Genomic DNA, 114649 nt, shown 5'->3' with positions numbered 1-114649 from the left:
CACTGAACCTTCTCCGCTGACCACCTGACGGATCATGCCGAGCAATTCCCGATACTGGCTGTCATAGGTCGCCAATGTGCCGGAGAACGGATTGCGGAAGGCAGAGATCCGGTCTGGATCGTCCAGAAGCGCCGTGACCGCCGCCTGCAATTCGTCATGGCGGCCGTCGAGGGCGATGAGCGTGCCGTTGACGCCGTCTCTGACTTCTTCCGCCTGCCCGCCGCCCGCCGTACAGATCACCCAGACATCGCGCGCCAGTGCCTCGCGCACGGTGAGTCCGAAGCTCTCCTTCCATTGCGACGGAAACAGGAGAACGTCGATGCCGTCGAAGAACGCGTCCATGCTCGCCTGCGTGTAGGCCGGCACCACGCGTATCGTGCCCTTCACCTTCCACGCCGACACGTCGATCGAACGGAAGCCGAGATTGAGTGTGTTGTCGACCAGAACCAGTTCCCAGTCCTCGCGCTCCAGCGCCTCGAACGCCTTGCGGATCAGGTGGAACCCCTTGATCGCCTCGTTGCCGCCGACATAGCCGAACCGCAGCGTCCGGCCCGGCTGGCGATGCGATCGCGGCATTTCGGGCATACGGATGCCGTTGCGATTGACCTTGACCCGATCGGGAGAAAGTCCGTTCGCGAGATAAAGCTGGCGATGGGTTTCGCTGGGCGACAGCAACAGGGTCGTGTTCCGCAGAACGCCCATCATGATGCGCATGCGATCCTCCAGATGGCGCGCATGCGGTAGACAGTTCTGGCAGACCTTCAGATCGATCGTGGTCTGGAAACAATAACGGCGATCGCCGCGCACCATGAAATGCCGGTCGCACAACCACCACGGGTCGTGCAGCGTGATCACGGTGGGAATGCCGCGCTCCTGGCACAGCCGCATGATGGACGCGCCGAAGCCCTGAATCGAATGGGCGTGCACGACGTCCGGACGCAGCGCATCCAGAACCTGCCCGAACACATGGGTGATGGACGGATTGTCGAGCTGCACCACCTGGTCGCCGGCGGAAGACAGGCTGGTGGCGAAGACGGGGATGCCCGCCCAATCGTAGCGCAGCAGACCGTTGACGCGATCCGGGATCTGCGGGCGCGACGTGAAGACGCAGAGATCCACACCCTCCGTGGCGTTCAGCCGGCTCGCCAACTCCTGCGCCACGATGGTGGCGCCTCCGAAACTCTGCGGCGCGAAGAAGATGTTCGCCGACAGGATCCGCAGTGGCGCCGCCACACGCGCGGACGGCAGACCGAACAAGGCCGAGACCTGCGTTTCCGCGATTCGATCGGGTGCATAACGATCCAGCACGTCGTCCAGCGCCTGTGTCCCGAGCCGCGCGCGAAGGTCGGGATCGAGGATCAACGCCTCCAGGGCGCGTTCCCAACCGGCCGCGTCATTCGCCAGCATGCCGTTTTGGTCGTGCCGCACGATCTCGGTGAAGCTGCGGCAGGGCGAGCAGACGCTCGGCATGCCGAGGATCGCCGCTTCCTGGAACTTGATGTTGCTCTTGGCATCGTTGAACAACGTCGGCTCGAGCGGCGCGATGGCGATGTCCGCTTCGGACAGAAGCCGTAGGTAGTTGCGATAATCGGTGCCGGGAATGGTCTCGATCTGGCCTTCGACTGACTCGAACGACTCCGGGATCGTCAGTTCGCCGACGATGCGCAGACGCAGCGCAGGATGGCGGCGCAACAAACGCAGGATCGCCGGAGCGGCGCAGCGGAAATCGGCATCGTGGGTCTTGGTGCCGGAGCCGTAGACGATGGTGGTGAACCCTGGCAGGGGTCGGCGCGTGTCGCGCAGACCGGCGGCGATCTCCAGGGTTTCCCGGTCGAGCGCGTTCTCCACGACCTGCACCTGGGCCACGCCGGCATCGCGCATGGTCTGCGCCAGCGTGCCGGTCGACGCGATCGCCCGTCCGCAGGCCAGCATGGCGGCGCGATAAAGACGCACCCCGGCCAGAACCTGTTCGCGGAGGGGCTTGTCCAAGGTCTTGAGGTTGCTGTTCTGACGATAAAGCGGCTCGTCGAAGATCAGGTCGTCGACTTCCCAGATCGGATCGAGTCCGAGCCGCCTCGCATCGTCGATCATCGCCAGAACCGGCTTCTCCGCCGGCACGCGATAAAAGATGAGGTGGGTGCAAAGCTGCATCGCCGTCGACACGTGATCCAGCTCGCGCCAGCTGATGACCTGGCAGCGCCAGCCGAGCGACTCCAGCATCTCCTTCTTCTGCCAGACACGATATTTGGCACATTGCGGAATGCTGAGTTCGGCGACGATCAGCACCGTCGGTTCGAGGATCGCCAGCCCCCCCGCACGGATCGGCGCGGCATAGGCATCGGGCGTGTCCGCGGTTTCGCCCGTCGCGGTCGTGCCAGACAGAGAGCGGTGCTGCGACAGTTTGCGCCGGACGGTGCCGCTGCCGGAAATCGTCGGCACCAGTCGGCCGCCGCGGCGCAGCAGCCCGATCGCGCCTTCTTCCTCGGCGATCTCGCGCAGCCGCCGTGCCGCCTGAGGAAAGCTATGCCCGGTGGGCAGACGTCCGGCGGCCAGGGCCCGGGCATAACGAAGCGGCGTGGTCAGACGCCATGACACGGAATGCTGCAACTGGCCGAGCCGGTTGCGGGCATCGTCCAGACCGGCCTGCAGACCATCGCCACGCATGCCCTGCAAGCGCAGGCTTGCCAAGGCGCCTTCCAGCAGGAGACGCGTTCGCTCCAGCTCCCGCGCCAGAATAGCGGGATCGTCGCTGTCCGGCGAGGCAGGGACATGTTCATGCGTGGGGAAGGTCGGGTCCATACCGCTCCATTAACCGTCGATGAGCGTTGGTCCAAAAAAAACCGGGCCAAAAGGCCCGGTTTTCTGCACGTGGTCGTCGGCAAACCTGCCGAAGAAGTTCGAAGAGTTCGGCGGTTTAGCCGCCGATGAACTTCGAGGGGTCGAGGTTCGTCACGTTGGTGAAGGTGACGGTGCTGTTGTCGGCGAGGGTGATGGTGGTGTTGCCGCCGACGGTCTTGGCCGTCGACAGGGCGTTCGCCACTTCGTTCGAGCCGTAACCGAACAGACCCACCAGGTTGCCGGACGCGCTGCCGAAATCGCTGATGGTGATGCTCGGAGCCGCACCCGACCCGTGCGCCGTGCCGTTGGCGGCGATGACGAACAGGTTGCCCGCGCCCGAACCACCGGTCAGCGTCTGCTGGCCGAGACCGGCCACCAGCGTGTCGGCGCCCGTGCCGCCAGCGATGCTGTTGATGCCACCCGCACCGACGACCGACGACACGTTCGAGATGAAGCCGGCGAAACCGACCGTGCTGCCCGAACCGTTGAGGGTCTCGTTGCCCGAACCGGCGACCAGCACGGAGTGCGTGTTGGCGTTGCCGCCCGTGAAGGTGATGTTGGAGCCGTTGGAGCCGAACACCGTGGCAACGCCCATGCCGGCATTGACGGTCGCGCTCGCCGCGGCGCCGCCGATGAAGGTCAGCGTGCTGCTGCCGAACTCGGACACGGTGGTCGGACCGTTGCTGGCACCGAACACGGTGGTCGCGGCGGACGCGTTGATGGTGTCGTTCGCGCCGGCGAAGACGGTGGAGACGCCGTTCAGCGTGAAGGTGTTGTGCGAACCGCCGATGCCCTCGATGTAGGAGGTGCCGGTGCCGCCATAGACCGTGGAGTTCGAACCGAACATGTTCAGCGTGTCGGAGCCCGAACCCAGGAAGATACGATCCGTACCTTCGGAGTTGACGGTGTCCGCGCCGTTGCCGAGCACGATCAGGTTGTTGCCGAGACCGGCGTCGATCGAGCTGTTGCCGTTGCCGGAGAAGATCGTGTCGTTGCCGTCGCTGGTGGCGACCGTGTAGGCGCCGGCGCCGGAATTGATGAAGAGGTTGTTGCCGCCGCCCGCGATGAAGGTGCCGCTTTCCGCACCCGCGAGGTAGGTCGCGCCGCCGGTGCCGACGAGGGTCGACAGAGTCTGGCCGCTGGTCGCCGCCGTGGCGTCGATCAGCACGCGCTGAACGGTGTCGGTAATGAAGTGGTCATAACCGGAGGCATAGGTGAAGATGCCGCCCGAGGTCGCGACCAGCTCGTTCACCGAGGAACCCGTCGGCGGAACCGGAGCGGTCGAGCTCTGGTCCACGGCCGCCATGAAATAGCTGCCGGACGCGGACGCCGCGTCCACGGCGGCGGCATAGGCCTTCGCGAGAGTGAAGGCCTGGGAGCCGTTCACCGTAACCGGAATTGTGTGATAGCCGCCTGAACCGACGACCGTAACGATACCACCTGCCATGTCGAACTCTCCTGCGATGCCGGCGTGCCCCGATGGAGCGGACGCCACGACCGATGCGTGCACTGCGGAAACTACCGACGATTATGCCGCACTGCAACCAAAAATCCCCTCGGATCGAATCCTATTTTCGGCATTCGTCCCAATTCTGCTCCAATATCTCTTCGCTCCGCCGAATGTGAACCGGAACAGTTGGGAACTATCGAGTTCCCGATGATCCGCGACAGGTAAAGACACACAAAATCGTTAGAGAATGATGAATATTGAGCGTCGGCGCCTCCCGCTGCCGCCATTGACGAGTCGGGCGCGCCGGGTCACCCATTCCGCTCCATGCAGACCGCCCCAGGATCTCTGTCCGTGCCCGACCCTTCCTCCGCGGTGGCGGCCTTGCTGCATCCCGCGCTGGATGGCGCGTTCGTCCGCCTGCCTCACGACGCCGCTCACACTGACTGGGCAGGACAGATTCCGTTCCTGTGCTGGCTCGTCGCCGCCCGACATCCGTCCAGTCTGGTGGCTTTGGGGGCCGAAGCGTTTCCGGCCTATCTGGCCTGTTGCGAAACCGTCGGACGGCTGGATCTGCCGACGCGCTGCCGGTTGCTGTTCGACCGGGCGGCGGAACCGTCGCCCGATCTGGCAGCCCGGCACGACAGCCGTTACAGCGCCTTCTCGCGGCTGGCGGCGATCCCGGATCCGTCCGACCTGTCTACCATCCCCGACCGGTCGATCGCCCTGCTGATCATGAGCGTGGGCCGGCAGGACCGTCCGGACACGCTGGCGCCCTGGCTTCTTAAGCTGCAACCCGATGCGGTCCTGGCGATCCATGGGCTGTTCCGGGATGCCGCCGGGCCGGATGCCGCCTGGATCGACTGGCTCCGGGACCGACCGGCCTTCGTTCTGGACCAGGAACCCGGCCTGGCCGTTCTGGCAGGCGGCGAAACCGTGCCGGCGATGCTGGCGCCGCTGCTCGACGGGAGGGCGGACTCCCGGGACGCAACGCGTCTGCGCGATCGTTTCGCCCATCTCGGCGAGCGCTGGCGCCTCGAGGCACGCCGGTCGGAGGAGTCCGTCGCGCGAATCCGGTCGGACGAGCAGGAACGGGCGATCCAGGCCGAGCTGCGCGGCACGCTCCAGGCCTTGTCGGCCGCCCATGACCGACTCCGCGACGAGCTCGCCTCGACCAAGGCCGACCGCTATCGCCTCGAGCGCGATCTGCTGGACGCCTCCACGCGCCTGGACGCGCAGGATCTCCGGCATCGTCAGGAGTGGAACGACACCGAAGCCCGCCTGGAGGCCGGTTTCGCCTCGGTCCAGGCGAAGCTCGACGCCGTTCGTCAGGCCGCCGGCGCGGAACAACAAGCACAGCGCGCGGCGTTCCTGGCCGAACAACAAGAGCAGCGGCTGATCGCCGCCCAGGCCTTGGGCGAAGCCCACGCGACCTCGGCGACGCTCAGGCAGGCCCTGGAAGCGGCCGAACGCCGTCTGCAGGCATTGCAGAACTCCGTCTCATGGCGGCTGACGCGTCCGTTGCGCTCCGTCCGGGCGCGTCTGCGCGTCTCCCCCGCCATCCTTCCGGCGCCAGAACCGCCGCCTGCCGCCGACCTCCCCTTGTATCCGGACCCTCCGACCGAGACCGCTCCCGCCCCGGACCGGACCGGCGACGAGCCGCCCGCTCCCGCCGGGATCGTCTTGCCCGAACATGGCCCGGACACCGTGGCGGCGGAACCCGCGATCGCCCCCGCGCCGGGACCGAACGGCTGGCGGCCGATCCGCCGCATCCTGTTCGTGGCCGGCGAACCCGGCACGCCCGGCGCCACCTATCGCACTCTCCGCAACGCCGCCGCCTGCCGCGCGGCCGGCTACGAGGCGGAGTGCGTCGACATCGCCGGGGTCAATCCGGACAATCTCGCCGCCGCCGACCTTCTGGTGCTGTGGCGCGCCGGGCATAGCGGCCACGTGCAGACCATGCTCGATCTGGCCGCCACCGCCCGCACCCGCGTCGCCTTTGACATCGACGACCTGATCTTCCAGCCCTCCCTCGCGGTGGCGGAGATCATCGACGGCATCCGCACCGCCTTCGTCACCGAGGCGGAAAGCCGCTCCTATTTCCAGTCCATGCAGCGCACGCTGACCAACAGCGATCTCTGCATCGCCACCACGCGAGAGCTGGCCACGGCCGCCGGGCTGCAGCACCCGATGGTGCAGGTCATCCCGAACAGCTTCGACGCCGAGGTCGGGCGCGCGTCGCGCCGGGCCGCGCGGCTGCGCGGCGAGCGCAGCGAGGACGGGCTGGTGCGCCTCGGCTATGCCGGCGGCACGCGCACCCATCAGCGCGACTTCGCCACCATCGTCCCCGCCCTGGCCGCCGTGCTCGCCGACCGCCCGCAGGCGCGCCTCACCTTGTTCCGGGACGGCCGCAGCGGCGAAGGCCTCGTTCTGGTCGACGAGTTCCCCGAATTGCTGTCCTTCGCCGAGCAGATCGAATGGCGCGACATGGTGCCGCTGGCCGATCTCCCCGGCGAGCTGGCCCGGTTCGACATCTCTCTCTGCCCGCTGGAGCGCGACAACCCGTTCTGCGAGGCCAAGAGCGAGCTCAAATATTTCGAGTCAGCCCTTGCTGGCGTCTGCCTCGTCGCCAGCCCGACCGCACCGTTCCGACGCGCCGTCAGCGACGGCGTGACCGGCTTCCTCCCCCCGGACGACGCCGCCTGGACCGACACCCTGCTGCGCCTGGTGGACGACCCCTCCCTGCGCCACAGCGTCGCCCGTAATGCCCGCAACGACGTGCTGTGGCGGTTCGGCCCCAGGCGTCAGGCCGAACTCTGGGCGCTCCTGCTGGCACAGCTCGACGGCGGCGTGACGGCCGCCCGCGCGGCCGATCTCGCCCTACGGCGCGGCGATTATCCGCCCGCGGGTCTGCCGGAAATCCCCGACGGAGAGCTTCTGTTCTCGTTCGACCGGCTCGGCGAGGCGCAGGTCACCATCGGCATGACCTCGTATAACTACGAGACCTACCTACCGGAAACGCTCGAATCGGTCTCGAAACAGTCTCTGGAACACATCGATCTCGTGGTGGTCGATGACGGCTCGCGCGACGGTTCGGTCCCGCTCCTGCTGGACTGGGCCGAACGCAACCGCACGCGCTTCAACCGCCTGCGCATCCTCCGCACACGCACCAATGCCGGTCTCGGCGGCGCACGCAATCTGGTGTTCGATCAGGCGGAAACGCCCTGGATCATGGTACTGGATTCCGACAACCACCTCGCCCCGAACGCCTGCGAGGCCCTGCTGCGTGCGGTCGAGACCGACGCCCTAGCCGCCTTCGCCTATCCTCGCATCCGCCAGTTCGGCGGCGCCGATCTCGTCATGGGGGCGGACGATTTCCAGCCTGCGCGCCTCGCCTCCGGCAACTACATCGACGCCATGGCCCTGATCGCCAAATGGGCCTGGGCGGCCGCTGGCGGCTACTACGTCCGGCGCGACGCCATGGGCTGGGAGGATTTCTCGCTCTGGTGCCGTCTGGTCGAACTCGGGCTGCACGGCGTGCCGGTGCCGGAAGAACTCGGCTTCTACCGCGTCCATGCCAGCTCGATGGTCAACGCCATCACCGAGCAATCCGACAACAAGCGCACCATGGTCGCCTTCGTGGAAAAGCGGCATCCCTGGCTGCGTCTGCGCATGCGCGCCGCCCGGAAGCGGCTGGAACGACCGGCCGCACGGTGAACGGTCGGACGCCACGCTGCCTCGTGCTGGGCGCAGGCGGATTCATCGGCACCAACCTGTGCCTGGCTCTTCAGACAAGCGGAATCGATGCCTCCGGTTTCGGCCGGGCACCGTCACCGCCGGCGGTGCTGCCCGACCTGCCCTGGAGACAAGGCGACATCGCCACCCTAAGCGATCCGGATGCCCTGGTCGCAGGCCACACCCATCTGTTCGACCTGATCGCCGCCGGCCTGCCGGGCCAATCCGAGCGCGATCCGGCCCGGATCGTCGCCGACGGTGTGCCGCCTCGCATCCGCCTGCTCGAAGCCTGCCGCCGGCAAGGCGTCGAACGCATCGTGTTCGCCTCGTCCGGCGGAACCGTCTACGGACCGTCCGGCTCGATGCCGATCCGGGAAGACGCGCCGACCGATCCGATCTCCGCTTACGGAATCGGCAAGCTCGCCGTGGAACAGTATCTCCGCCTGTTTCGGCATCAGTACGGGCTCGATCATCGGATCCTGCGCATCGGCAACGCCTACGGACCGTTCCAGCAGCCGGAACGCGGCCAGGGCCTGGTCGCCGCCGTTCTGCACAAGCTGAGGCGGAACGCACCGATCCATATCTGGGGCGACGGCTCCACCATACGCGACTACATCCATATCGACGACGTGGTCGCGGCGATCCTCGCCGTGTCGTTTTCGCCCGACCCCGAAACGCGGCTTTGCAACGTCGGCAGCGGGATCGGCCGGGACGTCAACAGCGTGATCCGAGACGCAGCGCGCATTCTCGGCCGCACGCCGGAGATCGTTTATCACCCGGGCCGCAGCGCCGATGTGCCGGTCAACATCCTGGATGCGACCCGTCTGCGCCATTCCACGGGGTGGCAGCCGGAGATGGCCTGGGAAGACGGCTTGGAAGATACTGCGCGATGGCTTGAGAGTGTTCTTTCTTGAAAGAAAGAACCAAAGAACTTTTGTTCGTTGGTTGACGGACCTTTCCAACGCTCAGATCTCAACAAACAAAAGTCTTTTTGCTTCTTTTTCTTCAGGAAAAGAAGTGCTTCACTAACCCCGCCACCGCACGACAACCTCAGACATCCGGCACGTTGGCCTCCAGCTCGTCCAACCAGACACGCGCGCTGCCATCCGACGGCGCGCGCCAATCGCCGCGCGGCGACAGCGATCCACCGCTCGACACCTTGGGCCCGTTCGGCGCCGCCGTGCGCTTGAACTGCGAAAACCCGAAGAACCGGCGCAGAAACACACGCATCCAGCGCTTGATCTCAGCCAAGTCGTATTCCGGCCGCTTGTCGGCGGGAAATCCGGGCGGCCAGCCGCCACGCCCGGCATCGCTCCAGGCCCGTTCGGCCAGAAACGCCACCTTGGACGGCCGGAACCCGTAACGCAGCGTGTAGAACAGCGTGAAATCCTGCAGCGCGTACGGGCCGATCTTGGATTCCGTGCTCTGGATCGGCTGATCCGCGCTCGCCGGCACAAGCTCGGGCGAAATCTCCGTCGCGAGGATACGCGCCAACGTGTCCGGCACGGGTGCTGCGAACCAACCCGCCCCCATCACCCAGCGGATCAGATGTTGGATCAACGTCTTCGGCAGACCGGCATTGACGTTGTAGTGCGACATCTGGTCACCCACGCCGTAGGTGCACCAGCCGAGCCCCAATTCGCTCAGATCGCCGGTGCCGACGACGATGCCGTCATGCTGGTTGGCGAGGCGGAACAGGAAATCCGTCCGCAGCCCCGCCTGCACGTTTTCGAACGTCACGTCATAGAGCGGCTCACCGTCGGCGAACGGATGGCGCATCGCCTCGAGCATCAGCCGCGCGGAGGGACGGATATCCAGCGTCTCGCCGCGAACCCCCAGCGCCTCCATCAGCGCCAGAGCATTGCTCAGCGTTTCCGAACCGGTGCCGAAACCCGGCATGGTGTAGGCCAGAATCGCATCCCGCCCGAGCCCGAGACGATCCACGGCACGCGCAGCCACGATCAGCGCCTGGGTGGAATCGAGCCCGCCCGACACGCCGATCATCAGACGCTTGCAGCCGATCGCCCGCATGCGCTGCATCAGCGCCGAAACCTGGATGTTGTAGCTCTCGAAACAATCCTGCTCGAGACGCGCCGAATCCGACGGCACGAACGGGAAGCGTTCCAGAGGCCGGCGGAAACCGATATCGCCCGCAGGCGGCGCGGCGCGGAAACCGATCCTGCGCCACGTCCCGATACCGCCCTCCGACACGCGATTGGCGTCGAAGCTGGTCATGCGCGCCCGCTCCTGGCGCAGCAGATCCAGATCCACATCCACCAGAAGCGCCTGCGGCCCGGCCGGAAACCGTTCGCTCTCGCCCAAAGGAGCACCCGCCTCGAACACCGCCACCTGCCCGTCCCAGGCGACGTCGTTGGTGCTCTCGCCCTCCCCGGCCGCCGCATAGAGATAGGCGCTCACCGTCCGCGCCGACTGCGCCTGCACCAGCAGACGACGCGTTTCCGCCTTGCCCACCGTGATGTTGGATGCGGACAGATTGGCGATCACGCTGGCGCCAGCCAGAGCCAGGCGCGTCGACGGCGGCAGCGGCACCCAGAGATCCTCGCAAATCTCCACCCCCACCGTCAGACCCGTCACATCCTCGGCCTCGAACAACAGATCGGTGCCGAACGGCACATCGGTTCCGGCAAGACGGATCCGCTCGCCGGCACGCCCGACACCGGGCGCGAACTGGCGCGGTTCGTAGAACTCGCGATAGCCCGGCAGGAACGATTTCGGCACCACGCCCAGAATGCGGCCGCGCTGGATCGCCACCGCCGCATTGAACAGCGCGTCCGCATGCCGCACCGGCGCTCCGGCCAGGATCAGGATGCCGAGTTCCGCCGTTCGCTCCGCGAGCGACGCGATCGCCGCCTCCACCGCATCCAGCAGCGCATCCTGCTGGCGCAGATCGTCGATCGCGTAGCCGGACAAACCCAGCTCGGGAAACACCGCCAGAACCGCGCCCTCGCCGGCGGCCCTGGAGGCGAGGGCGGCCGTCGCCTCGGCGTTGCGGAGCGGATCGGCCAGGGACACGGGCAGGGTACACGCCGCCACACGCACGAAGCCGTGCCGGTAGATCGAGCGGAAATCCGTCATGCGCTGCCCCCTTTGCCCACAGATGCGCGGCAGGACGGCCGGAAGCAAGCACGGCGCCCGGCGGCCGTCGCGCAACCGGCACATATCACGCCTGCGCACAACCCAGGATGACGCGACAAAAGCTGCGGAAATCCGGAATAACGAGACTGGCGCGACAGGGTCGTTCGTGTAGGATCGAACCCTCATGACGCGCCCCGTTTCGATTGTTGGAGCAGGTCCGGGCGGTCTCGCCGCCGCGATGCTGCTGAGCCATGCCGGTGCGGACGTCACCGTGTTCGAGCGCCATGATGCGGTGGGCGGACGCTCCGCAACGCTGGAAGGCAACACGCCGCAAGGCCGGTTCCACTTCGATATCGGCCCCACCTTCTTCCTGTATCCGCGCGTCCTGTCCGACATCTTCGCGCAATGCGGGCGCAGGCTCGAAGATTCGGTCGAGCTGATCAGGCTCGATACACATTACGACATTCTGTTCGAGGGCCACGGCCGCATCACCGCCAGCAGCGACATTCCCCGTCTGCAGGAAAGCGTGGCGCGTTTGTCACCTGATGACGCGGCGATGATCCCGGCCTTCCTGGCCGATAGCCGGAGGAAGCTGGCCGCGTTCCGGCCCGTGCTGGAAAACCCGTTCAACAGCGCCGCCGATCTTCTGAAACCGGACGTGCTGAAGGCGCTGCGCCTGCTGCGCCCGTTCTCCTCCGTGGACGACGATCTCAAGCGCTGGTTCAAGGACCCGCGCGTGCGTCTCGGCTTCTCGTTCCAGAGCAAATATCTGGGCATGTCGCCGTATCGCTGCCCGAGCCTGTTCACGATCCTCGCGTTCATGGAATACGAGTTCGGCATCTTCCATCCCCGCGGCGGTCATGGCGCAGTGATGCGGGCGATGGCCGATGCCGCGCGTCAGATGGGTGCCAAATTCCGCACCGGCGAACCCGTGCGCGAGGTGCTGTTCGAGAACAAGCGCGCGGTCGGCGTACGCACCGATGCCGGCGTCACCAAGGCCGATGCGGTGGTGATGAACGCCGATTTCCTGTCGGCCATGACCGATCTGGTTCCGAAAAAGAACCGCAAACGCTGGAACGATCGCAAGATCGCCAAAACCAAACTCTCCTGCTCCACCTTCATGCTGTATCTTGGCATCAAGGGCCGGATCGACGGTCTCGCCCACCACACCATCTATCTGGCCGAGGATTACGCGCAAACGCTGCGCGAGGTGGAAAGCGGCGAAAAGCCGCCCGCCGATCCGTGCTTCTACATCCAGAACGCCTGCGTCACCGACCCGGCCCTGGCGCCGCCCGATCACTCCACGCTCTATGTCCTGGTGCCGGTCGGTCACGAACGCGAAGGCGGCCCGGACTGGAGCGTCGAGGCGCCGCGCTATCGCGATCTGGTGCTCGATCGTCTCGCGCGCGCCGGCGTGCCCGATATCCGCGACCGCATCGTGTTCGAAAAGATCATGACGCCACCTGCCTGGGACGAGGAACTCGACGTCCATCGCGGCGCAGTGTTCAACCTCGCCCACAATATCGGCCAGATGCTCAATCTGCGCCCGCATAACCGGTTCGAGGACGCGGAGCGTCTGTATCTGGTCGGCGGCGGCACCCATCCGGGCAGCGGCCTTCCGGTGATCTTCGAAGGCGCACGCATCAGTTCGCGTCTGCTGGCCGGGGATCTCGGCCTGAAGCCGGTCGAGACCACCATGCCGTTCGCCGGCACCGATGGCGCGCCCAGGACCGGGCTCGACGAAACCGTTCTCGAGAAAGGCATCGCATGACCGAACCTGTCGGCGTCATCGGGTCCGGCCTGGGCGGTCTCGCCGCCGCCTGCACGCTCGCCGCGCGCGGGCACAAGGTGGTGCTGTTCGAGAAGAACGACTGGCTCGGCGGCAAGGCCGCGCTGCACGAAGCGGACGGTTTCCGCTTCGACATGGGCCCCACCATCCTCACCGTGCCGTCCGTGCTGGAACGCATCTTCGCCGAAGCCGGCGAGCGCATGGCCGATCATCTCGATCTGCGCAGAATCGATCCGCAATGGCGCTGCTTCTTCGAGGACGGCACCGTGCTCGACCTGGATCAGGACGTCGCGGCGATGGCGCTGCGCCTGCGCGGCTTCTCCGGCGCCGAAGAAGGCAACACCGAGCAGGGCTATCTCGATTTCATCCGCCAGAGCGAGAACCTGCATCGCATCAGCGACAAGTTCTTCTTCTGGAAATCCGTCGAGGATATCGGCGACACCATGGATCTGAAGGCGGGCATGAACCTCGCCACCATGCGCGACATCCTCAGCCTGCGCATGGGGTCTTCGGTCGCCAAACAGATCCGCAGACACGTCCCGGACGAGCGCGTGTCGCAGATGCTTGATCATTTCGTGCAATATGTCGGCTCCTCGCCGTATCTCGCGCCCGCCGTCCTGTGCGGCATCGCCCATATGCAGACGCAGGAAGGCGTGTGGTACCCGATCGGCGGCACGCGCGCGGTGCCGGAAGCGCTGGTGGCGCTCGGCGAGCGTCTCGGCGTCGAATACCGCACCGGATGCGGCGTGCGACGCGTTCTGCAGGAGAACGGAAAAGCCTGTGGCGTGGAAACCGACACCGGCGAGTTCGTGCGCCTGTCGCGCGTCGTCTCCAACATGGACAGCGTCCGCACCTATCGCGAGCTGGTCGGGGGGGCCGCGGAACGAAGCTTCTCCAAGCGCTGGAAACGCGAACCGGCCTGTTCCGGCGTCGTGCTCTATCTCGGCCTCGACAAGGCCTACGACCATCTCCAGCACCATGATTTCGTGTTCTCCCGCGACCCGGAAGAAGAGTTCGACGCCATCTACCGTCGCGGCGAGCCGGCACCCGATCCGACCTGCTACATCGCCGCACCGGCGCGCACCGAACCCGGCGTCGCCCCGCCCGGCGGCGAGGCACTCTATATCCTGGTGCACACGCCCTATCTGCGTCCGCATCACGACTGGACCGCGATGCTGCCCGCCTACCGCAAGGTGATCTTCGACAAGCTCGCGCGCACCGCCGGCATGGCCGATCTGGAATCGCGCATCCGCACGGAACGCGTGCTCACCCCGGTCGACATTAACGAGCGCTACAACGTGCTCGACGGCGCCATCTACGGTCTCGCCAGCCACGGCTCGGTGATGGGCGCATTCAAGCCGGGCAACCGCTCGCGCGACCTCAAGAACCTTTATCTCGCCGGCGGCGCCGCCCATCCCGGCCCGGGCATGCCGATGGTGATGATGTCCGGCTGGATCGCCGCAGACAGTCTCGATCAGGACGCCAAAAGCAACGCGCCGGAGCGGCTCAGCGCGTAGACGATGCGACTGGAAGAAGGCTTGTTCTTTTTTGCAAAAAAGAACCAAAAAACTTTTAGCCGTTTGGTGCCGAGAACATCGCCGGTTCGAGAACCAGAACGGATAAGAGTCTTTTTGCTTCTTTTTCTTCAGAAAAAGAAGACTAGCCTCTAGATGCCGCCCCTCCCACCCGACCCGATCGCGCAACGCTCGAACCGGCTGTTCCGGCTGTTCGGCTTCTACCTGCGCTGGCGCTTCGGCCGTCATTTCCACGCCGTCCGTTTGTCCGGCATCGACCCGGCCACCCTCCCCGCTGACCGTCCGGTGGTGATCTTCTCCAACCACCCCTCCTGGTGGGACCCGGCCGCCTTCATGCTGCTGGCCGATCGCTGCTTTCCCGGGCGCCCGGGCTTCGGACCGATGGACGAGGAAGCGCTCGGCCGCTACGGCTTCTTCCGCAAACTCGGCATTTTCGGCATCGACAAACACAGCGCCGCAGGCGCGCGCCGCTTCCTGCTGGTCGCACGCCGCGTGCTGGGCGAGGCAAGCGGCCCCGGCGGACGGGCGATGATGTGGATCACCGCAGAGGGCGATTTCACCGATCCGCGTCGCCGCCCGGTCCGGCTCCGGCCCGGCATCGCCCATCTCGCCGCCTCGACCCCGGAAGCGCTGCTGGTGCCGCTGGCGATGGAATACGTGTTCTGGAACGAGAGCCGCCCCGAGGCATTGCTGCGTCTCGGCACCCCGATCGACGCCGCGCAAGGCGGCCGCGCGGCAGAGTGGGCGCCGAGGCTGGAACGCGCCCTGGCCGACACCATGGACGCCCTGGCGACCGACGCCGTCCGGCGCGACCCCGCCTTGTTCACCACGCTGAACGACGGCACGGCCGGCGCGGGCTGGATCTACGACCAATGGCGCAGGCTGCGCACGCTCGGCGCGGGACGGCGCTTCGATCCGTCCCATGGCGGCCGACACCGGACCGGAGAACACCCATGAAACGCGTCGCAGGATGGGCCGCCCTCGGCCTCGCCAGCCTCCCGCTCGGCATCGCCGCCGCCAATCTGCGCCTGCTGCGACGCCCCGAACCCGTTTACGGCCGCCCGGCCGTCTCGGTGCTGATCCCCGCGCGCGACGAGGAAGCCAACATCGCCGCCGCCGTGCGCGCCGTGCTCGCCAATCGCGACGTCGAAATCGAGCTGCTCGTGCTGGATGACGGCTCCACCGACCGCACCGCCGCCATCCTGGCCGGGATCGACGACCCGCGCCTGTCCGTCATCACCGGCGCAGGCGTTCTGCCGCCCGGCTGGTCCGGCAAGCAGCACGCCTGCGCCCGGCTGGCCGAACGCGCCTCGCACGAGCTGATGGTGTTCGTGGACGCCGATGTGCGTCTTGCTCCGGACGCGCTGTCCCGCCTCGCCGGATTCATGCAGGCCGACACGTCGCTCGGCCTCGCCAGCGGGGTGCCGCACCAGACCACGATCCGGCCCGGAGAATGGCTGCTGCTGCCGCTGATCCATCTGCTGCTGCTTGGCTACAGGCCGATCTGGCTCGATCGCGACCAGCGCCGGCCCGGCTTCGCCGCCGGCTGCGGCCAGCTCTTCGTCGCCCGGCGATCGCTTTATCGCGCCATGGGCGGGCACGACGCGATCCGCGCGTCCAAGCATGACGGGCTGACCCTGCCGCGCGCCTTCCGACGCGCCGCCTTCCCGACCGGCCTGTTCGACGCCACCGATCTGGCCGAATGCCGCATGTATCAGGATTGGCCGACGCTCTGGTCCGGCCTCGGCAAGAACGCCACCGAGGGCATGGCCACGCCCGCCGCCCTTCCGGTCTGGACCGCGCTGCTGTTCGGTGGTCACGTGCTTCCGTTCCTGCTGTGCCTGTCAGGTCGCACACGCACCCGGCCCGCCATCGCCGCCATGCTCGCCAGCCTGGGGCTCCGCGCCCTGCTCGCCGCGCGATTCAGGCAGGACGTGCGCGGCGTGGCGTCGCAGCCGGCCGGCGTGCTTCTTCTGCTGTGGCGGCAATGGACCGCCTTGTTCGCGGCCCGCGCCGGACGGCCCACGGAATGGCGCGGCCGCACCTACCAGAGCTGACCGGAGGCGGCGCATGAACCGCTTTTGTTTCGGGCTGATCGCCCTTCCCGCCCTGCTGACGGCCGCTGCCGCCGCCAGGGCCGACACCCTCACCGTGACGGTCGACAACGTGCGCGACGCGCTCGGCCATGTGCGGATCGGCGTCTGCACCAAGGCGGAATTCCTCGGCGAGTCCTGCCGGTTCCACGCCGTGATCCCCTCCGCCGCCGGGAAGGTGGTGGCCCGCATCCCGGTGCAGCCCGGCACATACGCCGTCGCCGCCTATCAGGATTCTACCGATGCCGGCCATCTGCGCCGGTCCTTTCTCGGCGTCCCGCGCGACGGCACCGGCTTCTCGCGCGATCCGAGCCTGCGCTTCGGCCCACCCTCCTTCGCCGACAGCGCCGTCACGCTCGGGCCGGGCGACCACGCCCTCACCGTCACCTTGCATTATTTCTGACGCCCCGCCGGGCATCCGACGCACAGTGCGGACGTTACGCTCTCGGTCTCAATCGCCGGTATGCGGTTCCGCCCGCGACAACAGGAGCGACAACAATGGATCTTCTTCGCTGGACGCTGATCTTCCTGGTCATCGCCCTGATCGCCGGCGTGTTCGGCTTCGGCGGCATTGCCGCGGGCGCTGCCGAGATCGGCAAGATCCTGTTCTTCGTCTTCCTGGTGCTGTTCCTGATCAGCCTGTTCTACGGCCGCGGCCGCAATCGCCGCCTGTGACGTGATGAGGGGACGGAGGCGGACGCCTCCGCCCCCGACGGTCAGCCCGGGCGGGTGTCGAACATCCTTTTGCGATGCCCCGGCCCCGCCAGAAGCAGGATCGCGCTGATCACCAGCGCGTAGGCGAACCCGGCGGTCACCACCGAGACTGGCGACCCGGGAAACAACGGGTTGGCCGCATCGCAGGGCTTGGCCGGACGCGCGGGCATGGCCGCCAGACGTTCGGCAAAGCTGAGACCGGCCCGGAAATGCGGCGCCTGGCATTCGGGCAAGGGACTCGGCCACCATCCCTGCTCCACGCCCACATGCAGCCCGCCCAGCACCAGGGCGGCGAGCGCGCACAACAGCGCCAGAGACCAGAGCGGCCGGGCCGTCCGGCCGAACAGGCCGAATAGCGCCCAGACGATCCCGACCGCCAGCAGAAGCCGATACGGCACACGCTCCCACAGGCACAACGCACAGGGCGCCATGCCGCGCGCATGCTCCAGCCAGAAGGCGAAAAGGAGGGCGAAGCCGCCGGCGACGAGGCAGAACAGCCCGCGCCGGATCGCATCGCGACCCGCGATCATGCGGCAGACACCGCAGGCTCGGGAGTCTCGGCGAGCGCCCGCAGGAAATCGGCGGCCCAGCTCGCGGCGGTGGCGGCGTGGATCGCCCGGTTCATCCCGGTCCAACGCTCGATGCGCTCGTCCCGCTTCATCCGCAACGCCTGATCCAGCGCCTCGGCAATCTCGTCCGGATCGAGCGGATTGACCAGAAGCGCGTCGCCCAGCTCCGGCGCCGCGCCGGCGAAGCGCGACAGGACCAGCACGCCGGGATCGGCTGCATTCTGCGCCGCCACGTATTCCTTGGCCACCAGATTCATGCCGTCCCGCAGCGGCGTCACCAGGCCGATTTGCGCATGGCGATGCACGCTGGCCAGGATCTTCCGCGAAATCGGACGGGTGATGTAGCGCAACGGCAGCCAGTCGATCTCGGCCCATTCGCCGTTGATGCGCCCGGCCAGCTCGTCCAGCTCGCGTCGCAGCGCCTGGTATTCCGCGACGTCGCCGCGCGACACGGGCGCGATCTGCAGGAAGCTGACCTTGTTGCGGTGCTCCGGGAAGCGCTTCAGCAGCCGCTCGAAGCCCAGGAAGCGCTCGGGAAGGCCCTTGGAATAATCCAGCCGGTCCACACCCAGGATCAGCGATCGCCCGCCGAGCGCGTCGAGGAAGCGCCCCATCTCCTTGGTGTTCTCACCACGCGCGGCCTGGCGGGCGAAGCTGTCCGGGTCGATGCCGATCGGAAACGCGCCGACCGGCTTCTCCACGCCGACGGCCTGGAGGGCCCCACGCAGATTGGCGGCGTCTTGTTCCGTCTGCACGCCGATCAGATCGTAGGCGGCGAGATCGCGCAGCAGCAGATCGGCCCCCGGCATGGCCCGGAACAGCTGCTCCGGCGGAAACGGGATGTGGAGGAAGAAGCCGATCCGGTTGCCCACCCCTTCGGCCCGCAAGGCGTCGCCGAGCGGAAAGAGCTGGTAGTCCTGCACCCAGACCGTGTCGTCCGGCTCCAGCAGCGGCGCCAGGGCGCGGGCATAGAGACGGTTCACCTCCAGATAGGTTTCCAGCTCTTCCCGGCTGTAGTTCATCAGGCCGACACGGTAATGGCAGACCGGCCAGAGGATGCCGTTGGAGAAGCCCTGGTAGAAGCCTTTCAGCTGCCGTTCGGAAAGCGGGATGGTCGCGTAGGTGACATTATCATTCACCGTGATATTTAATTCCGGATCGGCCCCGTCCTTGCCGTCGGTTCCGCCCGACCAGCCGAACCACAGGCTCGGTTGTCCCTTGATCGCGTCCGCCAGACCGACCGTCAGACCGCCCGCCGCTTGCGTGACCTCGCGGGGCGAGGGAACGCGGTTGGAAACGATGACTAGCCGTGCCATGCGGCGGCCCCCGGCGCGGTCCGGGACAGGGTGTGCAGCCAGGCGCGGAACGCATCCGGGTCCGGGAAGTCGGCCGGGATGCGGAAGCCGGTCCCGCCCAGCGCTTCTGCGCCGCGGATCCCGTCCTCGTCCGTCACGTCATCGCCGACGAACACCGGCAGACGACCGCTGAACGGCGCCGTCTGCATCAGCGCGAGCACCGCGTTTTCCTTGCTGACACCGTCCGGCTTGATCTCCCAGGCCATCTTGGCGGCCTGGATATGGAACAGACCGGCGCCTTCGCCGTCGCCGATCAGGCGCTCGGCTTCGGCGCGGATCGCGTCTCCGGCCTCGGGGACGGCCCGGAAATGCAGCACCAGCCCCGCCTTCTTGCGCTCCACGCGCGCGCCCGGGAAGGCGGACGCGATGCGCTCGCAGCCGTCGATCCAGTGTTCCGGCAGCGACGGCAGCGTGGCGCGTTCGATCGAACCGCCCGGACGATGGCGCACGGCGATGCCGTGTTCTCCCGCCACCGCGAACGGCACGTCGGGCAGGAAATGGTCGATCTGGTCGATCGGCCGGCCGCTCACCACCGCCAGCGCATCGCCGCAGACGCGGCGCAGCGCCAGAAGCGTATCGCGCAGGCCGGGCGGCACCGACACCGATTCCGGCGTCGGCGCGATATCGACGAGGGTGCCGTCGAAATCGAGCAGAAAGGCGGCGCGTGCCGGTGCGGGCAGGCGATCGAAGCGGGACGGGTGCGGCATGGTCGAGCTCATGTCGATGGAAACAGGCCCGGCCGGAGCCGGTTCCGACACGCCGTCGCTGTCAGCGTCGTTTCGGCGGCGCGCCCGAAGGATAAACCGCATCCGGCGCCCCGTCGGACGGGGCGGGCGCGGCGTTGCTGGGCGCAGCCGGCGCGCCGGGCGGCGGCGGCTGAATCTCGGGCTGGCCCTGGTCGATCGCGTCCGGGGCGGGGCCGTCCGGAAGGGTGTCGCCCGCATCCGGCACGGGGGGCGGCGTGTTGCGGATCAAACCGGGCGGGGCCGGCACGGGGGCCGGCAAAGGCGGCGCCAGCGGCGCGACCTTGTCGCCCTGGCAGTTCACCAGCTGCACGCCGTAGACCGGGCTCTCGAACACGCCGATCGAGGGCTCGTTGGCGAAGGTCCATCCGGCGAACGGTTGGCCGTTGCCGTGCCCGTCCTGCACGTCGAGAAAGGCCGCGGAATCGTGCGGAATGCCGTCGGGACGGTCCATGCAGGCGCGCAGGGTCACGGACAGGCTCTTGTAGTGTCCGGTCTGGCCCGCCGCGAGGGTGAGAACCTCCACATGCGCATCCAGCTTGTCGAGGATGCGCACCAGGCCGGTGGCGCGTCCCTGCCACGCATCCGGCACCGGCATGATCGGCGGGGGCACGTATTCCGCCCCCAGCGCGGAGGCCGGCGCGACCAGCAGCGCCGCCAGCAGGATGCGCCTCATGACGGCGCTCCGGCGGGTCCGGGCAGGTCGCGCACCATCTGCACCAGCAGCGCGCGCATCGCCTCCGGGTCCACGCCCATCAGCACGGCGTCGTCGAACGCATCGCTCATCACCGAACGCAGTTCTCGCTCGTTCTCGTGCAGGACCTTGAGCTTCTCGTTGCACGAGACCGGCGCGCCATCCCGTCCGGGCCAGATTGTCACGGTGTCGGGCCACCCGCCGGCGCGGTCTGGGTCGCCGGGGTCTGGGTCGCCGGGGCTTGGGTCGCCGGGACTGCCGGAGCGGCGCCGGAGGCCGGGGCCGCGCCACCCTTCTTGGACGACATCGCATCGGTGACGCTGAAGATGAACTTGCTCAGCAGCTGTTCCAGGCTGATCGAACCCTGGGTCAGATCGATCTGACCGCCCGGCTTGATCACGGTCTCGGACCCGCCCGGGTTGAGCGCCAGATACTTGCCGCCCAGCAGGCTGTCGCTGGTGATGATCGCAGCGCTGTCCTCGGGCAGGTGGATGTCGTTGGCGACCGAGAACCGCACCACCGCCTGGAAGCTCTTCGGGTCGATCCGCTCGGCGGTGACCTGGCCGACCTGAACGCCGGCCAGCTTCACCGGAGAGCCGATCTCCAGCCCGTCGATATGGGGGAAGCGTGCACTGATCTCGTAGCCGGTCGCGGCCTTACGCCCGCTGCCGAGCAGGGCGAACGCCAGCAGCGCCGCCAGCCCGATCAGAACCAGCAATCCGACCAGAAACTCGAGGCCGCCCTTCGTGCCGCCCAGGGCACTGCCCTGTGCACTGCCTTGGGCCTCCGCCCGGCTGATGCCGCTCATCGATCAGTGATCCGGGGTCCAGGATTCGTAATCGCCCGTGGCGCTGGGACGCAGCCCGCCGCGATAATCGCTGCCCTGGGGGTGATATCCGTCCGCCTCGCCGGTGCGGTTGGGCACGAACGGCAGCTGCCAGGGCTTGCGCACGCTCGGCGGCAGCGGCGCATCCTCGACGTGATGCAGCCAGTTCCACCATTCGGCGGGGACGGCGGAGGCGTCCTCGCGGCCGTTATAGATCACCCAGCGTCTCGGCCGGCTGGTGTAACCGCCGGGGCCGCGCTCCTGGTAATAGGCGCGCCCGTCCTCGTCGCGGCCGATCAGCCGCCCGCGGAGCATGGTGAAAAGTCGGGTGCCGATCGCTGTCATGAGCCGCATCTTAGGCGGCGTTCCCGTCCCGGTCCATCCGCGCCGCAGCATTCTCGTTCGAATGGCGGGAGCGCTTCCGCCCGGCGCGGCGGCGGTCTACCCTGTGGAATGCGCAACGACCCGCCCGCCCCGCCAGCCCGTTCCCCCGCGCGTCGCAACGGCGGCGGTTCGACCGCCGCCGCCGAGTCGCGCCGGCGCTGGAACGGCGTGCGGATGCGCAACGCCTACGAGGCGGCCGACCCGGACTGCAATCCGCGCCACATCACCCTGCCCGCCGATTGGGACGACAGCGCCGCAGGCGCGCTCGCGGCGCTTCTGCCCGGCGACGGCTCCGTGGCGCTGGCCGATGCCGCCAATGCCTGGATCGACCGCATCGCCGCCCTGCCGAACGCGCCCGCCCCGCTCGGGCGCGAACTCGGTCTGCTGCTGCTGCGCCGGCGCGCCGCGCCGACCGAGGGGGTGTGGAACGGCGACACGAAGGAGCGTCCCGGCTTCGTGCTGAACCTCGCCGGCTTCGTGAAACCGGGCAGCGGCTTCGAGACCGAGGACTATGCCGCCGCGCTGGAAACGCTGTGCGGCGCGTTGCGCCTGCTGGCCGAACCGGGCCGTCCGTCGCCGATCCTGCTTTTGTCCAATCTCGATGCCTGCCTCGCCGCGCTCGGGCTCGACTATGACGGCGAGAACGGCCGCGACGTGGCCCGCTGCCTTTCCAACGCCGCCACGCTGGTGGCGCAGGGCGGCGATGGCGGGCAGATGGCGCTGATCCGGCCGCCCGGCCGCTGCGTGGTGCCGGGTCTCGCCGCGCTCGCCGCCCGCACCGCGTTTCCCGGCGGCCGCAGCGCGCGCATCGCCACCGGCTTCTCGCAGCCCGGCCCGGTGGACAGCCTGCTCGGCGTGGAAGGCAGCGGGCTCGGCCCGATCTTCTCGCCCCTGCGTCCGGACGGGCGTTTGTCCGAAAGCACGCTGGCGCGTCTGGCCGGGCGGGGTTTGACACCGGAAGCGGCGCTGGCGCTCAGCCTCGCCGGCGACGGCGTGCTGCCGCGCCCCGGACGCGACGCCTGGCTCGCCATGCATCGCGCGCTCAGCGGCCTCGTCGACGAGATGCCGTCTCTGCCCGAGCATCAGCCGACACTGGCCAGCGCCGGCACGCAGCGTCGCGCCCTGCCCGACCGCCGTCGCGGCTTCACCCAGAAGGCGGCCATCGGCGGGCATCGCCTGTTTCTCCAGACCGGCGAGTTCGAGGATGGCAGCCTGGGCGAGCTGACCATCACCCCGCCGCGCGAGAATCCGGCGATGCGCGGTCTGATGGATGCGTTCGGACGCGCCGTCAGCCTCGGACTCCAGCATGGCGTGCCGCTGGACGCCTATGTCGAGGCCTTCGCCTATACCAGCTTCGGGCCGCATGGCGCCGTGGAAGGCGACGGGCAGATCGCCCATGCCACCTCCCTGCTCGACTACGCCTTCCGCGCTTTGTCCGAGACCTATCTCGGCCGGGCGCTGCCGGACGCGCCGCATGACGAGCGCGTCGGACACGATCCCGACGACCGGCCTCTGCTGCCGCTCGACCTGCCGGAAACCGGCGCCAGACGAACCACGGGCCGGGCCGCGCTCCGGCTGGTAGGAGGACGCGGATGACCACCCCCCAGCAACGCCTCGACGCCCTCGGCATCGCCTTGCCGCAAGCCGCCGCCCCGGTGGCGAACTACGTCGCCGCCGTGCGCACCGGCAACCTTCTGGTGGTGTCGGGCCAGTTGCCGCTCGCCGAGGGGCGTCTCAGCGCCACCGGCAAGCTGGGTGGCGCCGTATCCGTGGAAGCCGGCGCGGAGGCGGCGAAACGCTGCATGATCAATGTCCTGGCCCAGATCCAGGCGGCTCTCGGCGGCGATCTGACCCGCGTGAAGCGTGTCGTGCGGCTCGGCGGCTTCATCGCCTGCACGCCCGATTTCACCCAGCACGCCACGGTGATGAACGGCGCGTCCGATCTTGCCGTGGCGGTGTTCGGCGATCTGGGCCGCCATGCCCGCTCCACCATCGGCGTGCCGTCCCTGCCGCTCGACGCGCCGGTCGAGGTCGAGGGGCTGTTCGAGATCGCGGGCGAATAGCGCCGCGTCCGGGGTGTGCGCCGGGCCGGACGGAACCATATCGAGCCGATGCCCGATTGCCCGCCCACCCTGTCTCTGTCCCTGCACCGCGCCATCGCCGAGATCGACCCGGCGGAATGGGATGCTTGCGGCGGGGGCACGAACCCGTTCGTCAGCCACGCCTTCCTCAGCGCGGTGGAAGACAGCGGCTCCACCGGACGCCGTACCGGCTGGCTGCCGCAGCACGCGGCCTTGCGCGACGAGAGCGGCACGCTGCTGGCCGCCGCGCCGATGTATGCCAAATCGCATTCCTACGGCGAATACGTGTTCGACCATGGCTGGGCGCAGGCCTTCGAGCGTGCCGGCGGCCAGTACTACCCCAAGCTCCAGGTGGCTTCGCCGTTCAGTCCGGTGACCGGGCCGCGTCTGCTGGTCCGGCCCGACACCGCCCATCCGCGCCCCGCCTTGATGGCGGCGATCGGCGACGCGCTGCGGCAGGCCTGCGGCGCGCTGTCGCTCTCCTCCGTGCATGTGGCGTTCTGCGAGGAGGACGAATACCGCCAGCTCGGCGAGCAGGGCTGGCTGCAACGGATCGGCGTGCAGTTCCATTGGGAGAATGACGGCTACGCCGATTTCGAGGCGTTCCTGGCCGCATTCAACTCCCGGAAGCGCAAGGCGGTGCGGCGCGAGCGGCGCGACGCGCAGGCGAGCGGGCTGGTGTTCCGCACCCTGCGCGGCCGGGAGATCACGCCGCGTCACTGGGCGGCGTTCTATCGCTTCTACCAGTCCACCGTGGACCGCAAATGGGGCAGCGCCTACCTCACCGAGCGGTTCTTTCCCCTGCTCGGCGACCGCCTGGGCGATGCGGTGGTGCTGATGGTGGCGGAGCATGAGGGCGAGCCGGTAGCGGGCGCCTTGAACCTGCTCGGGCCGGACGCGCTCTATGGCCGCAACTGGGGCTGCGAGGGCGACTGGCCGTTTCTGCATTTCGAGCTGTGCTACTACCGGGCGATCGAGTTTGCGATCGCGCATGGTTTGAAGCGCGTGGAAGCCGGTGCGCAGGGCGAACACAAGATCCAGCGCGGCTATCTGCCGCGGCCGACCTGGTCCGCGCACTGGATCGAGCATGGCGGCCTGCGTGATGCGGTGGCCGATTTCCTGGATCAGGAACGGCGGGCGCGGGAAGAGGAGATGGCCGAGCTGGCCACCCTCTCGCCCTATCGCCAGAACGGCGACGAGTAGGAGCCGGCCAGGACCGGCCGGCTCCCGTTCTCGCTCAGGAGCGCTTCAATGCCGCCTGGAGGTTCTCGTCCAGCTTCGCCAGGAAGTCCTGGGTGGTGAGCCATTTCTGTTCCGGCCCGACCAGGATCGCCAGATCCTTGGTCATGAAGCCGGATTCCACCGTGTCCACGCAGACTTTTTCGAGCGTGGTGGCGAAGTGGCTGACATCCGGGGTGTTGTCGAAGCGTCCGCGATAGTCGAGGCCGCGCGTCCAGGCATAGATCGAGGCGATCGGGTTGGTGCTGGTGGCACGGCCCTTCTGGTGCTCGCGGTAGTGGCGGGTGACGGTGCCGTGCGCGGCCTCGGATTCCACCGTGTTGCCGTCCGGGGACAGCAGCACGGAGGTCATCAGGCCGAGCGAGCCGAAGCCCTGCGCCACCACGTCGCTTTCCACGTCGCCGTCGTAGTTCTTGCAGGCCCAGACATAGCCGCCGGACCACTTCACGGCGCAGGCGACCATGTCGTCGATCAGGCGGTGCTCGTAGGTGAGGCCCTGCTTGTCGAACTCGGCCTTGAACTCGCGGTCGAAGATGTCCTGGAACGCGTCCTTGAACATGCCGTCATAGGCTTTCAGGATCGTGTTCTTGGTGGACAGGTAGACCGGCAGCTTGCGGGCAAGGCCGTAGTTGAAGGAGGCGCGGGCGAAGCCCTGGATCGAGGCGAGCGTGTTGTGGATGCCGAGGGCCACGCCGGGGCCCTTGAAGTCGTGGACTTCGAGCTCGATCGGCGCGCCGCCGTCGGCCGGCTGGTAGTTCAGCGTCACCTTGCCCGGGCCGGGGATCTTGGTCTCGGCGGCGCGGTAGATGTCGCCGTAGGCATGACGGCCGATGATGATCGGCTGGGTCCAGTGCGGCAGCAGGCGCGGGACGTTGGAGCAGATGATCGGCTCGCGGAAGATGGTGCCGTCCAGGATGTTGCGGATGGTGCCGTTCGGGCTGCGCCACATCTTCTTGAGGCCGAATTCCTCGACGCGGGCCTCGTCCGGCGTGATGGTGGCGCATTTCACGCCGACGCCGTAGGTCTTGATCGCGTTGGCCGCATCGACCGTGACCTGATCGTCGGTCTGGTCGCGATATTCGATGCCGAGATCGTAGTATTTCAGGTCGACGTCGAGATAGGGCAGGATCAGCTTCTCCTTGATGAAGCTCCAGATGATCCGAGTCATCTCGTCGCCGTCGAGCTCGACCACCGGGGTCGCGACCTTGATCTTCGCCATAATCCTACCTCGCCTCTCCGGCCGAGACGGCCGGACCTCGTTCATGACCGCCCTCCCCATGGCACCGGAGACCCGTCGCCGCAACCCGGCCGCAATTGCGCTTGCGAATGATTATCATTTCTGGTGTGCTGAAAGCCGGTCAACGGAGTCGACGCCATGCTGCGGCATCTTTCCACGGGGAGCCACATGCTGGCCGCCCTGATGCAGTTCGATCGTGCCACGGCGCCGGAGCAGCGACGCGCCGATCCGTTGCACGACATCGTGCAGTTGCTGGCGCAGCAGGATCAGGACGAGGCGGGCGAGCCGCGACCGAACTGACCGGGCCGCGCCGCCATCCGCCGGCCTGCCGGACCGGCGCATTCCGGGCATCCGGGAGGATCTGGGCGGCGCCTTTCTGACGGGCAGGCGACCGAACTGCCCGTCCCGGGCCGACCGGCGGAAACGGGATAAGCGTCATGAGGCTGAGGTCCGTCATTTGTCCGGATATCTGCCCGCACTCGCCCGATGCGACGCGCCCCGGGTCGCGACCGGCTCGCGCCGGCCGAGGCCCGGATGGTGGGCGCTTCATTCGGCGTCGGCGGCTTCCTGCTCGTCCGGCGCCACCATCATCGCGTTGGCGACCACGCCGGCCTGGGCGCGGATCTTGTTCTCGATGGTGTCGGCCATGTCGGGGTGGTCGCGCAGGAACTGCTTGGAGTTCTCGCGGCCCTGGCCGATGCGCGTGCTGTCATAGGAGAACCACGCGCCGGATTTCTCGACGATGTTCGCCTTCACGCCCAGATCGATCAGCTCGCCCATCTTGCTGACGCCCTCGCCATACATGATGTCGAACTCGACCTGCTTGAACGGCGGCGCCATCTTGTTCTTCACCACCTTCACGCGGGTCTGGTTGCCCACGACCTCGTCCTTCTCCTTGATCTGCCCGATGCGGCGGATGTCGAGACGCACGGAAGCGTAGAATTTCAGCGCGTTGCCGCCGGTGGTGGTCTCCGGGCTGCCGAACATCACGCCGATCTTCATCCGGATCTGGTTCAGGAAGATGATCATGGTGTTGGAGCGGGACACCGTGCCGGTCAGCTTGCGCAAAGCCTGGCTCATCAGACGCGCATGCAGGCCGACATGGCTGTCGCCCATGTCGCCTTCGAGTTCGGCGCGCGGCACCAGAGCGGCGACGCTGTCCACCACCAGGACATCGATCGCCCCGGAGCGTACCAGCGTGTCGGCGATCTCCAGCGCCTGCTCGCCGGCATCCGGCTGACTGATCAGCAGATTATCGATATCGACGCCAAGCTTGCGGGCATAGCCGGGATCGAGCGCGTGCTCCGCGTCCACGAAGGCGCAGATGCCGCCCTTCTTCTGCGCCTCGGCAATCACGTGCAGCGCCATGGTCGTCTTGCCGGAGCTTTCCGGCCCGTAGATCTCGATGATCCGGCCGCGCGGCAGACCGCCGATCCCGAGTGCGATATCCAATCCGAGCGATCCGGTGGAGACGACCTCGACGGAGTCGTTGGTGCGCTGGCCCATGCGCATGATGGAGCCCTTGCCGAACGCGCGCTCGATCTGCGTCAACGCACCTTCAAGCGCCTTGCTCTTGTCCATGTACTGCTCCCGAGGCGCTGGTTCGCGCGGTCAATCCGTTAAACTCGTCCTTGTTCCACCGTAGCCCACCGCACCCGGCTTGGGCAGCACTGGCACGGCGGCAGCCATCTTGAGGCGGTCGAGTGAACAAATAGTGCACAAATCCGATCATTTCCAGTGTGGGCGCCCGATCCGTCAGCGCACCGGGGGCGGCCCCGGTGGCGGACGACGCAGACGCCAGACATAGGCGATGATCCCGGCCACGGCCTGGAAATGCTCGCGCGGTATCTCGGAATCGAGCGGCACCGTGTAGAGCGCGCGCGCCAAAGGCGGGTTCGACACGATCGGCACCTTGCTGTCGATCGCCTTCTCCCTGATCCGCGCCGCCAATTCGTCCAAACCCTTGGCGACGATCTTCGGCGCGCCCTTTCCGCCGTTCTCGTAGAAGAGCGCCACCGAATAATGGGTCGGATTGGTGATCACCACGGTGGCGCTCGGCACGGCGTCGATCATCCGCCGCTTCGAGCGCTGCCGACGGAGCTGGCGCAGCCGCCCCTTCACATGCGGATCGCCGTCGCTTTCCTTGTGTTCGTCCCGGACCTCCTGACGGCTCATGCGCAGCTTGCCGGTGTGCCGGTAGCGCACCCAGGCGACATCCAGGATCGCGATACCGGCCTGGACCGCCAGAACGGTCAGAATGCCGTGCAGCACCAGTTTCGCCGAGCGCGACGCCAGCGTCGCCGCGTCCCAGCCGATCGAACCGGAAAGAACCGGCCACAGCCCGACCAGAAGCTGCCGCACCGCCATGACGAAGGCCGCCAGCTTGACCAGGGCCTTCAGCGTTTCCATCAAGTTGTCGCCGCCGAAGATCCGCTTCAGCCCTTTGGCCGGACTGAGCCGGCCAAGTTGGGGCGCCAAACCGGCGAAGCGCAGAAGAAAACCGGTCTGCAGCAGGGTCACGGCGACGAACCCGATCGCAGCCGCCAGAACCGGCGGCCCCGCCATGCGCGCGCAATCCCCCAGCGCCTCGCGCACGGCCAGGAGCATGCCCGCATCGAGATCGGTACTCGCGAGGTTTTCCATCATGCGGCGCATGCCGCCGACGAAACGGTCGAACTGGACGCTTCCCGTCATCATCAGCGCGAAGGTAGCGCAGCCCAGCCCCGCCAGGGTCTGCATGTCGCGCGATACCGCGACCTGCCCTTCTTCGCGCGCCTTTTCGAGCCGGCGTGCCGATGGGGCTTCTGTGCGATCCTCCTGATCCGCCATCGACGCCTACAAGCCCGGCAAAACGGAGAAACCGGCCGACGCGGCACCGATCCAGGCATCCAGAATACGCTTCAACAGCAGCCCGAACACCAGCAGACCGCCCAGAACCTGCCCCGGCATGGACATGGAATAAACCTGGAGAGACGGCACCAGCCTTGCCAACAAGCCCAGCATGCACTGCCAGATCAATCCGGCAATCAGCAGCGGCGCTGCCAGACGCATCGCCAGGGCGAAACACCCCGATGTCGCCTGCGCCACCGTTTGCGCCATATCGCCGGCCGGCAGCATCCGTCCCGGTGGAAACAGGTGATACGATCCGATCAGCGCCTCGAGCGGCATCGCATAAAGCCCGGTCGACAGGATCAGAAGCGGTCCGACGAGACCCAGAAGCCGGCTGGTGCCGCTGGTCTGCGAACCGAGCGCGGGGTCCGGGTTCAGAACGCTGGACAGGCCGATCTGCACCGCGATCACCTGCCCTGCGATCGGCAGCGCCATCACGAGCAGACGGGCGAGCCAGCCCAACAGAAGCCCGCATCCGACCTCGCCGGCAATCACGGCCAGAACGCGCATCGGCCCGAGCGCGGCGCCCGGCAGAAGCGGCAAGGCCGCAGGCAGGATCAACCCGGACACGCCCACGGCGATTCCGGCCTTGATCACGGTGGGCGTATCCGCCTCGCCGATCCCGGGAAGAATGGAGAAGCAGGCGCCGACACGCGCCAGAACGAGCACGAAACCGAATGCCCAGTTCGGCAGCGCGGCCAGAACCTCCGCTTCGGCGCTCATTGTCCGCCGGCCGCGATCAGGCGGTCGAACAGAAGATGGGTGAAATCGAAGAGTGTGGTGAACATGAACGGGCCGGCCACGGACAAGGCCACGCCGATCACCAACAATTTCGGCACGAAGGCCAACGTGCTTTCATTGATCTGCGTGACGGCCTGGATCAACGAGATCACCACGCCGACCACCAGTGCCGCCACCAGACCGGGCGCCGAAAGCTTCAGAACCACCAGAAACATGGCGCGCAGGATCATTCCCACGTCGTCAACCGCCATGACACGCTCCTTTTTGGATCGTTTCAGTTCAGATCGACATCTTCATGATGTCCTGATAGGCCGAGACTACCCGGTCGCGTATGGCCGTCGTGGTTTGCAGCGCCATCTGCGCCTGCGACACCGCCATCACCACCTGGGTGAGATTGCCGTGACCGCTGATGCCGGCAGCGGCGGCGCTGTCCGCCGCATGGCCTGAGGCCACGACGCTCTGCAATGCGTTGCCGAGCATCGCGCCGAAGCCGTTTCCTCCGCTGCCGGTCTCGGCAATCTCGTCCGCGCCGGTGCCGATGCCGCCACTCGACTGTACGCGCGCATAAGCGCTGGCGGCCGCCGACGGGGAGGACAGCATGCGAAGGTCGCTCATCGCCGCATGCTCACTTCAGCAGATCGATGGTGCGGGTCATCATCGACCGCGTCGCCTGCATCGTGTCGAGATTGGCGCTGTAGGACCGCTCGGCCTCGCGCATGTCCATCATCTCGATGAACGAGCTGACGTTGGAGGTCTTGACGTAGCCGGATGCGTCCGCTGCCGGATGGGACGGATCGTAGCGCTTGCCGAATGCGCTCTGGTCGCGGCCGATGGATTTCACCTCCACTTCGGATTCGCCGGTTTCGCGATCCACCTGCTCGGCGAAGGTGATGATCTTGCGGCGATACGGATCGGCACCGGGCGTGGAGCCGGTCGTGTCCTCGTTGGCCATGTTTTCCGAGATCACGCGCAGGCGCTGGCTCTGCGCGTCGAGTCCGGAGGCGGAGATGTCGAGGGCGCGGGAGATATCCATGTTCAGCCCTTGCCGATCGCGGTCTGGAACATGCCCATGTAGCGGCTGTAGAGCGTGGTCACGAGGCGTTGTTGCGTGTCGGTATCGGCGACTTTCATCATCTGCTCGTCCAGCGCGACGCCGTTCCCGTTGATGGACCGGCTTCTCACCTTCATCGCCACCGTGCCGGCATTGGCGGTGTCGCCCGCGAGATGCATCGGGTCCGTCTGCGTCGGGGCCAGCGTGCCCTTGCGCATGACGTCGTCGAACGACTGCTCGTCACGCGGCATGAAATCGGGCGTGTCGGAATTCGCGATGTTGCGCGCGAGCACCTTCTGACGCTGGTCCAGCCAGTTCAGACGGTTCGCGGCGAGACCCAGAAGGTCCGTTCCACCCGCATCCATGACCCGCTCATCCTTTCCCGGTCTCGGATGCAGTGTGACCGGCAGGAATTGCCGGAAGGTTAACAACAAAAAGATTCTTCCGTTTACCGGGCCTTAACCGGCGCCGATCCATCCTGCGCGCATCACCGGCAAAAGGCCGTGCAGCATGTCGACGACCGATCTCCTGAGTGCCACCGGCGCGCTTGTTCTCGTTGTGGGTTTGATCTTTCTGCTTCGTTGGGGCGCACCCCTGCTTCGTCCCCGCTTCTCCGTCGCCGGCGGCGCCCGCCTGGTCGTGGCCGCGCAACTGGCGCTCGACGCCAAGCGGCGTCTGGTGCTCATCGAGTGCGACGGGCGACAGGTTCTGGTGCTGTCCGGCGGCGCCACGGACGTTCTGCTGCCTTTGCCGCCCGCCCCCGTCCCGACGGAGTTCACGGTGGAGCCCGTTTGATGCGCGTCCGCTCCTTCGTTCTTGCCGCGGCCTGGCTCGCCGGCCTCGTGCTTCTGCCGGCTGCGGCGCATGCCCAGGCGGTCAGCATCGATCTCGGCCATTCCGGCGATGCCGGCGCCACCGGACGCCTGGTCCAGCTCACCGCGCTGATCACCCTGCTTTCCCTGGCACCGAGCCTGCTGGTGATGGTCACCGGCTTCACCCGGATCGTCATCGTGCTGTCGCTGCTGCGCTCGGCGATCGGGGCGCAGGGCACGCCGCCCAACACGGTGCTGATCGGGCTGGCGCTGTTTCTCACCTTCTTCGTGATGCAGCCGACCCTGCTCGCCTCCTGGAACGACGGCATCGCGCCGATGATGGCCGGCAAGCTGGCCGAGCTGGACGGGCTGCGCCTCGCCGCCGAACCGTTCCGCCACTTCATGGCGCACAACATCCGGCCGCCCGATCTGCGTTTGTTTCTCGATATCGCCAAGCTGCCGGTGCCCGCTTCCCCGGACGACACGCCCTGGCGCGCTCTGGTGCCAGCCTTCATGATCGGCGAACTGCGGCGCGGCTTCGAGATGGGCTTCCTACTCTATCTGCCGTTCCTGGTGATCGACATCGTGGTGTCGAGCGTGCTGATGAGCCTCGGCATGATGATGCTGCCGCCTTCGGCCATCTCCCTGCCGTTCAAGCTGATCTTCTTCGTGATGGTGGATGGCTGGCATCTGGTGGCGGGCAGCCTCGTGCAAAGCTTTGCCACCGGCTGAGCCGGGCGGAATATGGTGTCGCACCGGGCGGTGCTGTAGACTCCGGGCCATGCAGGACGACACCGCCACCGGCTCCAGAACCGCCACGCTCCATCGCGCCACGGCCGAAACCGACATCACCCTGTCGCTCGATCTGGACGGCAGCGGCCGCTCCCGGATCGAGACCGGGATCGGTTTTCTGGACCACATGCTGACCGCGCTCGCCCGGCATGCCTGCTTCGATCTCGAGGTGAAGGCGATCGGCGACCTGCAGGTCGATTTCCACCACACCACCGAGGATATCGGCATCGTTCTCGGCCAGTGTTTCACCCGCGCCATCGGCGACAAGGCCGGCATCCGGCGCTACGGCCATGCCGTGGTGCCGATGGACGAGGCGCTGGTGGAAGCGGCGATCGACATCTCCGGCCGCTCCTTCCTGGTCTGGGACGTGCGGTTCCCGCGCGACAAGATCGGCGAGATGGACACCGAATTGTTCGAGGAATTCTTTCGCGGTTTCTCGTCCAATGCCGGGCTCTCGCTGCACATCAACCAGAAGGCCGGCAGCAACAACCACCACATCGCCGAAGGCTGCTTCAAGGCGGTCGCGCGCGCCCTGCGCATGGCGACGGAGCCCGATCCGCGCTCGGCGGGGCGCATTCCCTCCACCAAGGGCTCGCTGTGAGGCTCTACACCCCCTGGTTTCCGCCGCCCGGCGGCGATCCGTCGCGGCCGCCCGTCATGGTGCGCGAGGGTTTCTCCGTCTGGGGTCTTCTGTTCGGCTGGCTCGTGTTCCTGCGCCGGGGAAGCTGGCTTTGCGCGCTGCTGGCCTGCGCCGTCACCCTGCTCGCTCTGCTGGCCGCCCGCCATCTCGCCGGGGGCTGGGCGCTGCCGCTCGGCCTGCATGTCGCCATCGGCGCCTTCGCGTCCGACTGGCGCGGCTGGGAAATGACCCAAGGCGGCTGGACGCCGGGGCCGCTCGTCTCCGGTCTCGATCGCGGCCACGCTCTGGTGCGTCTGCTGGACAAGCGTCCCGATCTGGTCGGGCGCCCGGCATGAGCGTCCGTCCCTTGCCGGCGGGCGGTCTGGTGGTCGTGGTCGACTATCAGGGCGGCAATCTCGCCTCCGCATCCCGCGCTCTGGCGGAAGCCGCCGCGCGCACCGGCATCGACGCCGAGATCGTGGTGAGCGGCGATCCGGACACGGTTCTGCGCGCGAACCGCATCGTGCTGCCCGGCCAGGGCGCCTTCGCCGACTGCGCCCGGGGCCTGGCCGGCGCGGGCGGTCTGCGCGACGCGATCGAGCGCGCCACCGACGCCGGCACGCCGTTCCTCGGCATCTGCGTCGGCATGCAGCTCATGGCCGAGCGCGGCCTGGAATACGGCGAAACCCCCGGCTTCGGCTGGATACGCGGCGATATCGCCCGCATGGACGCACCGGGCCTGCGCCTGCCGCAGATGGGCTGGAACGCGCTCGACTTCACGCCCGGCGCCCATCCGCTCACCGACGGGCTCGCCCCCGGCGATCACGGCTATTTCGTGCATTCCTTCGCCTTGACCGGCTTCGATCCGGCCGAGCTGGTCGCCACCACCGAGTACGGCGGCGCGGTCCCGGCCCTGGTGGCGCGCGGCAACCGCGCCGGCACGCAGTTCCATGTCGAGAAGAGCCAGCGCGTCGGGCTTCGCATCCTGGCCAACTTCCTGCGCTGGGCTCCCGGCGCGTGAGCGGCGACTCCCCGATCCTGGCGGCAGAGCGGGTTTCGGCGCTCGACGACGACGAGTTGGAGCAGCTCTGCGAGGCGACGGATGCGGCCATCCTGGATGGCGGCGGGTTCGGCTGGGTGCAATCGCCCGGACGGCGCTCCCTGGAGCAGTATTTCCGCGGCATCCTGCTGGTGCCGGAGCGTGCTCTGTTCGTGGCGCGGCTCGACGGGGTGATCGTCGGCGCCACCCAGCTGTTGCGGCCACCGCGCAACAACGAGGCGCAGGCGATGACCGCCACGCTGATGCATTCCTTCCTGGCGCCCTATGCGCGCGGACACGGTCTGGCGCTGATGATGGTGGAAGCCGTCGAGGACTGCGCCCGCAATCTCGGCTACCGCGTGCTCAATCTCGACGTCCGGGAAACCCAGACCGCGGCGATCCGGCTTTATCGCACGCTGGGCTTCCAGCATTGGGGCACCCATCCGCATTATGCCCGCGTCGGCGGCGAGGTGGTGGGCGGCTTCTTCTTCACCAAGCTGTTGCAGGAGCGCGGCGCCGAGACGGCCCCCACCGCGAAACAGGTCACACCCGCCGGCAGCCCTGCCCGACCGAAACCGGAGAAACCCGTGCCCGACCAGAGGCCCCTCACCCTTTATCCGGCGATCGACCTCAAGGACGGCGCCTGCGTGCGTCTGCGTCGCGGCGAGATGGACGACGCCACGGTCTATTCCGACGATCCGGGCGCGCAGGCCCGCAACTGGGTCGCCGCCGGGTGCCGCTGGCTGCATGTGGTGGATCTGAACGGCGCCTTCGCCGGCCATTCGGTGAATGCGGAAGCGATCGAGGCGATCATCGCCAATGCCGAGGTGCCGGTGCAGCTCGGCGGCGGTCTGCGCGACATGGCGGCGATCGAGCGCTGGCTGTCGGCCGGCATCACCCGCGTCATCCTGGGCAGTGCGGCGGTGAAGAACCCCGATCTGGTGCGCGACGCCTGCCGCGCCTTTCCGGGCCGGATCGTCTGCGGCATCGACGCGCGCGACGGGCGCGTGGCGACCGAAGGCTGGGCGGAGGTTTCCGATCTTTCCGCCAGCGAGCTGGCGCTGCGGATGGAGGATGCCGGCGTGTCGGCGATTGTGTTCACCGAGATCGCCCGCGACGGCATGCTGACCGGGCTCGACGTGGAACAGACCTGCGCCCTGTCCGCCCGGCTGTCGACGCCCGTGGTCGCCTCCGGCGGCGTCGGCGCGATCGAGCATCTGCACGCACTGAAGACGGCAGCGGCCAATTTCCCCGGCATCGAAGGCGTGATCGTCGGGCGTGCGCTGTATGACGGCCGCATCGACCCGCGCGATGCGCTGCGTGCGCTCGGCTGATGCTCAAGCTCCGTGTGATCCCCTGCCTGGACGTCAAGGACGGCCGCGTGGTGAAGGGGGTGAATTTCGTGTCCCTGCGGGATGCGGGCGATCCCGTGGAACAGGCGGCGGTGTATGACGCCGCCGGCGCTGACGAGCTCACCTTTCTCGACATCACCGCCAGCCACGAGAACCGCGACACCATTCTCGACGTGGTGGGACGCACGGCGGCGCGCATCTTCCTGCCGCTGACCGTCGGCGGCGGCATACGCTCCACCGCCGACATGCGCCGCCTGCTTCTGGCCGGCGCCGACAAGTGTTCAATGAACTCGTCGGCCGTGGCGCGTCCCGAGCTGGTGTCCGAAGCGGCGGAGAAGTTCGGCTCGCAATGCGTGGTGGTGGCGGTGGACGCGCGCGCCGACGGCAAGGGCGGCTGGGAGGTGTTCACCCATGGCGGCCGCACCGGCACCGGCCGCGATGCGGTGGCCTGGTGCCGCGAGATGGCCGAGCGCGGCGCGGGCGAGATCCTGCTCACCAGCATGGACCGCGACGGCACCGGCAACGGCTTCGATCTCGATCTGCTCCGTCGCGTCTGCGGAACCGTGCGTGTGCCGGTGGTGGCGTCGGGTGGCGTCGGCGAGTTGCGGCATTTCGTGGAAGGCGCCGAGGCGGGCGCGACCGGGCTCCTCGCCGCCAGCGTGTTTCATTTCGGGCGTTTCACCGTGGCGGAGGTCAAGCAGGCGTTGCGCGACGCCGGCCAACCCGTGCGCCCGCCCGCTTCCAGCCAGGATCCCGTGTGATGTCCAAGCCCCCCAAGCGCGCCGCCAAGAAATCCGCCGCCGCCCGGAACCGGACCGAACAGATGGAGCTGGCGGTGGCGACCGAACCCAAGGCCGCGGCGACCAAGAAGACCGCGAACAAGAAGGCGCAGGCCGCCAAGGGCGCGGCCGCGAAATCGGCTGCGGCTCCCAAGACCGCGAACAAGAAGAACGGCGCCAAGAAGGCCGCCACGGTCAGCAAGACCGTGCGCCGCGCCGTGCGCACGACCGGCGCGGCGGTGCAGACCGCGACTCTCGACGGCGCCAACGCCGCCGTGCTGGACCGGCTGTTCGAGGTCGTGACCGCACGACGCGATGCCGATCCGAACATCTCCCATTCCGCTCGCCTCCTGTCGCGCGGGACCGCCAAGGTGGCGCAGAAATTCGGCGAGGAAGCGGTGGAATGCCTGATCGAGGCGGTCGCCGGACGCAGCGACAAGCTGGTCGGCGAAAGCGCCGACGTGCTCTACCACCTGATCGTCATGTGGGTGGATGCGGGCGTGCAGCCTTCCGAGATCTGGAGCGAACTGCACCGGCGCGAGGGCACCAGCGGCATCGCGGAGAAACAATCCCGCGCCTCGTCGCGCGTGCAGGAGGACTGAAGCATGCCGGTGCCGGGCCTGAGCGATTACGACGATGCCAACATCTTCGCGCGGATCCTGCGCGGCGAGATCCCCTGCCGGAAGGTGTTCGAGAACGAGCACGCGCTGGCCTTCCACGACATCGCCCCGCAGGCGCCCGTGCATGTGCTGGTGATCCCCAAGGGACCCTACGTGTCGTTCGCGGATTTCGCTGCGCAGGCGCCGACGGAAGCGATCGCCGGCTTCGTGCGTGCGGTGGGTCAGGTGGCGCGCGATCTCGGGCTGGACGAGCCGGGCTACAGGCTGCTCTCCAACATGGGCGCGCATGGCGGGCAGGAAGTGCCGCATTTCCATGTGCATCTGTTCGGCGGGGCGCCGCTCGGCCGCATGGTGGCGCCGGCCGAAGCGTGAGCGTATCGGTCGAGCCGGTCGGCGGCACGCCGTCCGCGGCGCTGCTGGCGCTCAACCAGGAAGATGCCGGGCATCTGTCCGATCTGGATGCTGCCGGACTGGCGCGCCTGTCGGGCATGGCCTTCATGGCCGCACGGATCGGCGAAGCGGACGCGCTGCTGATCGCCTTCGACCATGACGCGGATTACCGGAGCCCGAACTTCCTCTGGTTCCGCGAACGCTACCCGCGCTTCGTTTATGTCGACCGGGTGGTGGTCGCCGGACACGCACGTGGCCGTGGTCTGGCGCGGAGCCTCTACGCGGCGTTGTTCGCACGCGCGGAAGCAGCGGGACACGCGCACGTGGTGTGCGAGGTGAATGCGGACCCGCCCAATCCGGGCTCGGACGCGTTCCACGCCGCGATGGGATTCGAGCCGGTCGGCACGGGAACGCCGTCGCCGAACAAGCAGGTGCGCTACCTGCTGCGCAATTTGGGCCTGGAGCCGTCGCGTTGATCCTGTTCCGTCTGGTGTCGCTGCTGCCGGTTCTGCTGGTGCTGTTCCTCTGGCTCTGGCCGCTGCCGATCGGGCTCGCGATCAAGCTGCCGGCGGCGCTGCTGCTGCTCGTGCTGTCGCAGTTCCACCAGTGGAACCGGCTTTCTTCCGGCTCGGTGTTCGCGCCCGAATTTCCGCGCCCGCTGGTGCTGCTGTTCAACTGGGGGTTTGCGGCGATCCCGATGCTGGCGCTGCTGATGCTGGCCGCGGAACTCGTCGCGGCGATCGTGTCGCTGGTTCAGGGCGCGTGGTGCGGCATTCCGCCGTCCGTCCGGCTCGGTGCGGGCGCGCTGGTGTCGATCCTCTGCGCGCTGGGTGTCCGCAACGCGGTGCGCGTGCCGCCGGTGCGCGACAAGGTCGTCGCCATCGCCGGGCTGGCGCCCGCCTTCGACGGCTACAGAGTGCTGCATCTGACGGATCTGCATCTGGGCCGCTTGTTTCCCCGTCGCTGGGCCGAGCAGGTGGTGGCCCGCGCCAACGGCGCCGGCGCCGATCTGATCGCGATCACGGGCGATTTCATCGACGGTTCGGTGGCGATGCGGCGCGCGGACATCGCCCCGCTGCACGCTCTGCGCGCGCCGGACGGCGTGCTCGGCATTCCCGGCAACCACGAGTACTTCTTCGATTATGCCTCCTGGATGCGGCATCTTTCCGGACTCGGCCTCCGCATGCTGCCCAACGCGCATGTGGCGATCGCGCGCGGCGCCGACCATCTGACGATCGCCGGCGTCACCGATCTGTCCGCCCGCAGGCACGACCAAACGCCGCCCGATCTCGACGCTGCCCTTGCGGGCGCACCGTCCGGCGCTCCGGTGGTCCTACTCGACCACCAGCCGGGCCATGCCAAACGCCGGGCCGCCCGCGGCGTGGCGCTCCAGCTTTCCGGACACACCCATGGCGGCATGATGCCCGGCCTCGCCCGGATGGTGGCGCGCGGCAATGACGGCTACGTGTCCGGCCGCTATCGCGTCGGCAAGATGACCCTGATCGTCGGCAACGGCACAGGCATCTGGCCCGGCTTCGCGTTCCGGCTGGGCTGCCCGTCGGAGATGATCCGGATCACGCTGCGGGCGTGCTGATCCCGGCTTCGCCGGCGACGTCTCGATCCGGCTGAGACGCCCCATCCCGGAGAAACGCCACGAGGGCGTCGACGAACAGCCGCACCTTGGCGGACAGGCTCCGGTGCGACGGGAACACGGCGTGCGCCTCGACGTGCTCGGCGCGATAGGCCGGCAGCAGACGGCAAAGCGTTCCCTGCGCCACCGAAGGCCGGGCGAGGAAATCCGGCAGCCGCCCGATCCCGGCCCCGCCCGCCAGCAGGACCTGCAAGACCGCCGGTTCGGGCACGACCGTGCCGGCCGGAACCGGCGCGACGTGGGCGATGCCGGCGCCGTCGACGAACCGCCATTCGCCCGGCCGGTCCTGCCACCCGAACAGCGTGTGGCCGGACAGATCGGCCGGGGTTTCGGGCAGGCCGCGCCGGGCCAGATAATCGGGGCTCGTGCAAGGCCAGAGTTCGATCCGGCCGAGCTTGCGCGCGATCAGATCGGAATCCGGCAGGGCGCCGATGCGGATCGCGACGTCCACCTCCTCGCGCATCATGTCGACCACGCGGTTCTCGGTTTCCAGCACCACGCGCAGCTCGGGAAAGCGGGCGATGAAGCCCGGCAGCATCGGTGCGATCATGCCCAGCGCATAGGTCATCGCGGCGTTGATCCGCAGCGTGCCGCGCGGTGCGCCGTTCATCCCGTCCAACGCGGCGCCGGCTTCCGCCACATCGTCGAGAATGCGACGTGCATGCGGCAACAACAGCCGGCCCGCCTCGCTCAGCCGGAGGTCGCGTCCGCCGCGCTCGAACAGGCGCAGCGCCGTCTCGCTTTCCAACCGGGAAAGCGCGCGGCTCAACGAGGATTTCGGCACGCCGGCGAGGTTCGCGGCTTTCGACAGACCGCCGCCATCGACGATGCGGAGGAACACACGAAGATCGTCCAGCTGCATCGGACCGTTCCGGTTTTGCGAACGGTCTGTCTATTCCAGCGCTGCTGGTTCGCCAATCCGCGACCGCCTAGCCTCGGGCAGCGGAGAAAGACCATGCCTCATCAAATCCTGCTCATCACCGGAGCGACCGGCAACCAGGGCGGCGCGACGCTGGCCGAACTGCTTCGAAGGCCCAGGCGCTGGCGGCTGCGCGCGCTGGTCCGCAACGCCGATGCGCCCAGAGCGAAGGCGCTCGCGGCCCAGGGCGTCGAACTCGCCATCGGCGATCTGGACGACGACGCATCGCTGCGCGCCGCGCTCTCCTGGGCCCACGGCGTGCTGGCGGTGCAGACGCCGATGAAGCAAGGGCCGGCGGGCGAGGAACGGCAGGGCAAGCGGCTGGCGACGCTCGCGGCCGAAGCCGGTGTGCGTCACTTCGTGCAATGCTCCGCCGCCGGCGTGGAGCGGAACAGCGGCGTGCCGCATTTCCAAAGCAAGCGCGCGATCGAGCGTCATATCGCCGGGCTGAGCCTGAATGCGACCATCCTGAGGCCGGCGGCCTTCATGGAGAATTTCCGGACCGTCGTCTTCCGCGCCACCATGCTGTCGATGATGAAGAGCTATCTCGCCGACGGTCGGCCGATGCAGATGGCGTCGGCGCGCGATGTCGGCTGGTTCGCGGCGGAAGCGTTCGAGCAGCCCGAAAGCTACACCGGCCGGGAGCTGGAGATCGCCGGAGATGCGCTGACCTGGCAGGATGCGGCGCGCACGCTGCGCCGCGCCGGCCTGCGCCCTGCGCCCGCCTTCGACATCCCCGGCATGCTGCGCGCGAAGCTGCCGGAGGATTTCCGGCTCATGTTCGAATGGATCGCGCGAGACGGGTTCGCTGCGGATATCCCGGCGCTCCGGGCACGCCATCCCGGCCTGCTCACCCTGGCCGCATGGGCCGCTTCCGTTCCTGCCTGACGCGATCGGCACGGAGCGAAACAGGACGCTTGGCCGGCCAGCGTTTATTCCGCCGCCAGCCCCAGCGACTGCCGGTCGTAGAGCCGGCGATACAACCCGTCCGGCCGCTCCAGCAGCGCGTCATGCGACCCGTCCTCGACCAGTTGCCCGTGCTCGAACACCAGGATGCGGTCCAGGGAGACCACGGTCGACAGGCGGTGCGCGATCACGATCACGGTGCGGTTCTGCATCAGCCGCCCCATCGCCTCCTGCACCAGCGCCTCGGATTCGGAATCCAGGCTCGAGGTCGCTTCGTCCAGGATCAGCACGCGCGCATCGGCCAGGAAGGCGCGGGCGATGGCGATGCGCTGGCGCTCGCCGCCGGACAGCTTCACGCCGCGCTCGCCGACCAGCGTGTTGAACCCGCCCGGCAGCCGCTCGACGAACTCGAGCGCGTTGGCGAGACGCGCCGCCTCGCGGATCTCCGGCAGGGACGCGCCGGGGCGGCCATAGGCGATGTTCTCGGCGAGCGAGCGGTGGAACAGCACCGGCTCCTGCGGCACCAGAGCGATCTGCGAGCGGAGGCTTTCCTGCGTCACGGCGGCGATGTCCTGCCCGTCGATCAGGATGCGGCCGCCGGTCACGTCATAGAGGCGTTGCAGCAGCTTGGTCAGCGTGGTCTTGCCGGAGCCGGATGGCCCGACCAGCCCGACCCGAGACCCGGCCGGGATCAGCAGGTCGAGATCGTCGTAGAGCGCGCGCGGCTGGCCGGCATAGCGGAAGCGCACATGCTCGAAGCGGATCGCACCGCGCTCGATCCGGATCGCGGCGGCGCCGGGCCGGTCCTGCACGCCGAGCGGCTGGTCGTAGAGCGCGACCAGTTCCTCCATCTCGTTCACCGAGCGCTGCACCGTGCTGATCTGCTGGCCGATATCGCGCAGATAGCCCTGCACCAGGAACATCATGGTCAGCACGTAGGCGACGTCGCCGGCACCGGCCCGGCCGCGCCACCACAGAAACAGCACGGCGGCGATCAGCGTCAGACGCAGCAGCGTCAGCGCGAAGTTCTGCAGGTTTCCGCTATCGGTGCCGCGCAGCCAGGTGCGCGTGGTGCGGCTGGCCCAGCGGTGCAGCACGCGGTCGAGACGCGCATCCTCGCGGCTTTCCGCGCCGAACGCCTTCACCACCGCGTTGCAGGTGACGGAATCCGCCAGCGACGCGCCGACGCGCGTGTCCCACTGGTTCGCCAGACGCGCGGACGGCGCCACATAGAACAAGGTCATGCCGATCGACAGGGCGGCGAAGGCGACCGAGCCCACGCCCAGGATCAGCCCCATCACCGGCCAGCGGAACGACAGCACCACGGTGGTTCCGACCAGCACCAGCAGGCTCGGCAGCAGCATCAGCAGCAGCGTGTCGTCGAGCTGGTCCACCGCCCACATGCCGCGCGTGACGCGACGCACGGTGGAGCCGGCGAAATTGTTGGCGTGCCAATCGGCGGAGAAACGCTGCACGCGTGCGAAGGCGGAGCGGGCGATGTCGCTCATGATCCGCACGGTGAGCCGCGTGATGCCGATGAAGCCGATGCGTCGGCCGAGCACGGAGCACACGCCCAGAGCGGCGAGCCCGCCCAGCATCCGCAGCGCGTCGTGCAGCGCCGCCAGCGCCTCGGGCGGGCGGGCAGCTTCGCCGGTTCCCAGCAGACCGGGCGGCAGGCGCGTCACGTCGTCCACCAGACGGCCGGACAGGATCGGCGTCAGAACATCGGTCAGCGTGGCGAGCGCCATGCCGCCGGCCACCACGCCGACAAGGGCGGGCCTGCGTCGCCAGTGCGCGAACAGAAAGGACAGCACCGCGATGAAGACGGCGCGGCCGCTCCGCCGCGTGCGGGCGGATACGGGTGCCATGCGGCGCTCCTGTTCAGATCATGGGGGAGCGCGTTTAGCAAACCGGGCGGATCGCCGTCGAGGGCGATCCCCCGCGTTGCGGGTCAAGCCGTGGTGAGAGCGGCACCGACCGCGTAGCTCGGCTCCCGCTGCGGCCATCCTGGCAGCGCTGCACTGCACAGGCTGTGCCGGCCGAAATGCGACTGGAGCAGACCGTCCAGCGCGTCGATGTGCAGAAGGGACAAGCCGGCCAGCGTCGGATCGAGCGTGCGGCCGCCCTCCGCCTCCAGGCGCGTGGCGATCCGCAGCAGATCGGCCCGGAGGGGGAGATTTCCGGTTCGCGGCAGCAGCGCGTCCAGCGCCAGCGCCACGTGCAACAGCCGGGCCGAGAACGGGATCGTTTCACCGGCCAGACCGAACGCCTCGCCGCTGCCGTCCCAGCTTTCCCCGTGGCAGCTCGCCATCTCGATCGCCAGACGGTCGAGATGCGTGTTGCCGGCCAGCAGACGCGCGGCCATGTCGGCGGCCCGGCGCGATACCGCCTTCCGGCTCTGCGCGCCGCAAGGCGGGAGCGACACCAGACCGATCCGGTGCAGGGTCGATGCCACGGCGAGCTGCTTCTGCTCGTTGCAGGAGCAGCCGGCCTTGGCGGCGATGAACACGACCAGATCGGACACGCGTTCCTGCCGCTGCGGGAAGTCTCCGATGGCGCAAAGGCTCTGGAAACGGCGCCGAAGCGCCTCGTCGCGCTGGCGCTTCGCCATCCGGGCGGAAAGCCGGCCGCCCAGAACGCGGAAAACGCGGGCGTGCAGGGATGTCACGCAGCCCGCCGCCGCCAACAGGATCGGCAACTGCACCATGGAGGGCGTTTCCCACCCCGTCGCGACGATGCCGACGCAGGCGAGCAGGAGCACGATGGTCCGGGTGCGGATCGGCAGATCGCGAAGCCCCAATCGCAGCATGCGGAACGGCGATGCAACCTTGAGGACGAACCGCGGCTTGGTGGTGGAACCGGGCATGGCCGCCAAATGACTCCGCAGACGTATACGATATGAATCGTTAATTCATCGAAATAGGCCGGTTACGCGGCCGAGGCAAGAGAATACTCACGATTATGTCATCTAATTTAGACGGTGCTGACCCGCATGAATCGGCGGTGTCGAAACCCGGAGCCACGATGCCGCCGAAACCCGCTCGCCCAGACCCGCGCCCCCCGGCACGACCGATGTCGCGCAAGGATGTCGCCTCTTTCATCGAAGCGCTCGCCCTGGCCAATCCGGAGCCGGAAAGCGAACTCACCTATGTCGATGCCTTCACCCTGCTGGTGGCCGTGGTCCTGTCGGCGCAGGCGACCGACGTTTCGGTCAACAAGGCCACGGCGGGGCTGTTCCGGGACGCGCCCGACCCTGCCGCCATGGTGGCGCTGGGCGAGGAGGGCGTCGCCCGCCATATCCGCACCATCGGTCTCTGGCGCGCCAAGGCACGCAACGTGGTGGCGCTGTCGGCGAAGCTGCTGGCCGAGCATGACGGGCAGGTTCCGGGCGACCGCGCCGCGCTGGAAGCCCTGCCCGGCGTCGGCCGCAAGACTGCCAGCGTCGTGCTCAACGTGTTCTTCGGGGAAAGCGCGATGGCGGTGGACACGCATATCTTCCGTCTCGGCAACCGCACCGGGCTTGCACCGGGCAAGACCCCGCGCGCGGTGGAGGACGGCCTTGTCGCCCGCATCCCGGCCGAACGCCTGCGCGCGTCGCATCATTGGCTGATCCTGCATGGACGCTACGTCTGCAAGGCGCGCGCGCCGGAATGCTGGCACTGCGCCGGCCGCGAATGGTGCCGCTATCCCGACAAGCGGGATGCGCCGGCAGCCTGATCACCGGTTCATTCCGCCTTCGCCATCGGCAAGGTCGGACGCGGCCGGCCCGGACCCTGCGGCACCCAGGGCCGCCGGCCGCGATCCCGCTGCGCGCTCCAGATCCGCACACCGTGCCGTGTCAGCCACACCGCCTGCGGCCCCTCGCGCCAGACGGTGAAGCGGTCGATGCGCGGAACGCCGGAACAGGCTCCGCGCGACGGCGACGGCGACACGAACACCGAGACGCCGTCGCAGTCGCCCGGCTCCAGCCCGGACTCCTCGTCGGTGTCGTCGTCCGCCCCGGGCCGTCCATGCGACGGCTGCATCAACAACGCTGTCTGCCCGCGCCGTTGCAGCAGACACGCCACCGGGTTGCAGGTGATGTCGGAAGCCGGCGCCCCCGAATCCGGCATCGGGATCGGCGGGGCCAGACGGGCCAGCGCCTTCTGCCAGTCCCCCAGGGTCATCGGATCGCCCCGCGACCCTGCTTCCAGCACCAGCGCCCCCGGCTCGCGCACCGCGATCAGCGACGCATCCGGCGACACCAGCAGATCCGGCTCCGCACGCAGCCAGGGCGACGCGCAACCCAGCACGATCGGCAGCACCGCCAGGAACCGCCAGCGACGCCGCCATAGGCACAGCCAGATCAAACCGAAGCTGACCGAGAGCAGTCCCCAGACCGGGGCCAAAGGCACGGGCAGGCTCGCTGCGGGCAGCGCCGCCACCCCGTGCGCCAGCATCAGGATCAGATCGATACCGCCGCCCATCGCACGCAGAAACGGCCAGTCCAGGCCGAACGGCATCGCCAGAAGCGCCAGCATGCCCTGCGGCAGCACCCAGAACGCCGTGATCGGCACGGCGAGGAGATTGGCCAGAACGAAATAGAACTGCACCCGGCCGAAATGAAACGCGGCGTAGGGCAGAGACGCCGCACCGGCCAGGAGCGAGGTGAAGAAGAGCTGGAACACGTGCAGCGCCAGCTTGCCGCGCCAATCCGGGCCATGCAGACGACGCGACAGCGGACGTGCCGCCTCGTAGCCGGCCAGCAGCGCCAGAACCGCGGCGAAGCTCATCTGGAACCCGACATCGAGCAGCGTCGCCGGGCTGGCCAGCAGGATCAGCAGCGCGGCGAAGCCGAGCCCGCGCATCGACACCGCGCGCCGGCCGATCAGCAGACCCAGCGCCGCCACCGTCGCCATGGCCAGCGATCGCAATCCCGGCAGATGCAGCCCGGTCAGCAGCATGTAGCCGGCGCCCAGGGCCAGCGCGCACAAGGCGGCGATCTGCCGGCACGGCAGACGCAGAGCCGCCCATTCCCACGCCGCCAGCCCGGACCGGACGATCGCCAGCCCGAACATCATCACCACGCCCAGATGCAGCCCGGCCACCGCCAGCAGATGGGCGAGGCCGGAAGCGGCGAAGGCGTCGCGATCGCTTTGCGGGATCGACGTGCTGAGACCGGTCAGCATGGTCGCGGCCACCGCACCGCGCGGGCCCGGCAGGATTTGCAGAATCCGTGCCGCCACGGCCTCGCGCGTCCGGCGCAGCCAGGGCCAGAACCCGCGCTCCGTCGCAGGCGCCAGCACCACGGCGTCCGACAAGGCCCGCCCCGAACCGGCCTGCCCGCCGAAGAACGCGTCGCGCTGGCCATCCCGTCCGCCCGGAAAATCCGGCGCGGCGGGCGGACGCAGCAGGACGCGGATCCGCAGCCGGTCGCCGACATGCAGCACGGCCGCATCATCCGGCCGGAGCCGGACCCGGAACGACCGGTCCGTTTGCGGCACCGCCGCGGACACGCCCTCCGGCGGCGCCGCCAGCGCCATCGAGACGCCGTCCAGCGTCACGCGACGCCGGCCGTCCGACATCAGATCGATCGCGCCGACCCGCCCGGTCAGCAGCGTGGCCTTGCGCGGCAGGGCGGGCAGCGGCGACCGATGCCGGGTGGACAGTTCGGCGGCCAGGAACCCGACCGACACCGCCAGCAGGGCGGCCACGAGCGAATGTGCGATGCGGCTGCGCCGGGCGAACCCGAGCAGCGGAAGCAGAAGGAGAACCGGCGCGAGACCCATCCACACGGGCGGCTCGCTCCGCAGCGTGAAGTAGACGACGATCCCCGCGCCGACCAGAGGCGCTAGCCACAGCACCAGACGGTCGCGATCGGCGTCCAGCCCGGTGCGGACCGAAGCCCAGCCGCGCCCGGCCGCCATCCCGATCGCGCTCAGGGCGGGGGGAAAGCGGCGCCCGGCCGGTATGCGAAGGAGGGCGGAACCAGACACTGACGAAATGTTAGCAAATCGGGCAGGCGCGCTCCAGCATCGCGTGTCGCGCCATCGTGCGTGCGCAAACGGCCCGTGCTAGGAGAGCGCTCCATGACCGTCCGTACACGTTTCGCGCCCAGCCCGACCGGCCTGCTGCATATCGGCAACGCCCGCGCCGCCTTGTTCAACTTCCTGTTCGCCCGCCACCATGGCGGCGAATTCCTGCTGCGTATCGAGGACACCGACAAGGAACGCTCCACGCAGCGCGCCGTCGATGTGATCTTCGAGGGTCTGGACTGGATGGGGCTGACGCCGGACGAGCCGGCCGTGTTCCAGTCCACGCGTCAGGCCCGGCACACCGAGGTGGCGCTGGAGCTGCTGGCCAAGGGCCACGCCTACAAATGCTTCTGCACCCAGGACGAGCTGAAGCAGATGCGCGAACAGGCGCAGGCCGAGGGCCGTCCGCCGCGCTACAACGGCATGTGGCGCGACCGCGACCCGTCCGAAGCCCCGCCCGGCGCGCCCTACACCGTCCGGCTGCGCGCACCGCAGGAGGGGGAGACCGTGGTCGACGATCTCGTCCAGGGCGAGATCCGCGTCGCCAACGCGGAGATGGACGACATGATCATCCTGCGCGCCGACGGCAGCCCGACCTATCTGCACGCGGTGGTCTGCGACGATCACGACATGCGCATCACGCACGTGATCCGCGGCGACGACCACATGACCAACACCTTCCGCCAGTCGCAGATCTACGCGCTGATGGGCTGGGAAAGGCCGCTTTTCGCCCATCTGCCGCTGATCCACGGGCCGGACGGCGCCAAGCTTTCCAAGCGCCACGGCGCGCAGAGCGTGGTCGAGTTCCGCGAGGAAGGGTTCCTGCCGGAAGCGCTCAACAACTACCTGCTGCGCCTCGGCTGGGGCCATGGCGATGCCGAGGTGCTGTCGCGCGACGAGCAGATCCGTTTGTTCGATCTCGACGGCGTCGGCCGCTCCGCCAGCCGCATGGACTACACCAAGCTGTCGCATCTGAACGGCGTCTGGCTGCGCCAGGCCGATGACGACCGCCTCACCGCCGAAGTGCTGCAACGGCTCGAAGGCCGCGAGGGCCTGCGTCTCGACGAGACCGCCCGCACACGCATCCGCGTGCTGATGAGCGGGCTCAAGGAGCGCGCGAAGACGCTGGTCGATCTGGCCGACAGCGCCGCCTTCCTTGCGCGCGAGGTGCCGTTGCCGATGGATGCCAAGGCGTCCTCCCTGCTCACGCCGGATGCGCGCGGCCTGCTGCGCGATCTGGCGGCGGCCCTGGCCCCGGTCCACCCGTTCGAGCCGGCCGAGATCGACGCGGCGCTCCGACAATTCGCCGAACAACAGGGCCGCAAGCTCGGTCAGGTGGCGCAGCCGTTGCGCGCGGCGCTGACGGGCAGTTCCATGAGCCCGGGAATCGACGCCACGGCGGCGGCGCTGGGCCGGGACGAGGTGATGGCGCGCATCGGAGCTGCGATCGGTGGCTGAGGGACGGGGCAGCAGCGGGTTCTTCGGCGGCACCGCCTCCGAGCGTCATCTGCTCGGCCTGCAGGGCATGCATCCGAGCCGGATCGAGCCTTTCCTCGATCTGGCCGAGAGCTACGTCCTACTGAACCGCTCGCGCAAGACGCAGCGCGACCTGCTGCGCGGCCGCACGCTGATCAATCTGTTCTTCGAAGACTCCACCCGCACCCGCACCTCGTTCGAACTCGCCGGCAAGCGTCTCGGCGCCGACGTGATCAACATGTCCGTGTCCACCTCCTCGGTGAACAAGGGCGAGACGCTGCTGGATACGGCGGCGACGCTGAACGCCATGCGCACCGATCTGCTGGTGGTGCGCCATGCGCAGTCGGGCGCGCCGGCCCTGCTCGCGCGCAAGGTGGATGCCGCCGTGATCAATGCCGGCGACGGCACGCACGAGCACCCGACCCAGGCGCTGCTCGACGCGCTCACCATCCGGCGCAATCTGGGCCGGATCGAAGGGCTGACCGTGGCGATCTGCGGCGACGTCGCCCATTCGCGCGTGGCCCGCTCCAACATCCATCTGCTGACCGCCATGGGCAGCCAGGTGCGTGTGGTCGGACCGCCGACGCTGATGCCGGCCGACGTGGACCGGCTCGGCGTCGAGGTCTGCCACAACATGGATCACGGCGTGGAAGGCGCCGACGTGCTGATGATGCTGCGTTTGCAGCGCGAGCGCATGTCGGGCGGCCTCGTGCCGAGCGCGCGGGAATATTTCCGCTTCTACGGGCTCGACACGGTGCGTCTGGCCAAGGCCAAGCCCGGCGCGCTGGTGATGCATCCGGGACCGATGAATCGCGGCGTGGAGATCGACAGCCAGGTGGCGGACCATCCGCAGCAGAGCGTGATCCAGGAACAGGTCGAGATGGGCGTGGCCGTCAGGATGGCGGTGCTGGATCGGCTTTCCAGAATGCAGATGGCATGAAACCCGTCTCCGACGGCCGGGGGCGTTGCCCCTGGACCCTACCAAGGGCGAAGCCCTTGGAACCCAGTTTTGGGGGCCGGGGCAGCGCCCCGGCGCTTACGGCGAACCGATGACCATCACTCTCTTCGACCGCGTCCGCCTCATCGACCCCGCCACGGGTCTCGATCGCCCCGGCCGCCTGCTGGTCCGTGACGGCCGCATCGACGCCATCGACGCCCCCGCCGAAGGTGCGCCGGAGGGCGCCACGATCGTCGACGGCCAGGGCGCGGTTCTGTGCCCCGGCCTAGTCGACATGCGCGTTGCCCTGGGCGAGCCCGGCCACGAATACCGCGAAACCATCGCCGAAGCGGCCGAAGCCGCCAATGCGGGCGGCGTCACCACCGTCGCCTCCCTGCCCAACGGCGTGCCCGCCATCGACGACCCCGCCCTGGTGCGCCTTCTGCGCGCACGCGGCGAGGAAACCGGCCGACTGTCGATCCTGCCCTACGGCGCGCTCACCCGCGGCTGCGAGGGCAAGGAGATGGCCGAGCTCGGCCTGCTGCGCGAAGCCGGCGCCGTCGCCTTCACCGACGGCACCCGCGCCATCGCCGATGCCCGCCTGATGCGTCTGGCCTTGTCCTATTCCCGCGCCTTCGGGGCGATGGTGGTGCAACACCCGGAGGAACCCTCGCTCGCGCGCGGCGGCGTCGCCACCGAAGGCGAGCTGGCGACACGGCTCGGCCTGCCCGGCATCCCTGCGGCGGCGGAAGCGATCCTGGTCGCGCGCGACGTGCGTCTGGCCCAGCTCACCGGCGGCGCGCTGCATGTGGCGCACATCTCCACCGCCGAAACCGTGCGCGTCATCGCCCAGGCCAAGGCCGACGGCATCCGCGTCACCTGCGACACCGCCCCGCCTTATTTCGACCTGAACGAAACCGCGATCGGCGATTTCCGCACCTACGCCAAGCTGTCCCCGCCCTTGCGCCCGGAAGCGGACCGGATGGCGATCGCCGCCGGGCTCGCCGACGGCACCATCGACGCGGTCGCCTCCGACCACGCCCCCTGCGACCCGGACGACAAGCGCCTTCCCTTCGCGCAGGCCATGGCCGGCGGCGTCGGCCTCAGCACCCTGCTCGGCGTCACGCTCGCCCGCGTGCATGACGGGGCGATCAGCCTGTCGCGCGCGATCGAGCTGCTCAGCACCGCCCCGGCCCGGCTGCTCGGCCTCGCCGGAGGCACCCTGGCGGCAGGCGCACCGGCCGATCTCTGCCTGTTCGACCCCGAACGCGGCTGGAAGGTGATCGCGGGCCAGCTCCCCGGCCACGCGCAGAACACGCCATTCGACGGCCGCGCCCTCGAAGGCCGCGTCCTCGGCACGTGGAAGAACGGGCGGAGAGTGTTCGGATGAGCCCGCTGGCGGTGGAAGCGCTGATCGGCACGGCCATCGTGTCCTATCTGATCGGCTCGATCCCGTTCGGCCTGATCCTCACCCGGCTGGGCGGCGCGGGCGACATCCGCGCCATCGGCTCCGGCAATATCGGCGCCACCAACGTTCTGCGCACGGGCCGCAAGGGTCTCGCCGCCGCCACCTTGTTGCTGGACGGGCTCAAGGGCTTCGCGGGCCCGGTCCTTTGCGCCCTGGCCTGGCCGTTTTTCGCCCCGGCCGTGCTGGCGCTCGGCGCGGTCTGCGCCGTGCTCGGCCATTGTTTTCCCGTCTGGCTGCGCTTTCGCGGCGGCAAGGGCGTCGCCACCGGTCTCGGCGCCGCCTTCGCGCTCGATTGGCGGGCTGGGCTGATCTGCTGCCTCGTCTGGCTGCTGGTGGCGCGGCTGACCAAGATCTCGTCCGCCGGCGCGCTGGCCGCGTTCGTGGCCCTGCCGGCCGTGCTGCTGCTGTTCGCCTTCGGCCGGACCGGCGCGCCGAACCTCTGGGCCGGGCTGCTGATCGCCGCGATCGTCTTCGTCCGGCACCGGGGCAACATCCAGCGCATCCTGAACGGGACGGAACCACGGATCGGCAAGAAGACCGCCTGAAACGCGGTTCCGGCCGGACAAGGCCGCCCCCCGGTTCAGCGGTGCCGGAAGACCGGCGCCCGCTTGCTCTTAAACGCGCTCATGCCTTCCTTCTGCCCTTCCGTCGCGAACGCCGCCTGGAACAGCAGCCGTTCATGGCGCAGCCCGTCCGACAACGTGCCTTCAAAGGCGTGATTCACCGCCTGCTTGGCCATGCGAACCGCGGGCGCGTTGTAGCCGGCGATGGTGTGGGCCGCCTCGAGCGCGGTCTGCAACAGGTCCTGGGGCGGCACCACCCGGGCCACCAGCCCGATCGCCTTCGCCTCGGCCGCGCCGATGGTGCGGCCGGTCAGCACCATGTCCATGGTCATCGCCTTGCCGACAGAGCGCGCCAGGCGTTGCGACCCGCCGATACCCGGCAGGACGCCGAGCTTGATTTCAGGCTGGCCGAATTGCGCATCCTCGGCGGCGATCACGAAATCGCACAGCAGCGCCAGTTCGCAACCGCCGCCCAGAGCGTAGCCGGCCACGGCGGCGATGATCGGCGTGCCGATCGCCCGGATCTCGTCCCATGGGGCCAGGAAATCGTGCATCAGGAAATCCACGAACGGGATCTCCGCCATCTCCTCGATATCGGCGCCGGCGGCGAAGGCGCGCGTCGACCCGGTGATGACGATCGCACCCACATTCTCGTCCGCATCGAACGCGCGCAGGGCCGCCAGGATCTCTCCGGCGAGTTGCCGGTTCAGGGCATTGAGTTGCCTGGGCCGGTTGAGCGTGATCAGCCCGACCCGTTCGCGCCGTTCCACCAGGATGGTGGACGGGCCGGACAGACCGTCCGGCGACACGGCTCCGGCCGGAGCGGGCACGACGTCGCGCGCGGCAGTGGTTGTCTTGGACATGGTGCGAACCTTTCGCTGATGGAGAGTGTTCCGCCGGACCACGCGATCGTTACGACGGGCAGCCTCGTCCGCCGGGCGGGTCCGTTCGGTCGGATGGTGTCCTAGCCGGGGCGCTTTGCGGGCGGATGGCCGTCATCCGCGACCATGGCCGCCGGGGCATACGCACGATCGTCACCGGCCAGCTCGTCCAGAATGGCTTCGCGGTGCTGGTTCAGACCGGGAGCCGACACCGGCACCGAAACGTCGTTCTCCGCGTCGCCGATCCGGATCGGATTGCCGGCGGTGCGGACGGTGCGGCCGTTCCGCCCGGCCACGCGGATGATCATCTTGCGCGCCAGCAACTGCGGATGATCGAACAGGCGCTCGACCGTGTTGATCGGCGCGCACGGCACGCCGGCCTCCGTGAGACGATCGATCCAGTGCTGCGCCGGTCGGCTAGCGGTGATCGTCTCGATTGCGCGCAGCAGAGCCGGCCGGTTGCGGCAACGGAGATCGTTGCTCGAGAACCACGGATGCAGGGCCAGGCCGGGATCGCCCAGCGCGTCGGCCATCAGCAGGAACAGCCCGTCATTGCCGGCGGCGATGACGAAACGACCGTCCGCGGCGGCGACGCTCTCGAACGGCGCCAGCGACGGATGGGCATCGCCGGTGCGCGTCGGCACCGACTCTTCGAGATCGCAGCGCGCCAAGGCCGTTTCCAGCAAGGCGGCCTGACAGTCGAGCATGCCGATATCGACCCTGCGTCCCTGCGCGTCGCGCTGCCGCCCGTGCAGGGCGGACAGGATGCCGATGGTGGCGAACAAGGCGGCGCCGAGATCGCCGATGCTGGTGCCGACACGGGCCGGTGCGGCGTCGGGCCAGCCGTTCAGGCTCATCATGCCGCCCATGGCCTGCACCACCATGTCGTAGCCTGGCAGGTCGGCGAACGGCCCGGTCTGTCCGAAGCCCGAGATCGAGGCGTAGATCAGACGCGGATGGGTTCTGGCCAGACGCGCGGCGCCGTAGCCGAGCCGGTCCATCACGCCGGGACGGAAATTCTCCACCAGGATGTCGGCCCGATCGAGCAGACGTTCGAGCAGGATGCGGTCCCGGGGCGATTTCACATCGAGGACGATGCTTTCCTTGCCCCGGTTGAAGCAGGCGAAATAGGCGGATTCGCCGTCGAGGAACGGCCCGAAGGCGCGCGTATCGTCGCCGGTGCCGAAGCGCTCGATCTTGATCACCCGCGCCCCGAGATCGGCAAGGATCATGGTGCAATAGGGCCCCGCCAGCACGCGCGAGAAATCGAGCACGGTCAGGCCGGCCAAGGGGCCGGGAGCGGGAGCAGGAATGCGTGACGCCGAAACACCGTCCATGAGAGACCTCAAAGAATTAGACCGATCGTCTAGAGCCGGGCAAAAAAAGAGTTCAGGCCCGCAGCAGCAAAAAGAAATTGTCGGCGAACAGACGCAGCGGCGCGCCATGCCGCTCGAGCTTCGCCCGCAGCACCGCGCCCTCCCAGCCGATCCAGAAGAAGGCCGCCAGCTGTCTCGGATCGTGCCGTGCGCCGATCTCTCCCGCATCGCGTGCCAATTCCAGGCAGCGGGCGGTACGGGCTTCCCAGTCGGCGAACACGTCGAGCAGGCGCGCCCGGAACGACGCCGGAAGCGCCCCCATCTCCTGGCCGAGATTGCCCACGACGCAGCCGCGGGCGAAGCCGTATCGGGACATGCCGGCTTCGGCGTCCTCGGTGAAACGCGCCAGCCGTTGCAGCGGCGGGACGGTGTCGTCGCCGAGGAAACGGTCCAGCTTGCGGGCGAAATAGGCGGCGTAGCGGTCGACCACGGCGAGGCCGAACGCCTCCTTGCTGTCGAAGTAGTGATAGAACGAGCCTTTCGGCACCTCGACCGCACGCAGGATCTCGTCGAGCCCGACGGCAGAGAAGCCTTTCTCGGTCAGCACCACCATGCCGGCATGCAGTAGCCCGTCGCGCGTTTCGCTGTATCCACCGAGCGTTTTCGGGGGCCGGCCACGACGGCGGGGAGGAACGACGGCGTTCATGCGGATTAAATAGACCGGTCGTCTTGATAATGACAAGAGGTGATTCTTCCTGTCGCGTCGGCTTCAATCCGTCGTCGGAACGCAATAGAAACGATCTCGTTGTTCCGAGAGCCGCGTCGATGACCCCCGCCTTGATCCACAGCCTGCGTCTCGCCCGCACCGAGGGGATCGGCCCGATCGGCTTCCGGAGGCTGATGCGCCGCTTCGACGGCGACGCCGAGGCCGCCGTTTCGGCGCTTCCCTCCGTCAACACCGACAAGAACCGCGCGCCCAGGACACCGAGCGCCGCTCAGGCCGAGGACGAGATCGCTTCCCTCGCCCGCCTCGGCGGCCGGTTCCTCGTGCTGGGCACGCCGGACTACCCCCCGCTTCTGGCGCAGCTCGGCGACGCGCCGCCGGTGCTCGCCGTTTTGGGCGACCCGCGCATTCTGCATCGCAGGGCCGTGGCGATCGTGGGGGCGCGCAATGCCTCCAACAACGGTCTCCGCCTCGCCGAAGCGCTCGCCGCCGATCTCGGCGGGGCCGGGCTGGTGACCGTGTCCGGTCTCGCGCGCGGCATCGACGGCGCGGCGCATAACGGGGCGTTGCATGTCGGCCCCACCGTCGCCGCCATCGCCGGCGGGCTCGACCGCCCCTACCCGCCGGAACACGAAGGGTTGCAGGCGCGCATCGCGGAGAAAGGCTGCGTGGTGGCGGAGGCCCCGCTCGGCACGGCGCCGATCGCCAAGCATTTCCCCCGCCGCAACCGGGTGGTGGTTGGTTTGTCGCTGGGCTGCCTCGTGGTGGAGGCAGCACCGCAATCCGGCACGCTGATCTCCGCGGATCTCGCCCTCGATTACGGACGCGAGCTGTTCGCGGTGCCGGGCAGCCCGCTCGACCCGCGCTGCCGGGGGTCCAACAACCTGCTGCGCAAGCGGGAAGCGCATCTGGTCGAGAACGCCGAGGATGTGCTGCGCCATCTGCCGGAGCTGCCGAACGGGCTGGGTCCGGACGGGTTCGCCGAGTCCCGGTCCGGCTGGGGTGCGGACGCACCGGAGAGTTGGGACCAGCTCGGCGCGGTGCGCCAGGCCGTGGTCTCGCTGCTCAGCCACACCCCCACGCCAGTTGACGATCTGGTGCGTCGCTGCCAGTTCTCGATTTCTGCCGTGCTGGCAGTCCTGACCGAGCTGGAGCTCGCCGGCAGGGTCGAATCCCATCCCGGAAACCGGGTTGGCCTGCTCGCCGACCGCACCTGGCCGGGCTGAGGAGCGTCAGCCCACTGGTTCCGGCGGGGATGAGCCCGGCCGGTTTTCTTCCTCCCCGGCAGCGGACCCGGAGTGCTTATGACCGACGTCGTCGTGGTCGAGTCGCCCGCAAAGGCGAAGACGATCAACAAATACCTGGGCGACCGCTTCACCGTGCTGGCCTCGTTCGGCCATGTGCGCGACCTGCCCCCCAAGGACGGCTCCGTGCGTCCGGACGAGGGTTTCGCGATGGACTGGGAAGCCGACGAGCGCGGCAACCGGCAGATCACCGCCATCGCCAAGGCGCTCAAGGGCGCGTCCACGCTCTACCTCGCCACCGACCCGGATCGCGAAGGCGAGGCGATCTCCTGGCACGTCCGGGCGATGCTGGAAGAGCGCAAGCTGCTGCGCGGCATCGACGTGCAGCGCGTGACGTTCAACGAGATCACCAAGAACGCCATCAAGACGGCGATGAAGAAGCCGCGCGACCTCGATATGCCGCTGATCGAGGCCTATCTGGCCCGTCGCGCGCTCGATTATCTGGTCGGCTTCACCCTGTCTCCGGTGCTCTGGCGCAAGCTGCCCGGCTCGCGCTCCGCCGGACGCGTGCAGTCGGTGGCGCTTCGCCTGATCTGCGAGCGCGAAGCCGAGATCGAGAAGTTCAAGCCGCGCGAGTACTGGACCGTGCAGGCCCAGATGAATACGCCGGCCGGCGCGCCCTTCACCGCCCGCCTCACCCATCTCGCCGGACGCAAGCTCGACCAGTTCGATCTCGGCGACGAGAAGGCCGCGCTGGCCGCCAAGGCGACGGTGGAAGCCGGCGCCTTCTCCGTCGGCTCGGTCGAGCGCCGCAAGGTCAAGCGCAACCCGCCCGCGCCGTTCACCACCTCCACCCTGCAGCAGGAAGCCAGCCGCAAGCTCGGCATGGGGGCGCAGGCCACCATGCGCGCGGCGCAGCAACTCTATGAAGGCATCGAGCTGGGCGGCGAGACCGTCGGCCTGATCACCTACATGCGAACCGACGGCGTGCAGATGGCCAAGGAGGCTGTGGACGAGATCCGCGCCCATATCGGCGAGGCGTTCGGCCGCGACTACCTGCCCGGCCTGGCGCGCGAATATTCCTCCAAGGCCAAGAACGCGCAGGAAGCGCACGAGGCGGTGCGACCCACCGACGTCTCGCGCACCCCGGCCGAGATCGGCCGCTATCTCGGCGACGAACAGAAGCGGCTCTACGAGCTGATCTGGAAGCGTGCCGTCGCGTCGCAGATGCAGTCCGCCGAGCTGGATCAGGTCGCGGTCGAGATCGACGCCGCCGACAAGAGCGCCAAACTCCGCGCCACCGGTTCCATCGTCGCCTTCGACGGCTTCCTCAAGCTCTACAGCGAGGGCCGCGACGACAGCGACAAGGAGGCCGACGACGAAAGCCGCATGCTGCCGCCGATGCGTGAACAGGACCCGTTGAAGCGCGGTCCGGTCGCCGCCGACCAGCATTTTACCCAGCCGCCGCCGCGCTTCTCCGAAGCGTCCCTGGTGAAGCGGATGGAAGAGCTCGGCATCGGCCGTCCTTCCACCTACGCCTCCATCCTGGGCGTGCTACGCGACCGCGACTACGTGCGCCTCGACGCGCGACGCTTCGTGCCGGAAGATCGCGGCCGTCTGGTCACCGCCTTCCTCACCTCCTTCTTCGAGCGTTATGTCGATCCGCATTTCACCGCGGGGCTGGAAGAACAGCTCGACGACATCTCCGACGGCCGCGCCGACTGGCGGGAGGTGATGCGGAAATTCTGGGACGCGTTCTCGCACGCCGTCGCGCAGACCAAGGATCTCAAGATCTCCGACGTGATCGACGCGCTCGACGCCGATCTCGGCCCGCATTTCTTCCCCCCCAGGGAGGACGGCACCGATCCGCGCGTCTGTACTGCCTGCGGCACCGGACGGCTCGGGCTCAAGCTCGGCCGCTACGGCTCGTTCATCGGCTGTTCCAACTACCCCGCCTGTCAGTTCACCCGCCGTCTGGTCGAATCGAAGGACGGCGACGGCGGCGGCGAACTCAAGGACGGCATGCGCGCGCTCGGCACGCATCCCGACACGGGCGAGGACATCGTCGTCAAGCGCGGCCCCTGGGGGCTCTACGTGCAGCAGGGCGAGCCGGACCCGAACGACAAGAAGGCCAAGCCGAAGCGCGCCACCCTGCCCAAGGGCTTCGAGGGCGACACGGTCACGCTGGAACAGGCGGTCGGGCTGCTGTCCCTGCCGCGTCTGGTCGGCGTGCATCCCGAGATGGGCGAGCCGATCGAGGCCGGGATCGGCCGGTTCGGCCCCTATGTGAAGATGGGCGCCATCTTCGCCTCGCTCGACAAGGACGACGACATCCTGCTGGTCGGCATGAACCGGGCGATGGACGTTCTCGGCAAGAAGCTCGCTTCCGTCCGCACGCTCGGCGAGCACCCCAAGGACAAGGAGCCGGTGCTGGTCCGCAAGGGTCGCTTCGGCCCCTATGTGCAGCACGGCCAGGTGGTCGCGAACCTGCCGCGCGAACGCTCCATGGACGATTTCACCCTCGACGAGGCGATCCCGCTGTTGGCCGAGAAAGGCAAGCCGCTGAAGCCGCGCGGCGGCAAGAAGGTCGCCGCCAAGAGCAAGACCGCCAAGGCGGAGGGCGCCAAGGCCGCCTCGAAGACCGCTGCCAAGGCTGATGGAGAGACCAAGCCGGCGGCGAAGAAGAAGGCCGCCGCCAAGCCCCGTGCCGCCGCGGCCAAGACGGCCAAACCGGCGACCAAGAAGGGCGCGTGATCCGGCGCGTTCCGGCGGAACCCTGATCGTGGCGACCCAGGACGGGGACGACGCACCGGACCCCGGTCCGGCCGGGACGACGCCGGACCCCGCGCCGCCCGCCCGGACGGGCGGCACCATGCCGTCGCGCGAGGAGATCCGCCGCTTCGCCGCCCGCACGCCGGGCCGTGTCGGCAAGCGCGAGGTCGCCCGCGAATTCGGCCTCGGCCCCGAACACCGCATCGCCGTGCGCGAACTGCTGAAGACGCTGGAGCGTGAGGGCGAGCTCGCCCGCGCCGGCAACAAGCGCTTCCTTGCCCCCGGACGCCTGCCGGAACAGGCCGTCGTGGTGGTCACCGGCACCGACACGGACGGCGACGCTCTGGCCCGCCCGCTGGACTGGGCCGGACCCGGCTCGCCTCCGGTGATCTTCATGCATCCCGAGTTGCGCGGCCGCCCCGCTCTGGCGCCGGGACAGCGCGTGCTGGCCCGGCTCAAGCCGATCGGCACCGGACGCTATGAAGGCCGCACGCTGAAACGTCTCGAATCCCGCCCCGGACGGGTGCTGGGCCAGTTCCGCCCGGTCGCGGCCGATGCCGAACCCTACCGGCGCGGCCGGATCCCGGAAGCCGGGCGCATCGCCCCCACCGACAAGCGCACCAAGGCGGAATGGTCGGTCCCCGCCGGCGAAACCGGCGGCGCGGAGGACGGCGAGATCGTCCTCGCCGAGCCGCTGCCGCAGATGAACGGCGGCCTCAAGCCGGTGCGCGTGGTGGAGCGGCTCGGCCCGCTCGGCGATGCCCGTTCCGTCAGTCTGATCTGCATCCACACCCACGACATCCCGCACGAATTCCCGCCGGACTGTCTCGCAGCGGCGGAGGAAGCCGGCCCGATCGGACTCGGCGACCGCACCGACCTGCGCGCGATCCCGCTGATCACCATCGACGGCGAGGATGCACGCGACTTCGACGACGCTGTGTTCGCCGAAGCCGATCCCGACCACCCCGGCGGCTGGCGCCTCGTCGTCGCCATCGCCGATGTCGCCCATTACGTCCGCCCCGGCGCACCGCTCGACCGCGAGGCTCGTCTGCGCGGCAACTCGGTCTATTTTCCCGACCGGGTCGTGCCGATGCTGCCGGAAGCCCTGTCCAACGGCTGGTGCTCGCTCAAGCCCGGCGAGCCGCGCGGCTGCCTGTTCGCCGAGATCCGCATCGGCGCGGACGGCGCCCGCCACGCCCATCGCTTCGGGCGCGGCCTGATGCAGAGCGCCGCACGCCTCACCTACGAACAGGTGCAGAAGGCGCGGGACGGCACTGCGCCGCTGCCGGTGCAGCTCCCCGACGGGCTGCTCGACAGCCTCTACGGCGCCTTCGCCGCCTTGCAGGGCGCGCGCGAACGGCGCGGCACGCTCGATCTGGACCTGCCCGAACGCAAGGTTGTGATCGAGAACGGCGCTGTCCGGGCCATCCTGCCGCGCGCCCGTCTCGACAGCCACAGGCTGATCGAGGAGTTCATGGTGCTGGCCAACGTCGCGGCGGCGCTGGAGCTGGAACGGCTGCGCCAGAGTCCGCTGTATCGAATCCACGCCCCGCCCTCGCCGGAAAAGATCGAGGCGCTGCGCGACGTTCTCGATACGCTGGGCCTGTCCCTCAAGCCCGCCGGCGCGCTGCGCCCCGCCGATCTGGACGCGATCCTGCAGAAGGTGGCCGGCACCCCGGATGCGCCGCTCGTCAACGAATGCGTGCTGCGGGCGCAGTCGCAGGCCGAATACAGCCCGGAGAACCAGGGCCATTTCGGTCTCGCCCTCGCCCAGTACGCCCATTTCACCAGCCCGATCCGCCGCTATGCCGATCTCTGCGTGCATCGCGCCCTGATCGCCGGCCTTCGTCTGGGCGACGATGCCGGTGGTCCTGCCGATCCTGCCGCGCTGGAAGACACGGGCGAACACATCACCGCCACCGAACGGCGCGCCGCCCTGGCCGAGCGCGATGCGGTGGACCGTTACATCGCTGCACACATGGCAGACAAAATCGGAGCGGGGTTCTCCGCGCGCATTTCGGGAGTGACCCGGTTCGGGCTTTTCGTCACATTGCCGGAGAGCGGCGCCACGGGGCTGGTGCCGGTCGCTTCCCTGTCCTCCCCAGACGATGATGCCGGCGAATTCTGGATGCATGACGAATCCGCACGGACTCTGGTCGGACGACTTTCCGGTCGCGCCTTCCGTCTGGCCGACACTGTCGCCGTGCGGCTCGTGGAAGCGGCCCCGCTGACGGGCGGCCTGCTGTTCGCGATCGATCATCCGCCCGCCACACCATCCCGGCACGGCGGACGCCGCTCGTGATCGCGGCGATGCGACGCGGTCTCGCCAAACGGACCGGCAAGCCGGTCGATGCGGCGAAACTCCCGGATCGCGTGCGGGCGGCGGCAACGCTGGCTGCAGCCGCCGGCGCCGACATGCTCGCGCGGGTCCGGCCGAGCGCCGCGGCCGATGCCGCTCCCAGGACGGAGAAACGCCCGGACGGCGTGAAGCGCTCCGGCCGGCGGCGCAGGAACGCGCGCCGCATGGCGGTGGTGGTTCTTCTGCTGGTTCTGCTGCTGGCGGCACACGCCGCGCCCGACCAGGCCCGCGCGGCCGATCCCGCGCCTCCGTTCGACAGCGCGCTGACCGGGAACGTGGTGGACACCGCCCTCACCGTTCTGCGCCCGCGCACGCTGGAGCCGCACAGCGCGGCCGAACTCACCCTCTGGGGCCTGAACGGTCTGACCGCGATCGACCCGGCCTTCACCGTCACCAGCACGCCGAAGCAGGTGATCCTGTCCACGCCGCAGGGCGCGCTGTTCACGGCCCCGCGCCCGGCGGAAGACGATGCGCAGGGCTGGGCCGCGCTCATGGCCGCGATGTCGCAGGCCGCATGGACCGCCTCGCCCGCCGTGCAGCAGGCGGGCCAGCAGGCCGTGATCCAGAACTTCTTCGACGAGATGTTCAACCATCTCGACCCGTATTCGCGCTACGTGGCGCCGGCCCCGGCCGAGACCGACCGCACCACGCGCGTCGGCGGCACCGCCAGCGCCGGCATCACCCTGGTCAAACAGGGGCGCCAGCTCGTGGTCTCGACCGTGAACGCCAACGGCCCGGCCTGGACCGCGGGCATCAATTCCGGCATGCGCCTCGTGTCCATCGACGGGCAATCGGTGCGCGACATGACGCCCGCCGACGCCGCCAACCTGATGCTCGGCGACCCCGGCAGCAAGGTCACCCTGGTGCTGGCCGAAGCCAACGGACGCCACGAAACGCGCTACACGCTCGACCGCGCCCAGGTGCCGCCGGAAACCGTGTTCGCGTTCAGCAACAAGGACATCGTCATCCTGCGCGTCACCGCCTTTTCCGCGGACACGGCGCAGGAGATCAGCCAGTTCCTGGAACAGGCGATGGAACCCGATCCGCACAGGCCCAAGCTGCACGGGCTGATCTTCGATCTGCGCGGCAATCGCGGCGGCGTTCTGCAACAGGCCGTGACCTCCGTGGCGCTGGTGCTCGATCACGGCGTCGCCGTCACCGCTAAGGGACGCGACCCGCAGGCGAACCATGTCTGGGCGGTACAGGGCGGCGACCTAACCGACGGCGTGCCGATCGTGGTTCTGGTGGACGGGCGCACGGCCAGCGCGGCCGAGATCATGGCCGCAGCCCTGGCCGATCAGCGTCGCGCCGTGGTGGTCGGCTCCTCCACGCTGGGCAAGGGCCTGGTGCAATACATCGCGCAGATGCCCGATGGCGGCGAGCTGTTCGTCACATGGAGCCGCGTGCTCGCCCCGCTCGGCTGGCCGCTGCAAGGGCTGGGCGTGATGCCGCAGGTCTGCACCTCGCTCGGTCAGGCCGAGCTCGACCGGCAGCTCCAGGATCTCAGCGACGGCGTGTTCGACCAGCGCGAGGCGGTGATGGCCGAACGCGCCGCGCGCTCGCCGCTGCCGACCGCACGCATCCTCGAACTGCGCGCCCATTGCCCAGCGGCGATCGGCGGCGATGCCGATCTGGACGCGGCGCGCACCCTGCTGGACACGCCCGGCGCCTATCAGGCCGCCCTGGTGCCGACGCCGTCGGACCGGCGCATCGGCCAATAGGAGCCGCGAGGCCATGACCGAACCCCGTCTGAAATCCGGCCTGCGCGCCAGCGCCATGGTCCGCACCGCCAACGGGTCGGGACGTTCCGGCATGGTGCTGCGCCGGGGCGACGAGGACGCGGGCGCGATCCTGCTGGTGCTGCGCGACCGCGCCGGCCGCACCGTCGTCCTCACCCAGACCCGCACGCGCGATGGCGAAGCCGCCTGGAGCCGGGGCACAGGCGACGAGCCGGTAATTGAAGCCGAGGCCGACGCCTATGTGGCCCGTCAGGTCTCGCGCGATCCGGATCTCTGGGTGCTGGAAATCGAGGGGCCGGACCTGCAAGCGCCTCCCGGCGTGGTGATCGTCTGAAAACGCCGTAACACGTCCCACGGCCCGGCGACCGGGACGCTTTCCCCTGCTACGCTGCGCCGGTTCGATCCCGGAGTAACGACGATTCCCGACCAGTCCGCGCAGAGCTTCGTTGCTCCCGCTCCCACCAGCCGCGCGGCCAGCCCGACGCGCACACGCACGCGCAGCGCCCAGGCCATCATCCACCAGCTTTTCGCCAAGAGCCGTGCCGTGCGCCGCCTCACCGTCGGCTCGCTGGCCCAGGTCGAGCTGGCCATCATGGGCGGCCACAAGCAGAAGGGCGCGATGCAGACCATCCGCCGCGTCCGCAGCGAGCGCGAAAGCCTGCTCAGCGGCAACGAGGCCTTCACCATCCATTCGATCGCCCGCGCCCAGCGCGCCGTGGGCGGGATCATGGCCGAGGTCGGCGTGTTCCAGGGCTGCTCCGCCAAGCTGATCAGCCTGGGCGGACGGCCGGACGAGCTCCATCTGTTCGACACCTTCGAAGGCCTGCCCGACCCGGACCGCTCCGAGCGCACCTCCATGCGCCGTGGCCACTACGCCGCCTCGCTCGAAGCGGTGAAGGCCTATCTCGCCGATCAGCCCAACCTGCATTTCCACAAGGGGATGTTCACAGGCGAGAACGTTTCCTGCGCCGATCGCCAGTTCTCGCTGGTACATCTGGACGTAGATCTGAAGGAAGGCACCCTCGCCTGCCTCAACTTCTTCTATCCGCGCATGCTGCCGGGCGGCGTCATCATCAGCCACGATTTCTCGTATCTGGCCGGCGTGCGCGAGGCGTTCGAGGAGTTCCTGGCCGACAAGCCGGAAAACCCGATGGAACTCTCCACCTCGCAGGTGATGGTGACCAAGCTCTGAGCAAGATGCCGCGGCAGCCGGCCATACCTCCGCGGCAGGAAGCACTCAGCGCGTTCGAAGCGGGCGATTACCGGCGGGCGGCACCGATGCTGGGTGCACTGTTGCACCATCTTCCGTCCGACGCCGTGCTGCAGCGATGCTGCGGCATGGCGCTGGTCCGCACCGGCGAGGCCGAACGCGGCGTCCGCCATCTGCGCCGCGCCGTACAACTGGCGCCAACCGATCCGGTCTCCGCACTCTGGCACGGCATTGCCCTGCAATCGGTCGGTCGGAGCGAGGCGGCGGCCGAGGCGCTGCTGGCCGCAGCACGTCTCCGACCGGACGACCCTGCTCCGCTCGTCCATCGCGCCCGCGCCCTGCTGGCCGCGAACCGGCCGGCGGAGGCTCTCGTTGCCGCGCAAGGCGCGGTGACGCTGGCGCCCGCGCTACCGGACGCGATCCATGCGCTGCGGCAGGCCGAACTCGCATCGCTCGCAGAACCGGATGCGGGGGCCTGGCGCGCTCTCGGGCTGGCCTGTCTGGCACTTGATCGGATCGTCGACGCACGCGTCGCGCTGGAACGGGCCGCCGCGCTTTCGCCGGACGATCAGGGAGTGATCGTGCCTTTGGCGCGGGTGCTGCACGTGTCCGGGGAACCGCTCGCGGCGCTGGCGATGCTGCGAACGACGCCGAACGGCGACGCTGCCATCGACGCCGTCCGGGCGGCGTGCCTCGTCATGAACAACCAGCACGCGGAAGCCCTGGCACTCCTCGGCACCGCGTCCAATCCCTACGCCCGGGCGGTTCGGATCGCCGCATTGCTGTCGGCGAAACGGATCGACGACGCTCGCGCCTGGCTCGGACGCGAGACCGGCGATGCCGGCGCCGCGGAGATCCTGTTCGTGCGGCATGGCTTCCGACTGGCAGCCCTGGACGGGCGCAACGATGCGTTGCCCGGGCTGGCGAACTGGCTCGGCACCCTGGCAATGCGGCGGGACGATTTCTGGATCGAGGACAGGCTGGACGCCTTGTTCCTGTTGGGTGACTGGCATCACGCGCAGAAACGCCCCGACACGGCATTCGCCCATTGGCAAGCGGGGCACGCCCTGCTGGCTGCCGCACAACCTTTCTCGCGCGACAGGCATCAGTCACTTCTGACCGAAATCCTGCGCGTTCGGCCCGGTAGCGATTCAGGCGTCACGGACCAGACGCCGGTCTTCATCGTAGGCCTGCCCCGCACCGGCACGACTTTGCTGGAACACATCCTGGCAGCCCATCGCGACGTTCACGGCGCTGGCGAGCGCCTCGCCATCCGCGAAAACCTGCTTAAGCTGACGGGCGAGACCGCGATCGACACCGCATTGCAGACTGTCGCCGGGCTGGATCGAGAGACGCTGGCAGACGCCGCAGAACGTTATCTCGGCGAACTGAAGGCACTGGCACCCGGTCGACGTTACGTGCTCGACAAGATGCCGGACAATCTCCTGTTTCTTTCCTTCATCGCACGGCTTCTTCCCGGCGCACGCGTGATCTTCTGCGACCGCGACCCACGCGACGTCGGTCTGTCGATCTTCCGGCAGCGCTTCCTCGGGCATCACCCCTATGCACACGATCCCGCCGATCTGGGCTGGTACATCGCGCAACAGAACAGGCTGGCGCGTCACTGGCGGACCACGCTGCCCTTGCGCATGCTGTCGGTGAACCATGCCGACTGGATCGAGGATTTTTCCGGGACGCTGACCCGGATCCTGGCGTTTCTGGACCTGCCGCACGACCCGGCCTGCGAGGCGTTCCATCAACAGGATCGCGTCGCGAACACGGCCAGCCGCGAACAGGTGAAGCGCCCGGTCAACGCAGACGGCGTCGGTCTCTGGAAAGACTATGTGGCGCCGCTGACTCCGCTGCTACGGGAACTGGACGCGAGCTGAACCGCCCGCGTCGGTTTAGCGCGCGCCGCCAGGGCCACCGGCGCCATTGGCGCTGAGTCCCGGGTCGGTGGTGCCGTCATGCGCCCCCGTATCCGCGCCCGAGAACAAGCTCCCCGTTGAAGCATCGCTGTAGGAGCGATGCTGGCTCGGCGTATAGGGACCGGTATCGCAGGCTGCCAGTGTGGCGATCGCACAAACAGCCAGTGCAGACGAAACGAGACGGAACATCGTATTCCCCTCACACGAAGTCCGGCCGCCGGAAAGGCGGCCGGACCGATCCAGCTTAGAAGCGAACCTGCAGGCGCGCGTAGAAAGTGCGGCCCAGCACGTCGTAGACCTGAGGCGCCGTGTTGGTGCTGGCGTCCAGCGCGAACGGCGGGGTCCGATCGAACAGGTTGTCGATACCGCCCACGAGCTGGAACTTCTTCCAGTTATAGGTGGCGCTGATGTCATGGTAGAAAACTTCGTTCGTCTTGAAGAAGCGGGAGCCGGCAGAAGGAGAATTACCGCTCGAGTCCGCATAGTTCATGCCGTCGATGTAGCGGACCGTCCAGGAGAAGTTGAAGCCGCCATTGGAGTAGGCCAGCGTCGCGTTATCGCGCAGCACCGGATAGCCCGCCAGATACAGGCCGGTGTTGATGGCGGTGAGGCGCCCCTTCAGGTTGATGAACGGACCGTTGTTCTGCAGCTGCTGAACGAAGCCGATCTGGTCGGTCAGCGAGTTGGTCAGCGTCAGACGCTGACCGCGGCCCAGATTCCAGTAGTAGCTCAGATCGAAGTCAATGCCGTTAGCACGCAACTCGCCGAGATTCTGGTAGACGGCGACGACGTTGTTCAGCTGCGTGGAAGCGAGGCGCTGGCCGGAATTGGCGCAGTACGGGCTCGAGAAGTTCACGCTGGTATAGCACTGGTCGAGCACGTACTGAGTGCCCGTGGTGCCAATCTGGTTCTCGATCTTCGTATGCCAGTAGTCGATCTCAGCCGACAGATGCGGCACCCAACGCGGGGTGATCACGGTGCCGATCGTGTAGGTCCGCGACGATTCCGGGTTCAGCTGCGGATTGCCGCCCGTCAGGGTGGCGATCTGCTGGCTCTGCTCGGAATAAGTGGAGCGGTTGATGCCCTGCTTGGCGCAGTTCGCAGCAACGACGCCGTTCAGCGAACCGTAATCGGACACGCTGGCGTCACACGGATCGTTCGCCTGGTTGAAGCCGAGCGTGCGGCCGCCGAACGCTTCGGCGATCGCCGGCTGACGGACGGAGGTGCCGATATTGGCGCGGAAGCGGATATCCTGCGTCGGCGACCAATTGATGCCGGCCTTCCAGTTCTCCACCGAACCGAAGGTGTTGTAGTCGGACCAGCGGCCGGAGATGTCGGCGTGCAGATCCTTGGCCATCACCAGGTTCTTCAGCAGCGGGATGTTCAACTCGCCGAACACTTCCGTCACGTCGAAGCCGCCGCCGGTCGGGTTCTCGATCGCCGCGGTAGAGTCGCCGGCATGGATGATGCCGTCGGGATGATACGCACCGTTCTCGCCGCGATGCTCCATGCCCAAAGCAAGGCCGAGCGGACCGTACGGCAGCTTCAGCAGCTTGTTGTTGGTGATGGTCGCGCCGACGTCGCGGAACTGATAGATCGCCGCCGAATGCGCGGTGAAGGTGTCGTACTTGATCGCCGCGGCGCTGGCATTGTTGGCGCCGAACGGATTCAGCGGCGAACAATTGCCTGTGCAGACACCAGAATTATAGATGCCATCGTCGATGACACCGTCGTTCAGGCTTTCGAAGCCGACCGAGTTCATCAGGTGGCTCCACTGCACCTGTCCGGTATACGCGATGTTCGCGACCGACTTTCCGTAGGTGTAGTAAGCGTCGTAATCCCAGTTGCCCCAGATGTTGCCGCGCGCGCCGCCAGTGGCCTGGAAGGCATCGGTGCTGGCGTTGTAATCACGCACGCCCCAATCGGTGATCCGACGGGTCATGAAGACGTTCTGGTCGATACCGAGCGCTTCGGCGAACGGGTTGCCCTGCGGAACGTCGAAGGACTGCCCGGTGTTCGGGTTGCCGGTGATCGGCTGGCCGGACAGCTGAGTTTGAGTGTTCTTGTGGGTGTAGAAGGTCGAGGCGTACAGCGTCAGGTGGCTGTTGACGTCGAAATGCGCATTGCCGTCGAGCTGCCCGTCCGTCAGACGCTTATACAGATAGCTGTCGTAGCCGTAGTCGTAGCGGCCGTTTGCCGTCGGGTTGCCGCCGTTGGCCCCGAGATAACGGTTCCGGAACGGAACCAGCTGGTTATTCACGGTAGTCCCAAGCGGACTTCCGTCTGCCGAGCTGAAGACGCGGCCGTTGGTGACGTAGCCGGAACCAAACAGATACGGATTGCCGATTCCCTGATCCGCCACCGCAACCGGCGACGCCCAATCACGGTCTCTCTGGTAGACAGGGCCGGAATCCTCATACCGACCGCTGAGCACGACGTTGCCGCGGCCCTGGGCGAAGTCGAACCCGGTCATGCCGGCGATGTCACCGGTGGTATTGTCGCCGGACGCGGTGATGCGTCCACCCAGGTTCAGCTGGGTGCCGACGAAGTTCTTCTTCATGATGATGTTGACAACACCGGCCACGGCGTCGGCGCCATAAATGGTCGAGGCGCCGTCTTTCAGCACTTCGATTCGTTCCACCATGTTGATCGGAATGGTGTCGAGATCGACGCAGTCATTGCCCGAGCCGAAGCCGGAATGCACGAAGCGGCGCCCGTCCACCAGGAACAGGGTGCGCGTGATGCCCAGGTTGCGGATGTCGAGGCAGGAGGCGCCGTTGGAGCCGTTGTTGGTGCCGCCTGCGATGCCGTCGGTTCCGATCGACGGCAGCTTGGTCAGCACATCCTCGATTGTCTGCGCGGAAGACTGCTCGATCTGCTTCGCCGTCACGACGGTGATCGGCGACTCGGCCGTGGCGTTGCTGACGCGCAGACGCGAGCCGGTCACCACCACGTTCTCGGAGCTCGGAGGAGCCGTACCGGCTTTGGTGGCTGCGGCGGTCGACGCCAGCGGCGTGCCGGTGATCTGCGCGAGCGCGGGTGCCGCGCCGAGAACCGGCGCCAGCGCCATGGCCGCGATCGAACCGCAAAGCAAAGCGCGGGAAGACAGGAAGCGGGGCGTCATCGACTTCAACTCCATTTCCGGCTGCGCCCGACCGGGACGCACTGGAACGAGACAGACACAGAACCGAACAGATCGTTCTCCCTTCGACATTGAACCGATACCGCAATGTTGGTGTCGGTATCTGTCGTATGGAGCCTGGAGATCGACCTCTTCGCAGAAGATGGGGGGTCATCGGATCAGGCGGGTCGCCGCGCCGATGGTTGCGCTCTTTAAACGGCAGCAATGCCCACCCATGCAATCCCCGCATGGAACCTTCCCGCAAGATGCACGCCGCTCGTTGCGGAAAAGTCACAGATTGTTCACCTGGGATACGATCTGCGAAGGCCTCCCTGTGGCCCTCCTGCATCACTCCCGACAGGAGTGCTTCAACCCGCAACGAAAACCGGCTACGTGCGATGGATTGGGAATACGGCTGCGTCGCGGCCGGCTGCCGGCCCTGTGACGGGGCGAAACGATAAGGGCGTGCGCACGATGGAACGACGCAACTGGTTCTGGACGGTGTCCGCCCTCGCCCTGGCAGGCGGCGCCGTGCTCGGCGGCGCCTCCAAGGCGGTCGCGCAGCCCGTTCAGGGTCTTTATGTCGCCCTCGGCGGCGGCGGCAATCTCGCCCAGGACCAGACGGTGCGTCTGTCACCGCAGCAGCCGAGCGGCCAGCTGCGCTATGGCGCCGGCGTGGTCGGGCTCGGCAGCGTCGGCTGGGGCTTCGGCAACGGCTTCCGCGTCGAAGTGGAAGGCAACTACCGCAACGACCCGCTGCAGCATTTCCGCGGCACCCGCTTCCCGACCCTGGCCGGCGGCTACCAGGAAACCTATGGCGGCATGGTCAACGCCCTGTTCGACATGGATATCGGCAAGAGCTGGCTCTACCCGTATTTCGGTGTCGGCGCCGGCTATGGCTGGGCGCACACCGCCGCGCATTATGCCGGCACGAACTATCCGTATGCGGAGCGCATCGGCGGCACCAGCGACGGCTCGTTCATGTATCAGGGCATCTTCGGCCTATCGGTTCCGGTGCCCTGGGTGGTCGGCCTGAGCACCACGGTGGAATACCGCTTCACCTCCCTGCTCGGCCCGCAGCGCTTCACCGGCGACGGCATCGGAACGGAAGGCGCGTTCGGTCCGAAGCCCTATGGCGTGTCACGCGGCAATCAGGACATCACCACCAACTACAACCATTCGCTGCTGGTCGGCGTGCGCTACGAGTTCAACCCGGCCCCGCCGCCGGCTCCGCCGGTCATGCCGGCGATCCCGGTCGCTCCGCCGCCGGCCGAAGCGCGCACCTATCTCGTGTTCTTCGACTGGGACCGCTCGGATCTGACCGCACGGGCACGTGAGATCGTCGCCCAGGCCGCCCAGGCCTCGACCCACGTCCAGACCACCCGGATCGAGGTCAACGGCTACACCGACACCTCGTCGATCCATGGCGGCGCGCGTGGTGCGGCCTACAACCAGGCCCTGTCGGTGCGGCGCGCGAAGAGCGTGCAGGCCGAGTTGGTGCGCGACGGCGTTCCGACGTCGGCGATCGACATCCACGGCTACGGCGAGACCCACCCGCTCGTCGCCACCGGCCCGAATGCGCGCGAGCCGCAGAACCGTCGCGTCGAGATTATCCTGCACTAAGCAACTTAATGGCGCGGGCCTTTCCGGTCCGCGCCGCGCATTCTCCCGGCGTCAGGTCAGACCGGCGAACAGGGAGGTCGACAGGTAGCGCTCGGCGAAGGACGGCACGATCGCGACGATCTGCTTGTTCTTGTTTTCCTTTCTCGCCGCCAGACCCAGGGCCGCATGCAGAGCGGCCCCCGACGAGATGCCGATCGGCAGCCCTTCCATCCGGGCGCAGCGTCGCGCAGCAGCGATCGATTCGCGCTCGGACACGGTGATCACCCCGTCCAGCGCGTCAAGCTGCAGAACGGTCGGGCAGAAGCCGGGGCCGATGCCCTGGATGCCGTGCGGGCCGGGCTCGTCGCCGTTCAGCACCGCGCTTTCGGTCGGCTCCACACCGAACACCTTCAAACCGGGACGGCGCGGCTTCAACGCGCGAGCGATGCCGGTGGCGGTGCCGCCCGTGCCGATTCCGGCGACGACGATGTCGACCTCGCCCGCCGTGTCGGCCCAGATCTCTTCCGCCGTGGTGGCGGCATGGATCTCGGGGTTGGACGGGTTGTCGAACTGGCGCGGCATCCAGCTGTCCGGGGTCTCGTTCAGGATTTCCTGCGCCCGGGCGATGGCGCCGGCCATGCCGAGACGGGCCGGCGTGAGTTCGAGCTGGACATCCATCAGACGCAGCATCTTGCGCCTCTCGATCGAGGCGCCTTCCGGCATGGTGACGATCAAACGGTAACCGCGTGCGGCGGCAACGAAGGCGAGCGCGATGCCGGTATTGCCGGAGGTGGGCTCGACCAGAACGGTGCGTCCCGGCGCGATCAGGCCGTCTCGTTCGGCGTTCAGCACCATGGCGGCGCCGATCCGGTCCTTCACCGAGCCGAGCGGGTTGAAGAACTCGAGCTTCAGCGCGACGCGGGCCAGCAACCCGTCTTCGGCGGCAAGGCGGGGCAGCGCCACCAGGGGCGTGCCGCCGATCGTTTCCACCACGGAGTTGTAGATCCGGCCTCGCGGCGCCGCGAAACCGGCATCAACGGAAGGGGTCGGCCGATCGTTCTTTGTCATGCCTCTTCTATAACACCGATCTGCGTCGTGGATAAGGCGGCGCGGAACTGGTATGCACCGTCACAACGCCCGAACCGATGCCGCCTGGCGTCGCAGAACGAGGATATGGGAATGCTGCTGCGCCGGGATCGTGCGATGGTCGCCGTGCTGATCATGCTGGACGTGGCGTTTCACGCCGGACGCGCCGGCACGGTGAGTGCCGCCGATATCGCCGAGCGTGCCGGTCTGGCCCGTCGCGGCATCGAGCCCGTGTTGCAGGCCTTGTCGCGCTCGTCGCTGCTGGAAAGCATTCGCGGTCCGCGCGGCGGCTACCGTCTCGGTCGTCCGCGTCGCGATATCCGCCTGAGCGACGTGGTGGATGTGACCGTCGCCGACGATGGCGGCAGCGAGGACGGGCCTGTGGGCGCCCTGTTCGCCAAGGTGGTGGAACCGAGCTGGCGCGCGCTGGACGACAGGCTGCGCGCGGAGCTGGACGGGCTGACTCTGGACGACCTGGTGCGGCGCGCAGAGGCCGCTGGTTTGCGCCGCCCCCTTTCCGAGCCGATCTCCTTCTCCATATAGCTGGTAGGCTGGCGGTTTCCGGACGCCGCTCCTCCGCGCGGCGCAATCCACAGACCTGCGTCGTGGTCGGATTGACGCTGCCGATCGTTTTGCGTGTTATCCGATGATTCCACGCTCGAACCGTGCCAGCCGCTCCGAAGCACCGAAGGAACAGTTCTCATGTCGATCCAACTGGGCCAGATCGCACCCGATTTCGAGCAGGATACGACCCAGGGCCGAATCCGATTCCATGAATGGCTCGGCGGGAGCTGGGGCGTTCTGTTCAGCCATCCCAAGGATTTCACCCCGGTCTGCACCACCGAGCTGGGTGCCGTGGCGAAGCTCGGCCCGGAATGGGCCAAGCGCAACGTCAAGGTGATCGGCCTGTCCGTGGACCCAGTGGACAGCCACCACGCCTGGGAAGGCGACATCGCGGAAACGCAGGGGTCCGTCGTCGATTTCCCGATGATCGCCGATCCGGACCGCAAGGTTTCGAACCTGTACGGCATGGTGCATCCGGATGCCGATCCGACCATTACGGTCCGCACCGTGTTCGTGATCGACCCGAACAAGAAGGTGCGCCTCAGCCTCACCTATCCCCCTTCGGCCGGGCGCAATTTCGACGAGGTGCTGCGCGTGATCGACAGCCTCCAGCTCACCGACGCGCACAAGGTGACGACGCCGGCGAACTGGAAGCACGGCGACGACGTGATCATCGCGCCGAGCGTCAACGACGAGACCGCCAAGGGCTTGTTCCCGGACGGCTGGAAGACGCTGAAGCCGTATCTGCGCCTGGTGAAGCAGCCCGGCACGGCGAAGTAGGCCGTTCCGCTTTCGACGGCCGGGGCGCGCGTCCCGGCCGATCCTCCGCATCCCGAAGGTTTCTGCCTCGTGCCCGACCAGTCCGTTCCCGCGTCCCCCGTTGCCGGCATGCCGAACCCGGCGCCCAAGAAGCCGACCGGTGTGGAAACGCTGAAGCTGAACAGCCATGGGCTGCGCGGCCGTCTGGCCGAGGAACTGGCCGAGGGCGGCATCCAGGTCAGCGAGGATGCTTACAACCTTCTGAAATTCCACGGTTCCTACGAGCAGTTTGATCGCGACACCGCGACCGAGCGCAAGCAGCGCAAGGAAGAAAAGGAGTACCAGTTCATGGTGCGCGTGCGCATGCCGGGCGGCATGCTGACCGCGGACCAGTATCTGGCGCTCGACCGTCTGGCGGACGACTACGCCAACGGCACGCTGCGGATCACCACGCGGCAGGGCATCCAGTTCCATGGCGTGTTGAAGGCGGATCTGAAGCCGTCGATCGCGGCGATCAACCACGCGCTTCTGACCACCATGAGCGCCTGCGGCGACGTGGTGCGCAATGTGATGACCACTGCGGCGCCGCGACGCGACACGCAGCATCTGCGCCTGCAGGAAGACGCGCGGTTTCTGTCCACCGCCCTGCTGCCGAGAAGCCGGGGCTATTATCAGATCTTCCTGGACGAGGAGCCCGTGGCGGGGTTCGACGAGCACGACCCGCTCTATGGCGACACCTATCTGCCGCGGAAGTTCAAGATCGGTCTGGCCACGCCGAGCGACAACAGCGCCGACGTTCTGGCCAACGACCTCGCCTTCATCGCCGTGTTCGACGCCGAGGACACGTTGCTGGGCTACAATGTCGCCATCGGCGGCGGGCTTGGCATGACGCACAACCGTGCCGACACCTTTCCCCGTCTGGCCTCGCCGATCTGCTTCGTCGGCCCTGACGAGCTGGAGGATGCCGCGCGCTGGGTGGTGTCGCTGCATCGCGACCATGGCGGCCGCACCGACCGCAAGCGCGCGCGTCTGAAATACGTGGTGGAAGATCACGGCCTGCCCTGGTGCAAGCAGCAGCTCGACGCCTATGCCGGGCGCGAACTGGAGCCGCCGCGGCCGACCGCGCGGCTGCATATCCCCGAACTGCTCGGCTGGCACGAGCAGGGCGACGGGCTGTGGTGGCTGGGCGTGCCGGTGCCGTCGGGCCGGATCGGCGACAGCGAGGGGAGCACGCTGCGCACGGCGCTGCGGGAGATCGTGGAGCGGTTCCGCGTCGATCCGGTGATGACGGCGCAGCAGGATGTTCTGCTGTCCAACGTGCGCCCGGAGCATCGCGGCGAGATCGACCGCATTCTCGAAGCCCATCGCGTGGTCCCGGCGTCCGCGCTCTCGACCTTCGAGCGTTTCGCCCTCGCCTGCCCGGCTTTGCCGACCTGCGGCCTGGCCCTCACCGAAGCCGAGCGCGTGCGCGAACCGATCGTCGCCAGCCTGGACGGCATCCTGCGTTCGCTCGGTCTGCAGGACCGGCGTATCAGTCTGCGCATCACCGGCTGCCCCAACGGCTGCGCGCGCTCCTATTCCGGCGATATCGGTCTGGTGGGACGGATTCCCGGCCATTACGCGATCTATGTCGGCGGCGATTTCGACGGGCACACCCTGTCGTTCCGCCTGCTGGAGCGTGTGCCGGAAGCGCGTCTGGGCGAGGCCTTCGCGCCGTTGTTCACCGGCTGGGCGGAACAGGGGCTGAAGGACGAAGGCTTCGGTGAGTTCTGCTCCCGGGTTGGCCGCGAGGCGCTGCTGACCCTGGCGGGCGCGCCGGACGGTGCGCTGCCGAAACAGTGAGCCGATCAGGCGGGCGATCCCGGCGCGCGAACCGGGCGGACGCGCGCGGCGCCCCTTCGCCGCATGCGAAAGAGACCACGCCGTTTCGCGCGCCGCCCGGTCGCCGAAACCGGCCGGCCCACCGTTTTGGCGGCCGGGAACCGGCTTCGGATCAGGCGCTCTTCACCAGTCGCAGGAACTGCGAGACTTCCTGGTTCAGCGTCTCGGCCTGACGGGACAATTCGCCCGCCGACGCCATCACCTGGGTTGCCGCCGCGCCGTTGCTTTGAGCGGCCCGGCTGATCTCGACGATATTGTCCGTCACCATCCGCGTGCTGCCGGCGGTCTGCTGCACGTTGCGGGCGATTTCGCCCGTGGCGGCGCCTTGTTCCTCGACCGCCGCCGCGATCATCACCGAGGACCGGCTGATATCGCCGATCCCGGACGCGATCCCGGCCAGGGCGGCCACCGCCGCTTCCGTCGCCGAGCGGATCTGAGACACCTGCTCGCCGACGCCTTCGGTCGCCTTCGCCGTTTGCTGCGCCAGCGATTTCACCTCGGACGCCACCACGGCGAATCCCTTGCCGGCCTCGCCCGCACGCGCCGCCTCGATGGTCGCGTTCAGCGCCAGCAGATTGGTCTGAGCGGCGATCTGCGAGATCAGGTCGACGATCTGTCCGACGCGACCGGACGCTTCCGCGAGTTGGCCGACCACCACATCCGTCTGCTTGGCGTTGTCCGCCACCGTGGTGGCCTGCTGCGCGCCGGTCGCGACCTGCCGGGTGATCTCGCGAATCGACGCCGAGAGCTGGTCGGCGGCCGCGGCCACGCTCTGCACGCCGTCATCCGCCGCGCGGGCGGCATCGGCGACCACGCCGGATTGCTGGCCGGTCCGCTCCACCGTGATGGACATTTCGCGTGCCGTCATGTCGAGCTCGGTGGATGCCGATGCAAGCACGCCGATCATGCCGGCGATCTGCGCCTCGAAGCCGGTAATGAGCGTCTCGAGGGTGGCGGCGCGCTGCTCCTTGGCTTTGCGCTCGTCTTCCTGAGCCGCCGCCAGCTCGTCGGCCTGGATCATGTTGGCCTTGAAGATCTGCACGGCGCCGGCCATCTCGCCGATCTCGTCCTTGCGATGCTGCTGATCGATCTCGACCGACATCTCCTTGTCGGCCAGCCGTCGCATCACGCCCGTCAAACCCCGGATCGGCCGCACAATGCTGACGCCGATCACGACCGACAAGACGATGCCGACGACGATGCTGGCGAGTCCGAGGATCGCGGACATCACGAGGAGCGAGGTGATCTGCCGGTCGCCGCGGCCGGTCGCCTCGTTGCTCGCGTCGTCATAGGCCTTGGCCAGCGGCTCGGCGATCTCGACGATGGCGTTGCCGGACTGCATGGCGGCGGCGACGGCGGCGGGGCCATTCCCGGTGGTCAGTGCCGCGTTCTCGCCGCCGAGCGCGCGCAGGCGCATCGAGACGCCCTCGTAGCTGGTCACCGCGCTCGCCAACGCATCGACTTTCTGGAGCCGGTCCGGATCGAGCGTCTTTGCACGGAGATCGGACAGCCGCTGCTGCATGGTGTGAAGCAGCGTCATCGCCTGATCCCAGCGGTTCCGATCGTTCATGGCCAGCGACTGCCAGACGGTCATACGCATCTTGAACAGATCGGCCTCGATCTGGAGATCGAGCGTTTCGGCGTTCTGGAGGCGATCGACCTCCTCGAAGGCGCTTTTCGACATCCGGCCGGAGTGGATCGCCGTAACGCAGAGGAGGGCGATCATCAGAACGAGCACCCCGAACCCGATCATCAGGCGCGGAAGAATCCGGATACTAGCGAGCACAGTCCCATCTCCTCAGATCTGGGATGATTCGATATCGGAATGGTTTCCAGATTGTTAACGGCCGAAAATAAATGTTCGCGCTTAGGGAACTTTCGGGGATTTCGCCAATCTGGTCGAAAAGGGCCGCATTGAGCCTCTTTAGATCTCAATGCAAGCGCGGGGAAAGACCATGAAATCGGCCGAATACCCGGCGGTGCGACGTTCAGCGCATCGTCCAACCAGACGATGTCCCTCCGCGGACGGAACAAGGCCCGCCATGCGCGTGCGTCACGACGCGCAGCCGGCCCGATATCGGACCGGACCGGCTGCGGTCATGGACGGACACAACGCGCTGAAGTCAGCCGTCGGCCGCTAAGCCGACATGGGCCGGAAGAAGCCGTCGATCAGAAACGCGGAACGAGAGAAATCCGGACTCAACCACCCTTGCGGCGCGTGTGACGGCGCGTGGTGTGGGTACTCTTGCTCGGCGGCGGCGGGGCGGCCACGACCGGCGGGGGCGGCACGACGACGCCCGTGGCGTCCACGGTGGCATCCACACGCAGCGTGGTGCGCGGGCCGGTGGCGCTGGGGATCAGGCTCACGGTGAAGCTGTCCGGGCCGGCATAGGCGGTGGTGGGGGTGTAATCCACCAGGGTCTGGTTGTTGTAGTTGTGGATCATCGCCTTGCCGTGCGCCGGCAGGGTCAGCAGCACGAACGAGGCGTAGGCAGTGTTGCCCGGCTGAGCCACGGCCACGGCGCAGCGCCCATCGTCGGAGCGCACGCTCATCTGCACGACGCGGTTTCCGGCCGGATCGGTCTTCACCGGGCCGAGCGTGCAGACGGCGGATTGCTTCAGGTAGCCGAACGGGTCCGGCGCGATCGCCACCTGCGGCGCGGGGGCCATCTTGGGGGCGCAGCCGGCCATGACGAGGCCGGTCGTGAGAAGGGTTGCAGCAACTCGCACGCGCACTCGACAGCTCCGACACACTGGCAGCCCGCGACGGGTGCGGGGTGAGGTGCCATAAGACAAAAGCAAGCAGGGGGAAAGGCTTCGCGTGTGCAAACTGCGCCGCGAACTGCCGGCACCGGCGCGCCGGCCGCCTCGGAACGGCGACCGGGCGGACGTCCGTACCGATTTTGGCTCGGGCGGCGGGCCGACACCGGACGCTGCCCCGAAAGCACCGTGATCCCGGTCGATAACCGGTTCCAGCGAAAGGATGCGCAGCCGGAAACACCCTCGTCCCCGGCTTGCCCGAGTTCACACGGAGGATTAAGCAACCGCGTCCGGACAGTTCGTCACCGACCGATGCCTTTCGGCAACAGATACGGGACGTCGAACAGGAGGGGCATCAAAACGGTTGCAGAACTGCATGTTAGCGCTGCAACCTCATGCTCAGGATGAGCGCCCGGCATTCGCCGCCTCGCTCGAAAACGCGTTCGCTGTCACGAATCTGGTTTCGGAGAACACCATGTCCTTCCTCAAGAGGCGCGTCGCAGCAGGGGCAGCCGTCGCGACGCTGCTGTGCGGCCAGGCTTTCGCTGCCGGCCAGTGCGGCATCTCCTCGGCGCGGCAGGCTTTCGACGTGCAGGGCCTGAAGAGCGAGCTGATGGTCACCGCCCTCTCCTGCAACGCCCAGGACCGCTACAACGCATTTGTGGAGAAGTTCCGCCCGGACCTGACCGCCCAGGAAACCGCGCTCAACTCCTATTTCCGTAGCACCTACGGCCGCGGCGCGCAGACGGCGCATGACGACTACATCACCCAGCTCGCCAACGTGCAGTCCGAGCGTGGCCTGAAGGCCGGCACGGCGTTCTGCCAGCAGCGTGTGTCCATGTTCGACGAGGTCGCGGTTCTGCGCGATGCGAGCGATCTGGGCGGCTATGCCGAAGCCAAGGACATCGTGCAGCCGGCCTCCTACGAGACCTGTGCCGCGCCGTCCGCGACGGGCCACTCCGCCCGCGTTCGCCGCATCAAGGCGGTGGGCAAGAGCCACAAGGGCTGATTCAGCCCTCTTCGGACCCGATCCAGGCCGTCGGAACGCTGTTCCGGCGGCCTTTTTCATACCTGCGGCCTGTGCAGTCCCGGTTCAGCTCCCGGTTTTGGGCTGCGGCTCCACATGCACCGCCTGATTGTCGGCGAGATTGGCCGGCGGGTTGACGATCACCTGTTCGCCGCCCTGGAGCCCGGTGCTGAGATCGGCTTCGGTGCCGGTATCGCGCTCGATCGAGACCGTCTGCATATGCGCCTTGCCGTCGCGCACCACCGCAACGTGCAGCCCGTTCTCGTCGAAGATCAGCGCGGCGTCGGGGACCACGACCATCGGCGCCGAACGCGCGATGTCGAAGCCGACATTGACGAACAGCCCGGGTTTCAGCGTTCCGTCCTTGTTGTCGATATCGACCTCCACCAGCATGGAGCGCGAATTCTGCGCCAGCGCGGCAGAGGAGCGCGAGACCGTGGCGGCGAACACCCGGCCCGGCAGTTCCGGCACCGTGATCTTCGCGGGCAACCCGTCGCGTATGCCGGCGTACTGGCTTTGCGGCACGTAGACCTGACAGCGCAGCACGTCGGTCTGATCGAGATGCAGCAGCGCCGTGCCGGACACGCTGTCGTTCTGCACCAGCGTGCCGACATCGACGTCGCGCGCGGTGATCACCCCGTCGAACGGTGCCACCACACGCTCGAACCCGGTGAGCGCCACCAGCCGGTCCACCGTCGCCTGCTGCGCGCGCAGATTCGCCACGGCGACGCCGATTCCGGCCTGAGCGCTGCTGACCCCCTTGGTGCTGACCTGATAGTTGGTGGAGGTGTTGTCGCGGTTCTGCGCCGTATCCCAGCCCTCGCTGGCCAGGATGCGCGAACGCTGGCTGTTGATCCGGTTGTTGTTGTCGGTCGCGCGGGCCTGATCGAGGGCCGCGTGGGCGGAGGCGAGCTGGGCTTCCATCTGCCCGAGCTGGGCGCGCGCCTGGGCGAGCTGCTGATCGAGATCGGGGGCGGCGATGCGCAGGAGCAGGTCGCCCTTCCTTACCCGCGAGCCGATATCGACGTGCCGCTCGGCGATATAGCCGGTGGCGCGGGCATAAAGGTCGGCAGAAGTGAAGGCGAGGGTCTGGCCGGGCAGCACGGTGGCGGCGAGATCGCTGCTCTTTTTGGCGGCGACGACCTGAACCGCGAGCGACTCGGACCGGAACCGTTTCTGCGTGTCGTCCGCGGCCCGGCTTTCGCGCCAATGGGTGAAGCCGCCGAACAGGATCAGCGCGCCCAGCGGCGCTGCCACGAACAGGGCCAGACGACGCGGCGGCGGCGGCGGCCGTTCGGCGTCGCGTCCATTCCCGTTCGCCCGGGTGTCGCGCTCGGTCATACGTAGTCCTCCGGCGGTCGCACGGGACCGCTGCGCAGCAGGGTGTAGAGGAAGGGAACGAACAGAAGCGTCGAGCACGTGCCGACCAGGATGCCGCCGATCACCGCGCGGGCCAGCGCCGCGTTCTGTTCGCCGCCCTGGCCGAGATCGAGCGCCATCGGCAGCAGCCCGACCACCATGGCGCCTGCGGTCATCAGCACCGGGCGCAGGCGCGCCTCGCCGGCGGCGACGGCGCCCTCCAGCGCCGAGCAGCCGGTCTCGATGCGATGTTCACGGGCGAAGGTGACCAGCAGGATCGAGTTCGCCGAGGCGACGCCGACACTCATGATCGCCCCCATCAGAGATGCGATCGAGAAGGTGGTGTGGGTGACGAACAAGGAGAAGACGATGCCGCAGAACACCAGCGGCAGGGCGCAGAGCACCACGAACGGGTCGCCCCAATCCTGGTAGTTCAGCACCATCAGCAGGTAGACGGCGATCACGGCGACGGCGAGGCCGATCTCGATATGCAGGAAGGCGCTGTTCATGCTGTCGATCTGGCCGCGCACCTTGATCGTATCGCCCGGCGGCAGCGCCTTTTGGGCCTCGGCCACGACGCGATCGATCTGGCGTTCCGCCGAACCGAGATCGCTGTCCTGCACCGCGGCGTAGATGTCGAAGGTGGGTGCGGCATTGACGTGGTTGAGCACGCTGTCCTCCACCCCGCGATGGAAGGTGGCGACGTTGCGCAGCAGGGTGATGGGCTGCGCGTCCTGCTTGCCGTTGTTGTCGGCATAGATCGGCGTGTTGGCGACGGCGCCGAAATTGTCGACCCGGTATTCGGGGGTCTGCGCCGTGACCTGCCAGGGGATCCCGGTCTTGGGATCGGTCCAGAAATTGGGCGAGACCTGGAACGAGCCGGACAGGGAGATGTTCACCTGATCGGCGATCTGCTGCTCGGTCAGGCCGAGCTCGGCGGCGCGCTGGCGGTCGATCTCGGTGAAGAATTCGGGTGCGTCCGTCACCTGTTGCAGATGGACGTCCACCAGTCCCGGCATGTGTCGGATGCGGTCTTCCAGGGCGCGGGCGGTCTTGAGATCGACCTCCTTGTGCCGCCCGGTCACCTGCACGTCGATCTGCGACGGCACGCCGAAATCGAGGATCTGGGTGATCATGTCGGCGGGCTGGAAATAGAAGGTCGCGTCGGGGAAGCGTTGTCGCAGGGCCACGCGCAGCTTCTTCGTCAGCGCCGTGCTGGAAAGGCCGGGTTTGAGCGTGGCGAGGATCTGGCCGTCATTGTAGCCGATGAAGGTGCCGTCGTTGAACGCCAGGTTATAGGTGATCGACGGCAGGCCGATATTGTCGACGATCGTGGCGACGCCGCCGGGACCGGCCTGTTCGCGGATCAGATCCTCGACGTTCTGGAACAGCTTGGCGGTGTCCTCGATGCGCAGGCCTGATTTGGCGCGCACATGCAGGGTGATCTGGCCGCTCTGGATGGTGGGAAAATAGTCGCGGCCGAGGAACGGGAACAGGCAGCCCGCGACGAGCAGGACGCAGCCCACCACGGCGCCGGTGACGAGCCTGCGTTCGAGCACGGCGTGCAGCAGGCCGAGATAGCCTTCGTGAAAACGTTTGAAGCGGCGCTCGAACCCGGCATGGAAGCGGGCGAAGACGCCGGGCTTTCCGGTCTGTTCCGTCTTCTCCCGCCGCTGTTCGGGTCCGACCAGCACGTCGATCAGGATCGGCACCAGGGTGCGCGACAAGCCGTAGGAGGCGAGCATGGCGAACACCACGGCGAGCGCCTGCGGGGTGAAGATGTATTTGGGCGCGCCGGTCAGGAACAGGACGGAAACGAACGCCGAGCAGATCGACAGGGTGGAGATCAGCGTGGCCTTGGCGATGCTGGCGGCCCCTTCCACCACCGCCTCGCGGAAGTCGGTGCCGTCTTCCAGCACGCGATAGGTGTTCTCGATCGCCACGGTGGCATCGTCCACGAGGATGCCGACCGCGAGCGCCAGACCGCCCAGGGTCATGACGTTCATGCTTTCGCCGAGCGCTGCCAGGATGGCGAGCGAGGTGAGCACGGCGAGCGGGATCGAGATCAGCACCACCAGGGTCGGGCGCCAGGAACCCAGGAACAGCAGGATCATCAGCCCGGTCAGGCCGGCGGCGATCACGCCTTCTTCCGCCACGTCGAGAATGGCGTCGGACACGAACACCGACTGGTCGAACAGGGAGACGATCTTGATGTCCTTGGGGGCCGCGGCGCGGATGCCGGGCAGCATCGCCTTGACGTTCGCCGTGATCGCCGTGGTCGAGGTGCCGCCGTTCTTGAGGATCGGCAGCAGCAGGCCGGGATGGCCGTCGACATGCACCATGTTCTGCTGCGGCGGACCGCCGGCGCGGGCCCAGCCGATATCGCGCAGCAGGATCGGCGAGCCGTTCACCACCTTGATCGGAATCTCGTTCAGCGTGTCGAGCAGGGCCGGCAGGGTGTTGAGGCGGAAGATGAACTGGGTGCGGCCGAGCTTGGCGAGCCCGGACGGCAGGGTCAGAATCTGGTCGTTGATCTGCGTCTCGACCGCCTGCGGGGTGAGCCCGTAGGCCTGCAGCCTGTGCGGGTCGAGATCGATCATCACCTGTTCCGGCACGCCGCCATAGGGGGGCGGCATGGTGGTGCCGGGCGTGGTCTGCAGCGTGGTCCGGAGCTGGAAGCGCACGTAGTTGTAGACCGAGGCCTGGCTTTCCACGGCGGAGGTAGCGGCGATCTGGATCACCGGTACCGAGGAGGCGGAGAAGCGCAGAATGATCGGCGGCTGTATTCCCGGCGGCAGCAGGCCGCGAATGGCGTTGGTGGCGGCCGTGACCTGGGTGAGCGCCAGGGAGATGTCGGTGCCGGGCTGGAAATAGATCTTGGTGATGGTGATGCCCTGCAGCGTGGTGCTGTCCATCTCACGGATGCCGACCACGTTGTTGCCGAGCGCCAGTTCGCTATAGGCGGTGACTTGGTTCTGCATCGCCGGCGCCGCAAGGCCGGTATAGGTCCAGAGCACGGTGACGACCGGGATGTTCACTTCCGGCAGCACGTCGCGCGGCATCACGAAGGCGGCGCCGCCGCCGGCCAGCATGATGAGCACCGCGATCACGTAGAACGTCACGCGAAACTTCAGAGCGAATTTCACGAGACCCATGCGTCCTCCGACCTGGGCCGCGTGGCCTTGCGTCATAATGTTGCAACGCAGCGGATGGGCGGCAAGTGAGATCGTTTTCACGAAAGCGCGGCCTGCCTGCAGCACCGTCTCGGGTTTCTTTGCCTGGGCTGCCTCGCCTATACCCTTGACGCCGAAGCGCGGGGGAGCAAGAACCAATCATGAACGACTTGTTCTCCAGCGGAGCCGGGAAGCCTGTGCGCCAGTCCGAGCCGAGCCCTGCCCCCGCACGTCCCGCGGCACCGAAACCCGCGCGTGCGCCGGCGGAAGCAAGCTATTCGGCCAGCGACATCGAGGTGCTGGAAGGGCTGGAGCCGGTGCGGCGCCGGCCCGGCATGTATATCGGCGGCACGGACGAGACCGCGTTGCACCACCTCGCCGCCGAGATCCTGGACAACGCCATGGACGAGGCGGTGGCCGGACACGCCAACACGATCGACCTCAAACTGTCGCTCGGCAACCGCCTGTCCGTGACCGATAACGGGCGCGGCATTCCGGTCGACCCGCACCCGAAATTCACCGACCGCTCGGCGCTCGAGGTGATCCTCACCACGCTGCACTCCGGCGGGAAGTTCTCCGGCAAGGCCTACGCGACCTCGGGCGGTCTGCACGGCGTCGGCTCGTCGGTGGTGAATGCGCTGTCCTCGGTGCTGGAGGTGGAAGTGGCGCGCGACCGCGCCGTGTGGCGGCAGGATTATGCGCGCGGCATTCCGCAGGGGCCGGTCGAGAAAATCGGGCCGACGCAGAACCGTCGCGGCACGCGGATCTCGTTCATTCCCGATACCGAGATCTTCGGCGGGCTCGCGTTCCAGCCGCTGCGCCTGTTCCGGCTGTGCCGGTCCAAGGCCTATCTGTTCCGGGGCGTGACGATCCGCTGGGAATGCGACCCGTCCCTCGTCGCCGGACGCGACGACGTGCCGGACCGGGCGGTGCTGCATTTCCCCGGCGGCCTGTCCGACAGCCTGCGCGACGAGCTGGGCGAATCGCCGTCGCTTCTCTGCGAGCTGTGGTCCGGCGAGGCCGATCTGCCGGCCGCTCCCGACGGCAGCAGCACCGGACGCGTCGAATGGGCAGTGGCCTGGCTCGAATCCGGGCAGAGCGCACTCTCCTCCTACTGCAACACCATTCCGACGCCGCAGGGTGGCACGCACGAGACCGGTTTCCGCAACGCGCTGCTGAAGGGGCTGCGCGCCTGGGGCGAGACGCGCAACAACAAGCGTGCCGCGCAGGTGACGGCGGAGGATCTGCTGGGCGCCGTCGCCGCCAAGCTGTCGGCCTTCATCCGCGACCCGCAATTCCAGGGCCAGACCAAGGAGAAGCTGACCAGCACCGAAGCCACCCGTCTGGTGGAAACGGCCTTGCGCGACCGGTTCGACCATTGGCTGGCCGGGCATCCGGCCCAGGCCGACGCGTTGCTGTCGGCGATCGTGGAGCGTGCGGAAGAGCGTCTGCGCCGCAAGGAAAGCAAGGACACGCCGCGCAAGAGTGCCACGCGACGCCTTCGCCTGCCCGGCAAGCTGACCGATTGCACGCGCGAGAACGCGGCCGAGACCGAGATCTTCCTGGTGGAAGGCGACAGCGCCGGCGGTTCGGCCAAGCAGGCGCGCGACCGCGAGACCCAGGCGGTTCTGCCTCTGCGCGGCAAGATCCTGAACGTGGCCAGCGCCTCGGTCGAGAAGCTACGCGGCAACCAGGAGCTGCGCGATCTGGTGGAAGCGCTCGGCTGCGGCCAGGGCAAGCATTACGACGGCGCCCGTCTGCGCTACGGCCGCGTCATCATCATGACGGACGCGGATGTGGACGGAGCGCATATCGCGTCCCTGCTGATGACCTTCTTCTATCGCGAGCTGCCGGAGCTGATCCGCGACGGGCATCTGTTCCTGGCCCAGCCGCCCCTTTATCGCCTCACCCAGGGCGCCAAGACCGTCTACGCGATGGACGATCGCGACCGGGAGCGGAAGATCAAGACCGCGTTCAAGGCCGGAGCGAAGATCGAAGTGAGCCGGTTCAAGGGTCTGGGCGAGATGCCCCCGGCGGACCTGAAACGCACCACGATGGACCCGAAACACCGCACCCTGCTGCGCGTTGAGACCAAAGCGGACCGGGCGGAAGAAACCGAACGCCGGGTGGAGGATCTGATGGGGCGGCGGCCGGAGCTGCGCTTCCAGTTCATCCAGGCCAATGCGCAGATGGCGGATATCGATCTGTAGAAGAGCCTTCTTTTTCTGAAGAAAAAGAAGCAAAAAGACTTCTGCCCGTTTTGGTACGGCAACAACATTGCTTGCCGTCAAATGGACAGAAGTTCTTTGGTTCTTTCTTTCAAGAAAGAACATGCTTTGCGTCGCACGATACCGTTCGGTCGGCTCATGCTTTAAGGTCCGGCCAATGATCCGATCCTTCCCGCTTCTCCTCCTTCTCCTTTCCGTTCCGCTCTCAGGCTGCGTCGCGCGCGGCTCCGACCGGATCGGCAACGTGGTGCCGCTCGATCTGGGCGAAGGGGCGACCACGGTGGCGCATCTGGCGCCGGATGGGCGGCAGGGGCTGATCGTGGAAGCGCGCGATCCGGTCTGGCACGCGCCCGTATTGATGGCGATGCTGCCCCGTGCGAGCGGCGCACGCGGCTGGGACGTGGTCGGGCTCGAGAACGAGGCCGGGACTCGGGTGTCGAGCCTGGAGGGACGCGGGCGGGCGCTCGTTCTGGCCCGCGCCAAGGTGGGCGGCATGCCGGCGACCTTGCTGTTCGTGGCCGGGCCGGACGGAGCCGATCCCAGCGCGCGCGGCGAGCCGAAGCGCATGGTGATCCGCACCCTACGTCTCCAGACCGATGGCGACGGCGCCTCCTTCGACCAGATCGGCGTGCAGACCACCCGCCGCGTCTTCTGTTCGCCCACCGAGGCGATCGCCGTCACCTTCCGGACCGCCCTGCCGGACGGCAACGTGTCGGAGGATATCTGCCGGATGTCGAGGGGCAGCTGAAACCGCTTGCGCGTTTGTCGGAATGAGGCGCAGGATTGGCCTGCAACAAACTGAAAGGAGGTGATCCAGTGTCTCATTGCCTGACGATGGCTCCGCGCGGAGCGACCTGGATGACCCTCTCCGCCACTGCGAAGACGGTCTGATCGGGCGAACGCCCGAAGCCGAAACAGTCGATGGAAACCCCGGGGCGCAGGTCCCGGGGTTTTTCTTTGCTCAGTGTCGGCGCGGCACCAGACGGAACCGGACCGTGCGATCCGGCTGTGTGGTGACCAGCGCGCGCGGCAATACCGCGCCGCCTTCGGGCAGGCTGATCCGGAAGCGCCGGATCAGGCGCGCGAGCACGATCGTGGCTTCGGTGAGCGCGAATTGCGCCCCGACGCAGATTCGCGGTCCGGCGCCGAACGGCATGTAGACCATCCGATCCGGGGCAGCTGCGCCGGGCAGGAAGCGGGCGGGATCGAAGCGGTTCGGCTCGTTCCAGTGCCGCTCGTGCCGGTGCAGCACCCAGGGCGAGATGCTGATGATCGTCCCGGGTTCGACAAGGAGATCGCCGATCCGATCGGCCATTCTCGCCTCGCGGACGAGTAGATAGGCCGGCGGATACAGGCGCAACGCCTCGTCGATGAACGCACGCGTGAAGACAAGCTGCCGGACCGACTGGGCTGCATGCTCACCGTCGAGCGGTTGTTCGGCGGCTTCCTCGGCGATCCGGTCCTGCATCTCTGGAAGGCGCGCTGCGGCGTAGCATGCCCAGAACAGGGTGACGGCCGTGGTTTCGTGCCCGGCCAGGATCAGGGTCGAGACCTCGTCACGCAGCAGGGCATGGTCGAAACCGAGGTCGGTCTCCGGGTCTCGCGCGTCCCGTAGCAGGTCGAACAGGTCGCGGGGCTGATCCGGGCCGGGTGCCGGAAGACGGCTGCGCGCCTCGATGATGCGGTCCATCAGCGCCAGCCAATCGGTGCGGAACCGGGCACGGCCACGATCCAGCGGCGTCTTCCAATCCTGCGGCAATACCATGTCGAGCAGGCCGACCTTGGCGAAATCGCGCGCGTAGCGGATCAGCAGCCCTCGCAGTTCGGCACCGAACCGGCCCATCTCGAGCGAGAACATGCTTTGCCCGGCGACATCCAGGGCGAGGCGCTGCAGCCATTCCAACAGCACGACGGGACGGCCGGCGGCGGCGTCGAGATCGCGTTCGAACCGATCACCGACCGACACCACATGTCGCGCCAGAACCGGCATGACGCGCGGCGCCAGAGCGGGGGCGATCACGCGACGCTGGTGACGCCACGCGTCGCCTTCGGCCAGAAACAGCCCATCGCCCAGCACTGGCCCGAGCACACGCTTGGCGGGGGCATTGCGCTGGTAATTGTCGTGATTGCCGAGCAGCACGTGCCGGATCGCGTCGGGATCGTTCAACAACAGCTGCTGGCGGCCGAGAAAGCTGCCCGGCAGGATCAGCTCCCGGTAGGCTGGCGCTCCCCAGAGCTCGAGCGGATTGCGCCGAAGCACCATGAAGGATTCGGGCTGGGAGCGGAGCCGCTGCGGCAGCGGCGGGAAGGGAAGGATCACCGGCGACATATCCATGATGGAGAGATGGGTTTGCGTTCCGGTGAGACAACTGGATAACAATCGACAGGTCGGCTATTGTTCCCCGACCGGAATAGAGGTGATGCGGTGGCTGCTCTGCTGAAGTGCATCAATATAGCCGGCGGCCTGACCTTGGTGGAGGCCGATCCGCCGATCCTATCGCTCAGCGATGTGATCTACGTTCCATTCAATGACCCGCATTCTCCTGCCGGCTTGTTCGATCACGGCCAGAAACTGATCTTCCAGAGCTGGTATTTTCGCGGCATCAACCCCTTGGGCGGCGCCGCTCATGGTCTGGGCACGCCCTATGAAATCGACACGCTGCCTTCAGCCCCTGACAATCTCTACATTTATGGCGGATGGCTGCACTATCATTTCGGTCATTTCCTGCTGTCCACATTGTCGCGCTACTGGTCACGACTTTGGGAACAATATCCCGACGCGAAAATTCTCGTGCATACGCACGAAGGTCTCGACCACTGGTTCAGCAGAAGTTGGTTCTCGAAACTCGTTTCCGCGATGGGTCTCTCACGCGACCGCTTCGTTTCCTTCGACCGGGCTATGGTGGTTCGGCGTATGCTTGTCACCGCGCCCGCGTTTGAAGAGGAGCACTTCGCCCATCGGGCCTACGCCCGCTTCTGCAACATGCTGGGACTTCGCCTCGCCGGCGATCGAATCGGACAACCGAACAACCGACCGGTCTTTCTATCGAAGGAGCGTATGACATCCGGCGTTCAGCGTCTTGAGAACGAGGCCGAAATCACCGCCGTTCTCGAGCGCAATGGAGTCGAGATCGTGTTCCCCGAACTACTCAGCCTCGAGGAACAGGCAGCTCTTTGGCACAACCGGCCATTCATCAGTTCGTTCGCGAATTCGGCCCTGCATGCAAGCGCGTTCGCACCGGGCCGCAACATCATCGGTATCGGATATAGCGGCGCCATCATGTCGAATTACATGCTGGTCGACCGCGCCAACAATACCAACGCGCTTTATCTAAGGCCCGGCGACGGAGTGCTGACCCATACTGGCGAGAAGGATGGTTTCAACAGCAACCATCTGGTCAACGATCCGGTCGGAGTCGCCGAGGATCTGTTGCGCGCGCTCGATTTCCAGCAGCGCACCCAGGCAAGTCGAAACGGCATATCGATTGTGCATCGCAGCCCCTATTGGAGCTTTGCAGATGCTGGGCCTCTCCCGGCCGACCCGAATGTCGGCATCGTCAATCTGGCTTTGGGCAGACCTGTGCGCCAGAGCTCGGCTGCGCCGTTCGAACCGTTCCGTTCTCCCAACGCCAATAGCGGCCTCATCACCGGATATTATCAGTTCCACACCGACCAAGAACAAGACCCATGGTGGGAGATCGATCTGCAAACGGTTGCAGCGATCCATCAGGTTCGCCTGTTCAACCGACTCGACAATTCCGGGGAACGCTGCAGTCTTTTCGCCTTCTCGTCCAAACACACAGAGGATGCACCGCTTGAAACCGTGTTCGAACAGCGCGAGCCGCTTCTGTTCGGTGGGTTGGACGGCAAACCATTCAGCTGGATGCCGGAGAAGCCGGTCACCGCACGTTTCTTTCGTGTCACCTTACGCGGCCACGCATATTTTCACCTTGATCAGGTCGAGATTTTGGGAGCGACACTGACGCCTGACTGCGCGACGCCGATTGTCGCCGACGGTCACGTCATATCTCGGCCACGAGTCCCTCGCTTCGAACTGCGCGTTGCCCGCAAGCAAAGCGTTTGAAGCAACGCCGTATGGGTCGCACGGAGATTGGAAGCATCTTCCAACCAAACGGAATCATTCCATGGATTGCGATGCTCGTTGAAACGATGAAGTGAAGCGCACGACCCGACCAGAAAGGATCGCGCGCCCACTCTGGACAACTCCAGCTCTCTGGCGGGATATGTTCATGCGAGACCTTCTCACGTTGGGGCGATACCGGCCCGAAGACGGGACGAAGCGCCTCGTCCTGGTGAGGTTGAATGGCCATTCTATCTCTTACGTCGATCGACAATCAGCTTCTTGCCGAACTGGCTGACGGACAGCGTATCGCGGTGCATGAAAACGGCTTCCCGGTACAGCCGCTCCTGCCGGGATGGTCGTGCACCGGCATCGTGAGTTGCTTCGCCCCGATCCATGTGATGGTTCTGTTTCATCCGGATATAGGACACGCGTATTGGTTTCTCGACGCCAATATGCAGCGAATTTCGCTCAGTCTCTCCTCGCTTGCCGAGCCTTATCTCAACGAATTGCGCCAGCGGAGCGCTGCCGTTTTCGGCCAGTTGCACGACATGGTGCTGCTGCCGCAGGTTCCCGAACGATGGTTTTCCGATTTCGATATTCTTGATGATGGGCTGATCGATGCTCTTGTGAGTCTTTCTTTAGACGACGTTCTGACAACGATCACAGTTGTTCCATTATGGGATACGCCGGGCTCAGTTTGCGGTTACGAAACCGACCGGATCCGAGAGATGCTGGACGGCGATCTCCGGGAAGACTACCGAGATGTCATGTCCGGACGCGGGATGACATGCGTTGCGCCGGACGGATCCGGTCCGTGTATCGCCGAATTCGGTATGATCATGCACGACCGTTCGACAGTCTATCGCTTCTCGAATGTAGCCGTGGGTGCTTTTTATGTAACCACCAAGGATTACTACGACCGCAAATTTTCGGTCTACATCGCCCGAACACGCCTTTATGCGATGGCACTGCACGCATCGCCGGTGGAAACGTTACTCGCCATGCTTCTGAGACATGCGGCACGTCATCATGGACGCATGCGCCGCGCCTTATCCGATCCCAGACCGGCATTCACGCCCGCGAACTTTCTCAGCGACTATCCGACGCTCCATATCGGGCACGTCATCTGGAACGAATTGACCGGGCTGGAGGAACTGAGCCGCACCATGGCTCTCTCCTCGTTACCAGACGTCGTCGTCATCAATTCGCCGGAAGGAAGCGAACCGTTCGGAGCGATCGACGCGCTGTTCCCCTCCTTTCTGGGTCGCGTGCGTCGCCCGGAGATCAAATGGGAAGACGCGGCCGCCTTTGTTTACGACAACGCCCTGTTCTTCATGCGCTACCTGTCACGCTACGTCACAAGACGGGTCGGTGAACGCATTCTGGCTCAAGTGACGAGCGATCCCTGCCTCACCAGCGATCGTGTTCTGGCGGACCGGACGACCTTGTCCTTACGACCGGCCATTCTGCTTGGCCTGAGAGTGGGAAACCGCGCCCCACTGGACCAGATCGGTTTTCTTGCGTTGATCATTCAGCATCTGATCGACCGTCTTGGAAAGGTTGTCATCGTGCTCGACGGCGTGAACTGTCGTCTGGGCACGGATACCTCAACGAGTTTCAATACGTTCGGACCGCGGACCGGCGACCACGACGTGGTGGAAGAACTGAGGATCGTGCTCGCCCTTCGCGAGCGGTTCCAAAGGAGCGATACCACTATCGTCAGTACTGTTGGTTCTACGCTCGCCACCAGCCTGTTTTGGGCAAATCGTTGTCGGTTTTTCGTTGCCCCCTGGGGCGCTGCCCTGGCGAAATATCGCTGGGTCTGCAACCTGCCCGGCTTCGTCGTCACCAATAGCCATAATATTGGCCTACCTGTTGGCGACCTGCCAATCTACCACGATCCCGAATTCGTCGAGGATCCGTCGGTGATGCATTTCATAGCCATGGAACACGTCACGGACGATCCTAGCCATCACAAGTTTTATTCCAATTTCACCGTCGAGCCTGGTGCGGTTCTCGCAGGAGTCGACGACATGATCGTGTTGACGGGCCTCTCCTCTCTCGCCTGACAAAGGCGATGGGTCAGCCGCAACGGTTGTTGTGAGCTTTCAAGGCAAGGTCGACCGTCGGATCGACCCGGGCCTTGCGAACAGGCGCAAGAGGCCAGAAACGCGGACGCTTCGGCTTCCGACCTAGGGAAATCTCAGTGTCAGGCCGACGCCTAATCTCCTTTCAGTGTCGGTTGCTGAACAACTGCTTCGGGTCGATCAGCCTGGCCCGACCGTGCCGGACGGCGCCTCGGCGGCCACGGTCGTGAACGCCGTCACCACGGGATCGAACACGCGGGTGAACGAGGACGGGTAGATGCCCATCCACAGGGTGATCACCGCCAGCGGCACCAGAACCAGACGCTCGCGCAGATCGAGATCACGCATGGCGGCGACGAGGCCGGACACCGCCTCGAACGCGACATGGCGATACAGCACCAGCATGTAGACCGCGCCCAGGATCATCGCCATGCCGGAGAGCAGCGCCACCCAGAAACCGACCTTGATCGCGCCGATCATCACCAGCAGCTCGCCCACGAAGGAGCCGGTGCCGGGCAGGCCGATATTGGCCATGGTGAACAGCATCAGCAGGCTGGCGAAGGCCGGCATGCGCGACGCGGCGCCGCCGAACCCGGCGATCTCGCGCGTGCCGGCGCGGTCGGACAGCATGGACAGGGCGAAGAACAGGGCGGCGATGATGATGCCGTGCGACAGCATCACGAACAGGGCGCCGTCGATGCCGGTGGCGTTCAGGGTGAACAGCCCGACCAGAACCAGCCCCATATGCGAGAAGGAGGAATAGGCGACCAGACGCTTCATGTCGGTCTGCGACAGGGCGATAATGGCGGCATAGATCACCGCGACGATGCCGAGCGCGATCATCACCGGGGCGTAGCGATGCGCCGCGTCGGGCAGCATGCCGATGGCGAAGCGCAGCAGGCCGTAGGCGCCGGCCTTGCTCAGCACGCCGGACAGCATGGCCGTCGCCGAAGAGGGCGCCTCGGTATAGGCGTCCGGCAGCCAGGCATGCAGCGGGAAGATCGGCAGCTTCACGCCGAATGCCAGCACGAGGCCCAGGAACATCCAGCTCTGCAGAACCGGCGCGAAATGCGTGTGCAGCAGGGTCGGGATGTCGGTGGTGCCCGTCACGTGCCACATGGCAAGCAGCGCCAGCAGCATGAACAGAGAGCCGCCGAAGGTGAACAGGAAGAACTTGATCGATGCATGCACCCGCTTCGGGCCGCCCCAGATGCCCACCATCAGCGAGCCGGGGATCAGGGTCGCCTCGTAGAACACGTAGAACAGAACGAAGTCGAGCGAGGAGAACAGGCCGAGCAACGTGGTTTCCAGCGCCAGCACGGCGATCACGTAGTCGCGCACCCGCGTGGTGATGCCGCGCGCCGAGGCGAGCAGCGCCAGCGGCGTGACCAGCGTGGTCAGCACCACGAACAAGAGGCTGATACCGTCCAGACCCACATGGTACGAGATGCCGAAGCCCGGCACCCAGTCGGCGCGGTCCTGGAACTGGAAACCGTCGAGACGCGGCTGGAACCCGACCCAGAGCCCCACCGCGAGCAGGAAGCTGATGCCGGACACGGCGAGTCCAATGGCGCGCGCGGCGGAGGCGGTGGCTTCACCCTTCCCCGGCAGCAGCAAGAGCAGGAGCGCGCCCAGCAACGGCAGGAAGATCAGCACGGTCAGCAGGGGAAAATGCACGGATCAGCCCATCCCGGTCGAACATAAGGCCGTCTTGGGTCGATCCGGCGGGGGTCGATCCGGCAGCGGCGCGCGATCCTATGCTGCGACGCACGCGGACGCCAGAGCGGGTGCGGCACGATGATCGACGCGGACGCGGAAAGACGGGAGCGGCGGGGCTGGACGACCGCGCCACTAACGTTTTGGTGAGGGCCGCCGATCGTTCACGTTTTATCAACCGGCCAACGGTTAGGGTCACGTAGTCTTTCGAACCAAACGTGAACAGGACAGCCATGAAGGCAGACATCTTCGTCGATCCCAGCATCGCCGGTCCGAACGTGCTGTTCTCGACCGGGCAGGTGGCGAACGGCGAGGAACAGTTCTTTGCCGATGTTCCCTCCATCACGGGTGCGCCGGATACGGGCTGGAACATCACCCAATGGGCGACACCGTCCGACCAGATCTTCGATCCGAACATGATCGTCCGGAACGATCCACGCGATACCGACCCGCTGCTCGGCGCGTCTCTGGCCTCCTGGCACACCGGCACGGCACAGGGCGGCAGCGCGCTCGCGGTCTATGATGGCCCGGGCGGCGCCACCTTCCGACTAGGCGTCACAGGCGGCAGCGACAAGGACACATTCCTGCAGAGCACCGGCTACGCTCCGGGCACGACCACCTTCGACCGGCAGATCGACTTCCAGGCACAGGAAAGGCTGGTCACGGCCGATGCCGGCAGCGGCACGGCGATCGCCTTCAACGGCTTCACCGTGTTCTTCAACGCGGCAGACAATCCCGGCTATTCGGCGTCCCTGCCCCAGACCGAGATGTTCCTGCAGGTGCCGCTGACCGATTTTCGCGGCGAGCCGGGCGTGTTCACCACGCTGACTCCGGGACACACCTATCAACAGATCTATAACCTGTCTTCCTGGACCCAGGCCGCGGACGGAGCGGCGATGGCGGACGAGAGCACTGATTATCTGGCCTTCCGCCCCGATGCCGGCGGGCTGCATACGGTCCGGATCGATCTGAACCAGGCTCTGCTGCGCATGATCCAGGTGATGGCGGCGCAGAATCCGGCCCTGGCGACGGACTACCTGGACATGTCGCGCTGGTCGCTCGGCAGCGTGTATTCCGGCGTCGAGACAGGCGGCGGCGACGGGAGCGGTGCAGCCACTCTCAGCATGGACATCGCCCATGTCACGGTGACGCGCGACGAGTCCGTGCCGGTAACGTCGGACGGCCTGGCGCCGGGCGTGGTGCAGAGCATCGATGGCGGCAGCTATGCCGAGGCCGAGGACGCCAGCCGGATCGAGACGCTGCCCGGCGCGCGCAACACGGTGCGGCTGACCAATGCGCTCGGCGCGCAGGATTTCACGGGACGCGGCGACAACACCGTTCTGGTCGGCAACGGGGTCGACGCCATGCTGCATGGGCTCGGGAGCGCTCTCTCTGTGGTCGGCAGCGCCGCGGGCTCCGGTACCGTATCGGTCGACGGCACGGCTGCGTTGTCCTTCTCCGGCAGTTTCGCCGCGCTCTCGGTGCGCAGCGACGCGGCCGTATCCCTCGATGTCAGCGCTTCGGCCGCGACCCTGTCCCTGGGCGGGGCGGGCGATACGGTCTCGGTTCTGGGCCATGCCGATGCGACCCTCTCCGGCGCGAACATCCGCTTTGCCGCAGGAGACGGAACCCTCTCGCTGGCGGCGGATGGCGCACGGATCGACCAGAACGGCAGCGGCAAGCAGATCGCCTTCCTGAACAACCACGAGGCGCTCTTCACGCAGACCGGGACCGGCAGCCAGATCGTGGTCGGACAGCCCGTGGGTGGCGGCCAGTTCTCGCTCACAGGCGGCGCCGGGACCCAGACCGTGTGGACCGGCGACAGCGACGCCCGCATCGAAGCCAGCGGTACCGGCGCACTGCAGCTGGTCGTGCAGAGCGGCTCGAACAGCCAGGTCGTTCTGGGCGGCGAGGCCGTGACCGCGACCGTCGAAGGGGGCACCCTGTCTCTCACCGGCACCGCCGCCACGCATTCGGCCACGTTGTTCGTGGAACAGGGCGCCGCGACGGTTCAGGGCGGCGCCGAATCCCTGATGGCCAGCGTCGGCAGCGGGCATCTGCAGATCGCGGCCGGCAGCGGCGAACAGGTCGTGTTCGGCGGCGCGGGCACGGTCGTGGCGATGGGCAGTCATGACGTCGCCGGCCGTCAGGTGATCGTCAACAACGATACCCCGTCGGCATCCAGCGTGATCTTCGGCGGCAAAACCACCCAGGAGATCTGGACCGGCCATGCCAGCGACACCATCGTCTCGTCGATTGAGGCCGACGACGCCTCAGGGCACATCGCCGCCATCATCCAGGGCGGCGCGTCCGCCTATTGGGGAGGGGTCGAGAACGCGTCCTTGCTCAATCTGAGCGGCACCCTCGATGCGTTTCTCGCCGGAAGCGGTACCGTCAGCATCCAGGCCGACATGGCGGCTCACACCACCACGAACGTCACCGGTTTCGACTCCGCGCGCGATAGTCTGCTGCTCCAGAATGTCGCGGATCCGTCGACACTTTCGGTTCGGCAGACATCAGGCGGAACCCTGATCCAGTGCGGCGACAGCCACGTGATGCTCAACGGCGTGTCGCATGTCACCATGTCGCAAACCCCCGATGGCATCGCCGTTCTGTTCTGAGGCCGCAACTCAGAACATTCCGTCTACATGCCGGACGACCAGGCCCATACCCTTTTCGACGAAGATCACGCTTCGTTTCGTCCTGCTTGCCGCTCGGCCATCGCCGAAACGGCTGCATGATCGGTGGGCCGATCCACCCCCCCCAGTGCCCGCCAACACACAAGGAACCGGTTCAGGGCTCCAACACGCGAAGACCCGGCCAGCGCCTCAGCCAGCCGCGTTCACGGGCCCTTCGCTCGAAAACGGAACGGCGATCGCCTCGGAAGGCCGGAGTCGGGCGCAGGCGGAGGGTGAACAGGTCGAACAGGCCGAATGGGGCCAGTACCTCGATGCGGTCGTCGCCGGTCAGGCGCAGCGCGACGGCGGTGGCGGTTTCCGGCCAGAAGCGCATGGCGTCGGCGGTGGAGCGGTAGGGGGGATCGCCGTTGCGCCGGTGCATCCTGGCCTGGTTGCGCACCGACCACGCGCCCTCCGGCGCCAAACCCCGCAACTGCGCTTCCAGGGCGCGATCCGTATCGAGCTCGGCCCGACGCGGATCGAACCAGACCACATCGATATCGCTGTCGATCGCGGGAGGGTGGCCATGCAAACTGTCCCACACCGCGTTGCGCGCGAAGCCGGCGCCGATCCAACTGTCCGGCAGCACCAGCCTCCGATGCGCACGAAGGAGCGTCATGCGCGCCATGTCGTCTCCGATCAACGCCGCCAGCTCGGTTCGAAGCCTGGCCTCTTCGGCATCCTGATTCAGGCCGAACCGCATCAGCGGCGGCCGAACATGCGCTCGATCTCGGCCCGGCTCAGCTTCAGGAAGGTGGGGCGGCCATGCGAGCAGGTGGCGGCACGCGGCGTGCGCTCCATGTCGCGCAGCAGATGATCCATTTCGGCGCCGGTCAGCTTGCGCCCGGCGCGTATGCTGCCATGGCAGGCCATGCGGGCGATCACTGCGTCGAGGCGCGTGTGCAGCGTGTTCACCTGATCCGGGCCGGCCAACTCGTCTTCCGCCAGCTCCTCGGCCAGATCGCGCAGCAGCGCCGCCGGATCGGGATTGCCCAACAGGGCCGGCACGGCGCGCAGCAGCACCGAGCGCCCCCCGAACGGTTCGATCTCGATCCCGAACGCGGACAGGCTGTCGGCATGCTCCGCCAGACGCGCGGCGTCCCGCGCCGGCAGATCCACCACCTCGGGGATCAGCAGTCGCTGCGCCCGAATGGTGCCGTCGAGGAACTGCGCGCGCAGATGCTCGTGCGTCAGCCGCTCATGCGCCGCATGCTGGTCCACGAGCACGAGGCTGCCATCGCCTGCGACCGCGATCACGTAGGTGTCCAGCACCTGCGCCACCGCCGCGCCGAGCGGGTGCTGATGTTCGTCATGGCGCGACGGCGGCGGCGTCTGGTCCGGCACGCGCGCGGAGGGCGCATCGTTCAACGCCAGTTCGACCGGCGGCGGCGCCACGGGTTCGGCGAAACCGCGCCCTTCCATCGCCAGAACCTCCCCGGCCGGACGTGTCCGCGCAGCAGACGGCTCGGGCGGATACCAGATCGCGGCGCCCGGACGACGCTGCGACAGAAGCGCCGGGCTCGCCCCGACCGGGCCCGCCCCGCCGCCCAGCGCACGCCCCAGCGTCCCGATCACCAGCGCGCGTACGGCAGCCGGGTCGGCGAAACGCAGTTCGGTCTTGGCGGGGTGAACGTTCACGTCCAGCCGGTCGGGCGGAACGTCGAGAAACAACGCCACCACGGCATGGCGCCCGTGCTCCAGCACCTGGCGATAGGCGACGCGCACCGCCGTCCGCAGCACCGGATCGGCCACCGGACGGTTGTTCACCACCAGGAACTGACCGCCCACCGTGGCGCGATGCACCGCCGGTCCGCAGGCGAAGCCGCTCAGCCCGATCCCGTCGCGCAGACCCTCGATGGAGAGCAACCCCTGCGGCGCGGCACCGCCGGCCTCGTCGGCGATCATCGCGGCGACGCGCGCGGCGCGATCCTGCTGCGGCAGGTCGAGCATCACCCGCCCATCGATCTCCAGACGGAAGGCGATCTCCGGCGCCGACAGGGCCAGACGGCGCACCGCCAGCTCCGCGTGCCCGGCCTCGACGCGGGCGCTCTTCAGGAACTTCCGCCGCGCCGGAGTGGCGAAGAACAGATCCTCCACCAGCACCTGGGTGCCATACGGCCCGGAACACGGCTCTGCCGGACGCACCACGCCGCCTTCCACACGCAACCGCCAGGCCTCGCCGCCTTTGGGGCGCGAGGAGATGCAGAGCCGCGCCGCCGCGCCGATGGACGGCAGCGCCTCGCCGCGAAAGCCGAGCGTGGCGACCTGGACCAGGGTCTCGTCGGTGAGCTTGGAGGTGCAGTGGCGCTGCACGGCCAGCGCTAGCTCGTCCGGCGACATGCCGACGCCGTCATCCGACACGTCGATGCGTTCGACGCCGCCTGACGCGAGCGACACGCTGATCCGGCGCGCGCCGGCATCGATGCTGTTCTCGACCAGCTCCTTCACCGCCGCGGCCGGACGCTCGATCACCTCGCCGGCGGCGATGCGATTGACCACGTGCTCAGACAGCCTGCGAATCGTCGGCATGACGCCGCCTCCCCGCTCAGCGACGGATCAAGAAGGCGCCCGCGTTGCCGGGCGCGATCGCGCGGATCAGAACAGGCGCGAGAAGAAACCCGGCTTGCTGGTCTTCAGCGTCGGGGTCGCACCCACGGTGGGGCTGCGTCCGAGAGCCGCGTTCTCCTGCAAACGCTGACGCTCCGCCGGCGCATCGACGATCTCGCCGGCCTTGCCACCCTGCCAGAACATCAGCTCGTTCACGAAGCCCTGGCTCGGATGGTCGAGCGCGCCGCCGGTCGGCGCCTGCGCGCTGGACCGGGCCGCATCGGCGACCAGCGCATCCTGGCCGGCGCTATCGCTGCCGGCGGCGCCACGCAGCGCCACGTCGGGCGCCAGGGTTTCCAGCGCCTGCGTCTGCGCACTCTGGTCCTGCGGCCGCTCCAGACCGGGCGTCGGCTTGGCGAGGTCGGTGCCGTTCGGCATGGACAGGGGCGCACGCGTGGTGACGGTGAACTCGTCCGGCGAGGTACGCGCCAGACCGAAATCGCGCTCGATCTCCTCGCCGGAACATGCGGCGAGGGAGAAAGCGGACGCCGACAACGCGGCCACGAGAAGCAGGCGATGAGAAAGCGTCGACATGCCCGCTTCTCTAGGATGGAACCGGACGCGCGGCAAGCACGTGTCCGGCTGCGTATCGAACCCGGCTCAGAAGGTTTCCGGATCCGGACCGAGACGCTTCCCGGCGTCGAGCCCGGCCATCTCGCGCATGTCCGCCTCGTCCAGCGCGAAGCCGAACACGTCGATGTTCTCGCGGATACGCGACGGCGTGGCCGATTTCGGGATCGCCACCACGCCGCGCTGCATGTGCCAGCGCAGCACCACCTGAGCCGGCGTCCGGCCATGTTTGGCGGCGAGCGCTCCGATCACCGGGTTCTCCAGCTCGCCCTGCGCCAGCGGCGACCAGGCTTCGGTGACGATGCCGTACTCGGTATGGAAGGCATGCAACTCGTTCTGCTGCAAGCCGGGATGCAGCTCGATCTGGTTCACCGCCGGAACCGTGCCGGTCTCGTCCATCAGGCGGCGCAGATGCTCCACCGTGAAGTTGGACACGCCGATCGCCCGGGCGCGCCCTTCGGCGGCGATCCGCTCCAGCACGCGCCAGCTTTCGACGTATTTGTCGTCCTGCGGGCGCGGCCAATGGATCAGGTAGAGATCGACGTAGTCGAGTCCGAGCTTGCCGAGGCTGGTCTCGAAGGCACGCAAGGCCGTGTCCGTGCCCTGGTCGGCGTTCCAGAGCTTGGTGGTGACGAACAACGCGCTCCGGGGGACGGACGCGCCGGCGATGGCGCGGCCGACGCCTTCCTCGTTGTGATAGATCGCCGCCGTGTCGATCGAGCGGTAGCCGCTCTCGATGGCGGTTCCGACGGCGCGCTCGGCCTCGTCCGGACCGATCTTGTAGACGCCGTAGCCGAGCTGCGGGATCGCGCCGCCCCCGTTCAGGGCGATGGTGGGAACATTGGACATGGGCGGTTTCCTCGACGGGCTTGTCCGTCCCTAACCCGCCCCGGCCGGCTTCGTTGCTAGGAAGCCCGCCCCTTGCGGTCGAACAGCCCGTCCAGAAGCAGCACGATCACGCCGCAGACGATGGCGGCATCGGCCACGTTGAAGATGTAGTTCCAGGACAGCGAACCGAGATGGGCGTGGATGAAATCCACCACCGCGCCGAAGCGGATCCGGTCGATCACGTTGCCGATGGCGCCGCCGGAAATCGCGCCCAGCGCCAGACGCACCACCGGCTTCGGCGTGCGGCACATCCACCAAAGCAGACCGGCGGTGACGGCCACGGAGATCACGCTGAACACGACCGGACCTGCGGCACCCACGCCGCCGGCCAGACCGAACGTGACCGCATGGTTCCACACCATCTCGAAATCCAGCACCGGCAGCACGCGCACGAAGCGCTTCTCCGGCAGGCCGAGACCGTAGAGAATCCAGTTCTTGCTCAACTGGTCGGCCAGCAGCACCAGCACGAACAGCACGAGCCCCGGCGCGATTCGTCGCCCGAGCCCGACGCGCGGCGCGATCGTGGCAGCATCCATGCTCAGCCCACCACGTCGGCGCAGCGCAGGCACAGGGCCGGATGGGCGGGAACGGTGCCGACCTCTTCCAGCACACGCCAGCAGCGGGCGCATTTATGCCCCGGCGCCACACCGACCGAGGGCAGCAGGTGCGGCCCGGTGCCCTCGCCCGGCGACTCGGAAAACACGGAAGCGGCGTTCGGGTCGATCGCGATCTCGGCGCGCGACACGATCGCCAGCTCGTCCCAATCCACCCCGCCGAACTCGATCGCTTCGGCCTCGGACAGCGTGAGCGTCAGCTCGGCCTGCAGCGAGGACGCGACCAGACCGTCGCGACGCGCCGCCTCGATGGCGGTGGTCACCAGACGGCGCACGGCGCGCAGACGCACCCAGCGTTCGCCCAGCGCCGGATCGGCCCATGCCGACGGGATCGCCGGAAAGTCCTGCAGGTGCACGCTGGTCTCCTCGCCGAAGCGGGCGGTCCAGGCATCCTCCGCCGTGAACACCAGCACCGGGGCCAGCCAGCAGCAGAGCGTGCGGTGCAGATGGTCCAGCACCGTGCGCGCGGCGCGGCGGCGCAGGCTGTCCTTCCCGTCGCAATAAAGCGCGTCCTTGCGCACGTCGAAATAGAACGCCGACAGATCCGAGGCGCAGAACGCATGCAGCGCCGGATACACGCCGACCCATTGATGGCTCTCCACCGCCCCCGCGATCTGCGTGCCCAGCTCGCTCAAACGATGCAGCACCCAGCGTTCCAGTTCGGGCATCTCGTCGAACGGCACGCGCTCGCTGTCCTCGAACCCGTCCAGCGCGCCCAGCAGCCAGCGCAGCGTGTTGCGCAGACGGCGATACAGCTCGCCCTGCTGCTTCAGGATCTCCGGGCCGATGCGCAGATCCTCATTGGTGTCGGCGTTCATCACCCAGAGACGCAGGATGTCGGCGCCGAGCGTGTCGCAGGTCGCCTTGGGGGCGATCACGTTGCCGAGCGACTTGCTCATTTTGCGGCCCTGCTCGTCGAGCACGAAGCCGTTGGTGACCAGCGCCTTGAACGGCGCCACGCCGCGCGAACCGACGCTTTCCAGCAGCGAGGACTGGAACCAGCCGCGATGCTGGTCGGAGCCCTCCAGATACAGATCGGCCGGACGCGGCAGACCGCGCCCGCCTTCCTCGCCCAGAACAAAGGCGTGGGTGGAGCCGCTTTCGAACCACACGTCGACGATGTCGAACACCTGCTCGAACTGCTCCGGATCGCGCCCTTCGCCCAGAAAGCGCGACGGCGGCGACGCGTACCAGGCATCGGCGCCCTCGGCGCGGAACGCTTCCACCACCCGGGCCATCACCGCCGGATCGCGCAGCACCTCGCCGGTGCGCTTTTCCACGAACACGGCGATCGGCACGCCCCAGGCGCGCTGGCGCGAAATGCACCAATCCGGACGGCCCGCGACCATCGACGTCAGACGGTTGCGCGCCTGCGCCGGCACGAAGCGCACATCGTCCAGCGCCCGAAGGGCGCGGGCGCGGATGCCGTTTCCGTCGGCATCATCCATGCGGATGAACCATTGCGGGGTGGCGCGATAGATCACCGGCGCACGCGAGCGCCAGCTATGCGGATAGGAATGCACCAGCGTGCCGCGCGCCAGCAGGCCCGCCGCCGCCTCGCCGCGCTCGATGCTCGACGCCATCGCGCCGGACAGCGCCGCGCAGACCGGATCGGCGGCCTGGAACACGTGGATGCCGGCGAACCCCGGCACCCAGGGCGCATAGCGCCCGTCCGCTTCCACCGATTCCGGCACGGCGATGCCGTTGGCGACGCAGAGCGCGAAATCGTCCTCGCCATGGGCGGGCGCCATGTGCACCAGGCCGGTGCCGGCATCGGTGGTGACGAAATCGCCGGACAGCAGCGGCACGTCATGGTCGTAGCCGCCGTCGAACCCGTCGATGCCGCGCAACGGATGGGCGCAGATGGCGCCTTCCAGCGCCTCGCCCGGCAGGGTGTAGAGCACGTGGTGGCCGGCGATCCCGGCGCTCTGGCAGAAGCGCTCGATCAGCGCCTCGGCCACCAGCAGCTTCTGGCCGGGATGGGCGGCAGACCCGTCCGTCACCGTATCCACGCGCAGCACCGCGTAGGTGATCTCGGGGCCGAACGCGATGGCGCGGTTGGCCGGCATGGTCCAGGGCGTGGTGGTCCAGATCACCGCCGACACGCCGTCCAGCGCTTCGGCCGGGGTCGGATCGCGCACGATGGGGAACGCCACCCAGATCGTGGTGGAGGTGTGATCGTGATACTCGATCTCGGCCTCGGCGAGCGCGGTCTTCTCCACCGGGCTCCACATCACCGGGCGCAGGCCGCGATACAGCGTGCCGTTCTCCAGGAAGCGGCCGATCTCGCCGGCGATCGCAGCCTCGGAGCCGAAATCCATGGTGGCGTAGCGATGCGCCCAATCGGCCTGCACGCCCAGGCGGCGGAACTCGGCAGCCTGGATGTCGAGCCAGGTCTGGGCATAGGCGCGACATTCGGCGCGGAACTGCAGGATCGGCACGCCGTCCTTGTCGCGCTTCGCCTTGCGGTATTCCTCCTCGATGCGCCACTCGATCGGCAGGCCGTGGCAATCCCAGCCCGGCACGTAGCGCACGGCGAAACCGCTCATGCGATGGGCGCGGTTGATCACGTCCTTCAGGATCTTGTTGAGCGCGTGGCCATTATGGAGATGGCCGTTGGCGTAGGGCGGGCCGTCATGCAGGGTGAAGGGCGCGCGGCCCTCATTGGCCGCCGCCATCTGCGCGTCCAGCCCCATGCGCTCCCAACGCTCCAGAATGATCGGCTCGCGCTTCGGCAGGTCGCCGCGCATCGGAAACCCGGTGCGGGGCAGGAACACGCTGTCGCGATAGTCGATCTCGGTCATTCTGGTCTCTGAGCCGAAGCGGGCCGGAGGCGGCCCTGAAGCCGCCGCAACCCGGGAAGAACGGATAATGAAGCCGGTTCTTATGCGGAACGGCGGCGCTCGCGGTCAATCGACGCCGCGCCGGGGCCGGTCATGCGCGCGAACGGCTCAGGCGCGGAGGCGGCGCCACCGTGCCAGGAGGCGGCGCAGGGCGCGCTCGACCAGGGACCGCTCCGGCGGGCGCGACGCCAGCGCCGCGAGGCCGGCTTCGAGGCGCTCCAGCGCGTGTTCGACGCGGATCAGACGATGTTGCAGATCCTCGTGCCGCGCATGGCCCCAGAGCCCGTTCCGGTCCAGATTGGCCAGGATCTTTCCGTGCTGAAGCTCGGCCTGCTCGTGATAGCGCTCGGCCCGGCTGCCCAGCGTGCCGATCACCGCCAGCGCGCCCGGATCGGTTTCGGCCAGGATACGCAGGCGGTCGTTGCGATAGCGCACGAACTGCGCGTCGTGCGGCGAGGCGGCGTCATCGGCGCTGTTCAGATAGGCGGGCAGCGTATCGGCGTCGCGCAGATGATAGAAGCAGAGCGGTCGCGGCAGAACGCCGATATCGCCGAGAACGAGCAGGCGCAGCAGGAAATCCCAGTCCTCCAGCACCGGCAGGGCGGCATCGAACGATCCCGCCCGCCTCACCGCGTCGCTCCGGAACACGAAGGCGATGCTCGGCACGCGGTTGCGGGCGAGCATGGCGTCAAACGCCAGGACGGGCATGTCGAACACGGCCGACTCGCGATCGGTCTCGCGCACCTCCGTGCGGTCGAGACGCTCGCGCACGATGGTCCAATGGGTCAGCACGCCGACGAACCCGGCATGCTCCGGCCGGGACAGCCATTGCGTGGTCAGGCGCAGGAAATCCGGGTGCCAGCTATCGTCGTCGTCATGCACGGCGATGTGGTTGAACCCGCCGCTCCGCTGCACCGATGCCAGGGCGGCATTGGCGGCGCCCTGGCGCCCGAGCGGCTCGGCGTGATGCAGAACGGTGATGCGGCCGAGAAACCCGGTCTCGTGCCGCGCCGCCAGCGCATCCACGGGTGCCGGATCGCCGCCGTCATTGACCACGAACAGATGCCAATCGTCGCAGCGCTGCGACAGCACGCTGGCGAAGGCGCGCGCGAGCAGGACCGGCCGGTCCCGGGTGCGCATCAGGATCGCGACGGAGCCCCCGGTCGCGTCCGGGCGCATGGGAAACAGGCTCGAAGCAGAGTTGACCATGCGACCCCTCGAAACGTCCCGGCCGGGGCCGGGTCCAGACCATCAGCCAACCGAACGAATAAAGAATACCGTCCAGAGACACCGAAGAACGCCGCTCTGGGCGCGATCGGGCGCCGTCCTATCCGAACCGACCGAGAACGCGCGCGCCGTAATGCCCCATCATGTGACGCACCCAGGCTTTCAGCTCGGGCGCCTCCGCCGGATCCACGCGATCAAGCCAGCCCAGCACCGTTCCCATGCGCCAGCCGCAGGAGCGCAGCGCCGCCGTCCGCGCTTCGGCGCTGCTCGGCACGGCGCCGGACGGCACCAGGGTCTTGTAGCCGTCATGATCGAAGGTGGCGTGGTGGCCGAGACCGCCCAAAAGACGCAGCTCGTCCGCATCCGGCGACAAGGTGACGGCGGCGAGCGTGGCGCGCACCACCTCGGGGGTGATCTCGTCCAGCACGAGCGGCCCGCAGCGCCCGGTCTCGAACAAACGGCGCACGGTTTCGAGGCAACCCGCCTGGAACGGTGCGCTCGCGCGCGCGAACTGCGCCGCGCCATCGGCATCCTCGGCGGTGACGGCCTGCCAGCGCCCGTTTTCGTCCGGCTCATAACCCAGCACGGTGCCGTGCGGCGCGGTGTGCAATTCCTCCAGAATCTCCACCGCGTCGGTCAGTTCCGGCCGCTCTTCCGGAGGCTCGAAATCGGACGCGAAGGCGCTGTCGGCGGGGCCGCCGCCGGCGCGGTTGTTGATGGCCGCCGGCCAGAGCCCGTAATAGAAACCATGCAGTTCGGTGGCGGCGCCGGCATCGTCCAGCAGGGTGCGCAGCGAACGTTGCATGGTCCCGTGCCAGCCCAGATCGACCAGCCCGACGCGCCCGCCCTCCAGGACGCCGGTCTGACGCAGATAGCCCATCAGCGCGGCATGATGCGGGCCGAGCGCCGCATGCACCTCGCTCGAATGGGCCTGGAGCAGATGCTCGAAGCGGCCGGTCCCGTCCGGCCAGACCAGCCGGGTTTCCAGATCGCCGAACTGCGTCCGCGCATCGTCCACCAGGGCCGGAATGCCGTCGAGCCCGGCCCGGCGCAGCGCCGTCCTGACCGTGAGGGTGCCGTCGCTGCTGGCCAGGAAGCCGAGCAGCGCCTGATCGAGCCGCCCCGGCGCGCCGCGGACGAAACCGCAGGCCAGATTGAGCGGCCGGCGCGCCACCTCGAAATAAAGGCCGTCGATCCCGGTGCGCGCGGCGGCGCCGGACTCGCGCCAGGCGCGATGGATCAGCCAGCCGTCGCGGGCGCAGAACAGGAGCTGCCCGATCCGGTGCCGCACCACGCGCGCTTCCAGCCAGCGCACGAATCCGGACAGCACGATCCCGCCCCAGACGGTGCCGAGCGCGTGCCAGAACGCCGTTTCGGCCGGCACCGCATCCGGGTCGGCGCGCGAAACGAGCACCTGCGCGCGCCGGGCGCGGGAGAACGGCAGCGACGCGGGCGACAACGGCAAGGCGGTGCGGCGCGACGAGCGGGCGCGGAGATAAGGCAGCGTCGCGACGCCGAAGGCACGCGGCCGGTCGATATCGGCATGCCGGTCGTCGCCGACATGCAGGATGCGCGCACCGGGAAACCGTCGCGCCAGCACCGGCCAGATCCGCCCGGTGGCCTTGGTGGCGCCGGTATCCGACGACACGAACAGCCCCTCGCCGAGCCCGAAGCCGGACGCTTCGAGGCGCGCGCGCAGGAAGTCGGGCGGCAGATACATGTCGGAGACGAAGGCGAAGGGCGTGCCCGCTTCCGTCAGAGTCCGGGTCAGCTCCAGCAGATCCGGCACCGGCAGCAGCGCATCCGTTTCACTGTCCAGCTCCAGCCGGCGGATCAAAGCGCGCCAGGGCGACAAGCGGCCGGGCAGACGGTCGAGAATGGCCTCGTGGTCGATCTCCTCCGCGCCGTGCAACGCCTGCGCGTTCAGACGCGCCGTGCGCTCCGCCGCCTCCCGCTCCAGCGCGAAACCGCCCGCGACGGCGCCGATCTCCCCGCGCAGACGGCGCTCGATCTCGGCGAACAGATCGGCCGGGCTGTCGACGCTCCGGGTGAGCGCGGTGTCGAACACGTCGATCGTGACCAGATCGGCATTACGGGCGGCCGACAGCGCCGCCTGGAGAAAGCGCGTGTCCGGGCGCCACGCCGACAGCACGGTCAGAACGGCGCGTGCTGCTGGAGGTAGGTCCGCGCCCAGTCGGCATCGGCGGCGATCTGCGCCTTCAAGGCGTCCAGCCCGTCGAAACGCTTCTCCGCCCGCAACAACTTATGCAGCGAGACGCAGATCTCCTGGTCGTAGAGATCGCCATCGAACTCGAACAGGTTCACCTCAAGCCGGCTTTCCGTCGTGTCGGCCACGGTGGGGCGCCGGCCGATATTGGCGACGCCGTGGCGCGACGTGCCATCCGGCAGCCTGACGGTGGCGGCATACACGCCCCGCGCCGGTTCCAGATGCCGGCCCAGCGCCACGTTGGCGGTGGGAAAGCCGAGCAGACGACCACGCTTGTCGCCATGCGCGACGATACCGCGCACCGCCCAGGGCCGCCCCAGCTCCTCGGTGGCGCGTTCGGGATAGCCGTCCTGGAGCGCGCGGCGGATGCGGGACGACGAGAACGGTCCGCCCGAATCGGCCAGGGCCGGCACCACGGTCAGGCCGATGCCGAGGCGCTCGGCATGGTCGGCGAGCGTGGAAACGTCGCCGCCCCGTCGATGGCCGTAGGCGAAATCCGCCCCGCAGGCGAGATGCACCGCGCCGATGCCGCGATGAAGCACCTCTTCCACGAACTGCTCCGGCGTCAGCAGGGAGAAGTCGCGGTCGAACGGCACCTCGAACACATGCGCCACGCCGTGGCGGCGCAGAACGTCGAAGCGCTCGGCGGACAGGCTGAGACGGAACGGCGGGTCCTCGGGGCGGAACAATTCGCGCGGGTGCGGCTCGAAGGTGAGCACGCCGAGCGGCCGGTCCGGGCGCGCCGCATGCAGAGCGCGCAGCAGATGCACATGGCCCCGGTGCACGCCATCGAAATTGCCGAGAGCGAGAATGGCGCCGCGCGCTTCCTCCGGCACGTCGCGCCAGGTCCGGTGCAGCACGGTCATGCGGCGGGCAAGGCTCCGGGCAGGCCGAAATGCGCGGACACGGCGGCGAAATCCGACGCGACCGGATGGCGGGTGGAGGCGACGGTGCCGTCCTCGGATCTGACCAGCTGGCAGCAGCGCAGACCGGCTTCTGCCGCCGCATCGAGTTCGGCCTCGATATCGGACAGGAACAGGATCTCCTCCGGCGGCAAGCCGAGCCGTCCGGCGATGGTGCGGTAGGAGTTCGTTTCCCGCTTGGCGCCGACCTCGGTGTCGAAGAAACCGTCGAAGAGCGAGGTCAGATCGCCGTCCGGCCCGTTGCGGAAGATCAGATGCTGCGCTTCCACCGAACCGGAGGAGTACACCGCCAGACGCACACCGTTCCCGTTCCACGCGCGCAAGGCGACCGACACGTCGGGATAGATCTCGGCCTTCAGCAGACCGGCCTCGTAGCCGTCGCGCCAAGTGATGCCCTGCAAGATCTTCAGCGGACCGATCTTGGCGTCCTCGTCCATCCAGCTCAGCAACTGCGTCAGCGGATCGGCGCCCGGCGCGATCCGGCGCACCTCGTCCAGCGCATCGGCCACCGGCTTCTCGTCCGCACGCTTGCCCACCAGAGCGGGCAGAGCCTGACGGGCATAAGGAAACAGCACGCGATGCACGAAGGCGATCGGCGTAGTGGTGCCCTCGATATCGGTCAGAACGGCGCGGATCGCGCTCATCGCGCGGCGAACCGCGCCGGGAAACGCTCGGCCACGTCGTCGCCGGTATAGTTGGCGATCCAGCCGGTGGTGTCGGTGAACACGCGCAGCGCCGTCACCTCGGGCGTCTCGCCAGCGTCGAACCAGTGCCTGATGCCGGTGGGCACGGAGATCAGATCGCCCTGCACGCAATGCGCGTCGTAGATCTTGCCGTCCACATGCAGGATGAACGAGCCGGCGCCGCGCACGAAGAAGCGCACCTCGTCCTCGCTATGGGTGTGCTCGCTCAGGAACTTGGCCCGCAGCGCCTCCTTGTTCGGCGTATGCGCGCCGATGCGGATCACGTCGGCGCTTCCGGCCCCGCTTTCGCCCATCAGCTTGTCGAGGAACGGACGATAGGCGGCCAGCACCGTTTCGGAATCCGCGTCATCGGCCAAGACCACCGGCGACTCCCAGCGCTCGAACCGCACGCCGATCTCCGCCAGGGTCGCGGCGATCTCCGCGCCGTCCTCGGTGCTGATCACGGCGACACCCGGGGCATCGTCCTTGTAGACGGTGAGAAGGCTCATGATCGCTCCTTTCGCGGCGAGAACGGTGTCGGTCGGTCACGGAAACGCTTCCGGGGCAGATGGCCCGGAAGCGCGAACGGGTCGGACGATCGCGGCCCTTGCGGGCCACGGGCTCAGTTGTGCGGGCTGGCCGGCGGCTGCTGCGGATAGGCGTTGCCCGGCGCGGCGTAGTTCTGCGGCGGCGGCTGATAGGCGCCCGGCTGCGCGGCCTGATGCTGCCCCACCAAAGGCGGCGGTGCTGCAGGCTGGTTCGGCTGGCCGTGCTCCATGGACTCGTCGTCGGCCATGTTGCGCTTGAACGATTTGATGCCCTTGGCGAAGTCGCCCATCAGCCCGCTGATCTTGGAGCCGCCGCCGAACAGCACCAGCACGACCGCCAGAACGATCAACCAGTGCCAGATGCTCAAGCTACCCATGACGCCCTCGATTCCGTTTGGCGCGCCGGCGATCGCCGCACACACATTGGGTCCACGACATGGAACCGTCCGCGCCGGCTTGCAAGCCTTGTCGCCGCCCCGGCACCGGAAACGCTACATCGCATGCCGCGCCAGCACCAAGGCTGCGGCTTCTTCCGGGTCCATCCGCAAGGCGCGTTCGGCGGTGTCGCGGTCGAAGCCGGCGCGGGCCAGGGCGCTCAGGGCCTTGTTCCAGGCGGCGGGATCGTCCAGCGCGGCCGGATCGCCGAACGGGCCTATGCGCCGCTTCCGCGCCTGCAGAACGGCGGATTGCAGATCGCTGCCCGCCGCCTCCTCCAGCGCGGTCTCGATCAGCTCCGGCGCAACGCCGCGCCCGGCCAGATGCGCGCCGATCGCGCGCCGGGAGCGGCCGCCGCGGCTGAGCGAACGGGCGCGGGATTCGGCGAAGGCCGCATCGTCCACCACCTTGGCCCCCGCGAGCGACCCGGCGACGGTGCGCACCGCCTCCCTGGCCTCGCGCACCGCAGCGGCGATCTCGTCGGAAGCGCGCCCCGCCGCGGCCGCCTGCCGGCTCCAGCGCGCGATCTTGCGATCCAGAACACGCACCAGACCCGCCTCGGTGGTGGCGAACCGGGCCAGATGCGCCAGAGCCGCGTCGCGCAGACGCCCGGCATGGGGCGCGGGGCCGGGATCGACCGGTTCGCCGGACCGGGCGGGCGGGCGGCTCCGCGCGCGTTTGCGCACGGGGGGAGCGTTCGGAACGACGGCCGCAGACGGCACGATCGGCGAAGCCGGTTCGGGCGCGGCGTCGGATGCGTCCCAGCCCGTGCGGGTCCGGTCGGGGGCCGCAGCATCGGCGCGCGCGGTTCCGGAGGCGTCGTCCCTCGCATCCGACCCGCTGCCCCGCGCCTTCACAGAAAGACGCCCGGGAAGGCCGGAATCGGGCCGGATGCGGGGCTGGGCCTCGCATTCGCGGTTTGACTTGCGGCGGAAGCCACCGGCACTCTTGTTGTTTGCTTCAACCCTCTACCCCCGGAGCCTCGCGCGGCGAACCGTGCGAGGAGAAAGTAGTCGAGATGATCGCTCCGCTGATGCCCACCTACAACCGTGCCGATCTCGCTTTCGAGCGGGGCGAAGGCGCCTGGCTGTATGCGGCGGACGGACGACGATTCCTGGATTTCGGCGCCGGCATCGCGACCTCCTCGCTCGGCCACGGCCATCCCCATCTCGTCGCCGCGATCGCCGAACAGGCGGCACGGGTGATGCACGTCTCCAATCTCTATCGCGTGCCGCAGGCCGAGCGTCTGGCCGCCCGCCTGGTGGAGAACAGCTTCGCCGACAGCGTGTTCTTCTGCAATTCCGGCGCGGAAGCCAATGAAGGCATGGTGAAGATGATCCGCCGCGCCCAGGCCGCCACCGGCCATGGCGAGCGCACGGAGATCATCTGCTTCAACGGCGCCTTTCATGGCCGCACGCTGGCGATGCTGTCGGCCACCGGCAACGCCAAATACCTGTCCGGCTTCGGCGAGCCCGTGCCCGGCTTCCGGCATGTGCCGCTCAACAACCTGAACGCCGTGCGCGACGCGATCGGACCGCAGACGGCCGGCATCATGATCGAGCCGATCCAGGGCGAAAGCGGCGTGAATGCCGCCACGATCCGATTCCTGCGCGAATTGCGCGCCGCATGCGACGAGTTCGGACTGCTGCTCGGCTTCGACGAGGTGCAGAGCGGCATGGGACGCACCGGCAAGCTGTTCACGCATCAATGGGCCGATGTGCGCCCGGATGTGGTCAGCACGGCCAAAGGCATCGGCGGCGGCTTCCCGCTGGGCGCGATCCTGGCCACCGAGGCGGTGGCGCAGCACCTCACCGCCGGTTCGCACGGCACCACCTTCGGCGGCAATCCGCTCGCCTGCGCCGCCGGCAACGCGGTGCTGGACGTCTTGCTGTCGGACGGCTTCCTCGACGGCGTGCAGGCGCGCGGCGCCTTGCTGAAGCGCGAGCTGGACGCGCTGGTGCGGGCGCGCCCGGACGTGTTCGAATCCGTGCGGTCGCACGAAACCGCGCCGGGGCTGATGCAGGGTCTGCGCTGCCGCGTGCCGGTGGCCGAGATGCAGACGGCGGCGCTGGCAGAGGAACTGCTGGTGGTGGGCGCGGGCGACGACGTTCTGCGGATCATTCCGCCCCTGGTGGTGACGGAGGCCGATTGCCGCGAGGCGGTCGCGCGTCTGGCCCGTGCGGCCGAGCGCGTTCGTCCGCACGGCGCCGACGCAGCCCTGGCGGCCGCATCGTGAGCGCGGCCCTGAAGCAGCCGGCCGGGCTGGACGCAGCACCCCCGTGTCATTTCCTGGAACTGCGCGACCTGGATACCGCCCTGCTGCGCCGTATCCTGGCCGCCGCGCATCGCCTGAAGCAGGTGCCGCGCGACCGCTACGCGCCGAAGCCGCTGGCCGGGCTGACGCTCGGGCTGATGCTGGAAAAGCCTTCCACCCGCACGCGTGTCTCGTTCGAGGTGGCGATGCGCCAGCTCGGCGGCGAGGTGGTGGTGCTGAGCCCGCGCGACATGCAGCTCGGGCGCGGCGAAACCCTGCCGGACACGGCCCGCGTGCTGTCGCGCTTTCTGGACGCGATCGTGCTCCGCACCGACAGCCACGCCAAGCTGGCGGAACTGGCCGCCCATGCCTCCATCCCGGTGATCAACGGGCTGACCGAGCGTTCGCACCCGGTGCAGCTCCTGGCCGACATCATGACCTTCGAGGAACTGCGCGGCCCGATCGCCGGCCGCACGCTGGCCTGGTGCGGCGACGGCAACAATGTCGCGGCGAGCTGGATCGAGGCGGCGATGCGCTTCGGCTTCACCCTCAGGCTCGCCACACCGCCGGACATGACGCCGCGCCGCGAGGTGCTGGACTGGGCGGCGCGCGAGCGGGACGCAGGCTCCCTCGGCCGCATCGAACTCCTGTCCGATCCGCACGCGGCGGTGCGTGGCGCGGATTGCGTCGTCACCGACACCTGGACCAGCATGGCCGACGACCCGGCCGAGAACCGCGCCGCACGGCTGGAAGCCTTCCGCGTCGACGAGACGCTGATGGCACAGGCGGCGGAGAATGCGCTGTTCATGCATTGCCTGCCGGCGCATCGCGGCGAGGAAGTCACCGACGGGGTGATCGAAGGCCCCTGGTCGGCCGTGTTCGAGGAAGCCGAGAACCGCCTGCATGCGCAGAAGGGCCTGCTGGCCTGGGCCCTGGGCGGCGAACACTGGGACGGTGCCGTGCTGGACCGGGAGACGCGATGATGCCCGATGAAACGCAAGGGCCGAGCACGACGGAGGACGTCCCCTCCGCACCGGGCTGGGTGGAATCGAGCCTGGACGAGATCCTGTCCGCCCTTCCCTCCGAGCCGGCGCTGACCGGACTGCGCAACGCCTATCTCGATTGCGTGGCCGGCGTGCGCTCGCCGGAGCAGGATCTGGACGTGAGCCACGATCGCTGCCGCAGCACCTTCCTGTCCGGCCTCGAGGACAAGCTCGGCACCGACGGAGAAACGCGCCGGGCGCTGGAACAGAAGCTGGAAGCGCTGGAAGCGGAGATTTCCGAGCGGATCTGAGACCCGTTCCGGCGCGGCGGACAGCCCGATCCCGGCCGCACGGATCGTGTCACGAGTCCGCGCACCGTCTCGCTGCTGGCGAACCGGCCTCGGGCGCATTATCTGTGCGCCCATGGTCGAAACTCCCGCCTTTCTCGATAGCAGCCGTCCGGACGTGCCCGACATCGTGGTGCCGCGCGGCGTGGTGCCGTTCTTTCTGCCCGGCCGCCCGGTGCGCGGCCGTCTGGTGCGCCTGGGCCCGCTCGCCGACGCGCTGCTGGGGCGGCACGACAACCCGGCGGTGGTGAGCCGTCTGGCCGGCGAGGCTCTGGCCCTGGTGGCGGGGCTGGCTTCGGCGCTGAAATTCCAGGGTTCGTTCAGCCTGCAGGCCAAGGGGGACGGCCCGGTGTCCATGCTGCTGGCCGATTGCACCGATTCCGGCGCGCTGCGCTTTCATGCCCGGGTCGATCCGGAACGCATGCCGGCCCTGCTGGCCGCCGATCCGGCGCCCCTGGCCCGCACCCTGCTCGGCAACGGCTACATGGCGTTCACCGTCGACCAGGGCGAACACATGGAACGGCACCAGGGCATCGTGGCGATCGAGGGCGACACGCTTTCGGCCATGGCCGGACATTATTTCGAGACCAGCGAGCAGCATGCCTGCTTCATCCGGCTGTTCTGCCGCCGGACCGAGTCCGGCTGGCGCGCCGGCGCGCTGGTGCTGGAACGGATCGCGGCGGAAGGCGGCATCGATCCGGGACGCGAACTCGACAACGCGATTCTCGACCAGAACAGGATGGCGCGGTCGGAAACGGACGATGAAAGCTGGCTCACCGCCACCGCGCTCGCCGCCACGCTGAGCGAGGACGAACTCCTGGACGACACGCTGCTGCCCGAAGACCTGCTGTTCCGCTTGTTCCACGAGGAAGGCGTCGCCGCGGACCGGCCGCGCGCCCTGGCCTATGGCTGCCGCTGCTCGCGCGCCAAGCTGGCCGGCATCCTGGAAGGGTTTCCGGCCGGCGATCTGGACGAGATGCAGGTGGATGGCGACATCGTCATGACCTGCGAGTTCTGTGCGCTGGATTTCCGCTTCCCGCGCGACAGCGTGGGCGGTCTGGCGCGCCACTGAGCGACCACGAAAGCGGCGCCGTCCCTTGTGGGCGGCCTGCTCCCTTTGTAGCCTGACCGTTCTCGCGATGATGGAGGCCAAGCGTGCCGATCTGGAAGGTTTCTCACACCGACGGAACTTATCAGGTCGCGGATGCCGACGACGGTCTCTACCCCCTGACCATGGGCGGCCAGCCGGTCACCGAGTTCGTCCCGGGATGGTCGGCGCGGGGACTGCAGACCGGCCTGCCGCCGTTCCATGTGCTCGAACTGCTGCACGAGGGCGGCGACAGCACGATCTGGCTGCTCGACGAGACGCTCGATTACCGCGCCAATGCCGTGCCGTCCCTGCCCGAGCGCGAGCTGGCCCTCTACATGGCCGAGATCGAGCCGGTGATCCGCACCATCCATACCGAGTGCGTGCTCGCGCCGCATGCGGCGATCCCGGCCGTCACGCACCGCTTCGACGGGATGCTGCCGCGATCGATCGAGTTGCTGTTGTCGGACCCGCTCGCCCGCACGCTGCCGGCGCCGGACCTCGTCGTGGTCGATCGCTTCGAGGAACTGCAGGCGGGTTACGGAGCCTCCTTGACGCGGGACTGGATCGCGCGGGCGTTCGAGAGCAACGACGCGGACGCGCAGGAGCGGTTCTCCGTCTCCGGGCGCGACTGCTTCCGGCATCTCGACCCCGCCACCAACACGGTGTTCTATCTGACCCGCACCGCCGATCCGGCGGAAACCGCCTTGTTCGTTCCGAGC

Annotated in this window: 99 protein-coding genes (3 of these 99 running past the window's edge); 52 read left to right on the top strand and 47 right to left on the bottom strand. The window is 67.9% G+C overall.

All coding sequences use genetic code 11. The features are described from left to right. On the top strand, positions 1-20 hold the 3' portion of the coding sequence (locus ACZ5BM_RS13275; protein WP_498908595.1) for a rhamnan synthesis F family protein. The gene continues 880 nt to the left of window position 1, outside the view; the window shows 20 of its 900 coding nt (coding positions 881-900); its start codon lies beyond the left edge, outside the window; it ends in the stop codon at positions 18-20. On the opposite strand, the gene ACZ5BM_RS13270 is transcribed toward ACZ5BM_RS13275, so the two are convergent. Both ACZ5BM_RS13270 and ACZ5BM_RS13265 read right to left on the bottom strand, forming a co-directional pair. Beyond that, on the bottom strand, positions 1-2799 hold the 5' portion of the coding sequence (locus ACZ5BM_RS13270) for a glycosyltransferase family protein (protein ID WP_498908594.1). Its footprint begins 24 nt before the window's first position; the window shows 2799 of its 2823 coding nt (coding positions 1-2799); it begins with the start codon at positions 2797-2799; its stop codon lies off the left edge, out of view. The two genes, ACZ5BM_RS13275 and ACZ5BM_RS13270, sit on opposite strands and share 44 nt — an antisense overlap. Before the next feature lie 115 nt (positions 2800-2914). After that, the gene (locus ACZ5BM_RS13265; protein ID WP_498908593.1) at positions 2915-4285 is read right to left on the bottom strand and encodes a beta strand repeat-containing protein; all 1371 of its coding nucleotides are present in this window, start codon (positions 4283-4285) and stop codon (positions 2915-2917) included. Between the two features lie 354 nt (positions 4286-4639). Between ACZ5BM_RS13265 and ACZ5BM_RS13260 the strand changes: the two genes are divergently transcribed. Both ACZ5BM_RS13260 and ACZ5BM_RS13255 read left to right on the top strand, forming a co-directional pair. Beyond that, entirely contained in the window at positions 4640-8002 is a 3363-nt protein-coding gene (locus ACZ5BM_RS13260; RefSeq protein ID WP_498908592.1) for a glycosyltransferase, read from the top strand. Then, the gene (locus tag ACZ5BM_RS13255) at positions 7999-8934 is read left to right on the top strand and encodes a Rossmann-fold NAD(P)-binding domain-containing protein (RefSeq protein WP_498908591.1); all 936 of its coding nucleotides are present in this window, start codon (positions 7999-8001) and stop codon (positions 8932-8934) included. The genes ACZ5BM_RS13260 and ACZ5BM_RS13255 overlap by 4 nt, the downstream gene beginning before the upstream one ends. A gap of 136 nt (positions 8935-9070) precedes the next feature. Here the strand turns inward: ACZ5BM_RS13255 and ACZ5BM_RS13250 are convergent, their stop codons facing one another. Then, complete coding sequence (locus ACZ5BM_RS13250) at positions 9071-11116, bottom strand: glutamine-dependent NAD(+) synthetase (RefSeq protein WP_498908590.1); 2046 nt, start codon at positions 11114-11116, stop codon at positions 9071-9073. A 184-nt stretch (positions 11117-11300) separates the two neighbouring features. Here ACZ5BM_RS13250 and crtI point away from each other — a divergent pair, with 184 nt between their 5' ends. From crtI to ACZ5BM_RS13220, 6 genes are all read left to right on the top strand, one after another. Beyond that, positions 11301-12887 carry a phytoene desaturase family protein gene (crtI, locus tag ACZ5BM_RS13245; RefSeq protein ID WP_498908589.1) on the top strand — a complete coding sequence of 529 codons (1587 nt, stop codon included), beginning with the start codon at positions 11301-11303 and terminating at the stop codon, positions 12885-12887. Continuing rightward, positions 12884-14422, top strand: a complete 1539-nt coding sequence (locus ACZ5BM_RS13240) for a phytoene desaturase family protein (RefSeq protein WP_498908588.1) — start codon at positions 12884-12886, stop codon at positions 14420-14422. The genes crtI and ACZ5BM_RS13240 overlap by 4 nt, the downstream gene beginning before the upstream one ends. 153 nt (positions 14423-14575) lie before the next feature. Beyond that, complete coding sequence (locus ACZ5BM_RS13235; RefSeq protein ID WP_498908587.1) at positions 14576-15397, top strand: lysophospholipid acyltransferase family protein; 822 nt, start codon at positions 14576-14578, stop codon at positions 15395-15397. Continuing rightward, positions 15394-16497 (top strand): glycosyltransferase family 2 protein, encoded by a 1104-nt coding sequence (locus ACZ5BM_RS13230; RefSeq protein WP_498908585.1) that lies wholly within the window; start codon positions 15394-15396, stop codon positions 16495-16497. The genes ACZ5BM_RS13235 and ACZ5BM_RS13230 overlap by 4 nt, the downstream gene beginning before the upstream one ends. Positions 16498-16510: 13 nt before the next feature. Next, the gene (locus ACZ5BM_RS13225) at positions 16511-16936 is read left to right on the top strand and encodes a DUF2141 domain-containing protein (protein WP_498908583.1); all 426 of its coding nucleotides are present in this window, start codon (positions 16511-16513) and stop codon (positions 16934-16936) included. A 95-nt stretch (positions 16937-17031) separates the two neighbouring features. Beyond that, positions 17032-17208, top strand: coding sequence for a DUF1328 family protein (locus ACZ5BM_RS13220; RefSeq protein ID WP_498908581.1), 177 nt, complete (start codon positions 17032-17034; stop codon positions 17206-17208). Positions 17209-17249: 41 nt separating this feature from the next. Here ACZ5BM_RS13220 and ACZ5BM_RS13215 read toward each other — a convergent pair whose 3' ends face one another. From ACZ5BM_RS13215 to ACZ5BM_RS13185, 7 genes are all read right to left on the bottom strand, one after another. Next, complete coding sequence (locus ACZ5BM_RS13215) at positions 17250-17777, bottom strand: disulfide bond formation protein B (protein WP_498908580.1); 528 nt, start codon at positions 17775-17777, stop codon at positions 17250-17252. Further along, positions 17774-19132, bottom strand: a complete 1359-nt coding sequence (locus tag ACZ5BM_RS13210) for an alpha,alpha-trehalose-phosphate synthase (UDP-forming) (RefSeq protein ID WP_498908579.1) — start codon at positions 19130-19132, stop codon at positions 17774-17776. The genes ACZ5BM_RS13215 and ACZ5BM_RS13210 overlap by 4 nt, the downstream gene beginning before the upstream one ends. Beyond that, on the bottom strand, positions 19120-19878 hold the full coding sequence (gene otsB / locus ACZ5BM_RS13205) for a trehalose-phosphatase (protein WP_498908578.1): 759 nt from the start codon (positions 19876-19878) through the stop codon (positions 19120-19122). Before otsB ends, ACZ5BM_RS13210 begins: the two co-directional genes overlap by 13 nt. A 61-nt stretch (positions 19879-19939) precedes the next feature. Continuing rightward, positions 19940-20590: a DUF2155 domain-containing protein gene (locus ACZ5BM_RS13200; protein WP_498908576.1), complete on the bottom strand. Its 651-nt coding sequence runs from the start codon at positions 20588-20590 to the stop codon at positions 19940-19942. After that, positions 20587-20793 (bottom strand): hypothetical protein, encoded by a 207-nt coding sequence (locus tag ACZ5BM_RS13195; protein WP_498908575.1) that lies wholly within the window; start codon positions 20791-20793, stop codon positions 20587-20589. Before ACZ5BM_RS13195 ends, ACZ5BM_RS13200 begins: the two co-directional genes overlap by 4 nt. Next, positions 20790-21416 carry an outer membrane lipid asymmetry maintenance protein MlaD gene (mlaD, locus tag ACZ5BM_RS13190; RefSeq protein ID WP_498908574.1) on the bottom strand — a complete coding sequence of 209 codons (627 nt, stop codon included), beginning with the start codon at positions 21414-21416 and terminating at the stop codon, positions 20790-20792. Before mlaD ends, ACZ5BM_RS13195 begins: the two co-directional genes overlap by 4 nt. A gap of 3 nt (positions 21417-21419) precedes the next feature. Then, positions 21420-21779: an NADH-ubiquinone oxidoreductase subunit NDUFA12 family protein gene (locus ACZ5BM_RS13185; RefSeq protein WP_498911630.1), complete on the bottom strand. Its 360-nt coding sequence runs from the start codon at positions 21777-21779 to the stop codon at positions 21420-21422. 213 nt (positions 21780-21992) lie between these two features. Here ACZ5BM_RS13185 and ACZ5BM_RS13180 point away from each other — a divergent pair, with 213 nt between their 5' ends. Genes ACZ5BM_RS13180 through ACZ5BM_RS13170 form a run of 3 tightly spaced genes read left to right on the top strand, consistent with a single transcriptional unit; the run spans position 21993 to position 25102 of the window. Continuing rightward, on the top strand, positions 21993-23414 hold the full coding sequence (locus ACZ5BM_RS13180; RefSeq protein WP_498911628.1) for a TSCPD domain-containing protein: 1422 nt from the start codon (positions 21993-21995) through the stop codon (positions 23412-23414). Then, positions 23411-23881, top strand: a complete 471-nt coding sequence (locus ACZ5BM_RS13175) for a RidA family protein (protein ID WP_498908573.1) — start codon at positions 23411-23413, stop codon at positions 23879-23881. The genes ACZ5BM_RS13180 and ACZ5BM_RS13175 overlap by 4 nt, the downstream gene beginning before the upstream one ends. 48 nt (positions 23882-23929) lie before the next feature. Then, positions 23930-25102 (top strand): GNAT family N-acetyltransferase, encoded by a 1173-nt coding sequence (locus ACZ5BM_RS13170; RefSeq protein WP_498908571.1) that lies wholly within the window; start codon positions 23930-23932, stop codon positions 25100-25102. A 34-nt stretch (positions 25103-25136) separates the two neighbouring features. On the opposite strand, the gene ACZ5BM_RS13165 is transcribed toward ACZ5BM_RS13170, so the two are convergent. After that, a complete protein-coding gene (locus ACZ5BM_RS13165; protein ID WP_498908570.1) occupies positions 25137-26357 on the bottom strand; it encodes an NADP-dependent isocitrate dehydrogenase in 1221 nt (406 codons plus the stop codon). Positions 26358-26513: 156 nt separating this feature from the next. Here ACZ5BM_RS13165 and ACZ5BM_RS13160 point away from each other — a divergent pair, with 156 nt between their 5' ends. Next, positions 26514-26675 carry a hypothetical protein gene (locus ACZ5BM_RS13160; RefSeq protein ID WP_498908569.1) on the top strand — a complete coding sequence of 54 codons (162 nt, stop codon included), beginning with the start codon at positions 26514-26516 and terminating at the stop codon, positions 26673-26675. A gap of 246 nt (positions 26676-26921) precedes the next feature. Here the strand turns inward: ACZ5BM_RS13160 and recA are convergent, their stop codons facing one another. From recA to ACZ5BM_RS13125, 7 genes are all read right to left on the bottom strand, one after another. Beyond that, entirely contained in the window at positions 26922-27956 is a 1035-nt protein-coding gene (gene recA, locus ACZ5BM_RS13155; RefSeq protein ID WP_498908567.1) for a recombinase RecA, read from the bottom strand. A 174-nt stretch (positions 27957-28130) separates the two neighbouring features. Then, complete coding sequence (locus tag ACZ5BM_RS13150; RefSeq protein ID WP_498908566.1) at positions 28131-29204, bottom strand: EscU/YscU/HrcU family type III secretion system export apparatus switch protein; 1074 nt, start codon at positions 29202-29204, stop codon at positions 28131-28133. 6 nt (positions 29205-29210) lie between these two features. Continuing rightward, the gene (locus ACZ5BM_RS13145; protein ID WP_498908563.1) at positions 29211-29987 is read right to left on the bottom strand and encodes a flagellar biosynthetic protein FliR; all 777 of its coding nucleotides are present in this window, start codon (positions 29985-29987) and stop codon (positions 29211-29213) included. Further along, the gene (locus ACZ5BM_RS13140) at positions 29984-30256 is read right to left on the bottom strand and encodes a flagellar biosynthetic protein FliQ (protein ID WP_498908562.1); all 273 of its coding nucleotides are present in this window, start codon (positions 30254-30256) and stop codon (positions 29984-29986) included. The genes ACZ5BM_RS13145 and ACZ5BM_RS13140 overlap by 4 nt, the downstream gene beginning before the upstream one ends. 28 nt (positions 30257-30284) lie before the next feature. Next, positions 30285-30605 carry a flagellar hook-basal body complex protein FliE gene (fliE, locus tag ACZ5BM_RS13135; protein WP_498911626.1) on the bottom strand — a complete coding sequence of 107 codons (321 nt, stop codon included), beginning with the start codon at positions 30603-30605 and terminating at the stop codon, positions 30285-30287. 25 nt (positions 30606-30630) lie between these two features. After that, positions 30631-31038 (bottom strand): flagellar basal body rod protein FlgC, encoded by a 408-nt coding sequence (gene flgC / locus ACZ5BM_RS13130; protein ID WP_498908560.1) that lies wholly within the window; start codon positions 31036-31038, stop codon positions 30631-30633. A gap of 2 nt (positions 31039-31040) precedes the next feature. Further along, positions 31041-31421, bottom strand: coding sequence for a flagellar basal body rod protein FlgB (locus tag ACZ5BM_RS13125; protein ID WP_498908558.1), 381 nt, complete (start codon positions 31419-31421; stop codon positions 31041-31043). A 145-nt stretch (positions 31422-31566) separates the two neighbouring features. Between ACZ5BM_RS13125 and ACZ5BM_RS13120 the strand changes: the two genes are divergently transcribed. From ACZ5BM_RS13120 to ACZ5BM_RS13070, 11 genes are all read left to right on the top strand, one after another. Beyond that, positions 31567-31851 carry a flagellar biosynthetic protein FliO gene (locus ACZ5BM_RS13120; protein ID WP_498908556.1) on the top strand — a complete coding sequence of 95 codons (285 nt, stop codon included), beginning with the start codon at positions 31567-31569 and terminating at the stop codon, positions 31849-31851. Further along, positions 31851-32600 carry a flagellar type III secretion system pore protein FliP gene (fliP, locus tag ACZ5BM_RS13115; RefSeq protein WP_498908555.1) on the top strand — a complete coding sequence of 250 codons (750 nt, stop codon included), beginning with the start codon at positions 31851-31853 and terminating at the stop codon, positions 32598-32600. The genes ACZ5BM_RS13120 and fliP overlap by 1 nt, the downstream gene beginning before the upstream one ends. A gap of 49 nt (positions 32601-32649) precedes the next feature. After that, positions 32650-33261: an imidazoleglycerol-phosphate dehydratase gene (hisB, locus tag ACZ5BM_RS13110; protein WP_498908553.1), complete on the top strand. Its 612-nt coding sequence runs from the start codon at positions 32650-32652 to the stop codon at positions 33259-33261. Next, positions 33258-33635 (top strand): hypothetical protein, encoded by a 378-nt coding sequence (locus tag ACZ5BM_RS13105; protein ID WP_498908551.1) that lies wholly within the window; start codon positions 33258-33260, stop codon positions 33633-33635. Before hisB ends, ACZ5BM_RS13105 begins: the two co-directional genes overlap by 4 nt. After that, positions 33632-34300, top strand: coding sequence for an imidazole glycerol phosphate synthase subunit HisH (hisH, locus tag ACZ5BM_RS13100; RefSeq protein ID WP_498908549.1), 669 nt, complete (start codon positions 33632-33634; stop codon positions 34298-34300). Before ACZ5BM_RS13105 ends, hisH begins: the two co-directional genes overlap by 4 nt. After that, the gene (gene hisA / locus ACZ5BM_RS13095; protein ID WP_498908547.1) at positions 34297-35652 is read left to right on the top strand and encodes a 1-(5-phosphoribosyl)-5-[(5-phosphoribosylamino)methylideneamino]imidazole-4-carboxamide isomerase; all 1356 of its coding nucleotides are present in this window, start codon (positions 34297-34299) and stop codon (positions 35650-35652) included. Before hisH ends, hisA begins: the two co-directional genes overlap by 4 nt. Continuing rightward, complete coding sequence (gene hisF, locus ACZ5BM_RS13090; protein WP_498908546.1) at positions 35652-36431, top strand: imidazole glycerol phosphate synthase subunit HisF; 780 nt, start codon at positions 35652-35654, stop codon at positions 36429-36431. The genes hisA and hisF overlap by 1 nt, the downstream gene beginning before the upstream one ends. Before the next feature lie 62 nt (positions 36432-36493). Next, complete coding sequence (locus tag ACZ5BM_RS13085; RefSeq protein WP_498911624.1) at positions 36494-37051, top strand: phosphoribosyl-ATP diphosphatase; 558 nt, start codon at positions 36494-36496, stop codon at positions 37049-37051. Between the two features lie 3 nt (positions 37052-37054). After that, on the top strand, positions 37055-37441 hold the full coding sequence (locus ACZ5BM_RS13080; RefSeq protein ID WP_498908544.1) for a histidine triad nucleotide-binding protein: 387 nt from the start codon (positions 37055-37057) through the stop codon (positions 37439-37441). Beyond that, complete coding sequence (locus ACZ5BM_RS13075) at positions 37438-37935, top strand: GNAT family N-acetyltransferase (protein WP_498908542.1); 498 nt, start codon at positions 37438-37440, stop codon at positions 37933-37935. Before ACZ5BM_RS13080 ends, ACZ5BM_RS13075 begins: the two co-directional genes overlap by 4 nt. Next, positions 37932-39053, top strand: a complete 1122-nt coding sequence (locus tag ACZ5BM_RS13070) for a metallophosphoesterase (protein ID WP_498908540.1) — start codon at positions 37932-37934, stop codon at positions 39051-39053. Before ACZ5BM_RS13075 ends, ACZ5BM_RS13070 begins: the two co-directional genes overlap by 4 nt. Here the strand turns inward: ACZ5BM_RS13070 and ACZ5BM_RS13065 are convergent. Then, positions 39034-39972: a LysR family transcriptional regulator gene (locus ACZ5BM_RS13065; RefSeq protein ID WP_498908539.1), complete on the bottom strand. Its 939-nt coding sequence runs from the start codon at positions 39970-39972 to the stop codon at positions 39034-39036. The genes ACZ5BM_RS13070 and ACZ5BM_RS13065 overlap by 20 nt on opposite strands. Before the next feature lie 93 nt (positions 39973-40065). On the opposite strand from ACZ5BM_RS13065, the gene ACZ5BM_RS13060 reads away from it, so the two are divergent. Next, positions 40066-40917 (top strand): NmrA/HSCARG family protein, encoded by an 852-nt coding sequence (locus ACZ5BM_RS13060; RefSeq protein WP_498908538.1) that lies wholly within the window; start codon positions 40066-40068, stop codon positions 40915-40917. 44 nt (positions 40918-40961) lie between these two features. On the opposite strand, the gene ACZ5BM_RS13055 is transcribed toward ACZ5BM_RS13060, so the two are convergent. Further along, a complete protein-coding gene (locus ACZ5BM_RS13055; RefSeq protein ID WP_498908537.1) occupies positions 40962-42803 on the bottom strand; it encodes an ABC transporter ATP-binding protein in 1842 nt (613 codons plus the stop codon). An 83-nt stretch (positions 42804-42886) separates the two neighbouring features. After that, entirely contained in the window at positions 42887-43801 is a 915-nt protein-coding gene (locus tag ACZ5BM_RS13050) for an HD-GYP domain-containing protein (RefSeq protein ID WP_498908536.1), read from the bottom strand. A gap of 206 nt (positions 43802-44007) precedes the next feature. Here ACZ5BM_RS13050 and nth point away from each other — a divergent pair, with 206 nt between their 5' ends. Next, positions 44008-44652: an endonuclease III domain-containing protein gene (gene nth, locus ACZ5BM_RS13045; RefSeq protein WP_498908534.1), complete on the top strand. Its 645-nt coding sequence runs from the start codon at positions 44008-44010 to the stop codon at positions 44650-44652. A gap of 8 nt (positions 44653-44660) precedes the next feature. On the opposite strand, the gene ACZ5BM_RS13040 is transcribed toward nth, so the two are convergent. Further along, entirely contained in the window at positions 44661-46841 is a 2181-nt protein-coding gene (locus ACZ5BM_RS13040; RefSeq protein ID WP_498908533.1) for a ComEC/Rec2 family competence protein, read from the bottom strand. 162 nt (positions 46842-47003) lie between these two features. Here ACZ5BM_RS13040 and gltX point away from each other — a divergent pair, with 162 nt between their 5' ends. The 4 genes from gltX to plsY all read left to right on the top strand — a co-directional run bounded on the left by gltX (position 47004) and on the right by plsY (position 51375). Then, the gene (gltX, locus tag ACZ5BM_RS13035; protein ID WP_498908532.1) at positions 47004-48407 is read left to right on the top strand and encodes a glutamate--tRNA ligase; all 1404 of its coding nucleotides are present in this window, start codon (positions 47004-47006) and stop codon (positions 48405-48407) included. Beyond that, positions 48400-49365, top strand: a complete 966-nt coding sequence (locus ACZ5BM_RS13030) for an aspartate carbamoyltransferase catalytic subunit (protein ID WP_498908530.1) — start codon at positions 48400-48402, stop codon at positions 49363-49365. The genes gltX and ACZ5BM_RS13030 overlap by 8 nt, the downstream gene beginning before the upstream one ends. Positions 49366-49474: 109 nt before the next feature. Continuing rightward, positions 49475-50752, top strand: coding sequence for a dihydroorotase (locus ACZ5BM_RS13025; protein ID WP_498908528.1), 1278 nt, complete (start codon positions 49475-49477; stop codon positions 50750-50752). Then, entirely contained in the window at positions 50749-51375 is a 627-nt protein-coding gene (gene plsY, locus ACZ5BM_RS13020) for a glycerol-3-phosphate acyltransferase (protein ID WP_498908526.1), read from the top strand. Before ACZ5BM_RS13025 ends, plsY begins: the two co-directional genes overlap by 4 nt. A 35-nt stretch (positions 51376-51410) precedes the next feature. Here plsY and ACZ5BM_RS13015 read toward each other — a convergent pair whose 3' ends face one another. From ACZ5BM_RS13015 to acuR, 3 genes are all read right to left on the bottom strand, one after another. Then, positions 51411-52256, bottom strand: coding sequence for a Clp protease/crotonase-like domain-containing protein (locus ACZ5BM_RS13015; RefSeq protein WP_498908525.1), 846 nt, complete (start codon positions 52254-52256; stop codon positions 51411-51413). A 101-nt stretch (positions 52257-52357) separates the two neighbouring features. Then, positions 52358-53611 carry a CaiB/BaiF CoA transferase family protein gene (locus ACZ5BM_RS13010; RefSeq protein WP_498908524.1) on the bottom strand — a complete coding sequence of 418 codons (1254 nt, stop codon included), beginning with the start codon at positions 53609-53611 and terminating at the stop codon, positions 52358-52360. 52 nt (positions 53612-53663) lie between these two features. Next, positions 53664-54296 carry an acrylate utilization transcriptional regulator AcuR gene (gene acuR / locus ACZ5BM_RS13005; RefSeq protein ID WP_498908522.1) on the bottom strand — a complete coding sequence of 211 codons (633 nt, stop codon included), beginning with the start codon at positions 54294-54296 and terminating at the stop codon, positions 53664-53666. Positions 54297-54415: 119 nt separating this feature from the next. Here acuR and dprA point away from each other — a divergent pair, with 119 nt between their 5' ends. From dprA to ACZ5BM_RS12970, 7 genes are all read left to right on the top strand, one after another. After that, positions 54416-55540 carry a DNA-processing protein DprA gene (gene dprA / locus ACZ5BM_RS13000; RefSeq protein WP_498908520.1) on the top strand — a complete coding sequence of 375 codons (1125 nt, stop codon included), beginning with the start codon at positions 54416-54418 and terminating at the stop codon, positions 55538-55540. 78 nt (positions 55541-55618) lie between these two features. Continuing rightward, a complete protein-coding gene (gene topA / locus ACZ5BM_RS12995; protein ID WP_498908518.1) occupies positions 55619-58312 on the top strand; it encodes a type I DNA topoisomerase in 2694 nt (897 codons plus the stop codon). Positions 58313-58430: 118 nt separating this feature from the next. Next, a complete protein-coding gene (locus tag ACZ5BM_RS12990) occupies positions 58431-60632 on the top strand; it encodes a ribonuclease R family protein (RefSeq protein WP_498911622.1) in 2202 nt (733 codons plus the stop codon). After that, positions 60629-62410 (top strand): S41 family peptidase, encoded by a 1782-nt coding sequence (locus ACZ5BM_RS12985; protein ID WP_498908517.1) that lies wholly within the window; start codon positions 60629-60631, stop codon positions 62408-62410. The genes ACZ5BM_RS12990 and ACZ5BM_RS12985 overlap by 4 nt, the downstream gene beginning before the upstream one ends. Before the next feature lie 13 nt (positions 62411-62423). After that, on the top strand, positions 62424-62762 hold the full coding sequence (locus ACZ5BM_RS12980; protein ID WP_498908515.1) for a DUF1491 family protein: 339 nt from the start codon (positions 62424-62426) through the stop codon (positions 62760-62762). A gap of 210 nt (positions 62763-62972) precedes the next feature. Then, positions 62973-63620: a class I SAM-dependent methyltransferase gene (locus ACZ5BM_RS12975; protein ID WP_498908514.1), complete on the top strand. Its 648-nt coding sequence runs from the start codon at positions 62973-62975 to the stop codon at positions 63618-63620. A gap of 5 nt (positions 63621-63625) precedes the next feature. Continuing rightward, the gene (locus ACZ5BM_RS12970; protein WP_498908513.1) at positions 63626-65527 is read left to right on the top strand and encodes a tetratricopeptide repeat-containing sulfotransferase family protein; all 1902 of its coding nucleotides are present in this window, start codon (positions 63626-63628) and stop codon (positions 65525-65527) included. A gap of 15 nt (positions 65528-65542) precedes the next feature. Here the strand turns inward: ACZ5BM_RS12970 and ACZ5BM_RS12965 are convergent, their stop codons facing one another. Together ACZ5BM_RS12965 and ACZ5BM_RS12960 are read right to left on the bottom strand one after the other, a co-directional pair. Next, positions 65543-65755, bottom strand: coding sequence for a hypothetical protein (locus ACZ5BM_RS12965; protein ID WP_498908511.1), 213 nt, complete (start codon positions 65753-65755; stop codon positions 65543-65545). Positions 65756-65810: 55 nt separating this feature from the next. After that, positions 65811-68690 carry a porin family protein gene (locus ACZ5BM_RS12960; RefSeq protein ID WP_498908510.1) on the bottom strand — a complete coding sequence of 960 codons (2880 nt, stop codon included), beginning with the start codon at positions 68688-68690 and terminating at the stop codon, positions 65811-65813. A gap of 471 nt (positions 68691-69161) precedes the next feature. On the opposite strand from ACZ5BM_RS12960, the gene ACZ5BM_RS12955 reads away from it, so the two are divergent. Further along, entirely contained in the window at positions 69162-70310 is a 1149-nt protein-coding gene (locus ACZ5BM_RS12955; RefSeq protein WP_498911620.1) for an OmpA family protein, read from the top strand. 51 nt (positions 70311-70361) lie between these two features. Here the strand turns inward: ACZ5BM_RS12955 and cysK are convergent, their stop codons facing one another. Then, on the bottom strand, positions 70362-71357 hold the full coding sequence (cysK, locus tag ACZ5BM_RS12950; protein WP_498908509.1) for a PLP-dependent cysteine synthase family protein: 996 nt from the start codon (positions 71355-71357) through the stop codon (positions 70362-70364). Between the two features lie 111 nt (positions 71358-71468). On the opposite strand from cysK, the gene ACZ5BM_RS12945 reads away from it, so the two are divergent. The 3 genes from ACZ5BM_RS12945 to ACZ5BM_RS12935 all read left to right on the top strand — a co-directional run bounded on the left by ACZ5BM_RS12945 (position 71469) and on the right by ACZ5BM_RS12935 (position 74540). Further along, complete coding sequence (locus ACZ5BM_RS12945) at positions 71469-71918, top strand: RrF2 family transcriptional regulator (protein WP_498908508.1); 450 nt, start codon at positions 71469-71471, stop codon at positions 71916-71918. Between the two features lie 159 nt (positions 71919-72077). Next, on the top strand, positions 72078-72719 hold the full coding sequence (locus tag ACZ5BM_RS12940) for a peroxiredoxin (protein ID WP_498908506.1): 642 nt from the start codon (positions 72078-72080) through the stop codon (positions 72717-72719). 69 nt (positions 72720-72788) lie between these two features. Beyond that, on the top strand, positions 72789-74540 hold the full coding sequence (locus ACZ5BM_RS12935; protein ID WP_498908505.1) for an assimilatory sulfite reductase (NADPH) hemoprotein subunit: 1752 nt from the start codon (positions 72789-72791) through the stop codon (positions 74538-74540). 151 nt (positions 74541-74691) lie between these two features. Here ACZ5BM_RS12935 and ACZ5BM_RS12930 read toward each other — a convergent pair whose 3' ends face one another. After that, a complete protein-coding gene (locus ACZ5BM_RS12930) occupies positions 74692-76332 on the bottom strand; it encodes a methyl-accepting chemotaxis protein (RefSeq protein ID WP_498908504.1) in 1641 nt (546 codons plus the stop codon). Between the two features lie 446 nt (positions 76333-76778). Next, complete coding sequence (locus ACZ5BM_RS12925) at positions 76779-77309, bottom strand: hypothetical protein (RefSeq protein ID WP_498908503.1); 531 nt, start codon at positions 77307-77309, stop codon at positions 76779-76781. Positions 77310-77814: 505 nt separating this feature from the next. Here ACZ5BM_RS12925 and ACZ5BM_RS12920 point away from each other — a divergent pair. Then, positions 77815-78348: a hypothetical protein gene (locus tag ACZ5BM_RS12920; protein ID WP_498908501.1), complete on the top strand. Its 534-nt coding sequence runs from the start codon at positions 77815-77817 to the stop codon at positions 78346-78348. Positions 78349-78432: 84 nt separating this feature from the next. On the opposite strand, the gene ACZ5BM_RS12915 is transcribed toward ACZ5BM_RS12920, so the two are convergent. Then, on the bottom strand, positions 78433-79707 hold the full coding sequence (locus tag ACZ5BM_RS12915) for an efflux RND transporter periplasmic adaptor subunit (RefSeq protein ID WP_498908499.1): 1275 nt from the start codon (positions 79705-79707) through the stop codon (positions 78433-78435). Further along, positions 79704-82880, bottom strand: coding sequence for an efflux RND transporter permease subunit (locus ACZ5BM_RS12910; RefSeq protein ID WP_498908498.1), 3177 nt, complete (start codon positions 82878-82880; stop codon positions 79704-79706). The genes ACZ5BM_RS12915 and ACZ5BM_RS12910 overlap by 4 nt, the downstream gene beginning before the upstream one ends. Positions 82881-83059: 179 nt before the next feature. Between ACZ5BM_RS12910 and parE the strand changes: the two genes are divergently transcribed. Continuing rightward, positions 83060-85108, top strand: coding sequence for a DNA gyrase/topoisomerase IV subunit B (gene parE / locus ACZ5BM_RS12905; protein WP_498908496.1), 2049 nt, complete (start codon positions 83060-83062; stop codon positions 85106-85108). A gap of 175 nt (positions 85109-85283) precedes the next feature. Next, positions 85284-85874: a hypothetical protein gene (locus tag ACZ5BM_RS12900; protein ID WP_498908493.1), complete on the top strand. Its 591-nt coding sequence runs from the start codon at positions 85284-85286 to the stop codon at positions 85872-85874. Positions 85875-86087: 213 nt separating this feature from the next. Here the strand turns inward: ACZ5BM_RS12900 and ACZ5BM_RS12895 are convergent, their stop codons facing one another. After that, the gene (locus ACZ5BM_RS12895) at positions 86088-87446 is read right to left on the bottom strand and encodes a cytochrome P450 (RefSeq protein ID WP_498908492.1); all 1359 of its coding nucleotides are present in this window, start codon (positions 87444-87446) and stop codon (positions 86088-86090) included. Positions 87447-87551: 105 nt separating this feature from the next. Here ACZ5BM_RS12895 and ACZ5BM_RS12890 point away from each other — a divergent pair, with 105 nt between their 5' ends. Together ACZ5BM_RS12890 and ACZ5BM_RS12885 are read left to right on the top strand one after the other, a co-directional pair. After that, positions 87552-89210, top strand: coding sequence for a glycosyltransferase 61 family protein (locus ACZ5BM_RS12890; RefSeq protein ID WP_498908490.1), 1659 nt, complete (start codon positions 87552-87554; stop codon positions 89208-89210). 239 nt (positions 89211-89449) lie between these two features. Further along, positions 89450-91279, top strand: a complete 1830-nt coding sequence (locus ACZ5BM_RS12885; protein ID WP_498908488.1) for a hypothetical protein — start codon at positions 89450-89452, stop codon at positions 91277-91279. A gap of 198 nt (positions 91280-91477) precedes the next feature. On the opposite strand, the gene ACZ5BM_RS12880 is transcribed toward ACZ5BM_RS12885, so the two are convergent. Next, positions 91478-92974 (bottom strand): complex I subunit 4 family protein, encoded by a 1497-nt coding sequence (locus ACZ5BM_RS12880; RefSeq protein ID WP_498908487.1) that lies wholly within the window; start codon positions 92972-92974, stop codon positions 91478-91480. A 272-nt stretch (positions 92975-93246) separates the two neighbouring features. Here ACZ5BM_RS12880 and ACZ5BM_RS12875 point away from each other — a divergent pair, with 272 nt between their 5' ends. Continuing rightward, positions 93247-95634: a hypothetical protein gene (locus ACZ5BM_RS12875; RefSeq protein ID WP_498908485.1), complete on the top strand. Its 2388-nt coding sequence runs from the start codon at positions 93247-93249 to the stop codon at positions 95632-95634. Between the two features lie 172 nt (positions 95635-95806). Here ACZ5BM_RS12875 and ACZ5BM_RS12870 read toward each other — a convergent pair whose 3' ends face one another. The 13 genes from ACZ5BM_RS12870 to ACZ5BM_RS12810 all read right to left on the bottom strand — a co-directional run bounded on the left by ACZ5BM_RS12870 (position 95807) and on the right by ACZ5BM_RS12810 (position 109942). Then, positions 95807-96394 carry a nucleotidyltransferase family protein gene (locus ACZ5BM_RS12870; RefSeq protein WP_498908483.1) on the bottom strand — a complete coding sequence of 196 codons (588 nt, stop codon included), beginning with the start codon at positions 96392-96394 and terminating at the stop codon, positions 95807-95809. Further along, complete coding sequence (gene mutL, locus ACZ5BM_RS12865) at positions 96394-98220, bottom strand: DNA mismatch repair endonuclease MutL (RefSeq protein ID WP_498908481.1); 1827 nt, start codon at positions 98218-98220, stop codon at positions 96394-96396. The genes ACZ5BM_RS12870 and mutL overlap by 1 nt, the downstream gene beginning before the upstream one ends. A gap of 66 nt (positions 98221-98286) precedes the next feature. After that, positions 98287-98832, bottom strand: a complete 546-nt coding sequence (locus tag ACZ5BM_RS12860; RefSeq protein WP_498908479.1) for a DUF3035 domain-containing protein — start codon at positions 98830-98832, stop codon at positions 98287-98289. A 66-nt stretch (positions 98833-98898) separates the two neighbouring features. Beyond that, complete coding sequence (locus ACZ5BM_RS12855) at positions 98899-99717, bottom strand: aldo/keto reductase (RefSeq protein ID WP_498908477.1); 819 nt, start codon at positions 99715-99717, stop codon at positions 98899-98901. A 56-nt stretch (positions 99718-99773) separates the two neighbouring features. Then, positions 99774-100292: a signal peptidase II gene (lspA, locus tag ACZ5BM_RS12850; protein ID WP_498908475.1), complete on the bottom strand. Its 519-nt coding sequence runs from the start codon at positions 100290-100292 to the stop codon at positions 99774-99776. A gap of 2 nt (positions 100293-100294) precedes the next feature. Then, positions 100295-103174 (bottom strand): isoleucine--tRNA ligase, encoded by a 2880-nt coding sequence (ileS, locus tag ACZ5BM_RS12845; protein ID WP_498908473.1) that lies wholly within the window; start codon positions 103172-103174, stop codon positions 100295-100297. A 147-nt stretch (positions 103175-103321) separates the two neighbouring features. Beyond that, positions 103322-104422: a glycosyltransferase family 2 protein gene (locus tag ACZ5BM_RS12840; protein ID WP_498908472.1), complete on the bottom strand. Its 1101-nt coding sequence runs from the start codon at positions 104420-104422 to the stop codon at positions 103322-103324. 118 nt (positions 104423-104540) lie between these two features. Further along, a complete protein-coding gene (locus tag ACZ5BM_RS12835; protein WP_498908470.1) occupies positions 104541-106592 on the bottom strand; it encodes a hypothetical protein in 2052 nt (683 codons plus the stop codon). Positions 106593-106594: 2 nt separating this feature from the next. Beyond that, positions 106595-107533 (bottom strand): bifunctional riboflavin kinase/FMN adenylyltransferase, encoded by a 939-nt coding sequence (locus ACZ5BM_RS12830; protein ID WP_498908469.1) that lies wholly within the window; start codon positions 107531-107533, stop codon positions 106595-106597. Beyond that, positions 107530-108234, bottom strand: a complete 705-nt coding sequence (gene mtnC, locus ACZ5BM_RS12825) for an acireductone synthase (protein ID WP_498908467.1) — start codon at positions 108232-108234, stop codon at positions 107530-107532. Before mtnC ends, ACZ5BM_RS12830 begins: the two co-directional genes overlap by 4 nt. Beyond that, positions 108231-108782, bottom strand: coding sequence for a 1,2-dihydroxy-3-keto-5-methylthiopentene dioxygenase (locus tag ACZ5BM_RS12820; RefSeq protein WP_498908466.1), 552 nt, complete (start codon positions 108780-108782; stop codon positions 108231-108233). The genes mtnC and ACZ5BM_RS12820 overlap by 4 nt, the downstream gene beginning before the upstream one ends. A gap of 113 nt (positions 108783-108895) precedes the next feature. Then, positions 108896-109198, bottom strand: a complete 303-nt coding sequence (locus ACZ5BM_RS12815) for a Sec-independent protein translocase family protein (RefSeq protein ID WP_498908464.1) — start codon at positions 109196-109198, stop codon at positions 108896-108898. A gap of 114 nt (positions 109199-109312) precedes the next feature. Continuing rightward, positions 109313-109942, bottom strand: coding sequence for a regulatory protein RecX (locus ACZ5BM_RS12810; protein ID WP_498908463.1), 630 nt, complete (start codon positions 109940-109942; stop codon positions 109313-109315). 332 nt (positions 109943-110274) lie between these two features. Between ACZ5BM_RS12810 and ACZ5BM_RS12805 the strand changes: the two genes are divergently transcribed. The 5 genes from ACZ5BM_RS12805 to ACZ5BM_RS12785 form a co-directional block, all read left to right on the top strand. After that, on the top strand, positions 110275-111492 hold the full coding sequence (locus ACZ5BM_RS12805; protein ID WP_498908462.1) for an aspartate aminotransferase family protein: 1218 nt from the start codon (positions 110275-110277) through the stop codon (positions 111490-111492). Continuing rightward, complete coding sequence (gene argF, locus ACZ5BM_RS12800) at positions 111489-112493, top strand: ornithine carbamoyltransferase (protein ID WP_498908460.1); 1005 nt, start codon at positions 111489-111491, stop codon at positions 112491-112493. Before ACZ5BM_RS12805 ends, argF begins: the two co-directional genes overlap by 4 nt. Next, positions 112490-112804, top strand: a complete 315-nt coding sequence (locus ACZ5BM_RS12795) for a hypothetical protein (RefSeq protein WP_498908459.1) — start codon at positions 112490-112492, stop codon at positions 112802-112804. The genes argF and ACZ5BM_RS12795 overlap by 4 nt, the downstream gene beginning before the upstream one ends. 112 nt (positions 112805-112916) lie before the next feature. Beyond that, positions 112917-113912, top strand: coding sequence for an Hsp33 family molecular chaperone HslO (gene hslO, locus ACZ5BM_RS12790; protein ID WP_498908457.1), 996 nt, complete (start codon positions 112917-112919; stop codon positions 113910-113912). A gap of 83 nt (positions 113913-113995) precedes the next feature. Beyond that, positions 113996-114649 carry the 5' portion of a hypothetical protein gene (locus ACZ5BM_RS12785; RefSeq protein WP_498908455.1) on the top strand. The gene runs 405 nt beyond the window's last position, so the window shows 654 of its 1059 coding nt (coding positions 1-654); its start codon is at positions 113996-113998; the stop codon falls past the right edge of the window.

Source organism: Lichenicola sp. GTC18331 (genome assembly GCF_055386855.1).
This window is presented reverse-complemented; position numbering and strand designations above follow the sequence as displayed.

Excerpts from the sequence above, each read along its gene's own strand:
- mlaD (WP_498908574.1), bottom strand. The coding sequence starts at position 21,416 with ATGAGCGGCATCAGCCGGGCGGAGGCCCAAGGCAGTGCACAGGGCAGT.
- ACZ5BM_RS12820 (WP_498908466.1), bottom strand. The coding sequence starts at position 108,782 with ATGAGCCTTCTCACCGTCTACAAGGACGATGCCCCGGGTGTCGCCGTG.
- ACZ5BM_RS13125 (WP_498908558.1), bottom strand. The coding sequence starts at position 31,421 with ATGGATGCGGGTGGAACGGACCTTCTGGGTCTCGCCGCGAACCGTCTG.
- ACZ5BM_RS13210 (WP_498908579.1), bottom strand. The coding sequence starts at position 19,132 with ATGGCACGGCTAGTCATCGTTTCCAACCGCGTTCCCTCGCCCCGCGAG.
- ACZ5BM_RS13180 (WP_498911628.1), top strand. The coding sequence starts at position 21,993 with ATGCGCAACGCCTACGAGGCGGCCGACCCGGACTGCAATCCGCGCCAC.
- mutL (WP_498908481.1), bottom strand. The coding sequence starts at position 98,220 with ATGCCGACGATTCGCAGGCTGTCTGAGCACGTGGTCAATCGCATCGCC.
- plsY (WP_498908526.1), top strand. The coding sequence starts at position 50,749 with ATGAGCCCGCTGGCGGTGGAAGCGCTGATCGGCACGGCCATCGTGTCC.
- gltX (WP_498908532.1), top strand. The coding sequence starts at position 47,004 with ATGACCGTCCGTACACGTTTCGCGCCCAGCCCGACCGGCCTGCTGCAT.
- ACZ5BM_RS13160 (WP_498908569.1), top strand. The coding sequence starts at position 26,514 with ATGCTGCGGCATCTTTCCACGGGGAGCCACATGCTGGCCGCCCTGATG.
- ileS (WP_498908473.1), bottom strand. The coding sequence starts at position 103,174 with ATGACCGAGATCGACTATCGCGACAGCGTGTTCCTGCCCCGCACCGGG.
- ACZ5BM_RS13215 (WP_498908580.1), bottom strand. The coding sequence starts at position 17,777 with ATGATCGCGGGTCGCGATGCGATCCGGCGCGGGCTGTTCTGCCTCGTC.
- ACZ5BM_RS13185 (WP_498911630.1), bottom strand. The coding sequence starts at position 21,779 with ATGACAGCGATCGGCACCCGACTTTTCACCATGCTCCGCGGGCGGCTG.
- ACZ5BM_RS13200 (WP_498908576.1), bottom strand. The coding sequence starts at position 20,590 with ATGAGGCGCATCCTGCTGGCGGCGCTGCTGGTCGCGCCGGCCTCCGCG.
- ACZ5BM_RS13235 (WP_498908587.1), top strand. The coding sequence starts at position 14,576 with ATGCCGCCCCTCCCACCCGACCCGATCGCGCAACGCTCGAACCGGCTG.
- ACZ5BM_RS12870 (WP_498908483.1), bottom strand. The coding sequence starts at position 96,394 with ATGCGGTTCGGCCTGAATCAGGATGCCGAAGAGGCCAGGCTTCGAACC.
- dprA (WP_498908520.1), top strand. The coding sequence starts at position 54,416 with ATGACCCCCGCCTTGATCCACAGCCTGCGTCTCGCCCGCACCGAGGGG.
- nth (WP_498908534.1), top strand. The coding sequence starts at position 44,008 with ATGTCGCGCAAGGATGTCGCCTCTTTCATCGAAGCGCTCGCCCTGGCC.
- hisB (WP_498908553.1), top strand. The coding sequence starts at position 32,650 with ATGCAGGACGACACCGCCACCGGCTCCAGAACCGCCACGCTCCATCGC.
- parE (WP_498908496.1), top strand. The coding sequence starts at position 83,060 with ATGAACGACTTGTTCTCCAGCGGAGCCGGGAAGCCTGTGCGCCAGTCC.
- ACZ5BM_RS12910 (WP_498908498.1), bottom strand. The coding sequence starts at position 82,880 with ATGGGTCTCGTGAAATTCGCTCTGAAGTTTCGCGTGACGTTCTACGTG.
- ACZ5BM_RS12860 (WP_498908479.1), bottom strand. The coding sequence starts at position 98,832 with ATGTCGACGCTTTCTCATCGCCTGCTTCTCGTGGCCGCGTTGTCGGCG.
- hisH (WP_498908549.1), top strand. The coding sequence starts at position 33,632 with ATGAGCGTCCGTCCCTTGCCGGCGGGCGGTCTGGTGGTCGTGGTCGAC.
- ACZ5BM_RS12940 (WP_498908506.1), top strand. The coding sequence starts at position 72,078 with ATGTCGATCCAACTGGGCCAGATCGCACCCGATTTCGAGCAGGATACG.
- ACZ5BM_RS12930 (WP_498908504.1), bottom strand. The coding sequence starts at position 76,332 with ATGATCGGGTTCGGGGTGCTCGTTCTGATGATCGCCCTCCTCTGCGTT.
- ACZ5BM_RS12900 (WP_498908493.1), top strand. The coding sequence starts at position 85,284 with ATGATCCGATCCTTCCCGCTTCTCCTCCTTCTCCTTTCCGTTCCGCTC.
- ACZ5BM_RS13010 (WP_498908524.1), bottom strand. The coding sequence starts at position 53,611 with ATGGACGGTGTTTCGGCGTCACGCATTCCTGCTCCCGCTCCCGGCCCC.
- ACZ5BM_RS13055 (WP_498908537.1), bottom strand. The coding sequence starts at position 42,803 with ATGGCACCCGTATCCGCCCGCACGCGGCGGAGCGGCCGCGCCGTCTTC.
- ACZ5BM_RS12815 (WP_498908464.1), bottom strand. The coding sequence starts at position 109,198 with ATGGGTAGCTTGAGCATCTGGCACTGGTTGATCGTTCTGGCGGTCGTG.
- ACZ5BM_RS13085 (WP_498911624.1), top strand. The coding sequence starts at position 36,494 with ATGGAGCTGGCGGTGGCGACCGAACCCAAGGCCGCGGCGACCAAGAAG.
- ACZ5BM_RS12960 (WP_498908510.1), bottom strand. The coding sequence starts at position 68,690 with ATGACGCCCCGCTTCCTGTCTTCCCGCGCTTTGCTTTGCGGTTCGATC.
- ACZ5BM_RS13080 (WP_498908544.1), top strand. The coding sequence starts at position 37,055 with ATGCCGGTGCCGGGCCTGAGCGATTACGACGATGCCAACATCTTCGCG.
- ACZ5BM_RS12970 (WP_498908513.1), top strand. The coding sequence starts at position 63,626 with ATGCCGCGGCAGCCGGCCATACCTCCGCGGCAGGAAGCACTCAGCGCG.
- ACZ5BM_RS13065 (WP_498908539.1), bottom strand. The coding sequence starts at position 39,972 with ATGCAGCTGGACGATCTTCGTGTGTTCCTCCGCATCGTCGATGGCGGC.
- ACZ5BM_RS12875 (WP_498908485.1), top strand. The coding sequence starts at position 93,247 with ATGAAGGCAGACATCTTCGTCGATCCCAGCATCGCCGGTCCGAACGTG.
- ACZ5BM_RS13140 (WP_498908562.1), bottom strand. The coding sequence starts at position 30,256 with ATGGCGGTTGACGACGTGGGAATGATCCTGCGCGCCATGTTTCTGGTG.
- fliE (WP_498911626.1), bottom strand. The coding sequence starts at position 30,605 with ATGCTGTCCTCCCCGTCGGCGGCCGCCAGCGCTTATGCGCGCGTACAG.
- ACZ5BM_RS12920 (WP_498908501.1), top strand. The coding sequence starts at position 77,815 with ATGTCCTTCCTCAAGAGGCGCGTCGCAGCAGGGGCAGCCGTCGCGACG.
- mtnC (WP_498908467.1), bottom strand. The coding sequence starts at position 108,234 with ATGAGCGCGATCCGCGCCGTTCTGACCGATATCGAGGGCACCACTACG.
- ACZ5BM_RS13220 (WP_498908581.1), top strand. The coding sequence starts at position 17,032 with ATGGATCTTCTTCGCTGGACGCTGATCTTCCTGGTCATCGCCCTGATC.
- ACZ5BM_RS13240 (WP_498908588.1), top strand. The coding sequence starts at position 12,884 with ATGACCGAACCTGTCGGCGTCATCGGGTCCGGCCTGGGCGGTCTCGCC.
- ACZ5BM_RS13120 (WP_498908556.1), top strand. The coding sequence starts at position 31,567 with ATGTCGACGACCGATCTCCTGAGTGCCACCGGCGCGCTTGTTCTCGTT.
- ACZ5BM_RS13150 (WP_498908566.1), bottom strand. The coding sequence starts at position 29,204 with ATGGCGGATCAGGAGGATCGCACAGAAGCCCCATCGGCACGCCGGCTC.
- cysK (WP_498908509.1), bottom strand. The coding sequence starts at position 71,357 with ATGACAAAGAACGATCGGCCGACCCCTTCCGTTGATGCCGGTTTCGCG.
- ACZ5BM_RS13250 (WP_498908590.1), bottom strand. The coding sequence starts at position 11,116 with ATGACGGATTTCCGCTCGATCTACCGGCACGGCTTCGTGCGTGTGGCG.
- ACZ5BM_RS13165 (WP_498908570.1), bottom strand. The coding sequence starts at position 26,357 with ATGGCGAAGATCAAGGTCGCGACCCCGGTGGTCGAGCTCGACGGCGAC.
- crtI (WP_498908589.1), top strand. The coding sequence starts at position 11,301 with ATGACGCGCCCCGTTTCGATTGTTGGAGCAGGTCCGGGCGGTCTCGCC.
- ACZ5BM_RS12795 (WP_498908459.1), top strand. The coding sequence starts at position 112,490 with ATGATGCCCGATGAAACGCAAGGGCCGAGCACGACGGAGGACGTCCCC.
- ACZ5BM_RS12945 (WP_498908508.1), top strand. The coding sequence starts at position 71,469 with ATGCTGCTGCGCCGGGATCGTGCGATGGTCGCCGTGCTGATCATGCTG.
- ACZ5BM_RS12980 (WP_498908515.1), top strand. The coding sequence starts at position 62,424 with ATGACCGAACCCCGTCTGAAATCCGGCCTGCGCGCCAGCGCCATGGTC.
- ACZ5BM_RS13225 (WP_498908583.1), top strand. The coding sequence starts at position 16,511 with ATGAACCGCTTTTGTTTCGGGCTGATCGCCCTTCCCGCCCTGCTGACG.
- ACZ5BM_RS12990 (WP_498911622.1), top strand. The coding sequence starts at position 58,431 with ATGCCGTCGCGCGAGGAGATCCGCCGCTTCGCCGCCCGCACGCCGGGC.
- ACZ5BM_RS12915 (WP_498908499.1), bottom strand. The coding sequence starts at position 79,707 with ATGACCGAGCGCGACACCCGGGCGAACGGGAATGGACGCGACGCCGAA.
- lspA (WP_498908475.1), bottom strand. The coding sequence starts at position 100,292 with ATGGATGCTGCCACGATCGCGCCGCGCGTCGGGCTCGGGCGACGAATC.
- ACZ5BM_RS13040 (WP_498908533.1), bottom strand. The coding sequence starts at position 46,841 with ATGGCGGCCGGGCGCGGCTGGGCTTCGGTCCGCACCGGGCTGGACGCC.
- otsB (WP_498908578.1), bottom strand. The coding sequence starts at position 19,878 with ATGCCGCACCCGTCCCGCTTCGATCGCCTGCCCGCACCGGCACGCGCC.
- recA (WP_498908567.1), bottom strand. The coding sequence starts at position 27,956 with ATGGACAAGAGCAAGGCGCTTGAAGGTGCGTTGACGCAGATCGAGCGC.
- acuR (WP_498908522.1), bottom strand. The coding sequence starts at position 54,296 with ATGAACGCCGTCGTTCCTCCCCGCCGTCGTGGCCGGCCCCCGAAAACG.
- fliP (WP_498908555.1), top strand. The coding sequence starts at position 31,851 with ATGCGCGTCCGCTCCTTCGTTCTTGCCGCGGCCTGGCTCGCCGGCCTC.
- ACZ5BM_RS13175 (WP_498908573.1), top strand. The coding sequence starts at position 23,411 with ATGACCACCCCCCAGCAACGCCTCGACGCCCTCGGCATCGCCTTGCCG.
- ACZ5BM_RS13015 (WP_498908525.1), bottom strand. The coding sequence starts at position 52,256 with ATGTCCAAGACAACCACTGCCGCGCGCGACGTCGTGCCCGCTCCGGCC.
- ACZ5BM_RS13050 (WP_498908536.1), bottom strand. The coding sequence starts at position 43,801 with ATGCCCGGTTCCACCACCAAGCCGCGGTTCGTCCTCAAGGTTGCATCG.
- ACZ5BM_RS13265 (WP_498908593.1), bottom strand. The coding sequence starts at position 4,285 with ATGGCAGGTGGTATCGTTACGGTCGTCGGTTCAGGCGGCTATCACACA.
- topA (WP_498908518.1), top strand. The coding sequence starts at position 55,619 with ATGACCGACGTCGTCGTGGTCGAGTCGCCCGCAAAGGCGAAGACGATC.
- ACZ5BM_RS12805 (WP_498908462.1), top strand. The coding sequence starts at position 110,275 with ATGATCGCTCCGCTGATGCCCACCTACAACCGTGCCGATCTCGCTTTC.
- ACZ5BM_RS13230 (WP_498908585.1), top strand. The coding sequence starts at position 15,394 with ATGAAACGCGTCGCAGGATGGGCCGCCCTCGGCCTCGCCAGCCTCCCG.
- ACZ5BM_RS13060 (WP_498908538.1), top strand. The coding sequence starts at position 40,066 with ATGCCTCATCAAATCCTGCTCATCACCGGAGCGACCGGCAACCAGGGC.
- ACZ5BM_RS12855 (WP_498908477.1), bottom strand. The coding sequence starts at position 99,717 with ATGTCCAATGTTCCCACCATCGCCCTGAACGGGGGCGGCGCGATCCCG.
- hslO (WP_498908457.1), top strand. The coding sequence starts at position 112,917 with ATGGTCGAAACTCCCGCCTTTCTCGATAGCAGCCGTCCGGACGTGCCC.
- ACZ5BM_RS12885 (WP_498908488.1), top strand. The coding sequence starts at position 89,450 with ATGGCCATTCTATCTCTTACGTCGATCGACAATCAGCTTCTTGCCGAA.
- ACZ5BM_RS12965 (WP_498908511.1), bottom strand. The coding sequence starts at position 65,755 with ATGTTCCGTCTCGTTTCGTCTGCACTGGCTGTTTGTGCGATCGCCACA.
- ACZ5BM_RS13025 (WP_498908528.1), top strand. The coding sequence starts at position 49,475 with ATGACCATCACTCTCTTCGACCGCGTCCGCCTCATCGACCCCGCCACG.
- ACZ5BM_RS12830 (WP_498908469.1), bottom strand. The coding sequence starts at position 107,533 with ATGACCGTGCTGCACCGGACCTGGCGCGACGTGCCGGAGGAAGCGCGC.
- ACZ5BM_RS13170 (WP_498908571.1), top strand. The coding sequence starts at position 23,930 with ATGCCCGATTGCCCGCCCACCCTGTCTCTGTCCCTGCACCGCGCCATC.
- ACZ5BM_RS12840 (WP_498908472.1), bottom strand. The coding sequence starts at position 104,422 with ATGGTCAACTCTGCTTCGAGCCTGTTTCCCATGCGCCCGGACGCGACC.
- flgC (WP_498908560.1), bottom strand. The coding sequence starts at position 31,038 with ATGGATATCTCCCGCGCCCTCGACATCTCCGCCTCCGGACTCGACGCG.
- ACZ5BM_RS13145 (WP_498908563.1), bottom strand. The coding sequence starts at position 29,987 with ATGAGCGCCGAAGCGGAGGTTCTGGCCGCGCTGCCGAACTGGGCATTC.
- ACZ5BM_RS12955 (WP_498911620.1), top strand. The coding sequence starts at position 69,162 with ATGGAACGACGCAACTGGTTCTGGACGGTGTCCGCCCTCGCCCTGGCA.
- hisF (WP_498908546.1), top strand. The coding sequence starts at position 35,652 with ATGCTCAAGCTCCGTGTGATCCCCTGCCTGGACGTCAAGGACGGCCGC.